Below are 115,343 nucleotides of genomic sequence, written 5' to 3'. Positions count from 1 at the left end.
TTGCGGGTGAAGCCGCGCACGCGGTAATCCATGATCACCACGTCCGAATCGAACTGCTCGATCAGGTAATCCAGCACTTCCAGCGGTGAGATCAACCCACAGGTCGCCACGTCGATGTCCACCCGGAAGGTCGCGATCCCGTTGTCGGGATGCATCTCCGGATAGGTGTGGACGGTGACGTGGCTCTTGTCCAGGTGCGCGACCGTGCGCTTGGGCTTGTCGCTGGACGTGTTCTGCCCCGGTTCGGGCGCGGACAGCGCCGGACGATCCGACATCAGGATAGTGACCGACGCGCCCTGCGGGTCGTAATCCTGACGCGCGACATTGAGCACCGTCGCACCAATCATCTCGGCGACCTTGAGCAGGATCTCGGTCAACCGGTCGGAGTCGTATTCCTCGTCGATGTACTCGATGTAACGCTGGCGCTGGGTCTCCGACATGGCATAGGAGATGTCATAGATATTGAAGCTCAACTCCTTGGTGAGGTGGTTGAACCCTTCCAGCTTCACCTGGCCGCGCGGCTTCCCCATCAGTCTTGCCCGGGGTCGTGCATGACCTTGGCGAACGCCTCGGCCACGCGGTCCACGTTGTCATCGCGCAGCCCGGAGACGCAGATGCGCCCGGAATTGACCGCGAAGATGCCGTGCTCGGCCCGCAGCCGCTCGACCTGCGCCGCGCTCATGCCGGTGTAGCTGAACATACCGCGCTGGCTCAGCAGATAGTCCACGTTCAACGACGGTGCGCGCGCCTTCATGCCGGCGTGCAGACGCTGGCGCATCTGCAACATCCGCGTGCGCATTTCCCCGACCTCGTCCATCCAGTCCTGGCGCAAGGCCGCATCGGCAAGCACGCGCGCAATGATCTGGCCGCCGAAGGTCGGCGGGCTGGAATAGTTCGCCCGGATCGACATCTCCATCTGGCTGAGCACGCGCTTGGCCTCATCGGCATTGGCAGATACGCCCACCAGCGCGCCGCAACGCTCGCCGTACAACGAGAACGTCTTCGAGAACGACACGCTCAACAGCAGCGAAATCCCCGCATCGACCATCGCGTGGACTGCGTAGCCGTCCTCGTCGATGCCTTCGGCGAAACCCTGGTAGGCCATGTCCAGGAACGGCAGCAGATTGCGCTCGGCGATCACCTTGATCACCGCGTCCCACTGGTCGCGGGTCAGGTCGGCGCCGGTCGGGTTGTGGCAGGCCGGATGCAGGATGACGATGCTGCGTGCCGGCATTGCCTGCAGGTCGGCGAGCATGCCGTCGAAGTCGACCCCGTTGGTGGTTGTGTCGAAATAACGGTAGCTGCCGACCTTGAAACCGCCGGCCTCGAAGATCGCCTGGTGGTTCGGCCACGACGGCGCACTGATGAACACCTGCGAATCGGGGAAGTAGCGCTTCAGCAGGTCGCAACCCACCCGCAGTGCGCCCGAGCCGCCCAGCGACTGGATCGCCACCGTGCGCTCGCCGACCTTCTGATAGCGGTCGGCGCCCAGCACCAACTCGGTGACCAGATCGCGGTAAGTCTTGGAGCCGGCAATCGGCTGGTATGGCGTCGGCCCCATCTCGGCCGCCAGCGCCGGACGCACTGCCGCCACCGAGCGCAGGGTCGGAATCGCCCCGTTCTCATCTTGGTAGGCACCGATGCCCAGATTGACCTTGTCGGCGCGCGGCTCGGCGAGATACGCCTGTTGCAGCGAAAGAATGGGGTCACCGGCGTAAAGCGGCAAATGGCTGAACATGTCCAGCTCCTGATAAGGAAATTGTGGGTATGAGGCCCCGTTTGACGGCGGATGCACCGCCGCGGATCAGACAACCAGCGAAGGCCAACGGCCTATTGTCGCGCAGGTTGACGGGAATAGCAGCCGCAGGCGGTCCCAGATCACCGCAGAGGCCGACCGGTAGAATCCATCGTTTCGCGCGTCGCCCGCGTCGCTACCAGAGCCATGCCCATCGACATCCCAACCCTTATTGCTGCGACACCCGGCTGGTTCGCAATGCTTCCGTGGCCGCATCCATGCACCTGATCCTGCTCAGCGCCTTGTGCAGCGTGTTGGTCTCGGTAGTGCTGAAGCTCGCGCCCCGCGGCCGGCTGGACGTGGCGCAGATGGTCACCTGGAACTATCTGGCCGCCGCGGTGCTGTGCGCTCTGCTGCTGCGGCCGGATCTGGACGGCTTGCGCGGCGGCGGCACCCAGTGGCTGGTGTTGCTGGGACTGGCCGTGCTGCTGCCGTCGCTGTTCCTGGTATTGGCCTCGGCAGTGCAGCAAGCCGGCATCGTGCGTACCGATGTCGCCCAGCGGCTGTCGCTGCTGCTGTCGCTGGTGGCGGCATTCACCGTGTTCGGCGAACACGCCGGGGGCATCAAACTGGCCGGCCTGGCACTGGGCCTGATTGCCGTGGCGGGGATTGTCGTGCGGCCGTCCAACACTGCCGCGTCCAGCGCTAAGGCCTGGTTGCCTCTATTGACGGTATGGGTCGGCTTCGCACTGGTCGACGTACTGCTGAAACTGATCGCCCAGTCCGGCACCTCGTCGATGGCATCGCTGCAGGTCGCATTCGCGCTGGCATTCGTGCTGATGCTGGTCTGGCAGATCGCCCGCCACCTACGCGGCACCGCCCGGTTCAGCGCCGCCAACCTCGGTGCCGGGCTGCTGCTGGGCCTGCTCAACTTCGGCAACATCGTGTTCTACGTCCGCGCCCACCAAGCCCTGCCCGACAGCCCGGCGGTGGTGTTCGCGGCCATGAACATTGGCGTGGTGGTATTGGGCACGCTGGTCGGCGTGGCGGTGTTCGGCGAGAAAACAAGCCGCTGGAACCGAGCCGCGATTGTCCTGGCGATCGTTGCGATTGGGTTGATCGCCTGCGCGCCGCGGGCTTGAGTGGTTGTTGCGCCCGCAACCGGACTAGTGATGGGCCTCGACGGCATCCATGACCCGGGCGGAATAAACCAGGGCGGCACCGGCGTTGAGCGCCACCGCTACTCCCAGTGCCTCGGCGATCTCCTCACGTGTGGCACCGTGCTTGAGCGCGGCATCGACATGGACCGTGATGCAACCATCGCAACGCGTAGTCACTGCCACGGCCAGGGCTATCAACTCACGCGTCTTTGCGTCCAGGTGATTGGTCTGCGCAGCGGCATTGCCCAGCGTCGCATAGCCACGCACGGTGTCCGGGGACAGCTTTCCGATGTCCGAGATCCGCTTCTTGAGATCCGTCCGGTACTTGTTCCAGTCCAGCATGGTCGTTCTCCCAATCAGTGCCTATGGTTGACGCCGCATCAACGCGTAGCGACCCGCCCCAGTGACGGCAAGTAGCAGCAAGCCGCCGACAATCGCCACGTTCTTGTAGAACTGGGTCAAGTTCATGGCACGGTCGGCGCCTTCCATGGACCAGAAGGGATGGCCAATCAGCGCCGTCCCCAGCACGAACAAGACCATCAGAAGCGCCAATGGACGCACGCACACGCCGACGATCAAGGCGAGGGCGACGAAGAACTCCATGATCACCGCAACCGCTGCGGCAATCGATGGTAGCGGCGTGCCGATCGACGCCAGATACCCGGCCGTTCCCTGGTAATCGATCAATTTGGACCAGCCCGAAATGAGGAAGAGCAGCATCAACAAAAGACGGGCCAGCAGGATCAGCGCATCGCGATGTCGGTCGATCAGGGTGTCGATCATGTGCAAGATCCCCTTGGGTTTACGCAAGCTGACGGCGCCTGGCGTTATCAACGCGTGAAAAAGCCCAGCGGCGGCAACTTCTTGTCCACGCAGGGAGTTGCCACCGCAGCGCGCCACTTGCAAAAAAGGGGCCTTTTCGCTGTATACTGCGCGGCCTCTCGGGGCGGTTAGCTCAGTGGTAGAGCATTGCCTTCACACGGCAAGGGTCGCAAGTTCGAACCTTGCACCGCCCACCAGTGGAAAGATTTACAGCACAAGGGTTACAGCGAAAAAGGCCACCTTAAGCAGGCGGCCTTTTTTCGTTGTACGGACGTATGTTCAGTCGAACTTGACCAGGTCCTTGAAGATCAGTTGACCCCAGCTCTTTCCGCGCGTCTGCACAAGCAGTCCACCCTCAGAAAGCCCGCCAAGTTGGATCGGCGAGAAACCGAGATTTTCCGCAAGCGCACCAATCTCCGCCGCGGCGCCGTCATCGTCGCTCGCCAGGAACACGACTCTCTTGCCACCATGTACGGCCGGATCTTGTTCAAGGACACCAGCGACCAGATGGTTGAAGCCCCTGACCAGCCTTCCACCAGTGAAGGCCTGCGCGACGACCTTGGAAGAAGACTGTCCTCCCAGTTCTTCAGGGGACACGCCGTAGGTATTGGTCACATCGATGATGGTCTTTCCCTCCCAGGTGGGCAGCGCCTTCGCGACATCCGGGTGCGATTCGAAACGGACAGCCAAAAAGATGACGTCCGCCTTGACGGCTTCCGCCAGTGTTGTGGGAATGATCGTGGGTCCGATCGCGGCCGCATCGGCTGCAAAGCTTTCCGGGTCGCGCGTGGTTGCAACGGATACTTCGATGCCCTTGCGGGCAAACGCCTTGGAAAGCGCGTGACCGATCTCGCCGAAGCCGATAATTGCGTAGCTCATACAAATTCTCCTTTGGTTTACCGAGCGCCGTAGGACGTGCGTGTCAGAGTTGCGCCAGGCCGCCGTCGACCGCGACCTCGCTGCCGGTCATGAAGCTGCTGTCCGACGACGCGAGAAAGGCCGCCCCCGCCGCGATCTCCGCCGGTTCGGCCATGCGCTGCAGCGGATTCATCGAGGCGAACATCTTCAAGCCCTCTTCGCCCACCGCGGCCTTCGCCAGTTCGGTCGCCGTCGGCCCGGGCGACAGCACGTTGACCCGGATGCCGGTGCCCTTCAGATCCTCCGCCCAGCTCCGCGCGAGGTTACGTACCGCTGCCTTGCTCGCGCTGTAGACGCTGAATGCCGGGGCGCCCGTGGTGCCGGCGCTCGATCCGGTCAGGATGATCGAGCCGCCCTGGCCCATCAGCGGCAGTGCCTTCTGGACCGTGAAAATCGTGCCTTTCACGTTGGTGTCGAAGGTGTCGTCGATCTGCTCGACGGTGATCTCGCCCAGCGGAAGCACGCCTCCCGTCCCGGCATTGGCGAAGACGATGTCGAGGGTTCCGCGCTCTGCCTTCACCTCCGCGTAAAGCCGGTCGAGGTCGGCCAGGTCGGAAATCGAGCCCCGTACCGCACGGGCATTGGGTCCGAGTTCGGCCACAGCAGCGTCGAGCGCTTCCTGCCGGCGGCCGAAGAGGAAGACGAAGGCGCCCTCCTCGATCAAGCGCTTTGCAGCGGCGAGGCCAATGCCAGTAGCGCCGCCGGTGATCACGGCGGTCTTTCCATTCAATCTGTTCATGTCATGCATCCCTTGTAAGTGATGCTCCCAATCTAGGTCCGCCGCCGGAACATGATTAGTCGGCAATTGGGGGTATAACTATCCCGCCAGTGGCAAAGTCGCCCGGAGGCCCCGTGAGCCGCGATCTCAATGACACCTTGGTGTTCGTCAAGGTGGTCGAGCTGGGTAGCTTTACCGCCGCCGCCAAGACGCTGCATCTGCCCAACACCACGGTCAGTCGCAAGGTGCAGGAGCTGGAAGCGCGACTGGGCGCCCAGCTACTGCATCGCACAACCCGCAAGCTCGGACTGACCGAGGCGGGCACCATCTATTTCGCGCATTGCCAACACATTGCGCGCGACCTCGATGAGGCGGAAAGTGCGGTAGGCCAGCTGCAGAGCGGACCGCGAGGCTGGTTGCGCGTTACCGCAACGCACGCGGTGGGCAACATCTGGGTCGCACCTTTGCTCAGCGAATTCCATGCGCGCCATCCGGAAGTGCGGGTGGAACTGCTGCTGAGTAACAACAACCTCGACATCATCGCCGGCGAGATCGACGTGGCGCTGCGCGTGGGCACGCTACCGGATTCAAACCTGACAGCGCGCAGGCTTTGCGTGTTCCGCACCGCGGTCTACACGACGCCTGGCTACATCGAGCGTTTCGGCGAGCCGCTGCATCCTGACGACTTGATCCACCATCGCGCACTGGCGCAGACCAACCACCGCAACGCCAGCGCCTTCACCTGGACGCTGGGCGACGGCGACGGCAAGCCGCGCGATTTCCCGGTCGACCCGGTGATGATCTCGAACGATCCGGGCGCGCTGCGGACCGTGCTGCTGGGCGGCGAAGGCATCACGCTGACCAGCGACGTGATGGTAAGGGCCTACGTCGAGCAAGGCCTGGTGCAGCGGGCGCTAGCCGGCTGGCGCGGCATGGACGTCGACCTCCATGCGCTCTTCCCGCGCGGACAGGTGCAGTCACCAAAAGTGCGCGCTTTCGTCGACTTCCTGGTCGAACGCCTGAGAGTGGACGAGACCTACATGCAGGCGCTCAGCGACGACACCCCGCGGTGAAAGCGATCCGGAGAACGCGTAGAACCTGCCCTTGGCTTTGTTTCGTTTTGGGTATTCCTTCGAGTAGTTGCTCGCGCAGGGCCGCGTCGACCAACGTGGTGTTCAAGGTTAACCCGGCGGCGACCATCGCTGCGTCCGGTTCTGGATGTGTCCGCACACGCCGACTGGACATCCACTGCCGTAGAACAGATTGCGCATCCCGGACCCCTTACTTCCACTCTCTCGAGGAACTTCTCATGCGCGTTCTCATCGTAGGTGCCAACGGCCAGATTGGTCGTCGTCTGGTCAAGCAGATGGCTTCCGGTCCACATAAGGCCCAGGCCATGATCCGCAGCGCCGAGCAGGCCGCAGGGCTGCGCGAACTTGGCGCCGATGCGACCGTGGTCGCTGATCTCGAAGACGATATCCAGACCGCACTGGATGGCTGCGATGCCGTCATTTTCACGGCGGGCTCCGGGGGCAAAGGCGGCCACGAGAAGACCGATGCGGTGGACCGCGATGGCGCGATTGCCGTGATCGACGCGGCACAGAAGGCCGGCGTAGAGCGCTTCGTCATGGTGTCATCCATGGGTGCGGACACACCGGAAAAAGGCCCGGAGGGTCTGCAGCATTACCTGCATGCCAAGCAGAGAGCCGACGAATATCTGCGGGCAAGTGGTCTTCGGTACACCATCGTGCGCCCGGGCTCCCTTACCGATGAGCAAGGGACGGGCAAGGTAGAAGCGTCGGAGGATCTCGGGCGCCAAGGCAGTGTCCCGCGCGACGATGTTGCTGCGGTGCTGCTGCAGGTGCTGGACGCCAGCAATACGCACGGCAAACAGTTCGAACTGCTTGCAGGGGATTCATCTGTTCCGCACGCCGTTGCCGCGCTCTGACAACCTGAAGACTCCAATGCAACCCGACAGCACGGCAGTAGAGGGTGCGGCTCGTTGGCGCATCCTGGCGGTGCTGCTTGGCATCGTTTTCATGTCGCTGATCGGGGTGAGCATCGTCAACGTCGCCCTTCCCTCGATCCAACGGGGCCTGGGGGCGGACCAGTCCGATCTCCAATGGGTGCTCTCGGGCTATGCACTCACCTTCGGGATCATTCTGGTGGCCGCGGGGCGCGCTGGCGATATTCTGGGGCGAGGCGGCATCTTTCTTGTCGGCGTTGCCCTCTTTACCCTATCCTCCATCGCCGCCGGACTCGCGCCTGACGCGATGTGGCTCAATACGGCGCGGTTGGTCCAGGGACTTGGCTCCGGGCTGCTCAGTCCGCAGGCCATCGGGATGATCCAGCAATACTTCCGTGGTGAGGAGCGCGGTCGGGCCTTCGGCTATTTCGGAATCGTGGTCGGATTTTCCGTTGCCATCGGTCCGGTGCTGGGCGGTTTTTTGATCGAGGCTGGCGGTGCCGACCTTGGCTGGCGTCTGACATTCCTGGTGAATGTGCCCATTGGCATCGTAGCCATCATTTTAGGGATGAAGTGGTTTCCGAAGCCCCTTTTCCGCCGCCCCCCGCAGAGTGCGCCGAACGGAGCGCAGCGGCCTGCCGGCTGGCTATGGTCGCTGGATCCGATCGGCTCGGTGTTGTTGGGGCTTGCGCTGCTGGCCATCCTCTATCCGTTCATGGAATCGGGTGGCTCGACGCTCTGGTGGGCGCTGCTGCCGGTGGGCATCGCGCTGGTCTGGATCTGGGTGCGATGGGAGCAGCGTTGCCCGCGCCTGGGTCACACCCCGATGGTGGATCTGGACATCTTCCGCACCAGCAGCTTTACCAACGGCACGGTCATCATGACGCTCTATTTCACCGGCATGACCAGTGTTTGGGTGTTGGTCGCACTCTATGTGCAGGACGGTCAGGGAAAATCCGCGTTTGAATCCGGCCTGTTCGGCATTCCAAGTGCGCTTCTATCGGCTTATGCCGCTCACTGGTCGGGGCGCCGGGTAAACCAGTACGGTCGGAAGATCGTGATCGGCGGACTGTTCCTGGCCCTGCTCGGCCTCGTCGCGAGCATCACCGTCGTCCTCCTGCACGAGCGGTTTGGTCTGAGCGTGTGGTGGTTGGTGCTGTCACTGTCCTTCATCGGACTCGCGCAAGGGGCCGTGATCAGTCCGAACCAGACGCTGACGCTGGCGGAGGTGCCGCTCGCATATGCCGGAAGCTCGGGGGCGATCATGCAGACCGGCCAGCGCATCGGGACATCGGTCGGCATTGCCATGATCACCGCGGCAGTGTTCGCATCACTTGCGCGGTGGTCCTGGTCGATCGCCGTGGTCATCGGTTTCGGCCTGATCGGCCTGGTGGTGCTCGTGGCGCTGGGTATGGCATTCAAGGATCAGCGGGATCGGGACAGGAACCTGACAGACAGAAATGATGCCCAACGTTGGCAGCGAGAATCGCCCTATGTCGACGAAAGCCTGTTCTGATTTTTACATTGCAAACCTGAGTTTCAGCGAATCCCGGGCTTGGTGCCGGGTTTTTTGTGCCCGACGCCGCGATACGATGGCCCTTCAACCGCCACCGTTGGAGCCCCATGAACGACACCCGCATTTACCACAATCCACGCTGCTCCAAGTCGCGGTCGGCGCTGGAGTTGTTGCGCGAGCGCGGGATCGAGCCGGAGGTCATCACCTATCTCGACACCCCGCCCTCGGCATCCGAGTTGCGCGAGCTGCTGGCGATGCTCACGGTGCCGGCACGCGAACTGCTTCGCACCGGTGAGGCCGAGTACACCGAGCTGGGGCTGGCCGATCCGGACAAAACCGACGCGGCGCTGATCGACGCCATGGCAAGCCATCCGCGTTTGATCGAACGACCCATCTTCGTCCACGCGGGACGCGCGGTGATTGGCCGCCCGCCCGAGAAGGTGCTTGAGCTGCTGTGACTTTCTGCGAGCGATGACCTCGCCGTGATCGTGCCTGGTCCGGCTCAGAAAGAGGCGCGCAACGCGGTCGATGATATTGCGATGGAAGCCGTGGACACCTGATCGATTTGTCGGTGGCATCCAGCCCCTGCCAGCGCTTCGGGTCCTGGGTAGCGACGCCGCTCTGCGGGCCACGATCGCCACGTCGCCTTCGCTGGCGATGCGGCTGCCGGTGACGGTGGTCTCGTCGTAGTGGGTCTGGCTGTCGGACTTGCTGGCGCCGATGCCGATGCGCAGGCTCAGGCCGCCGTTGCCGGTGGCCTGGGTGTCCTTACCGGTGCTGGCCAGGTCGCTGACCTGCTGGCCGGTGTCGGCGAAGCTGTTCAACCCGGCCTGGCCGTTGGAGAACAGGGTCTGTCCGGCCTTGGCGGCGTACAGCGCCTTCAGGCGGTCGTCCTCGACCTCGTTGCCGCGGCGGGTCGCGCCGTACACGGCCATCGCGGTATCGACCACGCCGCCCTTCAGGCTGACGTTGATCCCGGCTTGCCGGAACTTCTGCGCCTCGACCACCGACAGGCTGTTCTCGACCGCGGTGATGGTCACGTTCTCGCCGGTAATGCCGATGCCGGCCGTCGACAACACGTCGCTGCCGGCAATCGCCACATCGCCGCATCGCCGCCGGCGACGATATCCACCCGGCCCTCGGTGCTGCCGATCAGGCTGCCGGTGTGGGTCAGTTCGGTGATGTCGGCGGTGCTCTCCCGGGTCTGGGTGCCGATGGTGAAGCCCACGCCGCCGGTGCCGAACAGGCCGGACCGCTTGGTGTGGCTGCTGTGTGACCCGGCCAGGGTGTTCTCGGCGGTTTCGATGGTGATGTCGTTGCCGGCCACCAGTGCGACATCATCGGTGCCGGCCACGGTGGCTGCGCAAGGTCAGGTCGTTGCCGGCCGCCAGGTCGACGGTCTCGCCACTGAGCGTGGTGCCGATTGCATAGGTCGCGGTGCTCTCGTCATGCGTGGTGGTGGTCTTGCTCGAGAACAGTCCGCTCTTCTTGCGGACGGTGTCCTGCTCGAAGCGGTGGGTCTCCTCCGCGGCGGCCAGGGTCAGGTCACGGCCGGCGGCGATGGCGATGCCGCCCTCCTCGCTGAGCACCTGCGCGGCGGTCAGGGTGGCGTCACGGCCGGCGGTCATGGCGATGTCGCCGCCCGCCTGCACGGTGGTGCCGTGCACGGTCTCGTCCAGCGTTTCGGTGCGCTGCTTGAAGCGCCGGCCGTTGATCTGCTCCAGGCTGGTGTTGGTGGTGGTGACCGTGGACAGCTCAAGGTCACGCCCGGCGGCTATGGCCACCGCGTCGCCGGCCTGCAGCTGTGCCGCTTGCAGGGTCACGTCCCGGCCCGCCTGCAGCACCAGGTTGCCGCCGGCTTGCAACTCCGTGGCCTGCAGGGTTTCGCGGCCGTATACGGTGCGGCCATCGACAATGGTCCGCATCGTCGTGTCAGCCGCCACCGACAGGTCACGGCCCGCTGCCAGCACCAGGTCGTCCCCGGCGCTGACGGTGGTGGCCTGCAGGCGCAGGTCGCGCCCGGCATCCACCACGGCGCTGCCGCCGGCGACCAGGCTGCCGGTGGCGGTCTGCACGAAGTCGCGCCCGGCGTTGACCGTCACCGCACCGCCGCTCAGTCGGCCGCGGTTGAGCGTGTCGCCGGTGGTGGCGATGGCCAGCCGCTGCCTGGCGTCCATCGTGCCGTCGTTGATCAGCGTGTCGGCGCTCAGCCACATGCCCTGGGTCGCGCTCATGGTGCCGTCGTTGCGCACGGTCGTGGCCGAGCGGATGTCGATGTCGTCGGCAGCGATCAGTGCGCCGTCGGCGCGCAGCCGCTCGGCGGTCGCCTTCGACAGGTACACCACCGGCACCAGCACGGTCTGGCCGTCGATTTCCTGCTCGACCATCCACACGATGTCCTGGTCCAGCGAGGCAATCTGCACGGTGGTCAGGGGCGCGCCCAGCACCAGGCCCAACCCCGCCGCCGTCTGCGCCGCATTGTCCATGAGCGTCCGGTACTGGCTCAGCGCGTCGCTGCCATCGAGCGTGCCGCGTCCGGTCAGTTGCAGGATCTGCTCCAGCACCATCCGCTGTTCGTAGTAGTTGTCGCCCAGCCGTTTGTGCAGGTTGGTGCCGGCGCCCAGCTGGCCGGTCAGGTAGTCGGAGCCGATCGTGTCGTCGCGCACGAAACGCGGCGCGGTGGTTACCAGGAACTGCGCATCCGGGTCGGCGAAGTTGGCGAAACTGCAAGCGCGACGTACATGCCGTGAGCGGCGGACAGCCCCTTCCTTTGTTTCACCATCAGTTCGGCGGCGTGCGCGAGGGAAACGCGACACTCTCCGACATGTGGCTGCCGGCAGATTCATCGCCCGTCCCTCTTCTGCCATCAGGGGATGTCGAATGCCGACGTGCACGTCTCTGCATATTGGGCATCTGGCTTTCCGGTGCAGTAGCGCATCGCAGCGGCGTTTGCCGCCCAAGTGGCCGTCACCGTGATGATGCCCATGACCAAGAAGCAACCAAGCGCAAAACTCGACAGCTCAAAAATCCACGCTCTCTTACGTCCAGAGAAGGCGGCTACAACTGAGTGTCCGTACCACGCCAGTATGAGGAGCGCCCATCCGACGCCGAGCACGAGCGAGGCGCTTCCGATGCGGTCCCATGTGCTGACAGAGGTCAGGAGCGACGGCGTGAGCTTGGCCGACACTCCGAACGACATCAGCACTGCGGCCAAAACCGTGTTCTGGCCCAACTCCAAGACAGCTCGAACGAATTTATTTGCAGCATCCATACCTTTCTCAATCTTCATCTCGTCAGCGATACCGATTCCGTTCTTTGACAGCCCGCCGTGGCAGGCGGTTATCCGCGATCAATCTGGCGGAAAACGGAACTCCGGCACGCGAAACACACGTCCGGCTTTTGCGGGATGATCCTGCCAGTCATAGGCCAGTTCGGGCTGATAGAACGCGTCCATGCCCAGGTGCTGCTTCACGCGCTCACGCGCATCCACCAGCTCCTCGAACTTCGGCGTCAGCTACAGATAAACCGTTTCCGGGCCAAGCTCTTCCACCGCATATGCAGGCGTGTTCAGTACGCGCTCTTTGCCGAACATTTGCACGTAAGCCGCCCCAAGATCGTCGTCCACAACATGTCAGGGAGCCAATGTTAGAACTTCATCTGAGTTCTCGATAACATAATAAAGCCAATCCTTAAATTCAGAATATTTGATCACATCACCGATTAGACAGACTGCTGCGAACCCAGTGACCTGACTCGCTTCCAAGATCAGGTCGCGGCCGGATAGTGGTAATCGAGGTTCATTCTACCCTCCGGGGTTAGGCCGAAACTCAATCCACTCGGCGCCGCGCCGCCTCCCCGAGCTAAATCGTCGTGCAGCACGTAAGCTGCATCGGCGGCCGCCACCATGGTCACCTGCGCCGGAACCTGGGGCGCTTTCTCGCGCTCACCACCATGCTCCCGCCAAAAGCGCATCAACACCTGACGCTCGGGCTTGTAATCCATATCTACCCCGCCGCGCTCCCAGGATGAATCACCTTGTGCTTCCATCACGCACATGGCGATCGCACGGTACGCCTCCTCTACCGTCATGTTTGACACGCTATCGCTCTCGGGGAAGTCCGCCAACGATTGGTTAATCTCCTCGCCGGTGATGACCTCGTCGATCTCCTCGTAATCCGAAGGCTTGGTGTAGTCGTACTCGATGTCGTACTTTCCATCGGGGTACAGCGTGAAGGTCAGGCCCCAGAGGCGACGCCCGGTAGTGGCGAGAAGATGGTCACGAAGGAAGCGCACAGCTGTCGTCGCGGCAGAACTGATATCCCGCGAGAAATCAGTCCCAAGCTTATCTACTTCGAGCCCATCGAATCGTGCCGATTCCGAACCAATCATGTTCGAATAGATACCGAACTTAGCCTCGGCACAGTCCCACGGATTTTCCCCAACAAAAGCCAACAGCTTCCTTGAAATTAATCGATAGGCCTCTTCAGTGGACTGAATATCCATCACTGCCAGAACTCCCATTCCTTTTTTTGACCATCAACAATCGCTTCAACATAGAAGGCGTTAGGACGCTTCCCACCATTTGAAGGATAATCCAGATCAATCTTCACGTGAACGGATTTTCCATCCTTTAGTGCTTGCCGAAGCTCGCTCTCCATCCTCTTCCAATCACCTCGATTCAGCGTCGACGCTTGCGGCACGATGTTGATCCGGTCGCCTGCGCCACCCAGGCTTGACGCAATCAGGTGACCGCCTTCGTCGCCCACGTCTCCACACTTGCCTGTCGCACACTGCTGATAAGTATTGCGATCCATCGTCGTCAGGCTCAGTTCGCCGTCCAGGCTCTTCACCCGACCGGTTGTGTCCGTGACGTAAGCATGGCCATTGTCCAATACGTAGGCCGTTTTGGGCTCGAGCTGGCCATTGACCGTCTTGTCCCAATTGCCCTTGCTACCTGTAGTCGCTTGTCGGACCTGGTCAACATCAGCTCGCTTGGCCAACTCTTGGCCGCGATCGACGGCCTTGACCACACTATCCGCCTGCTTGCCCGCCTGCTCGGCAATCTCCCCGGCAATCTCCTTGCCGACCTTGCTCGCCGCACCCTTACCGGGATTCAGGTCGCCCAACAGGATCAGGGCCGACAGCTGGGCCGCGGTATCGATCTGGTGGCCGGTTTTACTCACATCGCCACCGTTGCCATACAGGACCGACAGCACCCCCAGCATCGCCTCGCTCGGCATTGCGCAGGCCGAGCCGAGGGCCTTGCAGCGCTCCAATTCGGCCTTGCTGTAGGCCACGGTACCTTCACCCGCCTCGGCCAGCCATGCCGTCGGATCGAAGCTGGCAACTTCATTGCCCAATTGAAGGAGCAAGGCCGCTACTTCGCCAGGGTGCTCGGCCAGCCACTGACTGGCTTCGACCCCACCACCCAGCTTCTCTTTCACATAGGCGAAAATCGCCGTATCGAGGTCGCGATACTGGATGCCCGGCACGATCGAGCGCGCTATCGACAACAGGCTTTCCCGGTTCTCGGGTTTCAGGTACAGCTCGCTGTACTTGGCGGCAGTGGCGCGATCCAACACATTCGCATCAAACGCCTTGACTTCATGGCCATATTCATCCGTGAACGTGAAGCTATGGTCGGCCAGGAAAGCCTGGGCGACATCGTCAGTCTCGCCGAGCTTCATGTCGTATAGCAGATCGACATCCTGCGCCGCTTGGCGTATCAATCGGTCAACCGCTTCCTCGTAGCTGCACCCGCACTCAGCCATGAATTTTTCGGCCAGTTCACTCTTGATATTGGCCGTTTCCTCCGGATGCAACTGCCGGTTGAACTGCTCGCCATACAGCGCTGTAGCCGCACCGCTGCCGCCGCCGAACGCCGTGCCCACCGCCAGGCTGCCCAGCTCCATCAGGCTCTTTCCCAGCCCGGAATCGGGGTCGATCTTGAGCTTGCCCAGGTACTCCTGCATGGCCCGCGTGACGAGTTGGCTGGCCGCCGCGCCGGTCAGGCCCTGCAAGGCATCGCCACCGCCCAGCGCGGCAATGCCGGCACCGACCAGGCCATGCAGGACCGCCTTCTCCTTGCTGCCTTCCTCCCAGCCCATTTCCTGCGCTAACCGGCCCGCGGTACGCATGCCCACTTCGCCGGCGACCTGGCCCATCTCCAGCTTTTCCTTGACCTGTTGCTCGTCGAAGATTTCGCCCAGGCCTGACTGCTGCAGCTCGGTCGCGCTGCGATCGATGCTGGCCAGCGCGGTCTCGTCGCCACTACGGATTTCGATCGCGCCTTCGCTGATCGCGCTGCTGGTCACGCTGCTGGCGTCCTCGTCCTGCCGCACACCCATTCCAGGGCTGAAGCCGCCGCTCATTGGCGCCGTCCCGCCCTGGTTGTCGCCCGAGGTGCTCACGCTCACCGACAGGGCGCTGTAGTCGGTCCGGTTGTGCAGGTCGCTGACGGCCAGGGTCTCCGTGCTCAGGCGGTTCTTGTCAGAGTCTGCGGTGCTCGCGATGGCCGCCCCCACCAGCTCGGTGTGCCCGCCCACCTCGATGTCGAACCCGCCGTTGCCAGCCTGGATGCCGGTCTGTTCGGTGACGCTGGCGTAGTCGCTTTCGATCCGGCCATAGCTGGCACTGGCCTGGCCCTCAAAACCGTAGCCGATCGTCATGCTGCCCTGCGCGCTGCGGTCCCGACGGTCGTAGCCGTCGGTGTCCTGCTCGCTGATCAGCCTCAGGTCGCCGCCGACCCGGCCGGTCACCTGTTCGGCGCTCAGCTGGCCGCCCTGTACCGTGGTGTCGTTGCCACTGGTGAAGGCTAGGGTGTCGCGGGCACGGATCTGGCCCTCCTGATGGACCACGCCTTCACCATCACCCTCGCCACGCGCAGCGTTGGCGGCCACATACAGACCCGCCGCCGCGCCACCACTCTGATTGGCACTGATCGCCACGCCGATCTCGCCGCCCTGGGAACGGTTGCTCGATTCGCTGCTGTAGGCATCCTGGCTGCTGCGGATCGTCAAGTCGTTCGCCGCAGCCAAGGCCACGTTCTGCCCGTCCACGCTGCTGCCGACAATATTCAAGTCGCCGCCATTGCCCTCACCATCGCCGGTCGCCACGATGGCGATATCGCCGCCGCTGCGGATCGTGCTGCCCCGGTGGGTGGTTTCCTGCAGGTGGCCTTGGGACTCGGACATCTGGCTGCCGACGGTGATGCGCACGTTCACACCGCCCGCAGCGCTGGACGTGCCGGATTCCATGCCCTGCATGCCCTGGTAGGTGTCGTAGCCCGCGTATCCGGACTGCACGGCGTACAGCGCCGCAAGCCGATCGTCCTCGACCTCGCTGCCGCGTTTTGCCGCGCCGTAGGCCCCGAGCGCGGCATCGACGACGCCACCGCCCACCGCTACGTTCAAACCCGACTGTTTGAAGTACGAGCCGTCGGTTCGGTCATACGCCTCTTCCGCGGCCGTGATCGTCACGTTCTCGCCGATCATCTGCGTGCCGGTCGCGCTGAGCACGTCACTGCCGCGCACGGTCAGGTCGCGGCCGGCGACAAGGCTGACATTGCCTTCGATGCTGCCCACCACGCTGCCTTCGGCGGTGGTCTGGGTCGCGTCCATCGTGTGGCCTTGATGACGGCTGCCGATCGTGATGCCGATGCCGCTGCCCATGCCACTCATCAGCCCGGACTTCTTCTCGTGTTTCTCGTGGGCTTCGCTGTATGTCGACTGGCCTGCGTCGAGTGTGAGATCCCGTCCGGCGGCGATCGCCACATCACCCGTGCCTACTACCTGGGCTGCGATGGCCGAAAAGTCCCGTCCGGCTGCCAAATCCACTGTCTCGCCACTGAGCGTGGTGCCCACGGCGTAGGTGGCCGTAGTCTCGTCGTGCGTGGTCGTGGTCTTGCTCGACAGGAACCCGCTCTTCTTGCGAACGGTGTCCTGTTCGAAGCGGTGGGTCTCCTCCGCGGCGGCCAGGGTCAGGTCACGACCGGCGGCGATCGCGATGCCGCCGGCGTCGCTGACTACCTGCGCGGCGGTCAGGGTGGCGTCGCGGCTGGCGGTCATGGCGATGTTGCCGCCCGCCTGCACGGTGGTGCCGTGCACGGTCTCGTCCAGCGTTTCGGTGCGCTGCTTGAAGCGCCGGCCGTTGATCTGCTCCAGGCTGGTGTTGGTGGTGGTGACGGTCGACAGCTCAAGGTCACGCCCGGCGGCGATGGCGACCGCCTCGCCGGCCTGCAGCTGCGCCGCTTGCAGGGTCACGTCCCGGTCGGCCTGCAGCACCAGGTTGCCGCCGGCTTGCAGGTCGGTGGCCTGCAGGGTTTCGCGGCCGTATACGGTGCGGCCATCGACAATGGTCCGCATCGTCGTGTCGGCCGCCACCGACAGGTCGCGGCCGGCCGTCAGTGCCAGGTCGTCCCCGGCGCTGACGGTGGTGGCCTGCAGGCGCAGGTCGCGCCCGGCATCCACCACGGCGCTGCCGCCGGCGACCAGGCTGCCGGTGGCGGTCTGCACGAAGTCCCGGCCCGCCTGCACCACCGCGTCGCCCTCACGGGACACCAGTGCGCCGCGGTTGCGTACGTCGCCGGTGGCGGAAATTGCCAGCCGCTGGCCGGCATCCAGCATGCCGTCGTTGATCAGGGTGTCGGCACTCAGCCACATGCCCTGGGTGGCGCTGACGGTGCCGTCGTTGCGCACCGTGGCACCCGAATGGATGCCGACATCGGCTGCGGCGATCAATGCGCCGTCGGCACGTAGCCGCTCGGCGGTGGCTCGGGAAAGATAGACTACGGGCACCAGTACCTTCTGCCCGTCGACCACCTGCTCCACCAGCCACACGATGTCGCGGTCCAGCGCGGCGATCTGCATCGCGGTCAGCGGCGCGCCCAGTGCCAGCCCCAGCTGCGATGCGGTGTCTGCCGCGTTGTCCATCAGCGTGCGGTACTGCGCCAGGCCATCGCTGCCATCAAGCGTGCGGCGACCGGTCAGCTGCAGGATCTGCTCCAGCACCATGCGCTGTTCGTAGTAGTTGTCACCCAGCCGTTTGTGCAGGTCGGTACCACCGCCGAGCAGGCCGGCCAGGTAGTCCGAACCGATGGTGTCGCCCGGCACGAAGCGTGGCGCGGTGGTCACCAGGAACGGCGCGTTCGGGTCGATGGCTTGATCGAACATGCCATTGTCGGGCGGCACCAGGCCAGGCAGCGGACGGTCGGGCGTGCCGACCAGCTGCGGCGCGGCGTTGAGCGGGTTGCCGGAACCGTTGACCCATTCACCGGCGGCGTCCAGCGTCTCCGCCGGCGCCTTGCTGCGGGTGCCTTCCGCCGCGGTGACCGAGCCGGTGGGCGATACCGTTCCGGCATTGACCCCGTGCACGTCGCCACGGCCGTCGACAAGGCCACGGTCGACCGCGCCGGGCGCCGATGTCGAGGTCACGCCGTCGGTCTGGGCGTCCGCGATGGAACCGCTGTTGGCGGACCCACCTGCCACCGGGCCGGCGGTACCGACGGAACCTGCGCTGGCCTGACCGGCGGAACCCAGCCCGCGGGTGCCGGGGCCCGCGACCGTCCCTGGCCCTATGCCGTCCAGGCCGTCGGATGCGTTCACCACGGCGTTGCTGACGTCGCCTCCACTGATGATCGTCAGGCTGTTGCCCGCCGTGATGGTGGCGCGGCCCTGCTCCGGGGTCACCATGCGCGTGACCTGACCGAAGTCGAGGGTGCCGGTCACATCCCGGGGCTCGTACTGGCAGTCCAGATCCTTGCGGCAGCGCTGGTACAGAAGGTAGTAATCGGCGGTCACGTCCCAGTTCTGCTCCCCGGACAGGGACTCGTTGAGCACGCCGGGGGCGTTCTCGCCGTCGCCACCGCTCTGGCCGCCGCCGTTGATCAGCAGGTCTTCCCCGGCCGCCACGGCCGAGTGGCGGTTGCGCAGGGTTGTCGTCTCCAGCGTCATGTCGCCGCCACTGGCCAGCATGGACGCGGCCGATGCGCGCGTCACGAACAGGCCCTCGGTCGGGGTGCCGATTTCGGTGTAATCGAGGATCCTGAACTCGGTGCAGTGGCTGTTGAAGTCCTCGGCGCAGTACTGCTCATGCAACTGCTGATACGAATCGCCATAGCTGTCGGCGCCCGTGCCCCGGCCGATCACCTGGGTCATCGCCTCCTGCTCGGCGGGCGTCAGGGCGCGCTGCTCGTAATCCAGCACACGGCGCACGTTGTCGATCCGGTCGGCGGCAATAAAGACGTCGCCCTCGGCCTGGATGCGCCCGGACACGTTCTCCAGAAGGTCCGTGCGGGTGCCGTCATCGCGTCCGGCGATGACCAGGTCGCCGCCACTGAACAGCTCGCCGTCGAGGTTGGACAGCCGCTGTCCGATCAACAGCTGCAGGTAGTCGGCCGCGCCGATGAAACCTTCGCCATAGTCGCGCGCCGCCATCGCGGTGCCGAGGTCACGGCCGTTGGTCAGCTGGTCGGCCTCGATAGCGACGACGTCACCGATGATGTCGCCGGTGTTGGTCACGCGGCCGGCCACGAGTTCGACCGTGTCACCCTCGATGCTCGCGCCGGTGTGGTTGTCGATGGTGCCGCTGGCGCTGATGCTGTTCAGGCCGGTGCCGCTGGCGTTGCTGGCGTTGATCGTGCCCTGGTTGACCACGTTGCCGGCGGTCAGGTTCAGGGTGCCCGCGCTCTCCAGCGTGCCCTGATTGGTGAAGGTGCCCGCGACGGTGAGGTCCAGCCGGTCGCCGCTTTCCAGTTGCTCGCCAGCGCCGTAGGTGTAGTCACCGCTGAACACCAGGTCCAGCCACTGCGCGCCGTACAGGCGTCCGCTGCCGGTGAACGAAGCGACCTGCGCGTGCAGGATGTCCGCGCCCGCCTCGCCCCCCTGGTTGTCCATGGTGTCGGCGGTCAGCCACAACGTGCCCGCCTGGATCCGCCCGCCGTTGGTGTTGCCGATGTCGGCCAGGTCCAGCCATGCCGTGTCGCCGGCGCCGAACTGGCCACCGGCATTGTCGAGCACGCCGCTGCTGTTCTCGTATCGCAGGTTGCGGGTGGCGTAGACAGTGCCGTCCGTGTTGTCCACCGCATTGGTGTTCAAGGCCATGTCACGGCCGGCCACCAACGCCCCGCCGTCCCGGTTGTTAACGGAGGTCACATCCAGTTGGAGATCGCCCCCGCGACTTCCGACCGTACCGCCGCGGTTGTCCAGGCTTCCGGTCGAGACCAGGGTCAGGCCCGCACCGGTGTTGCCTTGCTGACCCGCCAGCATCTGTCCGCCGATGTTGGTGATGCGCGAGGCCGCCACCGTGGCAGCCGCAGTCGCATCCAGCAGGCCGCCGCTGTTGTCGAACGCGCCACCGGCGGTGACGGACATGCCTGCATTGCTCTGGAGCAGGCCCCCGTTCCGGTTGAGGAGCTGTCCGTTGCTGGTGATGTCCAGTCCCTCGCGGGCGAAGACCGTGCCACCGGTGTTGTCCAGGGTGCCGGCGCGGAGGATTGCGCCGCCCTCGGTGCCGATCAGACCGTCGTTGGAGTTGGAGATCGCGCCGCTGACATCCACCAGCAAGTCGCCCGCGCCACGCTGGACCAGGGTACCGCCGGTGTTGTCGAATGTTGCGGCGGTGACCACGACCTCGCCTTCCCCGTCGATTGCGCCCGCAGCGTTCACCAGCTCGCCGGTGTCCACTGTCAACGATTCGCTGGCGCCGATGCGGCCGCGGGTATTGTCGATGGACGCCGCGTCCAGGGTGACGTTGTCACCGAACAGGCCGCGCTCCCCGGTCCCGTCGAGGGTGTCGCGGTTGATCAACGCACCCGCAGCAACGGTAAGGTCGCCACCGGCCACGAGGCGGCCACCGCTGTTGTCCAGTGCTTCCGTGAGGACCGCATCGATGGACTGCTGCGTCGCGATGGTGCCGTCGCGGTTGTCCAGCGTCCGTGCCTGCAACGCGATGTCGCCATTGCCCTGGATCGCGCCGCCGTTGTTGAGCAGTTGCCCATCGGTGGTGACCTGCAGCAGGGTGTCACTGGCCGCCTGCAACACGCCGTCGGTATTGATCAGTGCGCCGGCGTGGAGCGTGGTGGTACCGGTGGTGGTAATGGTGCCGGCCGTGTTGTCGAACGAACCGTGAACCCGGATGCCGGTCGTGTCGTCGCCGAGCGCCTGGATGGTGCCGTCGCGGTTAAGCGCCGAACCGGCCGCCAGTTGCAAACCACCGTTCGTCGCGATCGTACCGGCCGTGTTGTCGAAGGTGTCGCGCACGGTGAGCTCGAGCGCATCGTCGCCACTTGCGATCAGCGTGCCGCCCGCAGTGACCAGTGTGTTGGCATCAACGGCGATGCGACGCGCGATTGTCTCGCCCCCGCCCAGGTCCAGCGTGTCGCCGGACAGCTCGAGGAAGGCATTGCTGATGATGGTTCCGCCGGCGCCGTCCAGCGCCTGCACATCGATGAGCAACGCCCCGTCTCCGGCGTGCTCGATCCGGCCGACGCTGTTGTCGAGCGTGGCAGCCGCGATTTCCATGTCCCCGCCCGAAGCGAGCAGGCCGTCATTGCTGTTGTCCAGCAGGCCATCGACCGACACCTGCAGATCGGCGTCGCCCACGGTCTGCACGGTGCCATCGGTATTGTCGAGCGCGGCTGCGCTGACGGTGGCGTCGCCCGCGGTGGCCAGGGTACCGCCGTCGTTGTCGAAGCGCCCCGTCACCTGCACGCGGCTTGGCCCCGTGCCGGCGGACTGGATCACGCCGCTGCTGTTGCTGATGGCGCCTGCCAACAGATCCAGGGTGCCGTTGGTGGCCAGCATGCCGCGATCATTGTCCAGCCCGTCACGCAGCCGGAGCCGCATCGGGCCGTCGCCGCTGGCGACGAAACTGCCGTCTGCCGTCGTCAGCAGCCCGGTATCGACCCAGATCGATTCCGCGTGCGTGATGCCGCCACGCAAGTTGGTGTCGTCGCCAGTCAGCGACAGCGCGCCGTTGCTCGCGATGGTGCCGCCCGCGCCGTCGAGCGTGGTGGCTGCCACGACGAGCTCCCCGTCACCTGCGTGCTCGATACTGCCCGCGGTGTTGTCCAACACGTCTGCGGCGAGCGTCATGTCGCCACCGGCGACGATGCGGCCCTCGCTGCTGTTGTCGAGCAGGCCATCGACGCTGACGTCGAGCTGCGACGCATCTGCCGCCTGCAGCGTTCCGCCGATGTTGAGCAACTCGGATGCGACCACCGTGGTATCGCCGGCCGCAACGAGGGTGCCACCGGTGTTGTCGAAGCCGCCGTCGACGCGCACGGTCGAGGTACTGGTGCCCGCCGCCTGGACGATGCCATCGCGGTTGCTGAAGTCTCCGGCGGTGAGATCCAGCGAGCCGTTGGTGGCCACCGTGCCGCCGTCATTGTCGAAGCTGTCACGTGCACGCAGTCGCAGCGGGCCATCGCCACTGGCAACCAGCAAGCCGCCGGCCGTGGTCAGCGCGCCGGTATCGACGGTGATCGATTGCGCGCTGGTGCTACCGCCCTGCAGCCGGGTCGTGTCGCCGGTCAACGACAGCGCGCCGTTGCTGGCGATGGTGCCGTTCGCCCCATCAAGCGTGGCGGCGTCGATATCGAGTGATCCGGAGCCCGCATGCTCGATGCGCCCAGCGGTATTGTTGAGCGTGTCGGCCTGCAGCACGGTGTCGCCGCCAGACGCGAGCAGGCCATCCTCGCTGTTGTCGAGCAGCCCTTCCACGGTGATGGCCAACGTCGAGTCGTCGATGGTCTGGACCGAACCACCCGCGTTGACCAGTGTGCCTGCGTTGATGGTGGTGTTGCCGGCCGAGGCCAGGGTTCCGCCGGTGTTGTCGAATGCGCCGGCGACATGCAGACCCGTCGCCCCCGGACCAGCCGCCTGGATGGTGCCGCCACGGTTGCCCAGTGTCCCGGCCGCCAGCCGCAGCGCACCGTTGGTGGCGACCGTGCCGCCATCGTTGTCCAAAGTGTCACGCACCTGCAGCTGCATCACACTGTCGCTGCCGGCGACCAGGCTGCCGTCGGCGGTCACCAGCGTGCCGGTGTCTACGGCAATAGCCTGTGCCTGGGTGACAGCGCCGCGCAGCACGGTCGTTTCACCGCTGATGGCCAACGCGCCATTGCTCGCGATGAGGCCTTCTGCGCCATTGAGGGTGTGGGCGTGGATGGACAGTGCACCCTGGCCTGCGTGCTCGATGCTGCCAGCGGCGTTGTCCAGCGTGCCGGCGGACAACGTGGTGTCACCGCCCGCGGCGAGCAGGCCTTCGCTGTTGTCCAGGAGACCATCGATACTCAGCTTGAGGCTGGAATCCCCTGCGGCCTGTACCGTGCCATCGCTGTTGAGCAGTTCCCCGGCCACCAATGTGGTGTCGCCGGCAGCTGCCAGCGTGCCGCCGGTGTTGTCCAGCGAGCCGGTGACCTCGACGGCTACTGCCTTGTTCGCCCCGGCCGACTGGATCAGGCCTTCCCGGTTGAGGGCGCTGCCGGCGGACAGCACCAGGCCACCGTTGGTCGCGACCTGGCCGCCCGAATTATCGAAACTGCCGTCGACACGGATGTCCAGCGTTTCGTTGCCACTGGCGATGAGCGTGCCACCCGCCGTCGACAGGGAACCGGCGGCGATGCTGATCTTCTGTGCCACAGTCTCGGCATTGGACAGGTCGGCAGCGCCAGCCGTCAGGTCGAGGCTGCCGTTGCTGATGATGGTACCGGCGACGCCATTGATGGCTTCTGCAGCCAGGCGCAGCGTGCCCTCGCCCGCATGCTCGATGCGGCCGCTGGCGTTGTCGATGGTGCCGCCATCCAGGCGGATATCGCCGCCCGCGGCAATCAAGCCGGCATCACTGTTGTTCAACAAGTCCGCGACCTGGATGTCGAGATCGGACGAGTCGGCCGTCTGCACCGCGCCACCCGAGTTGAGCAGGCTGCGGGCGGAGATCGTGGCATCACCCGCGGTTGCCAGCAGGCCTCCGCGGTTGTCCAGCAGGCCCGATGCCTGAACATGGGACGCCTCTGCCGCGGCCGACTGGATGGCGCCGTCCTGGTTGCCGATCACGCCGGCGCTTACATCCAGTGCCCCGTTGGTGGCGATCGTTCCACGATCGTTGTCGAGGGTTTCGCGCACCCGCAACTGCAGCGGACCGCTGCCACTGGCGATCAAAGTGCCATCTGCGGTGGACAGGCTGCCTGTATCCATCGCGATCGAGCGGGCATGGGTGGTCGCGCCCTGGAGATGGGTGGTTTCGCCCGTCAGGCGCAGCGCGCCATTGCCGGCGATGGCGCCACCTTCCCCGTCAAGCCGGTCGGCCGCGATGGCAAGCGTGCCTTCGCCCGCGTGCTCGATGCGGCCGTCGGTGTTGTCTAGGATGTCGGCAGTGAGGGTGATGTCCCCGCCGGCGTGGATGACGCCCTGCTGGCTGTTGTCCAGCAAGCCGGCAGTGCTGATCCGCAGGGTCGAGTCCCCTGCCACCTGCACGCTGCCTGCCGCGTTGAGGAGATTCGAAGCCTCGACGTCGGTGTGCCCGGCTGCCGCGAAGATACCCCCAGCGTTGTCGAAGGTGCCGCTGATACGGAGCCACGTGGTGTCCGCGCCCGCCGCCTGTATCTGGCCGTCCCGATTGCGCACCTCGCCGGCAACCATTTCCAGTCCGCCGTTGGTCGCGAGGGTACCGTCGCTGTTGTCCAGGACGCCCCGCACCTGCAACTGCAGCCGCTCCTCGCCAGTGGCCGCGAAGGTGCCTCCGGCGGTCGTCAGGTCGCCGGCTTGCACGGCGATCTGATCTGCAGTGGTCGCTCCGCCCCGCAGATCGATCTGCTCGCCGCTGAGCGCGAGGCGTCCGTTGCTCGCAATGGTGCCGCCAGCGCCGTCAAGTGTGTCCGCATCGATGCCCAGAGCGCCGGTACCGGCGTGCTGCACCGTGCCTCCTTCATTGCCGAAGGTCGCCGCCTGGATCTGAAGGTCGCCCGAGCTGGCGATCCGCCCGCCGTCACCGTTGTCGAACGACCCTTGGACTGAAACGCTGTTGGCTGCGGGGCCGGTCGCCACGACCTGCCCGCCCGCATTGTCGAACGCGCCTGCCTGAAGCGTCAGCTGGGCGGCACTGAGCGTGGCACCGCGATGATCGGCCTGGCCGAGCTCCACGTGCGCGGCCCCGGCCGTGACCACGACGCCGTCGCTACCTCTGAACGTGTCGGCAGTCAGCTGCAGTCCGCCCGAGCCGGCATGTTCGAGCCGGCCCGCTTCATTCACCACGATGCCGGCGCCTATCGACAGGTACCCGGCGTTGGAGGTGAGCGTGCCCACCGTGTTGTCGAGCGTGCCGGACACCCGCACGGCAGCGGCGTCCTGTCCGCTGTGCGTCAGCGTGCCGGACCGGTTGCTGAGCGCGCCGACCTCGATATCCAGCAAGCCGGCGACCTCCACCAGGCCACCGTCGTTGTCGATCGAATCCAGGTGCAGTCGAGCGTCACGGGAGACGGTGATCTGTCCGCCTGCGTTACCCAGCTCACCCTGCTCCAGCAGCAAATCCCGCAGCCCAAGGTGGCCGCCGCTGTTGTCCAGACCGGTGGCCGTAAGCAGTTCAACTCCGCCGCCGGCGTTGATACGGCCGCCGTCATTGTCGAGGACGCCGCCGATGGCCAGCACGCCATCTGCCAGGAGCACGGGTGGCGTGACTCCCGGGGTCGGGGGCGTGACACCGCCACTATTGTCGTTTTTTCCGTCACCTTCATCGGCACCCGGACCATCACCTGTGCCGCCACCCGCATCTCCGCTGCCGGCGTTCGAGCCGGTCGAGGCCATTACACCGATGCGGCCGCCTTCGCGGTTGGTCACGTAATCGGCTTGCAGCGTCAACTGCTGCAACCCCGTCTGCTCGATCGCGCCGCCACGGTTGCGCAGCGATCCCGCGCTGACTTCGATGCGCTCCGCATTCAGCGTGCCGCTGTTGTCCACACTCTCCGGCGTGGTGACCGACAGCTCCCGGGTCGCGCTGAGGGTGCCCGTATTGCCGACGCCACCGCTGGCGTCCACGCGGGTGTCGGTCTTTGACTGCAGCTCGCCGGAGTTCTCCAGCCGGCCGTCGACCGTGACCGTCAACTCCCCGGCGGATGCGCCGATCCCACCGGCATTGCGCACGCCAAGGCCGTGCTCGGTGCCGAGCAGCGAGATCTTGCCGGCGTACATGCCGCCCAGCGCGCTCACGTCGAGGGCGAGAGCCGGGGGATTGCCACCAGCGGCCGAACGGGTCACCACTCCGGCATGGTCCGCGGTGACGTCGTTCACACCGGTCGTGACCTGCAGCTGGTGCGCCCAGATGCCCGCGTTGACCTCGACCGAGCGCGAGATCACGTCGGTGTAGTCGGTGTGCGTCGCGTCCAGGCCCGCGCCGGTCACGCGGATCGTCCCGCGCTCGACCCGATAGCCGGCCAGGTCGCCCTGCTCGATGATCGGCGAACCGGTGGTCAGCGTCACTCGGTTGGCATTGAGGAAGCCTCCTCCATCGACCTGTATGCCTGCCGGATTGGCAATCACCACCTGCGCTCGAGCCCCGGCGACTTCGACGTATCCGTTGAGGTAGCTGGGATTGGCACTGTTGACCTCGTTGAGGATCACCCTGGCGGTGCCGGTGGCAAGCCACGGGTTGCCCTCCACCCAACCGGCCAGTTGGGTCTGTGCCCGGGAGCGCGCGTTGTTGAGGATCACGCCTCGGGCATCCACGTCGAACTGGCTGTAGACATTGCGCGACACACCGGCCGCCGACGGCGTGGTGATATTGACCAGTGGCACCCCGTCCGGTGTTTCCAGCACGGTCGGTCGGTGCTGCCCCGGGGCGTTGGGATCGGACACGATGCGTCCGTGCCGCTGGCCCTGGACCTCCTGCGCGACCGTCGGCACAACCACACCGACCCAGCCGAGCGACAGCCACATGGCAAAACCGAGAGGGCGGAGCGTCGCGCTGACGCGCCCGCCTGCCGAGGATCCACCACTGCTCGCGCCGCGCGCGATCTCGCCCACCACCTGAAGTACGCCCAGGGCGCGATTGAATACGATCCGGTAAAGATTCTTGTTCATGCGGATAACTCCCTTTGTCCCATGTCGAAAGGCGTCAGTAGGCCCAACCGAGGCTGAAACCAGTGGTCGTATATGCGGCCGCGAAGCCATCGGGTTCGTGGAGCGGCGAGCCCACGAATAAATCCCAGTTGAGGCGGCCATGGCCGCCGCGCAGGCCCACGACGGCGCCGGCGAGGTCATCGCCCAGCTGCCACTGGGTCGAAGGGCCGCTGACATGACCGTAGTCGACTCCGAGGTAGAGCTCCTGGCCGGCTCCCAGCGCCAGACCCAGGTCATTGCGAAGCCGCCAGCCACGCTCGCCGGACAGTGAAAGCTCCCCATTGAACCCGCGCACGGTGTAACGCCCGCCGATGGCGAAACGGTCCTGCGGCACCAGCGGAGTTTCGTTCCACTGCGCCCGCCAACTGCCCGAGTAACGCAACTGCTGGTTGCCCAACCGAAACGGCACGGAGAGTTGTATGTCGGCCGTCATCAGCTTCAGGCGGGAGGTTCCTTCGCCGAACGCCTCCTCCGGTGCAGCCAACGAACCGAAGGCACCCGTGCCACGCCGGTAAGCCAGCCGCGCATCGAGCGTCGCCGATCCCAGGAACTGCTTGTAAGTGACGCCCAACTCCCATCCCGCCGTGCGTCGGCGCTGGACCAGCACCTCGGTATCATCGATAAAGTTGTCCGATTCGCGCCACCAGCCCTGGGCATAGGCACCGGCCTTGATAGTCGCGTTGCGGAACAGCAACCGCGACAGATTGAGCTCGGCGTTACGGCTGGAGCCGCTATAGACATAGGTCTCGTAAGCGCCCGCCACCGCTTGGTGGTACTCGTAGTCGCTGGCGGTTGCACCCAGCAGCCAATAGTCGAACGGCACGTCGTAGTGCGCCGTTCTGCTGGTGGTGCCCTTGTGGCCACCGTTGAGCACGTCGTGGCCAAGGTTGATATAAAAAAGGTCGTTCCACGCCAGCGCGTTGTCCAACGAAACCGTTGCACCACCCTGGAGCTTGCCCGTGGCCTGGCTGCCGGCATCGTCAAGTGTCAGGTTCGCCCTTGCCGGGGCGCGCTGCTGCCACTCGATGACCAGGTCGCTTTCGCCAGGTTGCGCGTCGTCGCCATAGGCTGGCACGATCTGGATGTCCGCAGTGACCGTCGGCAACCGCTGGAAATTCTCGAGTGCCTGCTCGATGTCGCGCAGGTTGAGCAAATCTCCCGCGCGCACCGGGACCGCATTCCAGGCCGTGGCGCGCGAAGAAGTGTCGCCGGCAAAACGCACACCGCGCACCCGCCCGGGCACCACGGTCAGGGTGAGGGTTCCGGCCTTCAGGTCCTGTGGTGCAGCGAGGATGCGGGTCGTGACGAATCCACGCCCGATGACTGCGTTCTGGACCCGCGCGAGGGCGACGTTGACGCCCTGCGTCCCCAGGCAACGCCCGGTGGCGGGATCATCTGCGGGGTCTGCCGCCTGCAGCGCCCAGCGGAACCGGCCAGCGTCATCACCATCCAGCACGATCCGCTGGATCTCGAAGCAAGGCGACTCATCAGTGGGCAGTCGGCCTGAAACGAGGGTTTTGTCACCCTCGAGCCGCACGTCCGGCGCCATCTCCTGCTGTTCGCGCAGGATGCGTTCACGTTCCTGCTGTCGCCTGAGTTCCTGCGCGGCAGGGTCGCCCTGTGTCTGTGCCTCCACCGGAAACGTCATCAACGCAAACAAAGCGCCTGCCAACACCACGGCCGGGCCCACCCGTCCACGGGAACAATGCGCGCTCAAGACGCGCGGCCACGCCTCGGACTGCGGCGAGCAGTCCCCCGCTTCCCCTGTGATCAAACTTCCTTCCCCCTGTCGCACCACGCCGCAACCGGCGTAATCCAGCGCCGCGATTGAAGCGCCCGGATCCCCTAGACACCTCGCAACCATAATCCACGGCAGCACGAGCAGTGTCTAATTAGCAGCAAGGGTCTCACGCAGCGTGGTCCGATGGAAGGTCGATATGCCTATCCACGCGCGGTGATTGGCCGCGACCGTTACCCGGCCCGAGTCAGAATGACTTGCTCTCGCGCATCGACCGCACGTGGTGGGGGGCGGCAAACGAGTCGCTGCGGGAGTTCGCCCAATAGGTCTGGAATACGGCATGGTCCGGAATTCCATCCAGCAGTTGTCCCGGCTCGAGGAAGCGGTACAGCGCTGCCAGCGAACGCACCTCCACCGGCGAGACGCGCCGCAGGATATGTTCGGGGCCGATCTCTCGCGGGTCGTTCAGCCCGGCAGCGCACAACAGGTCGCGCAACGCGGTCATGGTGTTGCGATGGAAGCCGTGGACCCGGATCGATTTGTCGGTGACATCCAGCCCCTGCCAGCGCTTGGGGTCCTGGGTGGCGACGCCGGTCGGGCAGCGGTCGGTGTGGCAAGTCTGGGCCTGGATGCAGCCAACGGCAAACATGAAACCGCGGCCCGCGTTGCACCAGTCGGCGCCCATGGCCATGGTCCGCACGATGTCGAACGCACTGATGATGCGGCCGGCCGCCGCAAGCCGCAGGTCGTCGCGCAAGCCCAACCCGACCAAGGTGTTGTGGACCAGCATCAGAGCTTCCTGCATCGGCACGCCGACGTGGTTGATGAACTCCGCCGGGGACGCGCCGGTGCCGCCCTCGGCGCCGTCGACCACGATGAAATCCGGCAACAGGCGGGTTTCCTGCATCGCCTTGGCAATCCCGAACCACTCCCAGGGGTGGCCAATCGCCAGCTTGAACCCGGTGGGTTTACCACCCGACAGCTCGCGCAACCGTGCAACGAATTCAAGCAACTCGATCGGCGTCGAGAATGCGCTGTGCTGCGCCGGTGATACGCACTCCACGCCAGCGGTCACGCCGCGGGTCATGGCGATCTCCATGCTGACCTTGGCCGCCGGAAGCACGCCGCCATGCCCCGGCTTGGCGCCCTGCGACAGCTTGATCTCGATCATCTTCACCTGTGGGTCGCGCGCGTTTTTCGCAAAACACTCGGCATCGAACCCGCCGTCCGCGTCGCGGCATCCGAAGTACCCCGAGCCGATCTCCCAGACCAGGTCGCCGCCGTGCTCGCGGTGGTAAGAGGAGATCGATCCCTCCCCGCTGTCGTGGTAGAACCCGCCCATCTTGGCGCCCTTGTTGAGCGCCCGGATGGCATTGGCCGACAAGGACCCAAAGCTCATCGCGGAGATATTGAACACACTGGCCGAGTACGGCTGGGCGGTATTTTCACCCACCAGGATGCGGAAATCCGGGTTGCCGTGCGGCGTCGGGACCATTGAGTGGTTGATCCACTCGTAATCACTGGCGTAGACATCCTGCATGGTGCCGAAAGGGCGGGTGTCGTTGACCGATTTGGCCCGCTGGTACACCAGTGCCCGCTGCAACCGCGAGAACGGCACCTCGGCGGTGTCGGCCTGGATGAAGTACTGGCGCATCTCCGGACCGATCGATTCCAGCCCGTAGCGAAAGTGCGCGATCACCGGATAATTGCGGCGCAAGGTGCTGGATGTTTGCAACAGGTCGACCGTCCCCAACACGGCCAACGCGCCGAACAAGGCCAATGCCCAGCCCCAGCCAGGGGACACGAATATCGTCAGTGCGGCCGTCAGCACGGTCAGCGCAACGCAGGTGATGTAGGACGTGTAACGCGTCATGCAGGCTCCGGGGAATTCATCAAGCCCAGAGGATACCCGCGGTGCCAAGCCAAGGTGGACCCTGGCCCCATCAAGACGATGCTGGTCAGTCCGATGGGGGCGGATCAGCCGGACTGATCGGACCGGGCTCTGCACCCTTGACTGGCGCAACCTGCAATGCCTGAAGCAGCGACTGGCTGGCGCGCCCGTCTGTCGCAACCCCGAGACCTTGTTGCTCGATTTTGATGGCTGCCCGGGTCGCGCTGCCAATCAAGCCATCCACCTCGCCAATGTCATGGCCACGTTGCAACAGCAATTGCTGCAACTGACGACGCTCGCGTCGCGACAATCCCGGATCGGCCGTGGGCCAGGACGCCACCAGCCCTCCCTGCCCGCGCAAACGGTCCGACAACAGCGCAATCGCCAGGGAATAGCTTTCCGAGGCGTTGTACGAATAAATCGCGTCGAAATTCTTGAACACCAGGAACGCCGGCCCGGCCTTGCCAGCCGGCAGCAGCAGCGCGGTTGCGGTATCCGATGGTGCGATCGCACCGCCATCGATGCGAGAGATTCCGCGCCCGGCCCAATACGACAATGGCCGGCGCGTGGTGCGCCCGGAGATGGCGGTATCAAATCCGCCCGGCAACTTCACCTCGTACCCCCACGGCTGGCCGGTGCGCCAGTGGGAACGCTCAAGGTAGTTTGCCGTGGAGGCCAGCGCGTCGGGTACGTTGCCGACAAGATCGCGGCGGCCGTCGCCGTCGAAATCCACCGCGATGCGCTGGTACGTGGAGGGCATGAACTGGGTTTGCCCGAATGCCCCGGCCCAGGACCCGACCAGCGCGTCCGCGGCGATGTCGCCGGACTGGATGATCTGCAATGTCGCTGCCAGCTCGCCACGGAAAAATTCCTGCCGGCGCCCCATGCACGACAAGGTGGTCAGCGAGTTCAGCAGTGGTCGTGAGCCCGAGGTCTTGCCGAAGTCGCTTTCCACACCCCAGATTGCCACCACCGTGGCGGGGTCGACGCCGTACTTCGCTTCGACCTTGGCCAAGGTGACCGCGTGCTGGCGGAGCATCGCCTGCCCATCGGCAACCCGCTCGTCATCCACCAGTCCGGCGAGGTAGTCCCAGACCGGCGTCTTGAACTCGGGCTGGTTGTCCAGCAGCTTCAATACCGAGGTGTCGGGCACGATCGTGCGGACATTGCGGTCGAACGTGCCCTTCTGCACGCCCTTGGTCGCAAACTGGCGTTGCAGTTGGTCCAGGCAACGCCCGAACGCAGCGACATCGTAGGCGGGCGACGCAGGCACAGCTTGCGGTGTCGCGGCTTGCGCCAACGCGGGCGCGGGAAGCGCGGGCAGCACGAGCAGCGTGGGCAGGAGAAGTCGCCAGATCATGCATCAACCCTATATGGCAGTGGTGACGGCGCTGTCATGAGCAATCCTACGGTGCAAGTATCCCGAATTTGTCCCGCAGGACAGAACGATCACAAGCCAACGAAGATAAAAAGTTGACTTGGTTGGTGCCCGGAGCCGGAATCGAACCGGCATGACCTTGCGGTCGACAGATTTTAAGTCTGTTGCGTCTACCTGTTTCGCCATCCGGGCGTGCCACGCGGAATAGTACCGTCCTCTCCCATCTTGCGGGCGACCCAAAGAAAAATCCCGCAAGGCGCGAACCGTTGCGGGATTTGACTTTGAACATGGAGGCCGAGGTCGGAATTGAACCGGCGTACGCGGATTTGCAGTCCGCTGCATAACCACTCTGCCACCCGGCCGGATGACGTGCCCATAAAACAAAACCCCGATAACGGGGCTTGTTTCGACAAACACCCCGGCGAACCGAAGCGTTGAATCTGGAGCGGGAAACGAGACTCGAACTCGCGACCCCGACCTTGGCAAGGTCGTGCTCTACCAACTGAGCTATTCCCGCTGATGAGCCGTCCATTTTAGGCATAACAAACAAACTGTCAACTACCTGTTCGCATCTTCCTTCAGTGAAGGCCATGCTGCCCTCAGGTAGGCAAAAGCGGACCACAGTGTCAGCAGCGCAGCCGCCGCCAACAGCCACTCGCCGATGGCGTGGATGGGCATCCCGAACAGCGGCACCCGGTACAGAAGGAAGATCAGCGCGACCATTTGCACGACGGTCTTGATCTTGCCGATGGCAGCGACCTTGACCTTGGCCCGCTGCCCCAGCTCGGCCATCCACTCGCGCAGCGCGGAGACCGCGATCTCACGCCCGATGATCACCGCCGCCCACAGCGCCATCCAGACGGTCGGGTGCTTCTGCACGGTCAACATCAACGCAGTAGCCACCATCAACTTGTCGGCCACCGGGTCCAGGAACTCGCCAAACGTGGAGAACTGGTTATAGCGACGGGCAATCCAGCCATCCGCCCAGTCGGTAAGCGAGGCAAAGGCAAAGATCGCGGCGGCCGCGACGCTGGTCCACTTGAACGGCAGGTAGAAAACCATCACCAGCACCGGGATCAACATGATCCGCAGCAGCGTCAGCATGGTGGGAACCGTCAACTTCATCCGTCACTCCGTGGGCCATTGGTACGCGATCCGGCTTCGCCGGCTTCCAGTCCATGCAGGGTCGCATAGACGCGCTCGGCGAGCGCTTCATTAATGCCATCAACGCGTGAAATTTCTTCCACGCCAGCGGCCTTCAAGCCGCCCAACCCGCCGAAATGTCGCAACAGGTTACCGCGTCGACGCGGCCCGATCCCCGGAATATCCTCCAGCCGGCTGGTATTGCGCGCCTTCTGGCGACGTCCGCGATGCCCGGTAATGGCAAACCGATGCGCCTCGTCGCGGACCTGCTGGACCAGTTGCAGCGCCGGCGAGCCCGCACCAGGGTGCAGGCTGCGACCATCGGGCAGCAACAGGTCCTCGTCGCCGGGACGTCGCGCCGGGCCCTTCGCAACGCCCACCAGCACCACTCCGGTGATGCCGAGCTCATCAAGCACGGCGCGGCCCTGGGCGACTTGTCCGGCGCCACCGTCGATCAGCAGGACGTCGGGCAGCACACCGGCGGGCTTGTCGTCGGTCGCCATGGCCCGTTTGAACCTCCGGTGCAGCGCCTGGTGCATCGCCGCGTAGTCGTCGCCCGGCTCGATACCGGCGATGTTGTAGCGCCGGTACTGGCTGCGAACCGGGCCTTCGGCATCGAACACCACGCAGGACGCCACCGTCGCCTCGCCCATGGTGTGGCTGATATCGAAACACTCGATCCGTCCCGGCAGCTCGTCCATGCCAAGCATTTTCTGCAGGTCTTGCGCGCGAGCCAACTGGGCGGCATGGCTGGTGCGCTCGGTCTCCAGGGTGATCCGCGCATTGCGGCTGGCCATGTCGAGGTAGCCGGCGCGATCGCCACGCACGTTGAACCGCAGCTGCACCCGGTGCGCGCCGGTGTTGGACAGTGCCTGCTCGATCAACTCACGGTCGGGGATGTCGCGATCAAGCACTATCTCCACCGGCGGCACCTGCTCGCCGTAGTACTGCGAAACGAACGCCGCCAGCACCTCCTCGGGGCTTTCGCTGCCGTTGGTGCGCGGGAAAAAGGAGCGGGTCCCAAGATTCCTGCCGTCGCGGAACGCCAACAGCACGACGCAGGCGGCACTGCCCTGCATGGCAACCGCCAGCACGTCCAGGTCGGCGGCGCGGCCATCCACGTACTGGCGCGCCTGCAGGGTGCGGATCGAGGTCACCAGATCGCGCAGGCGGGCGGCCTGCTCGAAATCCAGGCGCGCACTGGCCGCTTCCATCTGTGCGCCTATCTCGTTGGTCAACTCGTCACTGCGACCTTCCAGCATCAACACCGCGCGGCGGACGTTCTCTGCGTACGCATCGGGCTCGACCAGGCCGACACAGGGACCACTGCAGCGGCCGATCTGATACTGCAGGCAGGGCCGCGTCCGGCTGCAGAAGACACTGTCCTCGCAGCTGCGCAACTTGAACAGCTTGTGGATCAGGTTGAGCGTGTCGCGTACCGCACCCACGCTGGCATAAGGTCCGAAATAGCGCCCCGGCACTGACCTCGGCCCCCGGTGCATCCCGATCCGAGGCCACTCGCCATGGGTCAGCAACACGTAGGGATAGCTCTTGTCGTCGCGCAGCAACACGTTATAGCGTGGCTTGAGCGACTTGATCAGTTCGTTCTCGAGGATCAGCGCTTCCGTCTCGGTACGGGTAACGGTGACCTCCATGCGCACGGTTTGCGCGAGCATGGTCATGATCCGCGTCGACTTGGGCGTCGCGTTGAAGTAGCTGGAGACCCGGTTGCGCAGCGCGCTGGCCTTGCCGACGTAAAGAATCTTGTCGTCGGCAGCGATCATCCGGTACACGCCCGGTGCGGTACTGAGGGCCTTGGCGAACGCCTTGCCGTCGAATACCGGCAGCAGGTCAGTCATGACGACACCGGGCAGGAAATACGCACATCAACTCCATGGATGGGGCAAATTATGCGTCACCGCAAGTCTTCCCGGATCATTGACCCTCGATGCCGACCGATTATTCTGCCCCAGATGAGCGCTGAACCCGACCACGACACGATCAATGACGGCCTGCGTCCCGACCGCGCGGCCGCGTTGAGGCGGCGCAAACGCACTGCCGTGACCATGCTGGTGATTGCGGCGCTGGTGTTCGTGGCCGGCAGCTGGCTGCGGATGAGCCACCCGCACTGGGCATTCGAGCTGCTGGTGGCAATGGCGGAGGCGGCGATGATCGGCGGGCTGGCCGACTGGTTCGCGGTGGTGGCGTTGTTCGGCCATCCGCTGGGACAGCGCTGGATCCCGCACACCGCGATCATCCCGAACAAGAAAGATGCGCTGGGGCGTGCGCTGGCCAACTTCATCTGCGACCATTTCCTCGACAACCAGGAAGTGCTGGCGAAGGTGCGCCAGTTCGATCCGGGCCGGCGACTCGCTGCCGCCCTGTCCGACCCGGTCCACGCCAGCAAGGTGGGTGGGTTCGTGGTGACCCTGGCACCGCATCTGGTGCAACTGCTGGACAGCGATCGCCTGCACCGCTTCCTGCATGGCCTGGCGCGCGAGCAATTGGGCCGGCTTGATGTTGCCGCGTTGGGCAGCCAGGTGCTCGAGGTGCTCACCCACGACCGCCGCCACCAGATGCTGCTGGACAACCTGCTGCGCGACGTCGGCGAGGTGCTGGCAGACCCGGACACCCAGGACCTGGTCGCCAGCAAGATCACGCCGCAGCTATGGTCGGTATTGCGCCTGGCCCGCCTCGACGACGCGGTAGCCGACAAGCTTGCCGCCAAGGTCGTTGCCGGCGTCAGCGACCTGCTCACCGAGATGGCGGACGATCCCCGGCACGAGCTGCGCCTGCGCTTCGATGATTACGTCACCCGGTTCACCCAGCGCCTGAAGACCGATGACGTGCTGCGCCGGAAGTGTGAAGAACTGCGTGACCGGGTGATCGATGACCCCGCCCTGCCCCGCCAGATCCGGGAGATGTGGTCGGAAGTCCTGGACTGGCTGCGCAAGGACCTGCAGCGCAATGACTCATTGATTGCCTTGAAGGCGACCCAGGGCGCGGAACTGATCGGCGAGAAGCTCAGCGGCGATCCGGCGATGCAGGCGTGGGTCAACCAATGGGTGATGGCCACCGTCGAGCCGATGATCGAGAAGTATCGAGGCAGCATCCGCGACTTCATCGTCGAGCGGGTCGCGCGCTGGGACACCCGCGAGCTGGTCCGCGAGCTGGAGTTGAGCGTTGGCAGCGACCTGCAGTACATCCGCTACAACGGCACCGCGATTGGCGCGCTGATTGGTGGGTTGCTGTTTGGCCTGCTGCACGTCATTGGCTGGATGGCGACGCTCGGTTGAGGCCGCCAGCTAACGCGACGGCTCAGCCGTTTCCGGCAAGCCATTTTTCCGCGCGGACCAGGTCTTCGGCGGTGTCCACGCCGGGCGGGAACGGATCGGGAGTCAACCCGACCGCGATCCGATAACCGGCCTCCAGCACGCGCAGTTGCTCCAATGATTCAACCTGCTCGAGCCGGCCCTGGGACATCGCCGCGAAACGCTGCAGGAACCCCGCCGTATATCCGTAGATGCCGATGTGCCGCAGCCAGGATTGGCCTTCCGGCATACGGGACGGGTCGCGCGAGAAGGCATCGCGCGGCCACGGGATCGGCGCACGGCTGAAGTACAGCGCGTCGCCGTTGTCGGCACGCACCAACTTGACCGCATTGGGGTCCAACAGCGTGCCCACCTCGGTCACCGGCGCGGCCAGGGTTGTCATCGCGGCGCCGCTGTCGCGCAACAATGCCGCCACCGCACGAATCCCCGCAGCCGGTGCGAAAGGTTCGTCGCCCTGCAGGTTGACCACGATGGTGTCATCGCTCCAGCCGGCGATTCGCGCGCACTCGGCCAGTCGATCGGTACCGGAAGCATGCGTGGCGGAGGTCATTGCCACGCGTACGCCGGCATTCGCCAACGCCGCTGCGATGCGTTCGTCGTCGGCCGCCACCCACACCTCGCGCGCGCCAGCTGCCAGGGCGCGCCGGACCACATGCAACACCAGCGGCTCCCCGCCAAGCAGTCTCAGCGGTTTGCCCGGCAGGCGACTGGCGGCGTGACGCGCCGGGATCGCCACCACGAAGTCCAAGGCTGCAGTCATCGTTGCCGGACCTGTGCCAATTTGTCCAGCAATGAGACCCAGAAGGCTTCCGGAAGCTCGGCGGTGACGGCCACGCTATGAAACGCTTCGGTTGCGAACCGGGCGCACTTGACGGCGTCCTTCTCGGTCATCAGCACCGGCAGCGGGCTGCCAAACTCGAAGTCGGACGCACGATAGCGATGGTGGTCGGCAAAGGCATGCGGCACCACCGCGATCTCCAGGCTGCGCAACATCGAGAAGAACCGCTCCGGGTTGCCGATCCCGGCAACCGCATGGACCCGGTGACCGCGAAACGACTCCAACGGTCTTGACCGGCCACCCAATACCGGCACGGCACTGTCGGCAACCAGGCGCATCGGCCATTCGCCAAAACCGGTTCCGCTGCTGTTGCTGCCCGCTGGCGCATTGGCAATGTTGATGACCCGGAAGTCGCACTGCGCTCCGCGCTCGGGCAACTCGCGCAACGGTCCGGCGGGCAGCAGCCGACCGTTGCCATAACGGCGGCGGCCGTCGACCACTTCGATCTCGACGTCGCGTTCAAGTCCGTAGTGCTGCAGACCGTCATCGCAGATGACAATGTCGCAACCGGCCTTCGCCAATGCCTTCGCCGCCGCAGCACGGTCACGGTCGGCACGCAGCTTGACCCCGGTGCGACGGACGATCAGCACCGGCTCGTCGCCGCCGACGGCGGGCTCGGTATCGGCCTGGACCCACACCGGGTTGCCCGCATCGGCGCGGCCGTAACCCCGGCTGGCAACACCCGGATTCCAGCCTTCGCGGCGCAGCCGTTCAGCCAGCGCGATGGTCAGCGGGGTCTTGCCGGCACCGCCAGCGGTAATGTTGCCGACCACCACCACCGGGATGCCCGGATGGCGGGTACGGAGCACGCCGACGCGATAGAGCCAGCGCCGGATACCACTGACTGCGGCATAGACCGCCGCCAGCAGCCGTGTATACAACGGCACCGGCGCGTTGCCGTACCAATGGGGTGGCTGGTGCTCGCGGCGACCACCGGGTCCTGCGTTCATGAGGCCTCGCGAAATTGCATGCGGTGCAGGTGAGCGTACAGCCCGTCCAGGGCCATCAAGCTGGCGTGGGTACCGCGCTCGACGATGCGACCTTCATCGAGCACGAGTACCTGGTCGGCATGTTCGATGGTCGACAGTCGATGCGCGATGACGAGCGTGGTGCGGTCTGGCATCAGGCGTTCCAGCGCATCCTGCACCAGCCGCTCCGATTCGGTGTCGAGCGCGGCGGTGGCCTCGTCCAGGATCAGGATCGGCGCGTCTTTCAACATCGCCCGGGCAATGGCCAACCGCTGGCGTTGGCCACCGGACAGGCGGCCGCCCTTGCTGCCGATACCGGCGTCCACCCCTTCCGGCAAACGCTCGACGAACTCGGTGGCGTTGGCACCCTGGATCGCACGGTCCAGGTCCTCCGGCGTGGCCTGCTCCATCTCGCCATAGGCGACGTTGGCCGCGATGCTGCCGTCAAACAGCATGACCTGCTGGCCCACCAGGGCGATCTGCTTGCGCAGGTCGGCCAGTCGATAGTCGCGCAGCGGCTGGCCATCGAGCAGGATCTGTCCCGACTCGATCTCGTAGAAACGCGGGATAAGCTTGATCAGGGTCGACTTGCCACTGCCGGAGCGGCCAACAATGGCGGTGACGGTCCCGGGCTTGGCACTGAAACTGACGTTGCTGAGTGCCGCCTGGCCCTGGTCCGGGTAGCGCGCACTTACGTCGCGAAACTCGATCTCGCCGCGCGCGCGCTCCAGCGGCAAGCGGCCGGTGTCGTGCTCGTCGGGGGCATCCAGGATGTGGAACAGTCGCTCGGCCGAGGCCACGCCACGCTGCAGCATGCCCTGCACATTGGTCAGCTGCTTGAGCGCGGGGATGATCGCCATCATCGCCATCATCAACACCACGAACCCGCCCGCGCCGAGGCGACCGGCGGCGGCTTCACGGCCGGCAAAAAACAGCAGCAGCGCCAGCCCGATCGCGCCCATCAACTGCACCAGCGCGGACGAGATGCTGCGGGTCGACTCGACCTTGAGGCTGAGCTTCAGGTGATGGTCCGCCTGCGCGGAGTAGCGCTGCATCTCGACACCCTGGGCGCCGTAGATCTTGACTTCCTGGTGGCTGGACAACGCCTGGTCGGCCGACTGCATCAGCTGCGACCCACTCTCCTGGATCTTGTGGCTGATCCGGCGATAGCGCTTGCCCACCGTGTTCATGACCCAGGCCAGTGGCGGCGCCAGCAGCACGATCGCAATGGTTACCTGCCAACTGGTCCACAGCATCACGCCGATGCCCACCAGCACCTGCAGCGCCTGCTGGATCATCACCTTCATCGCGTCGACCGCCGCCTGCGCGACCTGGTCGCTGTCCGAGCCCAGGCGAACCAGCATCGACGGCACCGGCTCGGTATCGAAGCGCAATCCAGGCAAGCGCAGATACTTGCCCAGTACCTGCACCCGCAAGTCACGGGAAATGCCACGCCCGGATTTGGCCATGTAGATGTCGGCCACGTAGCCCGCGACGCCGCGCAGCAGGAACAGGCCGACAATCGCCAACGGCAATACCAGGCTGAACGCCGCGTCCTTGGTGATGAAAGTCTCGTTGATCACCGGCTCCATGAGCTTGGTGAACGCGCCGCCTGCCAGCGCCTCCAGCAGCATCCCCACCCCTGCAAGCCCCAGCAGCGCCCGATACGGACGGGCAAAGCCCAGCAACCGCCGGTAGGTGGCCCAGGAGGTGATCGGCGTTGTCACTGCGAGGCTCCGGTGGCCGAAGCGCCGGACTCGCCACCCGGGGGCGCTGCGGCGCCTGACGGCGGCGCGGTCGGGATCATGATCCGGTTGAAACCCAGGCCACCCAGCGCGTCGTACACGGTGACCACCGCCTGGTAGGGGGTGCGCGCATCGACGCGCAACATCACCGGGCGCTCGCGGTCGCTGCCCGCCACCTCGCTGATGGTCGCCTTGAGCGACTCGATATCGGTGCGCAGCACTTCGCGGTCACCCACGAAATAGCGGCCGTCGGCATTGACCAGCACCACCAGCGGCTGCACCGCATCCACTTGCTCGCCGGTGGCGCGCGGCAGCTCGATCTGGATCACCGAGCGCGCATCAAAGGTGGCAGTGACGACGAAGAAGATGATCATCACCAGGATCACGTCGATCAGCGGTACCAGGCTGATTTCCGGCTCGTCCCCGGTGTGGCGGTCACGGATACGCATGAGCGGTCAGGCGTCCGAAGGCACAGCCGTGGCACGCGGCTGGCGCGCAGCCGGCGCGGCCTGGGCAGTCCCGTCCCGGGCGGTCTCCTCCAGCGTGTCGAGCAGCTGCATGGCTTCGTGCTCCATGTCCACGACATAGCCGGCGATGCGGCCCCGGAACCAGCGGTGTGCCATCAACGCCGGGATCGCGACGATCATGCCGGCAGCGGTACACACCAGCGCCTTGCCGATCCCTCCCGCCAGCTGGTTCACATCGCCAATACCATGGTCGAGGATACCGAGGAACAGCTGGATCATGCCGACAACGGTGCCAAACAGGCCCAGCAATGGACCCGCCGACGCGATCGAACCCAGGGTGTTGAGATAGCGCTCCATCCGGTGGACCAGATGGCGGCCCACGTCCTCGATACGCTCGCGGACCTGCTCACGCGGGCGCTGACGCACGTCCAGGGCCGCTGCGAGCAACGCGCCCAGCGGCGAGGTAGCCCGCAGCGAATCGATATGCGTCGGATCCAGCTGGCCACCACGGGCCCAGCTGCGAACTTCCTTGCCCAGTCCCGGCGGCAAGACCTCGCTGCGCCGCAGTGCCCACGCCCGCTCGACGATCAATGCCAGCGCCAGCGCCGACAGCAGCAACAATGGAATCATCGGCCATCCCCCGGCCTTGACCAGTTCCAGCACTCGCTAACCTCCGGCCCGGGGCCGATTCAATCCGGTCGATAGGATAGCCCAGCGGCCGCCCCGCCCGACGATTCGCTCGCGCGGCGAGCCGCATCCCAGACCCGTGGGTGTGCGCGCCGTCTTGTTTCCACGCTTGGCCCACCGGGCTGGAACCGCACGCGCAGGGCGCCGCTTGCGCTGGTATCCAGCGTTTGTGCGCCGCTGGCGTGCCAGCGGGCGAGTATTTCGGGCTTGGGGTGACCAAACCGGTTGCCGTACCCACTGGAAACCAGCGCATGCCCCGCACCGGTGGCGGCAATGAACGCGGGATCGGAGGCACTGGAGCTGCCGTGATGGGCGACCACGACCACCTGCGCGCGTAAGCCGGCCGCCTCGTCCAGATGGCTTCGGCGTACCAGCTCGCGCTCGACCACCGCACTGATGTCCCCGGTCAGCAATGCGCTGCCGTGTTCGGTGTCGATCCGCAGCACGCAACTGGCCTCGTTACCCAGGTAGGGAAAGTGGCGCGGTGGATGCAGGAAGCGGAACTCGACCCGGTCCCATTGCCACGTCTCCCCCGCCACGCAGGGGCGGGTATCAACCAACCCCGAACCCTGCGGCGAGTTGACTACCGGCACCGCGACGGTGCGCCTGACGGCACCGAGGCCCCCGGCATGGTCGTTATCGGCGTGGCTGGCGACCGCGCGATCGAGCCGGCGCACCCCTAGGGCGTACAGCGCAGGCAGCACCACGCGCTCTCCGGTGTCATAGCCATCCGGGCTGGCAGGCCCCATGTCGTACAGCAGGCTGTGATTGGTGGTGCGAACGAGGATCGACAAGCCCTGGCCGACATCCAGCACCCGCAGCTCGGCCTCACCGGCTGCGGGCAGGTTACGGGCCGGCCATAGCAGGGGCAACCACAACAACATTGCCAGCCACCGTCCCGGCAAGCCGCGTGGAAGCAACAGCCAGAACGCGCCGAACATGGCCAGCGGCAATGCAAACCACCGCGATTCGCGCAACCACCACAGGGCCAGCTCGCTGCTGGCCAGGTAGTCAAACAGCGGCCAACTGAGCTCGAAACACCAGGACGCCGCTTGCCAGGGCCAACTGCCCCACCCGGCATGCAGGAACTCAAGCCCGGTCCCGATCAGCGCCAGTGGCACCACCACCAGACTCCACCACGGCACCGCGATCAGGTTCGCCAATGGTCCCACCAGTGAGGCCTGGCCAAACAACACGGCCGTCAGCGGCAACAGGCCCAGGGTCGCGACGCCCTGGGCGGAAACCAGGTCCCGGAGCGGTTGGCGCCCGGCATGCGGAAGGCACCAGAGCAGCCAGGCCACGCCAAAGAAACTGAGCCAGAAACCGGCACCCAGCACCGCCAGCGGATCGACCAGTAGTACCACCACCACCGCAAGCGCCAAGGTATCGAACGCACTGGAGCTGCGCCGCAGGCCCCGGACCCCTGCCACGACCGCGATCATCAACACCGTGCGGACGGTCGGCAGCGCAAAACCGGCAACCGCGGCATACACCATGGCGCCGGCCAGGCCGGCAATGGCAGCGGCCACGGGACGCGGACAACGGCGACCCAGCCGCGGCCATAGCCACCAGAGGCCCGCAATGGCCAACGCAAAAAAGCCGGCCACCAGTCCGACATGGAAACCCGAAATGGCGACCAGATGGGTCAGGCCATTGGCTCGCAGGACCTGCCAGTCGGCATCGTCCAGGCCTCGGGTGTCGCCCAGTGCCAACGCACGGATAAACCGCGACGTCGACGTGGGTATGGCGGTCGCGATCTGCTCCGACATGCGCTCGCGCCACGCGTTCAGCCCTTGCGCCGGACGCATCAGCCGGGTCGACTCGGGGGCACGGACATACCCCGTCGCCGTCAGCCGGTCGGCCAGTGCGTGCTTTTCACTGTCGAACCCGCCAGGATTGCGCAAGCCTCGCGGCGCCCGCACGCGGACGGTCAGCTGCCATCGTTGCCCCGCCCGCAGGCGGTCACGACCGGTCGCGCTGCCATCGAAATCGTCGTACCAGGACAAGCGCAGCAAGCGACCACGCAGCGGTTCCGGTTGCACCAACTCATCGACGACGCGAAACCGGAAGCTGGTTCGGCGCGCGTGGTGCTCGGGAAGCTCGACGACACGACCGGCAACAGTGACTTCACGCTGTTCCCAGGCCACCGGCAGCTGGATCGACAGCGCGTACCCCGCATGCAGCCCGGCCAGCGCGAAACCAAGCAGCAAGGGGCCAATCCAGCGCACGGCGCGCCCGCGCCACCAGAGCAAAACGGCCAGGGGTGCGATCGAGACCAGCAGCCAGAACGGCGGCAACCGGGGTAGCCACAAGCACATCGACACGCCGGCCAGCAGCGCTGCGGCGCTCGCGATCCCGAATGGAGCCAGCCACACGGGGCTTGCTGGCCGCCCCGTTCTGCCCTGTTCCGTCCCGCCGGGGAGGCTGTCTTCCGATGGCGTGGACGGCGGCATCCTTGCCGCATCGCTCATGGTTCATCCCTTCAGTCGAGTACGGCCCGAATCAAATATCCCGCGTCGCCAGCTCGCGCAGCCTGCCCTGATGCAATTCCAGCACCCGGTCCAGCCGTCGCGCCAGGCGGCGATCGTGGGTGACTACCACCAGACTGGTGCGGTGTTCCCGGTTCAACTCCAGCATCTGATCGAAGACAACCCCGGCCGTCTTTTCGTCCAGGTTGCCAGTGGGCTCGTCGCCCAACACGCAGGCCGGCTGGTTGACCAGCGCGCGCGCCACCGCGGCACGCTGACGCTCACCACCGGAAAGCTCCCCGGGCTTGTGCTGGAGCCGGTGCCCCAGGCCGACGGCCTCCAGCAGCGCTTGCGCCCGTTGCTCGGCGTCCGGGATCCGGGCGCCGCCCAGCAGTACCGGCAACATCACGTTTTCCATCGCCGTGAACTCGGGCAGCAAATGGTGGAACTGGTAGACAAAACCCAATGCGCGGTTTCGCAACTGGCCGCGGGCCGTATCCGACAGTGTGCTCATCTTCTGTCCACCAACGAACACTTCGCCGGTGGACGGCGTATCCAGGCCACCGAGCAAGTGCAGCAACGTGCTCTTGCCGGCTCCGGAAGCACCGACGATGGCAACGGTCTCGCCCTCGTGTACGTCCAGTCGCAACCCGTCGAACACCGGCGTGCGCATCTTGCCCTCGGCGTACACCATGCCCAGGTTGGTGCATCCCAGGACCAGGCCGGCGCGCGACCCGGGCGCCGGCTCGCCGGCCATCGTCTCGCCAGTGACGGGCTTGCTGATGATCGGTTCACTCATAACGCAAAGCCTCCGCCGGTGGCGTACGCGCGGCGCGCCAGGCCGGGTAGATCGTGGCCAGGAACGCCATCACCAAGGCGACCGCCGTAATCGCCATCACGTCGCTTGGCTTCATCTCGGTGGGCAGCCCGGTGATGTAGTAGACGTCCTCGGGCAGCAAGGTGACCCCGAACACGCGCTCGATCGCGAACAGGATGTCCTCCAGGCTCAAGGTCAGCACGATCCCGCCGATCACGCCGATCACGGTACCGATGATTCCGATCAGGCTGCCCTGGACCATGAACACCTGCATCACCCCACGCGGCGACAGACCCAGGGTCCGCAGGATGGCGATATCGGCCTGCTTGTCGGTGACCAGCATCACCTGCGAGGACACCAGGTTGAACGCGCCCATGGCGATGATCAACGACAGCAGGATCGCCATCAGGGTCTTTTCCATCTTCAATGCCCTGAACATGTTGGCGTTGTCGGTGGTCCAGTCACTGACTTGGTAGCCGCCCAGCTTCACGGCGAGGTCGCGGGCGACATCCCAGGCCAGGTTCATGTCATGCAATCGCAGGCGCACGCCGGTCACGCCCTCCTGCATCCGCATCAGCCGTTGCATGTCCGCCATGTTGGTGAATGCCATGCCGCGGTCATACTCGTTGTAGCCGACCTCGAACACTCCGCTGACGGTGAAGCGCTTGACCCGCGGCATCGCCCCCACCGGGGTGCTGTTGAACTCGGCGATGGTCATCACCACGCTGTCGCCGACGCCAACGCCGAGCCAGGCCGCCAGTTCCCGTCCCAGGATGATGTTGAAACTGCCCGGAACCAGCGATTCCAGTTCCCCCTCGACCATCTTCTCGCCCAACACCGACACCGTACGTTCGTCAGCCGGTACCACGCCGCGCACCAATGCCGGTTGCTGGCGCGGTCCGTTGAGCAAGGCCTCCTTCTCCACGTAAGGCGCCGCCCCGGCCACCCGCGGATCGGCCAGCGCCATGTCCACCGCCTGTTGCCAGTCCGTGAGGGGATCGCCATAGGCACTGACGGTGGCGTGCGCGGCCATCTGCAGCATGCGGTCGCGGATTTCCTTCTGGAAACCGGTCATCACCGCCAAGGTGGTGATCAGCGCCGCCACGCCCAGCGCGATGCCGAGGATGGAGGCCATGGAAATAAAGGAGATAAAACCATTGCGGCGTTTGGCGCGCAGGTACCGCAGGCCGATGGCAACAGGAATGGGTTTGAACATAGGGGGCTATGGTGCCATTGAGCGTGGGGGTTGCGCAGCAGTTTCGACCGGCGCAGCCAGCCGCAGTTCACGACGACCGGCCGGGCCAAGCGTGTCAGGCCACCAGACCACCCGCCGCTGGCGATTGTCGCTGTCGCGCCAGCGCGCAAACACCAGCGCCGCTCGCCACTGCAGTTGGAACTGCGTCACCACGCTGCCATCCACGCGGACGACACCATCACGGATCTGCAAGTCGATGGCCTGCCTGCTCGCTTCCCGTCGGGCCACCCAGCCGGCCCAGAGCACCACCAGAACCGCACATGGCCAGGCGGCCACGGGTGTCAGGTCGGAGACGACCACCGAAAGCGCGGCAAATACCCCGAGCATCACCAGCAACCCCGACAACCAATGCGACGGGCGCCACTCAAGCCGGCAGGTTGCCGATGCGTTGGACCAGGGCGGACAACTCGTCATCGGCGGGGGTCTCCTGGCCCATGAACCAGTGCCAGAGCTTATCGTCTTCGCTGTCCAGCAGCCGTAGGAAAACGCCGCGCTCGGCTTCGGATGCCTGTCGCCATTCCCGGTCCAGGTAACGCCCCAGCAGCTGGTCGAGCTCACGCATGCCACGGCGGCACTTCCAGCGCAGGCGGCGCAGTTCCAGATCATCGGCATCGCTCATGGACAGGCTCTCCCAAAAAAAAAGGGCGCGCCTGGAAAGCGCGCCCATTGCATTTACTGAATCGTGAGCATCAACCGGATCGTGACGTGATCTACTCAGGCGCTACGCGCGACCATCAGCTTCTTGATTTCGGCAATGGCCTTGGCCGGGTTCAATCCCTTCGGGCACGTGCGGGTGCAGTTCAAGATGGTGTGGCAGCGGTACAGCTTGAACGGGTCTTCCAGGTCATCCAACCGGCTACCGGTATCTTCGTCGCGGCTATCCACGATCCAGCGATACGCCTGCAGCAGGACGGCGGGGCCGAGGTAGCGGTCGCCGTTCCACCAGTGACTCGGGCAACCGGCGGTGCAGCAACCACACAGGATGCACTCGTACAGACCGTCCAGCTTCTTGCGATCCTCTGGCGACTGCAGGCGCTCACGGTCGCTCGGTGCCGGGCTCTCGGTACGGATCCACGGTTTGATCGAGGCGTACTGCGCGTAGAAGTGGGTCAGGTCGGGAACCAGGTCCTTGACCACCTCCATCGCTGGCAACGGATAGATCGGCACGTCACCGCTGCTGCAATCCTCGATTGCCCTGGTGCAGGCCAGCGTATTGGTGCCGTCGATGTTCATCGCGCACGAACCGCAAATGCCCTCGCGGCATGAGCGGCGGAAGGTCAGGGTCGGATCGATCTCGTTCTTGATCTTGATCAGCGCGTCCAGAACCATCGGCCCGCACGTCGCCATGTCCACCTCGTAGGTGTCCAGGCGCGGATTCAAGCCGTCATCGGGGTTCCAGCGGTAAACCCGGAACGTGCGCGGTTGTTTCGCGCCCGGCGAATCGAAATGCCGGCCCTTTTGAATCTGGGAGTTTTTTGGAAGCGCGAATTCGGCCATTGCTGCACCAGTTCCGTATCAGGGGCGACCCGTTCCACAAGGAGCGGGCGCCGGGGAAAACCAGACCACCTCGAACGTTTGACGTCTTGCCTTGCGGCGACGGCGTCAATCAATACACGCGCTTGGCCGGTGGAACCACTTCCACATCGTCGGTCAGCGTGTACATGTGCACGGGGCGGTAATCGATCTTGGTATTGCCGTTTTCATCGACCCAGCACAACGAATGCTTGTGCCAGTTGACGTCGTCACGCTCGGGGAAGTCGTCACGTGCATGACCACCGCGCGATTCGGTGCGGTTCTCGGCACACACGATCGTTGCCAGCGCCTGGTCCAGCAGGTTGGCCAATTCGAACGTCTCCACCAGGTCTGAATTCCAGACCAGCGAACGGTCGCTGACCTTGACGTCGTCGAAAGAGGCCCGGATCTCGCGAATGCGCTGGACGCCCTCGGCCAGGGTCTCTTCGGTGCGGAACACCGCGGCATCGGCCTGCATCGCGCGCTGCATCTGGTCGCGGATAATCGCGGTCGGGGTGCCGCCGTTGGCATTGCGCAGCTTGTCCAGACGCGCCAACGGTGCTTCGCAGGCATCGCCAGGCAGGTCTGCATGACTTGCCCCGGGAGTAATGGTCTCGGCGCAGTGGTTGGCCACGGCGCGACCAAATACCACCAGGTCGAGCAGCGAATTGGAACCCAGGCGGTTTGCGCCGTGAACCGACACGCAACCCGCTTCGCCAATGGCGTACAGCCCGGGAACGACCGAATCGGGATCGCCATCCTTCAACTGGACGACCTGCCCGCGATAGTTGGTCGGTACGCCGCCCATGTTGTAGTGGACAGTCGGGATCACCGGGATCGGCTGTTTCTCGACATCGACGTTGGCGAAGATGCGCGCCGACTCTGCGATGCCCGGCAGCTTCTCGTGGATCACTTCCGGCCCAAGGTGGGTCAGATCGAGCAGCAGGTGATCCTTGTGCTCGCCGACCCCGCGCCCGCCGCGGATCTCCATCGTCATCGCACGGCTGACCACGTCACGCGAGGCCAGGTCCTTGGCGGTGGGTGCGTAGCGCTCCATGAAGCGCTCGCCGGTGGCATTGCGCAGGATCCCGCCCTCGCCCCGGACGCCCTCGGTGATCAGGCAGCCGGCGCCGTAGATACCGGTCGGATGGAACTGCACGAACTCCATGTCCTGCAAGCCCAGACCGGCACGCAACGCCATGCCGCCACCGTCGCCGGTGCAGGTATGGGCCGAGGTTGCCGAAAAATACGCGCGGCCGTAGCCACCAGTGGCCAGCACCGTGCCCTGACCGCGGAACAGGTGCAGCGTGCCTTCCGCCATGTCGAGCGCAAGCACGCCGCGACAGGTGCCATCGGCATCCATGATCAGATCAAGCGCGAAGTACTCGATGAAGAATTCGGCGTGATGGGCCAGCGATTGCTGGTACAGCGTGTGCAGGATCGCGTGGCCGGTGCGGTCGGCGGCGGCGCAGGTGCGCTGGGCGGCGGGGCCTTCACCGTATTTGGTGGTCATGCCGCCAAACGGACGTTGGTAGATCTTGCCCTCGGCAGTGCGCGAGAACGGCACGCCCTGGTGCTCCAGCTCCACGACCGCCGGAATCGCCTCGCGGCACATGTACTCGATCGCGTCCTGGTCACCCAGCCAATCCGACCCTTTGACGGTGTCGTAGAAGTGGTACCGCCAGTCGTCTTCGCCCATGTTGCCCAGCGCCGCGGCAATGCCGCCCTGGGCGGCCACGGTATGCGAGCGGGTCGGGAAAACCTTGGTGATGCAGGCGGTCTTCAGGCCCTTCTGGGCCAAACCGAAGGTCGCGCGCAGTCCGGCGCCACCGGCACCCACCACGATCATGTCGAACTTGTGTTCCTGGATCTTGTAAGCCGGCACGTCAGCCCCCGAGCGTGATGCGAATGACAGCGAACACGCTGGCTAGTGCCGCGAGGACGCATATGAAGATGACCGTCAGTTGCAGGGTGACCGCAATCCACGGCGTGTGTACGTAATCCTCGATGACGACCTGCATGCCCAATTTGGCGTGCCAGAACGAGGCGATCAGGAAGGAAGCAAGCAGCACGGCGTTGACCGGATCGGCGACGGCCGCACGAACGCTGGTGTAGTCACCACCGATCAATGACAGCAACAGCACAACCGCCCAGATCGACAGGAAGATCAAGGCGACCGCTGTGATCCGCTGGATGATGAAATGGTGGGTCCCGCTTTTTGCCGAGCCCCAACCGCGGGCACGCTTGAGCGGGTTGCGCAGGTCCACCTGCGGATTGCTGTTACTCATGCGCCACCCCACTGCTGCATCGCTGCGAACCAGATCAACGCCGTCAGCACCAGGCTGACGATGATGGTGGTCCAGCTGTTACGGATGAAAGTGCTGATCTGGAATCCCCACCCGGCGTCCTGAAGCAGATGCCGGATGCCGTTGACCAGGTGATAGGACAAGGCCCAGCTCCAGCCGAACAACACGACGAATCCGAGGCCGGATCGTGCGCAGGCACTGAAATCAGCCCATTGCGCCGGACCGGCGGCGATGGCCACCAGCCCCCAGGCGAACAGCAGGCTGCCCAGCGCCAATACGATGCCGGTGGCGCGGTGCAGGATCGAGGTCACCATCTGGACTTGCCAGCTGTAGACCTGGATGTGCGGTGATATCGGGCGTGGGCGGCTGGCCATGGCAACGGCGCTCTCTGGGCTGGGCGGCGTGGCCGCGTGGCAGGAATTTCAGGCCTTCGGGCACGCCCGAAGACTCAAATGATGGTGGAGCAGAACTCGTTACGGTGATGATCAAAAATCGATACAGCGGCCGTTCTTCTCCCAGTCACCATAGCGGGTGGGGTCGGGTCCGCTGCGACCGCCGTGTTCGACCGGTGCCAATGGCGTAGCTGTCGTCTCGGGGGTCCGCGGTGCGGGTGTCCCGGGCGACGCCTCGGAATCGGTCTCGGAGGTGGTTTGGCCTATCATCACAGACCCCAATCTTAGGACTCGGTCCCTTGTCTGACAAGTCGCAATACGGCGATGACGCCTGCTTCACGTTGTCCGGGCACCGCGTGGTCATGCTCCAGGGACGGGATGCCATCGGGTTTGCACAGGCCCAATTCATGAATGACCTTGATGCGCTGGCGGTCGGGCAATGGCAATGGAACGGCTGGCTGACGCCGAAGGGTCGCGTGATTGCGCTGTTCGCATTGCTCAAGCTGGACGAAGAGAGTGTGTGGCTGTTGCTGCCCGATGCCGACCCCGAAACGCTGGCCGAGCGTTTGCGCGGGTTCCTGTTCCGCAGCAAGGTCACGATCAGCGTGCGCGACGATTTGCAGGTCAGCGGATGTTTTTCAGCGGCAAAAGCGGCGAGCGGGAACCTGGCCGATGTTGCTGCCGATGGCTCGGTCGAGTTCGACATGGGCGCCGAAGGCGGCCCGCGCCGTTTGCGCATTGACGCCGTGGCATCGGCTGCCGGCGGCGCGTCCGCAAACCCTGACGGGGCTGCCCGCTGGCGACTGGCCGATCTCGAGCACGGCTTGCCACGGCTGCCGGAATCACAGGCAGAACAATGGACGCCGCAACAGCTGTCGCTGGAGCGCTTGTCCGGGTTCAGCGTCAAGAAGGGCTGCTACCCGGGCCAGGAGATCGTCGCGCGCACGCACTTTCTCGGCAAGGCAAAGCGTGGATTGGCGCTGCTGGAGGCCACTGCTGCGACCGCACCTGGCAGTGACGTGACCAGCACTGCCGCAGACGGCATCACTACCGTATTGGGTCGCATTGCGGCCGCTGCCACCCATGGCGGGCGGCATGTCAGCCTCGCCGTGCTGCCGCTGGAGCGCGGGAGCGAAGCGGCGAGATTGAGCGTGGACGGCACCACTGCGCGCGAAGGCATCCTGATGGACGGCCTTGCTCGCTGAGGTTACTCCGCGACGAGCAAAGTGCGGTCTTCAGGCTTTCGTGTCACCCAACTGGTCCGCCGCCGCAACGATGTCCTCCTCACCCGGGATCACCAGGAACGCCGCGCCGGCCAACGGGGTGTAGGTGTCGACGCCGACCACGCGTCGGAACGGAATGGCTCCCAGTCCACCCTCGGCAATCGCCGTGATCACGCCCTCGCCGACGCCGGCACTGCGACGCCCTTCGTCGACCACGATGATTCGTTTCGCATCACGTGCGTGATCGACGATGAATCCGTCATTGAGCGGCACCAGCCAGCGCAGGTCGACCACTCGCGTCTTCCAGCCATGTTTCTGCTCAATCGCGCGCGCGGCGCGCAGGCTCATCGGCACGCCGTTGCCGTAGGTGAAGATCACCAGGTCGTCGTGACCGGCGTCGTACACCCTGCCCTCGCCCAAGGCCATCGCCTCACCCGGGGCGGGATAGGCGGTCAACCAGCCGCCATCGCCCGGCTCCTGCAGGTCCTTGGCCATGTACAACGCAATCGGCTCCAGGAACACGCTTACCCGCCCATCGACCTTCGCCAATGCCGTCAAGGTGCGCAACATGGTCACCGCATCGTCGCCACGCGATGGACAGCCCACGACCAGGCCGGGGATGTCGCGCAACGCGGTGATCGAGTTGTCATTGTGGAAATGGCCGCCAAAACCGCGCTGGTAACCCAGTCCGGCGATACGCACCACCATCGGGTTGGCGTACTGGTTGTTGCTGAAGAACTGCAGGCTTGCGGCCTCGCCTCGGAGCTGGTCGCAGGCGTTGTGGAAGTACGCCAGGTACTGGATTTCCGGGATCGGCAGCATGCCGACATTCGCAAACCCCTGGGCCATGCCGAGGATCATCGTCTCGTCGAGCAGCGTGTTGAATACCCGGCGCGCGCCGAACGCCTTCTGCAGCCCCTTGGTCACCGTATAGACGCCGCCCTTCTGGGCCACATCCTCGCCGAACAGCAGCGCCTCGGGATACTTCGCGAAGGTGTCGTGCAACGCGTGGTTGATCTGGATCGCGAGGTGACGCGGCGGCTGGTTCTCCGGCAGTTTCGACTCCTCGCCGAACACCTCCAGTCGGCGCTGGCCGAAGTCGGCGCGCTCTGCTTCGGCCTTGACCGCGGCTGGCGTATACGGAGCGAGCGGCGCGATGACGTCGGCGAGGTTGTCGAGCTTGGGCCGGCGATCGGCTTCCTCGGCGGCGGCGAAGCAGCGCTTACGGGTCGCCTCGTACAGCGCCAACACCTCGTCTTTCGACATCAGACCCGATTCCAGTGCGATCGCGGCCGAGCGCAGCAGCGGGTCGGTCGCTTCGACGGCACACAATTCCTCCAGCGAACGCCATTCGATCTCGAAGTCGGTACCGGCATGACCCATGATCCGGGTCGTGCGCAGGTGCAGGAAGGTCGGCCGGCGGGTGCGGCGGCAATGCTCGACGGCACGTTGGACGTCGGCATAGCCGGTCGCCAGGTCCAGCCCGTCGGCAGTGAAATAATCCAGGTTCGGCCGCTGCGAGAAGTTCTGCGCGATCCAGCCATTCGGGGTTTTCACCGAGATCCCGATGCCGTTGTCCTCGCAGACGAACAGCACCGGCGCGGGCAGCTTCTGGTACGCCGTCCATGCTGCGGCGTTGAACGCGGTCTGGGCGGTGGCATGGTTGCTGGAGGCGTCGCCAAACGAGCAGATCGCGATGCTGTCGTCGGGGATCGGCAGATTGTGGCCGAGCCGTCTGCCGGCCTCGATCGCTATCGCAGTACCCAGCGCCTTGGGCAGGTGGGAGGCGATGGTCGAGGTCTGTGGCAGCACCCACAGCGGCTTGCTGCCCCAGACCTTGTGGCGGCCGCCGCTGGCGGGATCGTCCTTGCTGGCGGCAAAGCTCAGCGCCGAATCCATCGCCGGGTCGCGCGGTCGGCCATCGCTGCCCGGCAGCTTGCGGAAGCGCTCGGCCATGAAGCCGCCGCTGCGGTAATGCAGGAACGCCGGATCGGTATGCCGGGTCGCTCGCGCCACCATCGCATTGCCTTCATGGCCGGACGAACCAATGGTGTAGAAGACCTTGTTCTGCACCCGCAACACGCGCGCCATCAGGTCGAGGTGGCGGCTGACCAGCTGCGACTCGAACAGTTCGATGAAGCCATGTGCGTCCAGCGCGCTGCCTTCGACGACCGGCTCATGCGGCGCCGGTGGCGCGTCGATCGCGCCGTCCCAGTCGCGCACGAACTCGGTGAAATTGACATCACAGATCTCGGCGCGATTGAGACCCTTCATGCGCGCGGGGACGGGGTTGGACAATGTTGACATCGACAGGCTCCGCCTCACCGTCAAGCAAGGCTTCAAATGGGGGAAAGGCACCGGACCTCGCGGCAGTGACGGCGATTTGACTCAGGAGGGGGGCTTAACGCGCCGCGCTTGCCATTGCTCACGGCTCTGCCCCCATATCTCGATCGGATGGTCCTCCAACGGCGGCGGCAACCGGCCCGGCCCGCGATTGGTCGATCCCAGGCGCGCCGCCAGTGCTTGCGAAGCGCGGTTGTCCGGATCGATCGAATGGATCACCTCGGACCATTGCAGGTGATCGAACGCCCAGTCGATCGTCGCAATGGCCGCCTCGTGCGCATAACCATGCCCCCACGATGAGCGTTTGAACGACCAGCCCACCTCGGTCCCCGGCCAACCTTCGGGCTGCCACGGACCGGTCTGGCCAAGCCACTCGCCGCTGGTCTTGTCGATGACCGAAAACATGGCAAAACCCTGCATCGCCCACGCTCCGGGCATCTGCAGGAACTTGCGCCAAGCGGCGGCACGCAGCAGGGCGCCACCGATGTAGCGGGCCGCCTCCTCGTCGCCGATCAACTCCGCGAAGCCGTCGAAATCCGGACGTTGCGGTGGCCGCAGGATCAGGCGTTCGGTTTCAAGCGTAGGTCCGAGGTGAACGGTCATGGGGTATCGGGTTCCTAGAACGCGTTGATGCCGGTCAGCTCGCGGCCAAGTACCAGCTGGTGCACGGTCTCGGTGCCCTCGTAGGTGATCACCGACTCCAGGTTCAGTGCGTGGCGGATCGCGCAATGCTCGGTGGTGATGCCGGCGCCGCCCAGCAGGTCGCGGCATTGGCGCGCGATGTCGATCGCCATCCGGCAGTTGTTCCACTTGGCCAGCGAGACCTGGGTCGGCGCCATGGTGCCGGCGTCCTTCAGCCGGCCCAACTGCACGACCAGCAACTGCGCCATGGTGATCCGGCGCGCCATATCAGCCAGCTTCAGCTGGGCCGATTGCGTCGCCGCCACCGGGCGGTCGAACAGGATGCGTTCCCTGGAGTAGTTCAGCGCCTCGTCCAGGCACGCGATCGCCGCGCCGATCGGACCCCAGGTGATCCCGTAACGGGCCTGGGTCAGGCAGCCCAGCGGACCGCGCAGGCCTTTCACGTTCGGCAATCGGTTGGCCTCGGGCACGCGCACGTTGTCGAAGAACAGCGAGCTGGTCACCGACGCGCGCAGGCTCATCTTGTGCTTGATCTCCTGGGCGGCAAAACCGGCCATGTCCTTCTCGACCACGAAGCCCTGGATGCCGTCGTCGGTCTGCGCCCAGACGATCGCGATATCCGCCAGGTTGCCGTTGGTGATCCACATCTTGGAGCCGTTAAGCACCCAGTCGCCGCCGTCCTTCTTGGCGTGGGTCTTCATGTTGCCCGGGTCGGAGCCGCCATGCGCTTCGGTCAGGCCGAAACAACCGATGACCTTGCCGGCGGCCATGTCGGGCAGCCAGCGTTGCTTCTGCTCCTCGGTCCCGTAAGCAAAGATCGGGTACATGCACAGCGAGGACTGCACCGAGACGAAGCTGCGGATGCCGCTGTCGCCGCGCTCCAGCTCCTGGCAGATCAGGCCGTAGCTGACCGAGTTCAGGCCACCGCCGCCGTATTGCTCCGGCAACGTCGCGCCCAGCAGGCCGAGCTCGGCGATTTCCGGCACCAGCTCCTTCGGGAAGCGGCCGTCGTCGAACGCGTCACCGATGATCGGCAGCACGCGCTCGTCGGTGAACCGCGCCACCGTGTCCTGCACGGCGCGCTCCTCTTCGGTCAGCAGGGAACGGGTGTCGTACAGGTCGTAGGGATTCAGGGCCATGGTGAACTCGTACTTGGAAAGCTCCCATTGTAAGCAGGCGTCCCGAAGGAAAGCACCCGGAACATCGCAACTAAGCAATCCGCGGCAAAACAAAAAGGGGCCGGAAATTCCGGCCCCTTCGGGTTGTTGCCTGTCGCGCTTGTAAAGCGCGCTTGTAAATCGCGTTTGTGAAATCAGCCGCGATCGGCGCCAGTGTTCGCCGAGGCCGTCTGGGTGACTACCTGGCCATCGATCACCGGCAAGCGCTTGCCGGGCTCGTCGTCCAGACGCACGGTCTGGTCCTGTCCCTGGTAGCTATAGGTCACGTCGTAGGCGACCACCTGGTCCTCGCTGCCCAGCGAGATCTTCTCGCCGGGCTTGCTGCCCGTGCGCATCGTGCCGGTGGTGCCGTCGGGATTGCGATAGGTCACGTTGTAGCCAATGACCTTGGTGGACTTGGACGTGTCGGAGACGGTGCGGCACTGGGTGTCGACACGCTGGGTCACCCGGCCACCCACATGGTTGCGATCGACCCGGTTGCCGACGAAACCACCGGCGACGGCGCCGGCCGCAGTCGCGAGCTTCTTGCCGTTGCCTCCGCCCACCTGGTTACCCAACACACCGCCGAGCACAGCACCGGCGACTGTTCCGCCAACGTTGCCATCGCGCTCGGGCGCACGTTCCTGCACGACGACGTCCTCGCACACCTGACGCGGGGACGAAGTGGTGCTGGTCTCGCGAATCGGATCGGTGCCGATCACGCTGGCAAACAATTCCTGCTTCTTCAGGACCGGCTCGACGTTGACCACGTCGGCATATTCCAGGTTGCCACTGGGCTTGATCGCACCGGCGGTGTCGACGTCCCCCGACAGATTGGCAGTCAACCCGTCGCCATTGGTCACCAGCTGCGCCGATTCGCTGGCATCGGTGCCGCTGAAGCTGTTGTAGGCGGCGACGGCCACGCCACCAACCAGCAGGGCGGCAACCGCCACGGCAAGCATGTTCTTGTTCATTCGTCGCTCTCCTTCGTGAAGCGGTGCAGTCCGCTGTTACATATGCCGGTATCTGAGCACTTTGATGCTGAACAGAGGCCGCCAGACGAGACGACAACCGCCAAACCGTGAAGCCGGCCCCATCTGCGCGTGCTAGTTTCCCGGTTGTCCGACTCGCGAGATGGTCATGGCCAATCCTTTGCTCCTGCCACTACTCAGCTGGGCGCGAAAGCTGCGCTACCCGACGCTGTTCAAGCTGACCGCGGCCTTGTTCGTAATCACTGTCTTGGTACCCGATCCATTTCCGTTCATCGATGAGATCGTCCTGGGGCTGGGCACCTTGCTGCTCGCCAACTGGAAAAGCCGTAAGGACACCATTCAGCCCCCGACACCCCGCGACCGCGACCGGTAACGGTCCGACGTGCTGATCGACAGTCATTGCCACCTTGACGCGGCGGAGTTCGATGTCGACCGCGCCGCGGTGATCGCGCGCGCCATCCAGGCCGGTGTCACCCGACAGATCGTGCCTGCGGTCACCGCCGCCGATTGGCCGAAACTGCGCGCCGTATGCGAGGCCGATGACCGGCTGCACCCGGCTTATGGACTGCATCCGATGTTCCTGGCTTCGTATCACCCCAGGCACCTGAACGAACTGCGCCAGTGGATCGAGCGCGAGAGCCCGGTAGCGGTCGGCGAGTGCGGGCTGGACTACTTCGTCGACGGACTTGACCGTGACCTCCAGGCGACCTGCTTCCAGGCCCAACTCACACTGGCTCGTGAGTTCGATCTGCCGGTCATCGTCCACGCCCGCAAGGCGCTGGATGCGGTAACGATGGCGATCCGTGCAATCGGTGGTTTGCGCGGCGTCGTCCACAGCTTTTCAGGCAGCCAGCAGCAGGCCGAAAACCTGTGGGAGCAAGGCTTTTTGCTCGGCCTTGGTGGCCCGGTCACCTACCCGCGCGCCAACCGGCTGCGCAAACTGGCCGCCACCATGCCGCTGGAGTGGTTGCTGCTGGAAACCGACGCTCCCGACCAGCCCGACGCCACCCATCGCGGCAAGCGCAACGAGCCGGCCCGCCTGATCCATGTACTGCAGACCATTGCCGACTTGCGCGGCGTCGCGCCAGCAGAGGTGGCCGCAGCAACGACAGCGAATGCCGAACGATTGTTCCGACTGCCACTCACCCGGAAACCGACCTAGGCAGGTGGAAGCACCCGCGGCGGCTTCAACAGCAGTTCCAGCGCCTTGCCCACCATGACAAACGCAAACGCGCCGGTGACATGCGTGGCGGCGCCCAGACCGGCGCCACAGTCGAGCTTGAGCGCCGCGTCCCCAGCGACCGGCGGACGCAAGCCGCAGACGCTGCCATCGGCTTGCGGATACCTCACGTTCTCCAGCGAGTACACCGCCGGTACTCCGAAATAGCGCTGCAGGCTCTTGGGGAAATTGAACTCGCTCCGCAATTTTTTACGGACCAGCGCCAACATCGCGTCGTGCTCGGTACGTGACAGGTCCCGCACCCGCACCAGGGTCGGATCGACCCGCCCGCCTGCCGAGCCACACACCACCAATGGCAACTTGCGACGTCGACACCATGCAATCAACTCGACTTTGCTGCGGAAGCTGTCGCAGGCATCCAGCACCAGGTCAAACCGGCGCTCCAGCAATTGGGCCATGTTGCCGGCGACCAGGAAGTCCGCGACCGGGTCCACCTCCAGCAACGGATTGATCGCCCTGCACCGCTCCGCCATCGCCTCGACCTTGGCCTTGCCAAACTGCCCGGCATGGGCGGGCAATTGGCGGTTGCTGTTGGACACGCAGATATCATCGGCATCGACCAGGGTCAGGTGCCCGACCCCGCTGCGCGCCAGCGCCTCCACCACCCACGAGCCAACCCCGCCCATGCCAATCACGGCAACCCGGCTGCCCGCGAACCGCGCCAGCGCCCCGGCACCATACAAGCGGTCGATCCCGCCAAAACGTTCCAGCAAAGCCGGGTCCAGCGAAGCAGTATTCATCCGGGCATTGTAAGTGCCACCGAGCACGGGACCGGCGACACGCATGCTATCGTTCGGCGAAATTCACAGGAGCGCGACCATGACCACCCCCACGCCCAGGACCACCAATGGGTCAAAGTATATTTTTCTGTTACTGCTGGGCTTGGTCATCGGCGTGCTCGCAACGGTCATGGCCTTGCGCGCGATCGAGAGCCGGAAGGGTTGGCAGGATCACTTCCCACATGCGGCGATGCATCTGATGCAGGCCCATGCCGCACAGCTGGGCGGGAGCGTCAAGGCCAATCGCTGCGCCGCGACTGACAGCCTGCCGCACCTGCAGGCACTGCGGACGGTCGCCAATGACCTGGAACCTGCCTTTCCCGGCTTGCGCGACGACAGGCGTTTCGTCGAACACGCGGGCGACCTGCGTGCGACGCTGGATTCGGCTCTTGCCAGTCCCCCGCTCAACTGCGAAGGCCTGGCCAAGGTCACCAAGAGCATCGGTGAGTCGTGCAAAGCCTGTCATCAGGATTTTCGCGGTTGACCGGATGTTCACGATCCAGCGCATAGGTTGAGGACGCAACCGGGTTCATCGTCCGGTGAAGCCCCACCCTCGCAGGAGATCCGCATGAATATCCAGAACCTCAAGTTGTTCGGTGTGGCCGCCGCTGCCAGTCTTGCCCTGGCCGGTTGCGCCACCCCGGGTTACGGCAACAACTACGGCTCACCGTCGCCGAACTACGGCAACAACAGCGCCAATTGCCAGGACTGCGGCACCGTGGTCCGTATCGAGCAGGTCGGCAACAACAGCAATGTGCCCAATGCCACCGGTGCGGTCCTGGGTGGCCTGGTAGGTGCGGCTGCGGGCCGCGAGCTGGCCGATGACGAGAGCAAGGGTCGTCGCAACACCGCTACCGTTGCGGGCGCGGTGGCGGGCGCGGTGGCAGGCAACGCCATCCAGAACCGGGTCGGCGGGGAGAGCTACAACGTCCATGTGCGCATGGACAACGGCCGCACCACCGTCGTCAGCCAGGATGACCTGGGCGGCATCCGCCAAGGCTCGTACGTGCGCGTATACAACGGGCGGGCCTGGGCGCGCTGATACGCGCTGTCCGACAGCTGCGCGCGCTGCTGCGCCCAAGTGCCACATTCCAACAAAAACGTTCCCGTAAAAAAACAGGCGGCCCGCAACTGCGGACCGCCTGTTCTATTGCGACAGCCGAATCCCGGCGGGTGCCGGGGTTCGCGTCTTATACGGCCTGGACTTCGTCAGCCTGCAAACCCTTCTGACCCTGGGTCACGACGAACGAGACCTGCTGGCCTTCCTGCAGGCTCTTGAAGCCCTCGGACTGGATGGCACGGAAATGGACGAACACATCTTCGCCATTTTCACGGCTGATAAAGCCAAAACCCTTGGCATCGTTGAACCACTTGACGGTTCCGGTTTCACGGTTGGACATTAACTTGCTCCTTGGAACATTTGATTGACAACAGCGCGGTTGCACGGTGCTGGTTGCAAGGAGGAAGCGAGGTACAACGATGAAGCGATCATGGGATCAGCGCATCGAGCCAAGATTCACGGTGACCCTGACAAACAGCGGCCTGAAACTAACCCGTACAGTGTGAAAACGCAATAACGTATCCAGTAAAACTGGTGGGGACTTGGCATGGATCTGGTGAATATCTACTACCTCATCGCCGCGTTACTGGTCCTGGTGGGCCTGGCCGGCACGGTATTGCCTGCCCTGCCAGGGGTGCCGTTGATGTTCGCAGGCATGCTGCTGGCGGCCTGGGCCGGCAATTTCGAACAGGTGGGATGGTGGGTGGTGGTCGTGTTGGGGGTGCTGACCGTGCTGTCGATCGCCGTCGACCTGCTCGCCACTGCGATGGGTGCAAAGCGGGTCGGCGCGAGCCGACTGGCCTTGGTGGGCGCGGTAGTTGGCACCCTTGTGGGCTTGTTCTTCGGCATCATCGGTCTACTGGCGGGTCCGTTTATTGGCGCCCTGGTCGGCGAGTTGATCCACGGCAGACAGGTCCGCCAGGCGGCCCGGGTCGGTTTCGGTACCTGGCTGGGCATCCTGGTCGGCACCGTGCTCAAGGTTGGGCTGGCGTTCGCGATGATGGGAATCTTCGCCTTTGCATGGTTTATTTGACCCTCTGGGACCCATGCCACGTTCACACCAACTTTGACCATGAACGGGCAAAGTAGGCACCTTCGGATGGGGTGTGGGGAGCATCAATGCCACGATGGAGTCGCCAACGCATGACCTGGATCATCCTTGCCACCGTGCTGATCACTGCCTTGGCTGTGATCATCGGGCTCAACTTCGCCACCCCGACCAAGCAACTCGATCGCAAGATCGAGCATCGCTACGCAATCAGCGACCCGCAATTCCGTCGGGAAATGTCGGTGATGCTGGGTCCATCGGTGTTGTCGGGAAACCAGGTCACAGCCCTCAACAACGGTGACGAAATCTTTCCGTCGATGCTGGAGGCAATCCGCAGCGCGCAGGTTTCCATCACCTTTGAGACCTACATCTACTGGTCCGGAGCGATTGGCAAAGAGTTCACCGAGGCGCTGTCAGAGCGTGCACGGGCAGGCATCCCGGTGCACGTCACCATTGACTGGGTCGGCAGTCTCAAGATGGACCAGCAGTTGCTGGACCGGATGCGCGACGCAGGCGTTCGGCTGGAGCGTTACCGGCCCCTGCATTGGTACAACCTGAGCCGGATGAACAACCGCACCCACCGCAAGCTGTTGGTGGTCGATGGCAAGATCGGGTTCACTGGCGGCGTCGGTATTGCGGACCCGTGGCAGGGCCACGCGCAGGACCCCGATCACTGGCGTGACATGCACTTCCGGGTGGAAGGCCCGGTGGTGGGGCAAATACAGGCGGCGTTCAACGACAACTGGATCAAGAGCACCGGCGAGGTGTTGAACGGCCCGAAGTATTTCCCCGCACTGCCGCCTACCGGAGGTATCGACGCACATATGCTCACCGCCTCTCCATCCGGGGGCAGCGAAAGCATGCACCTGATGTACTTGATGGCGATCGCCGCGTCCGAGCAATCGATCGACCTGACCGCGTCGTACTTCGTGCCAGACTCGTTGATCATCAGCGCGCTGGTGGCGGCTCGCGAACGCGGCGTGCGCATCCGGATCCTGGTGCCGGGCCCGCATATCGATGCGAACGCCGTACGACTGGCGTCCAAGTCCACCTGGGGGCCATTGCTGAACGCGGGCGTCGAAATCCACGAATACCAACCCACGATGATCCACACCAAGCTGCTGGTCGTCGACCAGGAGCTGGTCTCGGTCGGCTCCACCAACTTCGATATCCGCTCGTTCCAGCTCAACGACGAAGCGAGCCTGAACATCTATGACCATGAATTTGCGGAACGGATGACCCGGGCGTTCGAGCGGGACCTGGAGTCGAGCAAGCGCTACACCTACCAAACCTGGCAGGAACGGCCGTGGACGGAAAAAATTGCCGAGCGGGTCTTGTTGCCAATCAAGTCGCAACTGTGATGCGGGCGCTGCTGCCAGGCTGTTGCTCGCTCGGATTGTTCATCGGCTTGATCTCCAGTCCGACACTGGCGCAGGACCTGCTGTCACCCGACGCTCCGGCAACCCCGGAGGCCTGCGCGGCGCTCAATATCGATGTGGAGCGCCTGGCTTGCTACGACGCCGCCGTTGGGCGTCACGCGGATGGCCCTTCCGTCGCCGACGCGCAGGCCCGTCAGGCGCAGCAACTCAAGGATGCCACCGCAGCACAGCAGCGCGGCCGGCGCGCGGACCTGCCCCGGCGCGAACGCCTGCGGCAGGGGCTGAGTGACCTGTTCCGCGCCGAGAACGGCCTGCCCGACCCGCTGGATGCAAGCATCGCCAACGCCGGCAAGGGCGGTTTGCTGGACAGCCGTTGGGAGCTGGCACGCGACTCCAAGCTGGGCGTCTTCAACCTGCGAGCCTACAAGCCCGTCTACCTCTTGCCCGCCGTGTGGAGCAGCCATCCAAACGAACTCCCCGCCAGCTCCAACCCGGCGATGCCGGCACAGCCGTTATCACTGAAGGACGTGGAAACCAAATTCCAGATCAGCTTCAAGACCAAGGCGGTCGAAAACCTGTTTGGCGATAACGGCGATATCTGGATGGCCTACACCCAGGTCTCGCACTGGCAGGTCTACGAAGGCGACAACTCGCGCCCCTTCCGCGAGTCCAATTACGAGCCGGAAGTGATGCTGGTGTTCCGCAACAACTACGGACTGGGCGAGCACTGGCGCGGCCGGATGCTCGGTATCGGCATCAACCACCAGTCCAACGGTCGCGCCGACCCCCTGTCGCGCAGCTGGAACCGGGTGGTAATGAATTTCGGCCTGGACCGGGAAAACTGGGCCCTGATGGTGCGCCCGTGGTGGCGGATATCCGACGGCAGTGAGGACGAAAACCCGAACATCGAGGACTACGTCGGGCGCGGCGACGTAACCCTGGTGCACACCCGCGGCGGCCATGAGTTCGCGCTGATGGCGCGACACTCCATGCGCAGCGGCGATCGATCCCACGGCGCGGTGCGGTTCGACTGGGGCTTTCCGTTGACTCGCACGCTGCGGGGCCATCTGCAGATATTCGACGGCTATGGCGAAAGCCTGATTGACTATGACCATCGATCCACCCAGATCGGGTTGGGCATCTCGCTGCTGGAGTGGTTCTGATGCAGGCCAAACGAATCCTGTCCTTCGACGGCGGCGGCATCCGCGGCCTGGTCAGCTGCACCTGGCTTGGCGGCGTGGAGGACACCCTCGCACGGGCAGGAAAGCCCGGGCTGCTTGACAGCTTCGACCTGGCCGCCGGCAGCTCCACCGGCGCTTTGGTGGCCTGCGGACTCGGCATCGGCCTGAGCCCCGACACCATGGCCGAGGTTTACCGCGCCCAGCGCGACGAGATCTTCCCGGGGATGGCCGACCGCCTGTGGTCACGCGCGGGACGCTTGTTCAGCGCCGGACCGTCGGCACCCAAGTACGACGGCAAGGGGCTGGAGAAGATACTGAAGAAGGTCTTTGGCAAGACCACGCTGGGCCAACTCAAGCTGCCGACTGTGATCCCCAGCTACGACACCATCTCGCGCAAACCGGTGATCTTCAAGAGTTTCAAGCCCAGCCACCGGGACTTGCTGGTCTGGGAAGTCTGCCGCGCAACCACCGCCGCCCCCACCTATTTCCCCGCGCATCCGATGAAAATAGAAGGCAAGACCTGCTCGCTGATCGACGGCGGTGTCGTTGCCAACAACCCGACGATGTGCGCGATTGCCGAAGCGTTGCGACGCGACCGCGATGCCCACCAATGCGGCGACCTGGTCGTACTGTCGATCGGCACCGGGGAGCGCACCCGGCCCATCAGCCTGGAGTCCGCCCGGGAATGGGGCGCGCTGGAGTGGGCCGTACCGATCATCGACGTGTTGTTCGACGGCAACGCCGAGTCGGTGGATTACATCACCCGACAGCTGGTTGGCGACAGTTACTTCAGGATGCAGGCGGAACTGTTGGCCGGCCTGGATGACCTGGATGACACCAGCGCGGTCAACATCGCCGCGCTGGAGAAGCTGGCAACGGCCTACCTGGCCCTGCCGGGCACGCGGAAGAAAATGAAGGCGCTGGTGGAGCTGTTGTAGGGCGGCCATGGTGCATTACGGCGTGCCGCCCAATACACCCTACGGGATCAGGCGGGCTCGACCAGCACGGGGATCTTGCCGATGCGCGCCTGCCACGTGCGCGGGCCGGTCTGGTGGACCGACTCGCCGCTGCTGTCGACCGCCACCGTCACCGGCATATCGCGCACGGTGAACTCGTAGATTGCCTCCATGCCCAGATCCTCGAAAGCCACCACGCGTGAGGCCTTGATCGCCTTGGACACCAGATACGCGGCGCCGCCGACCGCCATCAGGTAAACCGACTTGTGCTTCTTGATCGCCTCGATCGCAACCGGACCGCGTTCTGCCTTGCCGACCATGCCCAGCAAGCCAGTCTGGCTCAGCACCTGCTCGGTGAACTTGTCCATCCGGGTCGCCGTGGTCGGGCCGGCAGGGCCGACGACTTCGTCTCGCACCGGGTCAACCGGGCCCACGTAATAAATGAAGCGGCCCTTGAAATCGACCGGCAGCGGCTCGCCCTTGTCGAGCATGCCTACGATGCGCTTGTGCGCGGCGTCGCGGCCGGTAAGCAACTTGCCGTTGAGCAGGATCGTCTCACCCGGCTGCCAGCTGGCGACGTCTGCCGGGGTCACGGTATCGAGGTCGACGCGCCGGCCATTGGAAGCGTCGTAGGTCAGCTCGGGCCAGTCTTCCAGCGATGGCGGGTCCAGTTGTACCGGGCCGCTGCCATCCAGGGTGAAGTGCGCATGCCGCGTGGCCGCGCAGTTGGGAATCAACGCCACCGGCAGGTTGGCGGCGTGGGTCGGGTAATCCTTGACCTTGACGTCGAGCACCGTGGTCAGCCCACCCAATCCCTGTGCGCCGATGCCCAGCGCATTGACCGCGTCGAACAGTTCGATGCGCAACTCTTCGGCGCGGTTGGACGGGCCGCGGGCCTTCAGCTCGGTAATGTCGATCGGCTCCATCAGCGATTCCTTCGCCAGCAACATCGCCTTCTCGGCGGTGCCACCGATGCCGATGCCGAGCATGCCCGGCGGGCACCAGCCGGCGCCCATGGTCGGTACGGTCCTGAGCACCCATTCGGCAACCGAATCGGACGGATTGAGCATCGCGAACTTGGCCTTCGCCTCAGAGCCACCACCCTTGGCCGCTACGATCACATCAACCGTATTGCCGGGCACGACCTTGACGTTGACCACGCCAGGCGTGTTGTCCTTCGTGTTGACGCGCTTGCCGGCCGGATCGGCGAGCACCGAGGCGCGCAGCTTGTTGTCGGGGTGCTGGTAGGCGCGGCGCACGCCTTCGTGAACCATGTCTTCCACGCCCATGGTGGCGTCGTCCCAGCGCACGTCCATGCCGATTTCCAGGAACACGGTGACGATGCCGGTGTCCTGGCAGATCGGCCGGTGGCCTTCGGCGCACATGCGCGAGTTGATCAGGATCTGCGCGATCGCACCTTTCGCGGCGACGCTCTCTTCGCGCTCGTAGGCGGCGGCGAGGCTCTTGATGTAGTCGACCGGGTGGTAGTACGAGATGTACTGCAAGGCATCGGCAACGGACTGGATGAAGTCCTCCTGCCGGATCGAGACGGATTGGCGGGCGGAAATCGGACTTGCGACAGGGCTCACGGCAGGCTTCAGTGCTGGTTGCGGAGCCTATATTCTAGCGATCGGAGCCGGCCGGGTGGCGAATCAGGTCCCGAACACGGGAGCGACGCGCCGCCAAGCGACACGCCACTCCCCAATCCCGATGGTCCCGATCAGGAGCAACCGCCGCAGCAGTCGCTACCTTCGCCGCTGTGCGGTGCCGCATTGCTGGCGGGATACCCGGCAGTCGCGAGCGCATCGATGGCCTGTTGTTGGGTCAGCAGCCCTTCCACGCGGACTTGCTTCTGGTCGACATTGACGGTGACCTGGGCGGTGGGATCCTGGGCCTGGATGGCGGTCGTGATGGCGTCACTGCACTTGTCGCAGGTAATTTCTTCTACATCGAGCAACATGGCTTCGGCACTCCTGATATCTGGTGGCATGCCCCGACGGTCTTCGGGGCGCTGGTCGACAGGGTCGCGGAAATCGGGTCGCGTTGCCTTGACCAGGATCAGGCATGGCGCAGATACCGTATCGGTCACCAGCCGCGTCAGAACAGCGTGGCCTGCGGCGGCTCGGGCGCGGAATAGTCCAGTTTTCCATCAACGATCCTGGCCGCCGAGGTGTACGGGTGTTCGTCACTGCGCCCAGGCGCCATCAAGTGGATGACCTCCCAGCCATGGGCCTTGAAATCATCGGAGATCAACCCACGATGACACTGCCACCAGACCGCCTCGGCGCACATGATCGCCACACGCTGGCTTGCTGCCAGCTCGGCGAGATGGTCTCTCGCGCGCTGGTAGTCGGCGGTCTCCATGTAATCGGCATAGCCGCGAAAGCTGTCATTGCGCCAGGCGGTGTTGCGGGTGTGCGGATCGACCTTGCGACGGCCTCCCAGCCCGGTCATCGGCAGGTAGACGATTCCGGTTGGCGGCAATTCGCGCGCCATGGTCTCGGCAGAGAACTGCGGGTTTCTGCGCGAACCGGGAAACCGGCGCACGTCGCCCAGCGTGCGGATATCGGCGTCACGCAACATGCCGACGAACACGTCCCAGTCGCGAGTCGAGTGGCCGATGGTCCATAGCGTGTGGCGTGGCTTGTCCATGCCGACAGGATGCGCGACAAGCCGTGAAGCGCGGTTGATATCGCGACCAGACCGTCGCCCGAATCGTTGAACCGGAACCCATGGCCGGGGCGGCTTCCGGAACGTTGGGCTGCAATCGGCTAAAATGCGCTGTCCCCTCGCATTAAATCCGCCATGTCCCCTGCCTTCGGCACCGAAACCGTGCTGGACGTCCGTCACTGGACGGACGATTACTTCAGCTTCACCACCACCCGCGACAACGGCTTCCGTTTCGACAACGGCCAGTTCGTCATGATCGGCCTGGATATCCCGCAAGCCGATGGCTCGACCAAGCCATTGATGCGGGCGTACTCGATTGCCAGCGCAAACTGGGAAGAGCAACTGGAGTTCTTCTCGATCAAGGTCGCCTCCGGTCCGCTGACGTCCCGATTGCAGCACATCAAGCCCGGCGACACGATCCGGATCGGCCGCAAGCCGACCGGGACACTGCTGATCCACGACCTGCACCCCGGTCGCAACCTGTACCTGCTGGGCACAGGCACCGGCTTCGCGCCGTGGCTGTCGGTGATCAAGGACCCGGAAACCTACGAGCGCTTCGATCGGGTCATCCTGACCCACGGTGTCCGGCGTGCCGACGATCTCGCCTATCGCGACTACATCCTCAACGAGTTGCCGCGGCATGATTTTCTCGGCGAGACGATCGCGCAAAAACTCCGCTACTACCCGGCGGTCACCCGCGAGAGCTTCCATTTCGACGGGTGCGACCATCGCGGCCGGATGACCGATTTGATGGCCACTGGGCAGATGATGGAGCACCTCGGCCTGGAGCCGCTCGACCCGGAGCACGACCGGGCAATGATCTGCGGCAGCCCGCAGATGCTGTCCGACTTCCGCGCCCTGCTGGACGGCCGGGGTTTCGTCGCGGCACCCCGCATCGGCGTGCCAGGCCATTACGTGTTCGAGCGGGCCTTCGTGGAGAAGTAGCCGGAGCCTCAGCGCAACTTGCCCGGAGCTGGCACCGGCAGCGGTGACAGCAGACCCGATGACGGAGTTTGCCGATCTCCCAACAAGGTCACCAATTCGACCTTCCCCGCCCGTTCCGCGGCGGCCAGGTCCTCGCAGATCTCATCGATATCGCACGACTCGATGCTGCCCTGGCTGACGTCCAGGCATATAGCGCAGTTGCGTCCGTGGTGCTTGGCCAGGTACATCGCCGCATCGGTCAGCCGCAAGGCATCCTGCCATTGCCGTTCGCTGCCGCCGGAAAATACAACGCCGCCAAGCGACGCGGTGACACTGATCGCATCGCTGCCGACTTCGACCGGCTCACCTGCGATGGCCAGCAATATCCGCTGCGCCAGCACGACCATCCCGCCTGCCGGAACACCCGACAAAACCAGCACGAACTCCTCCCCGCCCCAACGCACCAACGCATCCTGCTCGCGCAACCCTGACTGCAGGCGCCGGGTCAGCTCGACCAATACCGCATCGCCGGCGGCATGGCCATGGGTATCGTTGATCGTCTTGAAATGGTCGACGTCCAATAGCATCAGGCCAATGCCGGAACGCGCGCCTTGCTCCTGCAAGGCACCGTTGCGACTCGTTGCCACCCGCGCCATCAGCGCGTGAAAATGGCGCCGGTTGAATGCTCCTGTCAGCTCGTCGCGCACCGATTTCTCGGTGAGGGTGGCATTGTCCACGGCGAGTCGTCGATTTGCATGCCGGGTACGCCGCAGCCGCTGCACCAGCAAGAGCGCAGCGAGAATCGACGCGATCGCCACCACGACCCACAGGCGCTGGCGCCAATTGCGCGCGGCGACGGCGGCCTTGCGCAGTTCGGCCTGCGCGGACAGGCGCTGGATTTCACTGCTCTTGCGTTCCTGGTCGTACTTGACCTGCAATTCCAGAACCGCTTTTTCACGCTCCTGGAGGGTCAGCTTGTCGTTGGCCGCCTGCGCTTCATGCACGGCCTGCAGAGCCTCCTTGTAATGCCCTGCCTGCTCCAGGATCCGCACCAGTTCATCGGAGATCACGATCTCGTAGACGATATTGCCCTGGCGTCTGGCCAACGCCACCGATTGCTCCAGCGTGTGGACCCCTGCCTCCACATCGCCCAGGCCGCTCATCGCGATGCCCTGGTTGGCCATCGCCACGGCAAGGCCGTTATCGTTGCCCGTCTTCACGGCGAGGGCGGCGGCGCGGCTCGCATACGCCAGCGCCTGTGCGTAGCCACCGGGTTTCAGGTAATGGTCGGCAAGGTTGGAAAGAATGGTGACTTCGGCGTCACTCAGCCCCTCGTGAGCCTGCGTGATCGCCAGGGCTTTCGTGAGCGCCTCGAGTTGCTTGTCGCCTTGCCCGGCCTTGGCGTAGGCATGGCTCCGGGTGATGTGCAACGCGGCAATGGCATGGACGAAACCGATCGACTCGGCGATTGCCAAGGCTTCTTCGGTAAACGCAAGCGCCTGGACCTCGTTACCCAGAATCGCGTTCATTCGCGCAAGCCGGTTCAACAACTCGACCCGGTCCGCGGTGTTTCCCAGCGATTGGGCCAAATGCAGCGCGTCGAACGAACCGGAGATCGAAGCGGTCAGGTTTCCGATCATCTCCTGGAACCTGACCTTTGCCCTGAGCATTTCCAGGCGCAACTGCGGGTTCGAGCCGACCAGCGGTTTCGCCTGGACAAGCAAGTCCCCTGCCACCTCGTAGTCCAGGCGCTGCATCGCGTCACCGGCGCGAAGGACCAGCAACCGGGCGCGGCAACCGGGGCAGTCGCCGCGCTCGCTGATTTCCTCGGCCGCCACCAATGCATCCCGCATCGACTCCGCGTCACGGCCGGTCAGGGACAATCCGGCAATCGCCGCCCAATATCGGCTATCCACATCCGTTGACAGACGGCCACCCTGTCGCGCGCGCGCTGCACGCAAGCGCGCAATGGCGCGCATCGGAGACTCGTAGCCATGCAGGCGCTGATCTTCAAGGACAGTCTCGACCGACTCCCCGGTCGCCGTGGAGATTGGCGCGACGGGGCGATACGCTGGAGCCGCAAAGGCCGTCGCCGTTGCGAACAACATCGCCAGAGGCAGAACCCATTTACTCATGCCTGCGACAACGGCCGAGCGAGGTCGGACATGAGCGATGTGCTCGACGCACTTTCGTTTTTGTGATTTGCGTCACTAAATTACCGTTGTTCCCATCGCGTCAAAGCCTCGGACACTGCCGACCAGACGTTTAGGTCGCTGCCTTCATCGCGGCTGTCAACACCTTTCCCCGCGGCGCATCCGCCGCCACAATCGACCACCCTGCCCGCCATGGGCTCGTGCTTCTCCAAGGTCGTCTCCTCAATGTCTGAACTCAGCTCCCGGTTTGCAAACCAGATCGCCCACCTGATCGCCCGCGAAATTGACGCCCGGCCCAGCCAGGTCATCGCTGCAATCGGCTTGCTGGACGACGGTGCGACGGTGCCGTTCATCGCGCGCTACCGCAAAGAGGTGACCGAGGGTCTGGATGACACCCAACTGCGCAACCTGGAAACCCGGTTGATCTATCTTCGCGAGTTGGAGGATCGTCGGGCGAGCGTGCTGGCCAGCATCGAGGAGCAAGGCAAGCTGACCGACGAACTGCGCGCCGACATCGAGGCTGCCGACAGTAAATCGCGTCTTGAGGACCTGTACCTGCCCTACAAGACCAAGCGCCGGACCCGCGCCCAGATTGCGCGTGAGGCCGGCCTGGAGCCGCTCGCCGACGGACTGCTGTCCGACCCCAGCCAGGTGCCCGAGGTAGTCGCGTCGGGCTTCGTCGATGACGAAAAGGGCATTGCCGATGCGAAGGCGGCGTTGGAAGGCGCACGCGCGATCCTGATGGAGCGCTGGGGCGAGGACGCCGCGTTGGTCGGCGAGCTGCGCAACTGGCTCACCGAGGCGGGCGTCATCCGCGCCCGGGTGATCGAAGGCAAGGAAAACGACGGCGCGAAATACCGCGACTACTTCGATCACGCCGAATCGTTGGCGAAAATCCCCTCGCACCGGTTGCTGGCGCTGTTTCGCGCCCGTCGCGAGGAATTCATCCAGCTCGACCTGGACCCGGGCACGAACGCGGAGACCGGCCACGCCCAGGCCATCGCCCGGGTCGCACACCATGCCGGCATCCGCGACCAGGGCCGGCCAGCGGACGCGTGGTTGCACAACGCCTGCCGCCTGGCCTGGAAGGCCAAACTCCACCTGCACCTGATGCTGGACCTGTTCGGCCAGGCCCGGGAGAAGGCCGAGGCCGAGGCGATCGCGGTGTTCGGCGACAATCTCAAGGACCTGCTGCTGGCGGCTCCGGCCGGGCCGAAGGCCGTGCTCGGGCTGGATCCTGGCCTGCGCACCGGGGTCAAGGTCGCGGTCGTGGATGCGACCGGCAAGCTGGTCGCGACCGACACCATCTTCCCGCACCAGCCGCGCAACCAGTGGGACGGCTCGTTGCATGTGTTGCGTGCCCTATGCGCGAAGCATGCGGTGCAACTGATTGCGATCGGCAATGGCACCGCCTCGCGCGAGACCGACAAGCTCGCCGGCGATCTGATCAAGCTGGCACCCGAGCCGACGATGCAGAAAATCGTCGTCAGCGAGGCCGGTGCGTCGGTGTATTCGGCCTCGGAATTCGCGGCCAAGGAGTTTCCCGGACTGGACGTTTCGCTGCGCGGCGCGGTGTCGATCGCCCGCCGGCTGCAGGATCCGCTGGCCGAGTTGGTCAAGATCGAGCCCAAGGCCATTGGTGTCGGCCAGTACCAGCACGACGTGGACGGCTACCGGCTCGCACGCGCGCTGGATGCGCGGGTCGAGGATTGCGTGAACGCCGTGGGTGTCGACGTGAACACCGCCTCGGCCGCTTTGCTGGCCCGGGTGTCGGGACTGGGTGCGACCGTGGCCGAGAACATCGTGGTCTACCGCGACCAGAACGGCGCGTTCGCCAGCCGCAAACAGCTGATGAAGGTGCCGCGACTGGGCGAGAAGACCTTCGAGCAGTGCGCCGGCTTCCTGCGCGTGGCCAACGCCGACCAGCCACTGGATGGCTCATCGGTGCATCCGGAGGCGTATCCGGTGGTACAGCGGATCGTCAAGCAATGCGGGCGCGAGGTGAAGCAGCTGATCGGCGATGCGTCGTTCCTGCGCAGCTTGCACGCCGAGCAATACACCGACGACAAATTCGGCTTGCCGACCGTGCGCGACATCCTCAAGGAACTGGAAAAGCCCGGTCGCGACCCGCGGCCCGAGTTCAAGGCCGCGCGATTTGCCGACGGCATCGAGCAACTCAAGGACCTCAAGGTCGGGATGATCCTGGAAGGCGTGGTCAGCAACGTCGCCGCGTTTGGCGCGTTCGTCGATATCGGGGTCCACCAGGACGGGCTGGTGCACATCTCGGCGCTGGCCAACCGCTACGTCAAGGACCCGCGCGAGGTGGTCAAGGCCGGCGACGTGATCAAGGTGCGGGTGCTGGAAGTCGATATCCCACGCAAGCGGGTCGCGTTGACCTGCCGCCTGGAGGACGCTGCCCCACCGGCGCCGCAGCACCAGGACCGCCAGCCTCGCAACGTCCCGGTCAAGCCACACCGGTCCAGCCCGGCCAAGCCGGCGTCTGCACCGCCGGCCAACAACGCACTGGCCGCCGCCTTCGCTCGCGCCAAGGACAGCCGCTGAACACGACGGTGGTGCGCCCGTGGCTTTTGTCATGGGTGGCAGCCGGCGGCATGCGTTAGGCTTCGGGTTCCCACTGACGAGGTTATGTCCGATGAAGCATCCACTTGCGCTGGCGTTGGCCATAGCGCTGACCGCCAGCTTGTCCGCCTGCGCACAGTCTGACGCTGCCAAGGGCGACACCGCCCAGTCCGAATCCAAGGCCGATACCGCCGTGACCGACGCCAGCAACCCGTTTTTCACCGAAAGCGATCTGCCGCTGCACTACCCGCGCTTCGACAAGATCGATGACGCCGACTTCGGCCCCGGCTTCGATCGCGGCATGGCCGAGCACCTCGAGCAGATCGAGGCGATCGCCAGCAATGACGAAGCGCCCACGTTCGACAACACCATCATCGCGCTGGAGAAATCCGGCGACATCCTGCAGCGCACCGCGACCGCATTCTTCAGTCTGGTCGGTGTCGACACCAACGATGCACGCAAGGCGATCCAGGCCGAGTACGCGCCCAAGCTGTCGGCGCATCGCGATGCCATTTCGCTGAACCCGCAGCTGTTTGCGCGCGTCCAGAAGCTGTACGAAACCCGCGACAGCCTGGGCCTGGAGCCCGAGGGCGTGCGCCTGATCGAGCGTTACCACACCGATTTCGTCCGCGCCGGCGCCGAGTTGTCCGATGCCGACAAGACCCGCCTGAAGGAGATCAACTCCGAATTGGCCGTGTTCGGCACCCAGTTCAACCAGAACGTGCTGGCCGAGGTGAATGACTCCGCCGTCGTTGTCGACAGCAAGGAGAAACTCGCCGGGCTGACCGACGAGCAGATCGCCGCCGCTGCGGCTGCCGCCAAGGATCGTGACCTGGATGGCAAGTACCTCATCGCCCTGCTCAACACCACGGGCCAGCCGCCGCTGGCACAGCTGGAAAACCGCGACGTGCGCGAGCGCGTGTTCAAGGCCTCGGTCGCTCGTGGCAGCCGTGGCAACGAGTTCGACAACACCGCCATCGTCTCCGATGTCATGAAGTTGCGCGCCGAGAAGGCGACGATGATGGGTTACCCCAACTACGCCGCCTACGTGTTGGCTGACGAAACCGCCAAAACCACCGAAGCGGTGAACGACATGCTTGGTCAGCTGGCACCAGCTGCGGTGGCCAACGCCAAGCTCGAGGGTGCTGCCATCCAGGCCATGATCGACAAGGAACAGTCTGCCAAGGGCGAGCCGACATTCGAGCTGCAGCCGTGGGATTGGGCGTACTACACCGAGAAGGTGCGCCAGGATAAGTTCAACTTCGACGAATCCGAGCTGAAGCCGTACTTCGAGATGAAGAACGTGCTCGAAAACGGCGTCTTCTACGCCGCCGGCCAGCTTTACGGACTGACCTTCAAGCAGCGCACCGACCTGCCGGTCTACAACCCGGATGTGCTGGTGTACGACGTGTTCGAAGCTGACGGAACCCAGTTGGCGATCTTCCTGGCGGACATGTATGCACGCGACACCAAGCGTGGTGGTGCGTGGATGAACTCCTATGTCGACCAGTCCGAGCTGACTGGAGACCTGCCGGTGGTCGCCAACCACCTCAACATCACCAAGCCAATCAACGGTCCGACCCTGTTGACGTGGGATGAAGTCACCACCGCGTTCCACGAGTTCGGCCACGCCCTGCATGGCATGTTCTCCGACGTGAAGTACCCGTACTTCAGCGGCACCAGCGTGCCACGCGACTTCGTCGAGTTCCCGTCCCAGGTCAACGAGATGTGGTCCGACTGGCCGTCGGTGCTGGCCAACTACGCCAAGCACTACGAGACCGGCGAGGCGATGCCCAAAGAGCTGCTGGACAAGGTGCTGGCGACCTCGAAGTTCAACCAGGGTTTCGCCACCACCGAGTACCTGGGTGCGGCAATGCTTGACCAGAGCTGGCATCAGATCGGTGCGGACAAGATCCCCGAGGCCGATGGTGTGATGGCGTTCGAAGCCGCTGCCCTGAAAGCCAACGGCACCGACTACGCGCCGGTTCCGCCGCGCTACAAGACCCCGTATTTCAGTCACATCATGGGGGGTTATGCCGCCGGCTATTACGCCTATATCTGGTCGGAAGTGCTGGACGCCAACACCGTGGGATACATCAAAGCCAACGGTGGCCTGACTCGCGAGAACGGCGACCATTTCCGCGAAACCCTGCTCTCGCAAGGTGGCAGCAAGGACGCGTTGCAGCTGTTCCGCGACTTCGTCGGCCATGAGCCGCAGATCCAGCCGCTGCTGGTGCGTCGCGGCCTGGATGCACCGGTATCGGATGACGCCGTGGTGCCAGACGTGCCGAAGCAGTAACGTTCCGCTTGCATGACCAAGGCCGCCCGGCGCAATCCGGGCGGCTTTTTTTGTGATCGCAAAGGATTAACGCGGGGCGCCGCCCTGGAACAACCGACGGTATTGCGGTGCGACATGGGGCAGCAACACAGCCGCCGGTATCTCCACCGTCTGCACGCCGTCGGAATACGGCCCCACCTGGTAGGGCGCGAAGACAAAACGCAGCGCGACCAGCTTGCCATCGGCGCCGGCAACCGGTTCGAACTGCGCGAAGTTCTCCGGATCCGCGGTGGTGCCTTCATCGATCATCCCACCTGCACTGCGCACCAGCTCGGCCCTTTGGGCAGGCGGCAGTTCATCGGCATCGGCCCGTTGTGACAAGGCGGCATGCAGCTGTTCGCGCACCTGTCGGGAAACCGCCTGCCAACCTTCGGCGTCCGGAATCAACCGTGCGGCCGTCAGTCGCTCATCCTGGTCGGGCAACCACACGAATCGCTCCAGCAACGGCACACCATGGGCGCCACCGGTATAACTGCTGCCATCCGCGGAGTAGGCAACCAGCTCGGGACTGTCCAGCACTTCGGTGAAATCAAGCGACAGATCGTAGATCGCACTGCTGTCCTGGGGACGCGACGCCACCGCCTGCAGCAACTGCGTGCGGGCAGCCTCCGCGTAAGCCTTGAGCAGTGCCGCCAGCTCCGGGTAATTCCCGGCCGACGACGGATAGCTGATACCGATGATGTAGTCCCCGGTCGACTCCATCACGTCATCAAGCGCTACATCTGCCGCCGGCGCACCCACCGCGGGTGTCGAGGCGATGTCCGGACCCGCCGTGGGACCGGTCACTTCGGTTGGCGATTGCGGCGAACGCTCACAGGCCGCGAGCGAGGCCAGCAACGCGACCGCGAAAACACCATTGATCCCGATTTGTCGCATGGAATTGGCCCCTCCTGTTTGGACGGACCTTAACGCCATTCATGTGACGTCCGGATGCAGACGGGATAAAGCGAAGTGTCGTTACCAATCAGTGCGTTGCGGCAGCAGTCCGTGAAGTTCGGCGTCGGTGAGGTTGCGCCATTGGCCGGTTTTCATCCGCCCCAGCTTGACGTTGCCGATGCGCACGCGGATCAACTGCTTGACCCGGAACTTGAAGTAAGCCGCCATCAGCCGGATTTGCCGGTTCAAGCCCTGCACGAGCACAATACGGAAGCCGGACCGACCCAACTTGCTGGTCTTGCAGGGCAACGTCGTTTGACCGTGGAGCGGGACGCCCTTGGCCATCGCGCGCAGGAACTCGGGGGTCACCTCATGGTTGACCGCGACCAGGTATTCCTTCTCCAGCTTGTTTTCGGCGCGCAGGATCTCATTGACGATATCGCCATTGCTGGTCAACAGGATCAGGCCCTCGGAATCCTTGTCGAGACGGCCAATCGGGAAAATCCGGCGTTCGTGGCCAACGAAGTCCACGATATTGCCATCCACCGCGGACTCGGTCGTGCAGGTAATGCCAACGGGCTTGTTGAGCAGGATATAGACGTGCTTCCGCTGCCCCTTGGGGACCGCGCGCACACGCAACGCCTGGCCATCGACCTTGACTTCGTCACCCTCGCCCACCTCCGAGCCGACCCTGCCGCGCAATCCGTTGACCGTGACCCGCCCTTCGGCGATCAGGCGATCAGCTTCGCGGCGCGAGCAGAAACCGCTCTCGCTGATGTGTTTGTTCAGACGCATGGTGGGTTGCACAGGGTTTGGCGGCCGGCCAGTCTACGCCAACAGCGGGCGGTACTCGGGGTGGCGTTTGACCCACGCAGCGGCGTAGGCACAGTCCGGACGTACCTTCAGGCCCTCGCTGCGGGCGTGTTCGAACGCCTCCAAGGTCAGTTTCCCGGCGATGCCGCGCCCGCCTATCGCCTCGGGTACGCCGGTGTGGGTGAGGACCATCAAGTCGCCGCGGCGCTGGTAGTCAAGCACCCCATCGACGCCATCAACGGTGGTGACAAAGCGTGAACCGGCGGCGTCATGGCGAACCACCACCGCCGGCATATCGGGACTGGGACTGGGACTGGACATGTCTGTGCTACTCACTGAATGAAAGTGCTCCGGCATGCGTCAACGGTTGTCGCGTTTTCCCTGATTGTGTCGATCATGCGTGCTGACGCTGCCCTGGATGGCGGACATCCGACTCTCGCCTGCGTGCAACTCTTCGGCGCGGTCCGCGGCGGCGGGTGACTGGAAGCCTTCGCTTGGCTGATGTTCGTGCTCTGGATCCAGCGACTGCCACGGCTGTGGCTCGCGGTCGCGCGCCTGTTTGGCCTCCAGCAGTTCGCGGGTATTGGCAAGCGCCCGTTCGGGAGTGATCCGGCGTCGCTTGGCGCTTTTCTTTGCTGTCGCTGTTTTGGCTGGCGATTTCTTCGCCACGGCCTTTCTGGCCACTGGCTTCTTCGCGGCGGTCTTTTTCGCGGCAGTCTTTTTCGCGGCAGTCTTTTTCGTGGCCGTCTTCTTCACGGCTGCTTTCTTCGTCGGCGTCTTCTTCATTGCGGTTTTCTTCGTCACCGCCTTCTTCACCGCAGCCTTCTTCACCGCCGGCTTCTTCGCAGCCGGCTTCTTCACAGCTGCTTTCTTCACCGCTGTTTTCCTCGCAGCCATTTTCCTCGCAGCCGTTTTCTTCGCTGCCGGCTTTTTCGCTGCCGCCTTCTTCGGAGCGGCTTTTTTCACGGCCGCTTTTTTCACGGCTGCCTTCTTCGCAGCCGTTTTCTTTATCGCGGTCTTCTTCGTTGCCGCCTTGCTGGTGGTCTTTCGCGCTGAGGTCGTGGCCATACAGTCCTCCATCTAGATAGTCGAGGGGCGCGCCAACGAGGGTTCCGGTGTGCGCCGTCACGTCACGCTGTGATGTGACGGCTGATCGATACCACGGATCGTATTTATACGGAGTGAGCATCGACCGCCGACGGCAACGCCGGCACCTTCACGGCCGAGTGTGACGCGGAAGGTCATTTCACCGTGTCACACATCACTGTGACCCTCCTGACCGCGCTGATGGCATGGAACCTGCGTTCCTCCTGGGTACAAGGTTCCGACCACCGGAAGCTGATGAGGCCACTCACGGAGATAGTCATGGATGTCCTGAATCCACACACCAATGATGCCTACAGCGACGACGCACTGGTCGCCCGGCTCTACGAACTGGGCGACAACGACGACAGCGGTGAACTCGCCCGCATCGACGCGCTGGTTTACGAGCGCCTGTTGCAGACCTATGGCAATGATGGCGAGGCCATTGCCGGCTGAGGCATCAACCGAACGACGGGTTCATCAGGCGCTGGATAAAGTACGGGCCGATCTGCGGCGCCATGAACAACATGAACAACACGCCGTAGATCGCGCCGGACAAATGCGCGCTGTGGTTGGTGCGACCGCCACCCTGGCGATCCATCCAGTACGAATAGCCGACGAAGAACACGCCGTAGACAATGGCGGGCACCGGCAGGAAAAACACGAAGATCAGCGACCACGGCTGCACCAGGATGAAGGCGAACAACACCGCCGATACCGCGCCCGAGGCACCCAGGCTGCGATAGTGCGCGTCGTTGCGGTGCTGCAGGTAGGTCGGCAGGATCGCAATCACGATCGCCGACAGATAAAACAGCACGAAGCCCAGTGGGCCGATCATCTCGACGATCAAACGCTCGGTCGCCCGTCCAAAAAAGAACAGGGTGATCATGTTGAACAGCAGGTGCTGCCAGTCCGCGTGGATGAAGCCGTGGGTCAGCAGCCGGTCGTACTGCTTCTGGCGATCAATCGCCGGCGGCCACAGGATCAGGCGATCAAGCAGGCGCGGACGGTCAAACGCCAGCCAGGAAACCAGCACGGTTACTGCGATCAGGATGAGGGTCAGCATGGGTCAGGCAATCCTGTTTGAGTCTTTTTGGCGAAGGGGCAAGGCTAACCGACTCGCCACGGTCGCGGGGTAACATTGGCCGATCCAATACACGAAGCCTGCCGATGACCCGCTCCCGCGAACTCCGCCCCGCCCTGCTTTGCCTGCTGTTGGCCGCCACCCTTCCCGCTTTCGCCCAGCACGCGCCGTTGACTACCGCGCAGTTAACCACGGTGTCCGAACGCAGCGGCTTCATCCAGACCGGACGCTATGCGGAGGTGCTGGAACTGTGCGATGCATTCGCCGCGCAGTATCCGGAAGCCGTGCGCTGCGAGACCTTCGGCACTACCCCGGAAGGTCGGCCGATGAAGCTGCTGGTGGTATCGCAGAGCGGCACGTTCTCCGCCGAGGCGGCGCGCGAGCAGCACCTGCCCGTGACCCTGATCCAGGGCGGCATCCACGCCGGCGAGATCGATGGCAAGGACGCCGGCTTCCTGGCCCTGCGCGAGATGCTCGACGGTAAGATCGCCGCGGATGTGCTCAAGCAGCAGGTGTTCCTGTTTGTCCCGGTGTTCAATGTCGACGGCCATGAGCGATTCGGCGCATGGAACCGCCCCAACCAGCGCGGGCCCGAGCAGATGGGCTGGCGCACCACCGCGCAGAACTACAACCTCAATCGCGGCTATGTGAAAGCCGACGCGCCGGAGATGCAGGCAATGCTGGCGTTGATCAACCAGTGGGACCCGCTGGTGTATGTCGACCTGCACGTCACAAACGGCGCGAAATTCCAGCACGACGTGTCGATCCAGGTGGAGCCGGTCAACAGTGGCGACCAGGCGCTGCGCCAGGCCGGCAGCACCCTGCGCCAGGGCACCATCGATTATCTCGCCGACCATGGCGCAATGCCGCTGCCGTTCTATCCCTCGTTCGTGGAAGAAGACAACCCGGCCTCCGGCTTTGTCGACGGCGTTGCCACCCCGAGGTTCTCGCAGGGTTACATGCGCCTGCGCAACCGTCTCGGGATGCTGGTCGAGACCCACTCCTGGAAGGACTATCCGCACCGGGTAAAGACCACCCATGACGCGATCATCGCGGTGCTGCAGCAGGTCGCCCAACACGGCGGGCAGTGGCAACAGTTGGCCAGCGCCGCCGACACACGCGCGCTTGCACTGGGCGGTGATCCGGTACCGCTCACCTTCGATGCCAGCGCCAACTGCCACACCATCGATTTCGAGGGCTACGCCTATACCCGTACGCCGTCGGAGATCTCCGGCGCGACCATGACCCGCTACGACGAGAACCAGCCGCAGACCTGGAAGGTGCCACTATGCGACGAGCTCCGTCCCGCGCTGGTGGTCAATGCGCCCAAGGGGGGCTACCTGGTACCGGCCGCCCATGCCGGCTGGGTCGCCAAGCGGCTCGACCGGCACGACATCGACTACCGCCGGCTTGAACAGGGCTTGTCGAATGCGAAAGTCGAAATCTTCCGGGCCCAGGCCACCAAGTTCGGTGAGTCATCCTATGAAGGCCACCAGCGTCTTGACCTCGAGGGGCAATGGCAACCGGAGACGCGCGATGTCAACGCCGGTGCCTTGCTGGTGCCCATCGCCCAGCCCAAGGCGCGACTGGTGATGCACATCCTGGAGCCGCAGGCGCCGGACTCGCTGGCTGCATGGGGCGAGTTCAACAATGCCTTCGAGCGCAAGGAATACATGGAGCCCTATGTCGCCGAACAGGTCGCCCGCGAGATGCTCGCAGCGGACCCGGAGTTGAAGGCCGTGTTTGACCAGCGCCTGCGCGAGGACGCCGAGTTCGCCGCCAGCCCGCGTGCCCGGCTGGACTTCTTCTACCGCCGCCACTCCTCGTGGGACCAGCGCTACAACCTCTATCCGGTGTTGCGTATCGACACCCTGCCCCGGTAACGCCCGGGCCGCCGGCGCGGCCTGGTCAGTCGAACGACCAGGTCACGTCCAGGCCAAGCATCCAGTTGCGTCCGGGTGATGGCTCGTAATAGCGCCCGCCGCCGGCGTTGACGATCACCGAACCGATGATGTCCCGGTCGAACAGGTTGTTGACCCGGGCAAAGCCTCGCCAGTCGAAGCCACCCAGTTGGAATCGGCGCTCGGCGGCCAGGGCGAAACTGGCATAGGCCGGAGCAGATTCGCTGTTGTCGTCATTGACATAGACGCGATCCACGAACTGACCGTCCAGCATGACGTCGATGGCCTCCTGCGGGCTCCAGCGCAACTCGGCCCAGGCGACATGCCGCGCCAGTCCCGGGATATGCCGTCCGCCCTGGATCAGCAGCTCATCGCGCGCATCACCGGGCGCGCAAGGCGGCGTGGCGCAAACAGCGAAATCACTCAGATAGCGCGCGTCGAGGAAGGTGTAGGCCGAGGAAAAATGCCAGCGAGGGGAGAGTTCTCCCGATAACGCCAGTTCCACCCCGCGACGGCGCGTAAGCCCGGCGTTGTCGTACACGCTGCGTCCGCCCAGGTTGGCCACCACGACCAGCTCGTCCCGGGTACGGCTGACAAACGCGGCAGCGGAATATTGCAGTCGGTCCTGGCGCGCGCGCAGGCCGATCTCGTAGTTGTGGCTACGCGCCGGTGCCAGGGTATCGTTCAACCCGCTCAACCCGTCACTGCGGTATGCCAACTCCGAATAGGTTGGCGTCTCGAAGCCGCCACCGGCATTGGCGTACAGGCTCATCCACGGGGTGGCGCGATAGAGCACGCCGGCGACAGGTGAGGTCCGCGAGTAGGACAACGCGCCGCTGTCATCGGGGTTGATGTCGGTGATGAAGCGATCGCTTGACCGGAACCGCACCTGGCTGCGGCGCGCGCCCACGTTGATCCGCCAGCGGTCCGCCGGCTCCCAGTTCGCTTGCAGGTAGACGTCGCGTCCGGACACCTGGTTGATCTCGTCACGGCGTAGCGCCCCGATCACGCCGAGCTGGTCGCCGGCGAAGTTCTCATAGCCTCGACGGTGCTCCTCGGAAACCTCGTACTCGACCCCCGAGGTCAACGAGAACGGCCGCTCCCATAACTCGGTCGTCCAGAGCCAGCGCGCATCGATGCCGTGGTAATCCCGGTCCAGGTCGATCACGCCACCGTTGTGCAAGGGTGTATTGCGCTGGACCGCGGCAGGGACCGACAACATCTGCGCGGTCGCCCGATTGCCGCCATAGGCGGTCACCGCCAACTCATGCTCTGATGAGATCGGCTGCACGACATGCGCACCAAACTGGCTCTGGCGTACCGACTTGTCGATATCGTAAGCCAGTGCGCCGTCGCTGGCGGCGCGCCGGTCTCCCTGCAGCTGCTGCGCGGTCAGACCCTGCGGGTCGTCCGCCTGCAGGTCCAGCCCGTTGAACAGCACCGTGTAGCGTCCCCCATCGCCATACGTCCCTTTCAGCAGCGCCTGGCCGCTACGCCGGCGCGCGGCGCTGTGGTGGCGATAGCCTTGATCCTCGACATCGACCAGGTCGACCAGGAAGCTGCCCTGCTCGTCGCGGCCCCAGGGCGTGTGGAACGACAGTGCCGAGCGCCGCAGTCCGTCTTCCCCGGCAACCATGCCGGCGCGCAGCAGCGGGTTCACCGGTGCGTCTGCGGTGAACAGCGAGATGACACCACCGGATGCGTTGCCATACAACGCCGAGAAGGGCCCGCGCAGCACCTCGATACGTTCGGCCGATTCGAGCGGGAAGTGCGACACCTGCCCCTGACCGTCGGGCATCGTGGCCGGAATGCCATCGGTGTACAGGCGTATGCCGCGCACGCCGAAGCTGGCACGCGCACCAAAGCCCCGGATCGATATCTGCAGATCCTGGGCGTAGTTCTGGCGGTCGCGGGCGACCACGCCGGGCACTCGCTGCAGGGTTTCCGACAGGTCTATTTTCGGTTGCGCACGCTGGATCTCATCGGCACTGATGACGTCGATCGCCGCGGGTACCACCAGTGCGTCCGCCGGGATGCGGGTGGCGGTGACCACCACAGGAGCCAATTGCGTATCGCCCCCCGACGATGGCGGCGGCGAGGATGATTGCGATTGCGCAATCCCCGGCACCAACAGGAGTGCGAGCCAATGCAGCCGCAGGCGCCGCCTGCAACGTGCTGACGGACAGTACGTGTTGCTCATAAACCGAATCTCAATGTCGTGGTGCTTTCCAGCAGGCATTCGCCAAGGGTATCTGATCCACCCGGGCCACCAGTACGCACATCGCCGCAGTCAATGACTATGGCTATGGCAGCAGGAAGCCGGTCAGCGCCTGGTTGAAGGCATCGGGGGACTCCAGGTTGCAGATATGGCGCCCCTCGATTTCGGCGTAGCGTCCATCGGCAACCCGGTGCGCGATGGCCTGCAGGTCGGCCGGCGTGGTCACCGGATCCTGGCTACCGGCCAGCGCCAGCACCGGCGTCGCGACGCCCGCCAGCGTGTCGCGGAAATCGGCACCGATCAGCGCATGGCAGCAACCGGCGTAGCCCTCCACCGGGATCTGCCGCAGGCGTTCCAGCGTCTGTTCGACCGCCTCCGGTTCGGCCGCGGCGAACGCCGGCGTGAACCAGCGGCTGACCGTGCCATCGGCGATCGACTCCATGCCGTTCGCCCGAACCTGGTCGATGCGCGCCAGCCAGCCGTCTTCGGTGCCGATCTTGCCGGCGGTGCTGCACAGCACCAGCCGGTGGAGCCGATCGGGGGCGTTGACCGCCAGCCATTGCCCGACCAGCCCGCCGATCGACAGGCCGCAGTAATGGGTGCTGGCGATGCCCAGCGAATCGAGCAGCCCGAGCACGTCGCGGCCGAGGTCGTCGATCGAGTACGGCGCGGGTGGCGTGGCCGAACGGCCATGGCCGCGACGGTCGTAACGCAGGATGCGGAAGTGCTCGCCGAGCACTTCGATCTGACGGTCCCACATCGTCAGATCGGTGCCCAGCGAATTGCAGAAGGTCAGCCACGGGCCGTCGGCGCGGCCATCGACGCGGTAGTGCAGGCGCACGCCGTTGACAGTGGCGAAGGTGGGTGTCGGTTCCATTGCTGTCCTCACACCCGCTCAATGGCCAAGGCGATGCCCTGCCCGACGCCGATGCACATCGTCGCCAGACCACGCTTGCCGCCGCTGGCTTCCAGTTGACGCAGCAAGGTCAGCGCCAGACGCGCACCGCTCATGCCCAGCGGATGGCCGAGCGCGATCGCACCGCCGTTGGCGTTGACGTGGGCGGCATCGTCGGCGAGCCCGAACTGACGCAGGCACGCCAGCCCCTGCGCGGCGAATGCTTCGTTGAGTTCGATCGCGTCGAAGTCGTGGATGGTGAGGCCGAGGCGTGCCAGCAATTTTTGCGTGGCCGGCACCGGGCCGGTGCCCATCACGCCGGGCAGCACGCCGGCAGTGGCCATGCCCAGCACCCGGGCGCGCGGGGTCAGGCCATGGCGCTGCGCCGCCGCGGCCGAGGCCAGCAGCAGCGCCGCGGCACCGTCGTTGATACCCGAAGCATTGCCGGCGGTGACCGTGCCGGGGGCGGCGAAGATCGTCTTCAGTTTGGCCAGCACCTCGGCACTGGTATCGGCGCGCGGATGCTCGTCCTCATCGACCTGCAGGGTCTCGCCGCGCTTGCGACCGGGCACCGTCACCGGCACCAGCTCGCCGTCGTAGAAGCCGGCCGCCTTCGCCGCGGCGTACCGCTGCTGGCTGCGCAGCGCGAACGCGTCCTGGTCCTCGCGCGAGATGCCGTACTGCGCGGCCACGTTTTCGGCGGTCTGGCCCATCGACTCGACGCCATACAGCGCCTCCAGCGCCGGATTGACGAAGCGCCAGCCCATCGTGGTGTCTTCGAGGACTTGATTGCGGGCGAACGGCGAGGCCGCCTTGCCCATCACGAGCGGCGCGCGCGACATCGATTCGACACCGCCGGCGATAGCGATTTCCAATTCGCCGGCACGGATGCCGCGCGCCGCGCTGCCCACCGCGTCCAGACCGGAGCCGCACAGGCGGTTGAGGGTCACGCCCGGCACGTCGGTCGGCAGCCCGGCCAACAGCAGGCTCATGCGCGCAACGTTGCGGTTGTCCTCGCCGGCCTGGTTGGCGCAGCCGAGGAAGACGTCGTCGATCCGCGTGGGGTCCAGCCCCGGGTTGCGCGCCAGCAGCGCCTTCAAAGGCACCGCGCCGAGGTCGTCGGCACGGATGCCCGCGAGCGCGCCGCCGTAGCGGCCGATCGGCGTACGGATGCCGTCGACGATGAATACGTCAGCCATCACTCTCCTCCTTGTTGCTTGCCGTGGGCGGCATCGGTGCGGGCCTGCAGCGCGCGCAGCGTCGCCAACACCGAGGCTTCGGGCGGCACGGTTTCGCTCACGTTGTCGGCAAACTTGATTGGCCAGCCGGTGGCTTCGACGATCTGCCCGCGACTGACGCCGGGATGGATCGAGACCACGGTCAGCTCGCGCGTCACCGGATCCGGCTCCATCACGCACAGGTCGGTGACCACGACTTGCGGGCCCTTGCCCGGCAGGCCGGCGCGCTGGCGCGCATCACCGCCGTCCATGTGGCCGACGCTGGTGACGAAGTCGAGTTTGTCGACGAAGGCGCGCTTCGACTGGCGGATGATGATGAACACTTCCTTGGCCGAGCCGGCGATTTCCGGCGCGCCACCGGCACCCGGCAGTCGTGTCTTCGGGGCGTCGTAGGGGCCAATCACGGTGGTATTGAGGTTGGCGAACCGGTCGATCTGCGCCGCGCCGAGAAAGCCGACGTCCACCCGTCCGCCCTGCAGCCAGTAACGGAAGATTTCCGGAGTCGAGACCACGGTGTCGGCGGTTTCGGCCAGCTCGCCGTCGCCGATGGACAGCGGCAGGACGGTCGGCTTGGCACCGATCGGGCCGGATTCGTAGATCAGGGTGGCGTCCGGCGCATGCGTCAGCCGCGCCAGGTTGGCGGCGGTGGACGGCAGGCCGATACCGACGAAGCAGACCGCGCCATCGCGCAGCCGGCGGGCGGCGGCGACAGTCATCATTTCATTGGTGGTGTAGGTGCTCATACGCTCGCCTCCTGCTGGCTTTCGGCATGGACGCGCTGGAAGCCCTCGAAGTCTTCGGTGTCCAGGATGTGGCGCTGGATCCAGGCGGTGAACGCCTCGCGGCTGCGGGCGATCGGATCCCAAGCCAGGTAGAAGCGATTGTCGCGCTCGTAATAGCCATGCGCGTAGGACGGGGTGGCCCCGCGCGGCACGTGGCACACGGCGCTCACCACCCAGCGCGGCAGGATGCAGGCGTTGGCCGGAGCGTCCAGCTTGTCGACGATCTCCTCGACGGTGACGATCACCTTCTTCGCCGCCAGCGCGGCCTCCTTCTGCACGCCGAGGATGCCCCACAGCAGCACGTTGCCCTGGCGGTCGGCCTGCTGGGCGTGGATCACGGTGACATCGGGCCGCACGGCCGGCGTGGTGGCCAGCGTCTCGCCCGTATACGGGCATTCGATGAAGCGGATGTTGTCGTTGACCTTCGGCAGGTCCGAGCCGATGTAGCCGCGCAACACCGCGAACGGCAGCCCGGACGCGCCGGCGACGTAGGCGTTGGCCATGTCGGCATGGCTGTGCTCGCGGATGGCGAGCTTGTGCGGCCAGCCCTTCTCCACCGCGTCGCGCAGGCGGTGCAGCGAGCCGACGCCGGGATTGCCGCCCCAGGAAAAGCGCAGCGACGTCGCGCAGCCGGCGCCGATCAACTGGTCGTAGATCAGGTCCGGGGTCATGCGTACCAGCGCCAAGCCGCGCTTGCCCTGGCGGATGACTTCGTGACCGGCCGCGTGCGGAATCAGGTGGGTAAAGCCCTCCATCGCCACGGTGTCGCCATCGTGGATCAGGCCGGAAACGGCTTCTTGCAGTGAACAGATATCAGCCATGGATAACCTTCATGTCGCTGTGTGGGGGCCGGCTTGCGCTCAGCCCTGGTCGCCGCCGCCAACGGGCAGCACGGTTCCGGTGATGTAGGAGGCCTCGTCGGAAGCGAGGAAAAGGATCGCCGCGGCCTGCTCGGCCAGCGTGCCGTAGCGCTTCATCAGCGTGCTGCCGGTGGTCTGTTCGACGATGGCCTGATACCACCGTGCTTCCTGCGCGGTGGGCGATTCTGTGTTGCGGGGCACCTTGCGTAGCGGCGCTTCGGTACCGCCGGGCGCGACTGCGTTGACGCGCACGCCGCGGGTGCCGCACTCGAACGCCAGCGAGGCGGTGAGCGCATTGACGCCGCCCTTGGCCGCGGCATACGGCACGCGATGGATGCTGCGGGTGGCGATGGAGGACACGTTGACGATGGCACCGGCGCCCTGCTCCAGCATCTGCGGCAGCGCGGCGCGGCAGCACCACAACGTCGGAAACAGCGAGCGGCGGATCTCCGCCTCGATCTGCTCTTCACCGTAGTGCTCGAACGGGCGTGCCCAGATGGTGCCGCCGACGTTGTTGACCAGCACGTCGATGCGGCCGTAGCGGGCGATCGCCAGATCCATCACCGCCTGCGCGCCGGCCCAGGTTTCCAGGTCGGCGTGGATGCCATCGCAGTCGGCGCCCAGCGCACGCGCCTCGGCCACCACCTCGTCGAGGAAGTCAGCCCGGTCGGCCAGCACCAGGCGGCCGCCTTCGCGGGCGATGTCCAGCGCCACTTCACGGCCGATGCCCTGGGCCGCGCCGGTGACCACCACCGACTTGTCGGTGAAGCGGTCGGCGCGTGCCATCACGCGGCCTCCTTCAGGCCGGCCGTGCTCGGAGTGAATTTCTCGTAGTGGAAGCTCGCCGGAGTGACGCCCAGTTCGCCGAGGTGGCGGCGCACCGCATCGACCATCGGCGGCGGCCCGCACAGGTACACGTCGACCTCGCCGCCATGCAGCGCGTCGGCGGGCAGGTGGTGGGTGACGAAGCCCTTGCGTGCATGCGTGGACGCCTCGTCCGCGACGATGGTGGCGAACGCGAAGCCGGGCAGGCGCTGCGCATAGGCCTGCAGCTGTTCCACCAGCACCAGATCTTCGTCGCGGGTGACCGCGTAGAGCAGCTGCACCGGCTGGGTGCTGTCCTGCCCCGCCAATACTTCGAGCATCGACAGGAACGGCGCCAGCCCGGTGCCACCGGCGAGCAGCAGCAGCGGCCGCTTGACCTCGCGCAGGTAGAAGCTACCCAGCGGGCCGGTCAATGACAGGGTCTGGCCGATGGCTGCCTCGGTCAGGTAGCCGGTCATCAGGCCACCCGGCACCTGCTTGACCAGGAACGACAGGCGGCGCGCGCCGGGGGCCGAACTGAAGGAGTACGAACGGGTCTGTTCGCTTCCCGGCACGGCGATATTGACGTACTGGCCGGGCAGGAACACCGGCGCCTCGGCGCCTTCGGCGATCTCGAACGCCACTTCCAGCGCCGCGTCCTGATGCTGGGTGATCGCCACCAGTGTTGCCTCGAAGGTCGCCGTGCCGGTCTTGCACGCGGTCGACGGCAGCGGCACGGAAATGACGCAGTCCGAGGACGGCACCATCTGGCAGGTCAGCACCAGCCCTTCGGCGGCCTCGTCCTCGGTCAGCGCGTCCTCGATGTAGTCGTCGCCCAGGTCGTAGCGACCCTGCTCCGCGCGGCACTTGCAGGTGCCGCAGACGCCGTCGGAGCAGTCCATCGGCAGGTTGATCCGCTGGCGGTAGGCGGCATCCAGCACGGTCTCGTTGGCGCGGCAATCGATGAAACGGGTGACGCCGTCCTCGAAACTCAGGGCGATGCGATGACTCATGGGGTTACCTCGCAGATGCGGCAGGCGAGCCGGTCAGATGTGATAGACATCGATCAGCTGGTGGATGTAATCGTTCTTCAGCACCACTTTCTTGCGCACGATCACCGGCTCGCCACCGCTGGTGTCCAGTCCGCTGGTATCCAAGGTGTAGAACGAGGTGCCGAAATAGCTGTCGGTGGTCTTGTAGCGGTGGCTGAGCGTGTGCCAGTTGAAGCGCAGCTCGATGCGGTCGCCTTCGCGCGACAGCACTTCGATATTGCTCAGGTTGTGGCTGGTGCGCGTCTCCGGCAGGCTCGCGCTGGAACGCTCGGTCTTGATCCGGAACACGCGGTCTTCCAGCCCGTCGCGGTTGGGGTAGTAGATCAGCGAGATATCGGTCTGCGGGTTCTCGACCAGGGTGTCGTCGTCGTCCCAGGCCGGCATCCAGAACTCCACCTTGGGCGAATAGCACTGCAGCCAGGCGTCGAAGTCACGGTCGTCCAGCAGGCGCGCCTCGCGGTACAGGAAGGCGGCGGTCTGCTCATGCGTCAGGCTCATGCCGGCACCTCCGCATCGCCCTGCTCCGCAGCCAGCGCGCGCGCCATCACCTGCGACCAGTAGCCGTGCTGCTTCAGGTAAAGGCCCTCATCTTCGGGATGGGTGCCGCTGATCAGCGGGTTCAAACCCATCGCCTTGGCGTTGTCGTCGGCACCGTCGATCCAGTGGCCGTCGGCGCCGCGGCTGAGGTCGTTCCATGGCGCGGCAATGCCCTGATAGCCCTGCTGGCAGGCGCGGAACTCTTCCAGGTCGTCGGGCGTGCCCATGCCGCTGACGTTGAAGAAATCCTCGTACTGGCGGATGCGCAGTGCGCGCATCTCCGCGCTCTCGCCCTTGGGCGCGAAGCAGTAGATGGTGACCTCGGTCCTGTCGACCGTGATCGGGCGCACCACCCGGATCTGGGTCGAAAACTGATCCATCAGGTAGACGTTCGGGTACACGCACAGGTTGCGGGTCTGGTTGACGATGAAGTCGGCCTTGTCCTGCCCCAGCTTCCCGGCCAGCGCCTCGCGATGCGCATACACCGGCCGTACTTCCGGATTGAGCAGTTGCGTCCACAGCAGCATATGGCCGTGCTCGAAGCCGTACACACCGCCGACCGCCTTGGACCAGCTGTTGGCGTCCACGGCCTGGGTGCCGCCTTCCTCGTAATTGCGCCGGCCCATCGTGGCCGCGTAGTTCCAGTGCACCGAACTGACGTGGTAACCGTCGGCGCCGTTCTCGATCTGCAGCTTCCAGTTGCCGTCGTAGGTGTAGCTGGAACTGCCGCGCAGCACCTCCAGCCCCTCGAGTGCCTGATCCACGATCTGGTCGATGATCACCTTGGTTTCGCCCAAGTGCTCCTCCAGCGGCAGCACGTCGGCGTTGAGGCTGCCAAACAGGAAACCGCGGTAGGAGGCGAACTTCGCCACCTTCTTCAGATCGTGCGAGCCGTCGGTGTTGAAGCCCGGCGGATAGGCGCCGGTCTTGGCGTCCTTGGCCTTGAGCAGCTTGCCGCTGTTGCTGAAGGTCCAGCCGTGGAACGGACAGGTAAAGCTGCCCTTGTTGCCACGGTTGCGACGGCACAACATCGCGCCGCGGTGCGCACAGGCGTTGATCAACGCGTGCAGCTCGCCCTGCTTGTCGCGGGTGATCATCACTGGCTGGCGACCAATGCTGGTGCTGAAGTAGTCGTTGTTCTCCGGGATCTGGCTTTCATGGGCCAGATACACCCAGTTGCCCTCGAAGATGTGGCGCATCTCCAAATCGAACAGGGCCTCGTCGGTGAAAATGTCGCGGCGGGCGCGATACACGCCACTGTCGGCGTCTTCGACCAAAGCGGCGTCGATCAGCCGGGAAACACGGGGGGAATTCTCGATGACGGCGGACATGGCGAGCTCCTGCACGTAGTGACGTGCGTGGCGTGTGCGGCGCCACGCGAAACCACTCGCGGGTACCGGACTGGACAGGACCCCGGCGATATCCGCCGGGGCGTCAAGGGCTGGCTTGAAAGATCAGGCGGCGGCGCGCTTGCGCTCGACCACGCTGTCGGGCACGGACCCGATCTGGGGCACGAGCACGAAGTCGAACTCGATCTCGGCGAACGGACCTTCCAGGCCCCGCGCCGTGATCGCGTCGGCGTCATCCACCTGCTTGATGGCCGGCACCAGGTCGTCGCGGGTGGCGAAGGCGAAGTCGTCGTGCAGGTACTCGTCGCCGTCGATGTTGATCTGCGTGGTCAGGTGACGGCAGCCATCGGCATTGATGAAGAAGTGGATGTGCGCCGGGCGCTGGCCGTGGCGGCCGACCGCGTCGAGCAGGCTCTGGGTCGGGCCACCGGGCGGGCAACCGTAACCAGCCGGAACGACGCTGCGGAACTCGTAGTTGCCGTCGGCGTCGGTGCGGATCGTGCGGCGCAGGTTGAACGCGCTCTGGGTCGAGTCGAAGAACGAGTACATGCCCTTGGTGTTGCAGTGCCAGACCTCGACGGTGGCGCCCGGCAGCGCCTTGCCGCCCGCGTCGCGCACCTGGCCGTGCATGACCAGCAACTGGCCATCGGGATCCGGGTCGGTGTCCAGGCGGGCCTTGCCTTCACTCACCGGCGCGCCGGCCACGTACAGCGGGCCCTCGATGGTGCGCGGGGTCACCCCGGCGATGCCGGCGGCGGCATCGGCCGCGTCCATGCGCAGGTCGAGGTACTTCTCGAAGCCGAATCCGGCAGCGGCCAGGCCGGCTTCACCGGCGGCGCCGAGCTCGTTGATGTAGTTCACCGCAGTCCAGAACTCGTCCGGGGTGACGTCGAAATCTTCGATGGTGCGGAACAGGTCGCCCAGCACACGGTGCAGGATCTGCTGGGTGCGCAGGTTGCCCTGGGGCGCTTTGCCTTCAGCCGACTTCAGGCCGCTGCAGGTCTCGAGGAAATCGCGCAGCTCGGCGGTGTCGATGAGTTTGACCGTCATGGTGTTGCCCTCTTTGGGTTCGTCTTGAGTCGTGTCGGGTGGGGTCGTGGCGGGTGGGTCATGTGGGTGATGCGGTGGGCGACTCAGCGGTCGTCGGCGTGGATCGCGGACGGGTGACGGCACAACGGCATCACCTCGATCTGCATGTAGGGGTACAGCGGCAGCGCCATCAGCAGCTCGTGCAGTTCGGCGTTGCTGTCGACGTCGAAGATGCTGACGTTCGAGTACTGGCCGACGACGCGCCAGATGTGGCGCCATTTGCCGCTTTGCTGGAGTTGCTGCGACAGCGCCTTCTCGTCGGCCTTGAGCGTGGCGACGGTGTCGGCGGGAAGGTCGCGCGGGATGCGCACATCCATGCGGACATGAAAAAGCATGGTCAGGCTCCTTGGGATTGTGTGGAGGAAGCAGGCGCGACAGCGCCCGGGACGCTGAGCGTGCGGCGTACCGCGTCGCGGCGGAAAAACTGCACCCGCTCCTCGTCGAGGTCGATGCCCAGGCCCGGGCCGGCCGGAACGGTGAGCTGGAAGTCGCTGTAATCCAACGGCTGGGTGAGGATCTCCTCGGTCAGCAGCAACGGTCCGAACAGCTCGGTGCCCCACTGCAGGTTCGGGAAGGTGCTGAAGACATGGGCCGCGGCAGCGGTGCCGACCGCGCCTTCCAGCATCGTGCCGCCATACAGCTCGATGCCGGCGGCGTCGGCAATCGCGCCAATCTGCTGCGCGGCGAACAGGCCGCCGGCCTGCTCGGTCTTGATCGCGAACACATCGGCCGCGCCGGCACGCGCCAGCTCGTAGGCGCTGTTCGGGGTGCCGACCGACTCGTCGGCCATCAGCGGAATCGGGAAGCGCCGGGCCAGCCGCGCCAGCGAAGCGGCAGTCGCCGTCGGTTGCTCGACCAGATCGCAGCCGACATCGGCCAGCGCCGGCAATCCACGCGCGGCGGCCGTCTCGCTCCAGGCCATGTTGACGTCGACCCGGACGCTGGCGCGGTCGCCAACCGCACGCTTGATCGCGGCGACGTGGGCGACGTCGTCGGCCACCGCACGCATGCCGATCTTCAGCTTGAACACGTCATGGCGGCGAAGGGCCAACATCTGCTCGGCCTCGACGATGTCGAGCGCGGTATCGCCCGAAGCGAGCGTCCAGGCCACCGGCAGGCGATCGCGCACGCGGCCACCGAACAGTTCCGACAGCGGTATGCCCAGCCGCCGGGTGTGGGCATCCAGCAGCGCGGTCTCGACGGCGCACTTGGCGAAATGGTTGCCCTTCACGTGCTTGCCGATCTTCGCCATCAGCAGACGCACCTTGGAGAGGTCGGCGTCCTTCAGCAGTGGCGCGATATAGGTGTCGATGGCGAGCTTCATGCTTTCCGGGCTTTCCGGCCCGTACGACATGCCACCGATGGTGGTGCCCTCGCCGATGCCGACGCTGCCGTCGCTGGCGTGGATCCGGACCAGCATCAGGGTCTGTGCATGCATGGTGGCGACCGACATCCGGTGCGGCCGGATGGTCGGAATGTCCAGCAGCAGGGTCTCGACGCGTTCGACGCGAACCTGGGTCTGGCGGAAGTGGGGGATATGTGGCATGCCCCGATTCTTCGGCCCTCCCGCGTGCCAAGTCCAAGACTGTTGCGGTCTTGTCTCATACCCAAAAGGTATGATTGGACGGCATCACACCCGGACACGCTGTTTATTGCACTGCAGCATCCGCCCTTATACCAAAGTCGAAGGTAAAGATGAATGGAGCTCCGGCAGCTACGTTATTTTGTCGCGGTCGCCCAAACGCGCAACTTCACCCGGGCGGCCGAGCAGTTGCATATCGCCCAGCCACCGCTCAGCCGCCAGATCCGGCAGTTGGAGGACGAACTGGGCGTGCAACTGCTGCTGCGCAACAGCCGGCCCTTGCGATTGACCGACGCGGGGCGGGTATTCCGCGAGCAGGCACTGCAGATCCTGGCCCGGGTGGAACAGATGAAGACCGCGACCCAGCGGACGGGCAAGAACGAGCGCAGCGTGCTCGCGATCGGCTTCGTCGCGTCCACGCTGTACAGCGGGATGCCGCTGCTGGTGCGCCGGCTCCGCCAACAGCGCCCCGAGCTGGATATCCAGTTGCTGGAAATGATGTCGATGGACCAGATCGAGGCATTGAAGACCGGACGGATCGACATCGGCTTCGGCCGCGTCCGGGCGATCGACCCGGCGGTCGAGCGCGTCGTGATGCGCGAAGAGCGGCTGGTGGTCGCCCTGCCCCCGACCAGCCCGCTGGCAGGCGGCACCGGCCCGCTGCCGCTGAACGCGATCACCGGCGAAACCCTGATCGTCTACCCCAAGGAACCCCGCCCCAGCTTCGCCGACCAGGTGCTCTCGTTGTTCGCCGACCAGGGCCTGCGGCCCAAAGAGACCCAGGAAGTCCGCGAGCTGCAGACCGCACTGGGGCTGGTCGCGGCCGACATGGGCGCCTGCATCATCCCCAGCTCGGTGCGGATCCTGCGCACCGACCTGTGTTATCGCGACCTGGCAGACGATCACGCCACCTCGCCGATCATCATCAGCTACCGCGCCAACGACCACTCGAGCGACATCGATCTAGTGAAGCGCTTGATCGGCGAGATGTATGCCGAGGAGCCGGCCTGGCTCGACGGCGGCCCGCAGCGGACGGGCACATGACGGAAACCGGCGTCAGAGTCAGAGGTTTCCCCAGCAGCCAGCGCCTCAGACCTTGACCGCGTTCGCGGCTCCAGGCTGTCCGCTTTCGGTCATGAAAGCGGGCAGAACAGCCCTTTCTACAAGGACGGGTTGATCAGATACTTCTCGCCGGTCGACTTGCGCTCGTACGCGGCCAGGATGTCTGGCTGGAGCGCATCGGTGAGGCTGATGGTTTTTGTGTAATGACTGGCGAAAGTCGTTGTCAGCTCATCCACGACGCGTTGACGCATCCGCGTCACGACCTCCTGGCCCGCCTTCTGCAGGAACGGGAAAAGCAGCCATCCGCCGACGTTCCAGGCAAAACCGAACGTCCGATCGATCACGGTCGGCCCCGTGTCCAGGGCGCCGTAGATATAGACCTGCTTGAACGCGTCCGAGCCGTAGCGGTTGTAGGTGGTGACGCCGCGACTGGCGACGGCTTCCATCGCCTGGAGGATCTGGCCGGCCAGCGTGCCGCCACCAATGGCGTCGAAGCCGATGGTGGCGCCCGTTTCAGCGATCGCTTCCGTCAGCTCGGCCTGGAAGTCGGGCGACGTGCTGTCGACGATGTGGCGTGCGCCGATCTCGCGCAGAATCGTCGCCTGCGCGTCGCTGCGCACGATATTGACCAGCCCGATCCCATCCGCAAGGCAGATCCTGTTGAGCATCTGGCCCAGGTTCGAAGCGGCGGCGGTCTGCACGATGGCGCTGTGCCCCTCGGCCTTCATCGTCTCGGTGAAACCAAGCGACGTCAGCGGATTGACGAACATCGACGCTCCGTCCGAGACGTCCACGTCATCGGGCAACAGGATGCAGTCCCGCGCACGCAGTTTGCGCAGCTGCGTGTACATCCCACCGCCCAGCATCCCGACCTTTTTGCCAAGGAAGTGCTGCACATCGCGGCCCGCCTTGACGACGGTGCCCGCGCCTTCGTTGCCGACCGCCAACGACTGATCCAGCCGGCTGCGAATGGCCGCCAGGCGCTGCTGCGGAATGTCGGCGACCAGCACCGGTCGCTCCGGCGTGCCTTCGGCCCGGACGGTCGATACATCGGCAGGGCCGAACAGGAGCCCAAGGTCGGATGGATTGATGGGTGTGGCTTCGACCCGCACCACCAGCTCATCCGGGCCGGGCTCATCCAGCACGACCGTCTCCAGGCTCAGCCGAAGCTGTCCATCGGACGTCGCCAGCGATCGTAGTTCCAGTCCACTCATCGTCTTGTTCATTTCTGCCGCCTTATTCGGGTTGTGCGAGGTCGAATACCAGCAGCGTCGACGTGGCCGTCGCACACAAGCGGCCGTCGCCGTCATGCAGCGTCGCCTCGGCAAAAGCGACGCGCCGTCCCATCGAGACAACGCGGCCGACGGCGCGCACCGTCCCGCTGTTGTCGGTCAGCGGACGCAGATACGACACCTTCAGTTCGAGCGTGGTGTGCCCGCGCCCGGCGTCGAGCTGGCTGTGGACGGTAATGCCGCAGGCACTGTCGAGCAGTGTCGCCGCATAGCCGCCGTGCACCGAGCCGAGCGGGTTGTAGACGGTCCGATCAGGCGCGCCTTCGAACACGGCATGGCCGCGATCGACCTCGACCAAGGTGAAGCCGAGCGTTTCGCCCATCGGCGGCTGGTTGGCTCCGGCCACCATCAGGGCGCGAAGCTGCTCGAGGCCGTTGAGCGCGCCGTCTCCCCACGTATCCACGGCGCTCACCACGGCTCGTGGAAGGGCCGGACTTCGGCGAGGAACGACCACGCGTCGCGCGGCTGATGTGCCAGGTGAAAGACCTCGCCCGCGATCGAGGCGGGAGAGATGAAGAAATCGTCCGCCGTATCGGGCAGCCGCTCGCGCTGCCACGGCACGTCGATTACGGCATCGATGATGAGATAGGCGACGTGTACGCCCTTCGGCCCCAGGTCGCGGGCCAGTGATTCGGCCAGGATCCGCTGCGCCGCCTTGGTCGGCGCGAACCCGGCAAAGCCCGCCCTGCCGCGCTGGGCGGAGGTATTGCCGGTCACGATCAGCGCGCCCTCGCCGGCCGCCACCATCGCCGGGGCGGTCAGCCGGGCCAGGTTGAACAGCGCCATCGTGTTGATGTCGAAGTTCTTCTGCAGCGTCTCCGCCTCGATCTCCATGAACGTGCCGAACGCACCGCCCACTGCGTTGTGGACGACCACTTTCGGCATTCCGACATCGGCGATCGCCTGCTCAAGCGCGGCCCGGTCCGTCACGTCGCACGGCACCGCGATCGTGTCGGGTATCTCCGCTTCCAGCGCAGCCAGGCGATCGGCATTGCGCGCCAGCATCGCCACGCGGTAGCCACCCTCGGCGAAGCGCCGCACCAGGGCAGCGCCGGTGCCGGGGCCGACCCCGGTAACGAGGGCGAGTGGTTTGGTGGTCTTATCGGTCATGCTGCTTGCTCCAGGTGCGCGAGATGTTCGCGCACGAAATCGAGACGGTCGTTGCCGAAGAACATCGCGTCGCCGACGAACATGGTCGGCGAGCCGAACACGCCGCGTTCGGCGGCTTCATGGGTGTTGGCGTCCAGTTGCGCGATCGTTTCGGGCGCGTCGATCCGCTTGGCGATCGCGTCGGCGTCGATCCCGACCGCGGCGATGACGGCGAGGATGTCGTCCTTCGCGGCGAGTGTCCTGCCCTCGCTCCAGCACGCGCGGTACAGCGCCAGCGTTATCTCGATTGCCTCCGCCGGCGATGCCGCCGCCAGCACGGCGCGCGAACAGGCATCGCCATCGTTCGCGCGCATGTCGGATGGATTCAGTGCGATGCCGTAGCGCTGCGCCCAGCGCGCCAGATCGTCGCGGGCGTAGCGCCCCTTGGCCGCGCAGGTGAGCGTGGTCGGCACGTTGCCGACCTCCTCCATCAGCTTCAGCACCATCATCGGCCTGAGCGCGATGTCGACGCCCATCTCATGTAGCTGCGTGAAGGCAAGGTAGCTGTACGGGCTGCGGAAATCGTAGAAGAGTTCGATCGATCGGGTCATTGGACTGCTCCTGTGGCGAGGTTGTTTAGAAGATGGCGAACGCGGTCGTCGGCCCCGGGGCCGGGGCGAAGCTGGACGCGGTCGCGGGGAACCGCCGTGCCGGTCTCGGGATCGACTAGCGCCAGGCGCAGCGGTCGCCCGGTTTCGCGATCGATCGTCTCCACGGTCGGCGCGCCAAAGCCGTTCGCATCCCAGCGGTCGCCCCATTCGCGCAAGGCAACGCTGACCTTCCACAGGTCGCGGCCTTTGGCCGTCAGCCGGTATTCAACCCGGGGTGGCCGCTCCTGATAGCGCGACTGTTCGACGATGCCGTGCTGCGTCAGATGCTTGAGGCGCGCCGCCAGCGTGGCGGTGGGAATGCCCGTGCTCTCGCGCAGCTCGTCATGGCGACGGAGCCCGAGCGACAGGTCACGGATCAGCAGCAGCGTCCAGCGATCCCCGATCAGCTCGAGTGCACCCGCGACGGAGCACCGCATTCCTGCGAAGGATTTTGCTTTCACGTTGCCGACGCCTAGTGACTTCAATTATTGAAGTATAGGTATTCCGGGGCTTTTGTCGAGCTCATCAAGTCATCGGGAAATTCCCGCCAGCCCCCCCATTCCCGGTTCGCGGGCTAAGGGGAGCGCAGGCGAAGCTTCCACCAGACTGTTAACAAAGGGTCCAGATCAGCCCTCGCGCTGACCGGCTTCGCCGAGGCTCCTGAGCGATGCCTGCTCGATCCCGCGCAGAACGCGAACGGCCGCCTCGCCGTCCGCATCGCTCACCTCGGCCAGCACCTGGGCGCGGAAGGTGTCCAGCGCCTCGGTCAACCTGACGGCAAGCACATCGCCCGCCTCGGTCAGATGCAACGTCCTGGCCCGGCGGTCGAGCGGATCGGCCCGCCGTTCGAGCAGGCCGGCCGCTTCGAGCTTGTCTACCGACCGCACCAGCGCGGCATTGTCCACACCGATCTCCTCAGCGACGACGTTCTGCCGCACTCCGTTGCCCAGTTCCGCCACTGCCAGGATCGGTGCTCCCGCCGACAGTGAGACCCCGAGGCTTTCGAACGCCTTCCCGACCGCGCGGCACCACAGGCGCCCGACGGGCATCAGGATCCACGTCAGGGTCTCGCCCCAGTTCGCTTTATCGTCCATTTATAATTGACATGTCAATAATTGATCGGTAAACATATTCGCACGGATTGATTCCTGATGTCGTGATCCGACCGGGTCTCACCGTCGCAGGCGAAGGGCTGGATTGAAAGCATTCGCCGCCCCCTACCCAAGAGGCAATCACAGTGAACGAGCAAGTAAAGGTACCCCACGACCGCGAAGTGTTCATCGCCAGCAAGTGGCAGAAGCCGCGAGGCACGCTGTCGCTGATCAAGGTGATTTCACCCGATACCCAGGACGTCATCTGCGAACTTCCCGACGCATCGCTCGAAGATGCCGGCTACGCCGTGGAGCGTGCCCGGGCTGCGTTCGACCAGGGCGATTGGCCGCAGATGACGGTTGAACAGCGCCTGGAAGCCACCACCCGCTTCCGCGACGGGCTGGCGGCGATGGAAGGATTCGAAAAGGCCTGGGCGATCGAGGGCGGTATGCCGATCAGCACGGTCAAGGCGATGTACGGCATGTCGATGTTCGGCATCGACGACGTGCTGGCGCTGGCCACCGAGATTCCGCTGAGTGAAATCCGCGAAACCCGCGCCGGCCGGGTTGAAGTCAGGCATGAGCCGCTGGGCCCGGTGCTGGCGATCCTCACCTACAACGGGCCGCTGGCCGAACTGGGCATGAGCGTGTTCCCGGCGCTTCTGACCGGCAATCCCGTGGTGGTCAAGCTGCCGGCGGAAAACCGCATGATCGGTCACTTCATGGCCGAGGCAGCGGCGCAAGCAGGCTTCCCCGAAGGCGTGCTGACGATCATCACGGCCGGTGCGGAGGTCAGTAAATACCTGGTTGCCCATCACGATATCGATGCGGTGCATTTCACCGGCGGCAACGAAGTTGGCGCCGAAGTCGGCGCGGTCTGCGCACAGCGCATGGCGCGGGTGACGCTGGAGCTCGGCGGCAAGTCGGCGGCGATCGTGGCCGACGACGTCGACATGGACGAGATCGTGCCCAAGCTGGTTGCCAGCATGACCGCCTACATGGGCCAGGTCTGCGTCACCACCAGCCGCATCCTGGTCTCGCGCAAGCGCCATGACGAACTGGTCGAGAAGCTGTCAAAGGCGTTGGCCGCAATGCGGATCGGCCCGCCGCTGGATCCGGCCACCGAGTTCGGGCCGATGGTCAGCGAACGCGTGCGGGCACGCTCGGAAGGCTTCGTCGAGCGCGCCGTCGCCCAGGGCGCGAAGATCGCCACCGGCGGCAAGCGCCCGGAAGGCTTCGACCGCGGTTTCTACATCGAGCCGACCCTGCTGGTGAACGTCAGCAACGACATGGAAATCGCCCAGGAAGAAGTGTTCGGGCCGGTCTACTGCGTAATCCCCTACGGCGACATCGACGATGCCGTACGCATTGCCAACGATTCGAAGTTCGGCCTGTACGGCACGGTGCACACCAATGACGAGAAGCTCGCCTATGACGTCGCCTACCGGGTCCGCTCAGGCTCGTTCGGTATCGGTGGCGCCTTCCCGGTGCTGATCGCGCCCTACGGCGGCATGAAGCAGTCCGGCTGGGGCTACGTGGGCAGCCGCGAGGGCTATCTGACGCTGACCAACATCAAGTCGGTCGTGCTGCCGGCTGCTGAATAAGGCCATCGGCAGGCGCTGCGACCTGCAATGGTCGCGGCGCCACTTTCCACAGTGCCCTGCCGCGGACGGTCATCGCGTACGGGCTCCCTGATACGAGGCAATCGCCATGGAATACGACTACATCATCATTGGCGCCGGCGCGGCCGGCTGCGTACTGGCGAACCGTCTTTCCGAAGATCCCGCCAACAAAGTGCTGCTGCTGGAATGGGGTGGACAGGATCGCCACCCGATGATCCCGATCCCCAAGGGATTCTTCTTCACGATGCAGAGCAAGAGTGTCGCCAGGCACTATGCAACCGAGCCGGTGGGTCCGACCGGCCTGGTCGAGCAGTGGGCGCGGGGCGTCGTCATCGGCGGCTCCACCGCGATCAACGGCCTGGTGTGGAATCGCGGCTGGGCACAGGATTACGACGAGATCGAGGCAGCCGGCAATCCGGGCTGGGGCTGGAAGGATTTCTTGCCGGTGTTCAAACGTCTGGAAGACCACCAGTTGGGTGCCTCGGAGACGCGCGGCGCCGGTGGGCCGATCACCGTCGAGGTGGCCACCAGGACCGAGCCCACCTGTGAAGTGATGCTCACCGCGGGCGAGAAGCTCGGCTGGAAGCGGGTCAAGGATCCCAACGACAGCGACGACGAACGCGTGGGTTACGTGGCCTCCAACGTCAAACGCGGGCTGCGGATGGCGGGCGCGCGCGGCTTCCTGCATCCCGTCGAGCATCGGCCCAACCTCAAGGTCGTCACCAGAACCAGGGCCGACCGCCTGCTGTTTGAAGGTGAGCGTGCGGTCGGCGTGCATGCGCTCAGCGATGGCAAGGCGGTCGAATTCCGCGCCCGCAAGGAAGTGATCGTGTCCTGCGGCACGCTCGAAAGCCCGCTGTTGCTCGAGCGCTCCGGGATCGGCGATCCCGGCGTGCTGGCCAAGGCCGGCGTAGCGCTGCGAGTCGAGAGCCCCAACGTCGGCGAGCGCCTGCGCGAACACCGCGGCGTCAACCTGCAGGCGAACCTCAAGGACGGCCTGGGCTACAACCACATGCTCAACAGCCCGCTGCGGCAGGCCGTCACCGGGGCGAAGTTCCTGCTGCAGCGCGGTGGACCGCTGGCGGTGGGCGGCTATGACGTGGTTGCCTACTACAAGTCGTCGCCGGAACTGGATCGGCCGGACGTGATGGTTCTGATCGCACCGCAGTCCACCGCAGCCTCCGGCCTGACGGAGGGCCAGGTCAGCCTCGCCAAGGAGGCGGGCATGATGGCTGTCGGCTACCAGCTGCGGCCGACCAGCGAGGGCTCGATCCACATCACCAGCACCGACCCCGACGCCGCGCCGGTGCTCGATCCCAACTACCTGACCACCGAAGTCGACCGCAAGGCCACGCTGTCGATCATCCCGAAGGTCCGCGAATGGACGGCGCAGAGCCCGTTGGCCGAACTGGTAACGGACGAGCGCGTGCCCGGCACGAACGTAAACACTCCGGAACAACTGCTGGAAACCGCGTTCTCCCAGGGCTCCCCCGCCTACCACGCGGTGGGCACCTGCGCGATGGGCCCCAACCACGACGATGTGGTCGATGCGCGGCTACGGGTGCGCGGCGTGGAAGGCTTGCGGGTGGTGGACCTATCGGTGTTCCCGACCATCACGGCCGGCAACACCACGGCACCCACCATGGCGATGGCGTGGCTGGCTGCCGACCGCATCCTGGAAGACCATGCAGGCTGAGACGACGTTGGTCTGCCTCGATGCTGGCCTCGTCGCACACAGTTACCCGACAGGTGATTGCCGTGGTTGAGAGCAGGGAAAGACAGCAACGGATCGTGATCGTGGGCGGCGGCGTGGCGGGCCTGGAAATCGCCAGTTCGCTCGGTCGCCGTTGGCGCCACCGACCGGGACGACCGGTCATCACGTTGGTCGACCGCGACTCCGCGCACGTCTGGAAGCCGATGTTGCACACCATCGCGGCCGGTACCCGGGATATTTCCCAGCAGCAGACCACCTACATCGCCCAGGCGCGCGATGCGGGATTTGCCTACCAGCCCGGTGAGTTGTGCGGCCTGGACCGTAAAGCCCGCGAAGTCCACCTTGAGGAGCTGCGCGCACCGGATGGCCGTCTGCTGATACCCGCGCGACGGCTGGGCTATGACGCTCTGGTGCTCGCCATCGGCAGCCAAGCCAACGATTTCGGCACGCCCGGCGTGGCGGAGCACTGCTTTGGGATCGACTCGCGCCGGCAGGCCGACGCCTTCAACCGGGAGGTGCGCATCCGCATGCTGCAGGGCCTGACGCAGGAGACGGAGCTTTCGATCGCGATCGTCGGCGGCGGTGCCACCGGGGTGGAACTGGCGGCCGAACTGGTGCAGCTGTTCGAAACCGCGACCGTCTATGGCGTGCAGGGCCTGGCCTCGCGCATCTCGATCACCCTCGTCGAGGCCGGGCCACGGTTGCTGGCGGCGTTTCCGCAGGACATTTCCACCGCCACCCGCGCACGGCTGGAAGCGCTGGGCGTCAAGGTCATGACCGATACCCAGGTCAGCGCAGCGAACGCGGACGGCTTCGTCCTCGGGGATGGCCGTCAGATGACGGCATCGTTGAAAGTGTGGGCGGCCGGGGTCAAGGCGCCGGACTTCCTTGCCGATCTGGATGGCCTGGAAGCGACCCGGAGCAACCAACTGGTGGTCCTGCCGACCCTGCAGACCACGCGGGATCCCGGCATCTACGCCATCGGCGACTGCGCCAGCCTGACCCCAGTGGAGGCCGAGCTCTCGTTGCCGCCCACCGCCCAGGTGGCACACCAGCAGGCCAAGTACCTGATCCGTGCCTTGCCGAAGGTATTGCAGGGCGATGCGGTGCCGGACTTCCGCTACCGCGACATGGGGGCCCTGGTGTCGCTGGGCGAGTACGACGCCTTCGCCTCGCTGGGCAAGTTCGGCCTGTTCAAGGGCGTCACCATCCGCGGACGCCTCGCACAGCTCAGCCACGTCATGCTCTACCGCAGCCACCAGGCCCGGATCCACGGCTTCTGGCGCGGCGGCCTGCTGTGGCTGGTGGATCGTCTCAACTCCCGCCTGCGTGCGTCGATACGCCTGGATTGACCAGCATGTTCTGGTGTGCGGTCGAACGCTAGATGGCAAGCGCCTACCTCAAGCCCAACCCCGACTGGGAAGAGCACGAAAAGCCGTCGATTCCCGGTGCGCCATCGATGCCCTGGCACCCGCCGTGGGTGCGCATGGCGTACGCCTGCATCGCCGTACTGGTCGGGATCAGCGGCGGGCTGGGCAATGCACTGGTGACGGTCAACCTGCCGATGATCCAGGGCCAGTTGGGCCTGACCCCGTCGCAGGGCGCCTGGCTGCCGGCCGCCTATGTGATGGTCAACATCACCGCCAACCTGCTGGTGTTCAAGTTCCGCCAGCAATTCGGCATGCGCCTGTTTGCCGAAATCGGGCTGGGGGCGTACGCGCTGCTGGCGCTGTTGCACCTGGCGGTCGGGGACTTCCACACCACCGCGCTGCTGCGCGCCGCCAGCGGTTTCGCCGGCGCGGCCTGCAGCACACTTGCCATCCTGTACATGCTTCAGGCCCTGCCCCGGGAGTACACCGGCAAGATGCTGGTGGTCGGCGTCGGCATTCTCCAGCTTGCGATGCCGCTGGCCTGGATCCTGTCGCCGGGCCTGCTCCACCAGTTCGGTGAATGGCACAACCTGCACCTGTTCGAGGCCGGACTGGCCCTGTGCGCATTTGCCGCGGTGATGGTGCTCAAGCTGCCGCCTGGCACGCATACCAAGGCGTTCGAGTGGCTGGACTTCGTGACCTTCGCGCTGGTCGCGCCGGCGATGGCGATGATCGTCGCCGTGCTGGCGCAGGGCTACACCCACTGGTGGTTCGATACGCCGTGGCTGGCCTACCTGCTGGTGGCGGCGATCGTGCTGCTGACCACCGCCTTCTACGTCGAGCACAACCGGCGCAACCCGCTGATCCAGACCCGCTGGTTGATGAGTGGCCCGGCGCTGCGCTTCATCATCGGCGCGTTCCTGATCCGGTTCCTGACCGCCGAGCAGACCTTCGGCGCGGTCGGGCTGCTGCGCACGCTGGGCATGGGGCCGGACCAGATGCAGCCGCTGTTCCTGGTGATCCTGGGCGGCACCATCGCCGGCATCGCCATCAGCGCATTGACCTTCGGGCCCAAGACCATGACCCCGCAACTGCTGTTGTCAATGGTGCTGTTCGCGCTTGCCGCCTTCCTCGACCACAACCGCACCAGCCTCGACCGCCCGCACGACTTCTTCGCCAGCCAGTTTCTGGCCTCGGTCGGCGTGGGCCTGTTCATGGGTCCGCTGATCCTGACCGGTGTCAGCCAGGCATTGAAATACGGTGCCGACCACATCGTGACCTTCGCCGTCGCGCTGTCGGTCACCCAGGTCCTGGGCGGATTCGCCGGCAACGCAGTGCTGGGGACCTACCAGCTACACCACGAGCACACCTATTCCACCGCGTTGGTATCGCATATCGACCCCAGCAACCCGATAGTCGCCCAGCGGCTGCAACTGCAATCGGACATCTACGCCGCGACCATCACCGACCCGGTGCGGCGCGATGCGCAGGGCGTCGCGCTGCTGGCGCAGATCGCACGGCGCGAGGCCAACGTGAGCGCCTACAACGATGTTTTCGCGCTGACCGGCATCCTCGCCATCCTGTTCCTGGCCGGCTTTCTCGTACTCAACGTCCTGCCTGGGTTCCTCCGTCCCCAGGCCTCGCCCGTTCCACCTTCCGCGCCTGCTTCGGCAGGCGCTGCCGCCACCTGAGTTCCCATGAGCAACCCGCCTTCCGCTTCCCGCGATCCCCAGCTTTCCGTGAACCCGCCCGTGCCCACCGATGCGAGCAGCGAAGGCGACGACACCGCATCCGCGCGTCAGGCTGCCGCGCCCCCACCTCCCTCCCCACCCAAGACGATCAAGCCGGGCCTGTGGACGGTGGTGATCATGACCGGCGTGGCCGTGGCCGGCATCGCCCTGATCCTGTGGGCATGGAACCTGTGGCCGTTCACCAGCGCGATGGTCAACACCGACAACGGCTACGTGCGCGGACCGATCACGGTGCTGGCACCGCAGGTCAACGGCTACGTGTCCGAAGTACTGGTGAAGGACTTCCAGGACGTCGAGGCCGGCCAGCCGCTGGTGCGGATCGACGACCGCGTCTACCGCGCACGCGTCGAGCAGGCGCAGGCCCAACTGGACAATGCCCATGCGCAACTCGCCAATGCCGAGCAGTCCCTGGCCCAGGACCGCGCCAACATCGGCGCTCGCCGCGCCGACCTGGCGGCCGCGGCCGCCGAGGAGCGCCGCGCCCGGACCGACGAGACCCGTACCGCCCAACTGGCCCACGTCGGCGCGGTATCGACGCGCGAGAGCGAGCAGAGCATGGCTACCGGGCAACTGGCATCCGCCAATGTGCTCAAGGCCAAGGCCCAGATCGCCGTGGCCGAGGAGACCGTCAAGGCGACCCAGGTGTCGCGCAAGGGGTTGCAGGCGCAGGTGGACATTGCCGAGGCGCAACTGGCCCTGGCCGGGATCGACCTGGACAACACGATCGTGCGCGCCCCCAACGACGGCCAGCTTGGCCAGGTCTCGGTGCGTCTGGGCCAGTACGTCACCGCAGGCTCGCAACTGCTGTTCCTGGTGCCTGACGCGTTGTGGGTGGTAGCCAACTTCAAGGAGAGCCAGACCTGGATGATGCGCATCGGCCAGCCGGTCAGTTTTTCCGTCGATGCGTTCGAAGGCGAGTCGCTCACCGGCAAGGTCGAGCGGTTCGCGCCGGCCACCGGGTCCGAGTTCAGTGTGTTGCCACCCGACAACGCCAGCGGCAATTTCACCAAGGTCGTCCAGCGCTTGCCAGTGCGGATCGCCATCGACCCCGACCAGGCCATGGCCGGCCGCCTGCGCCCGGGCATGTCGGTGGTGGTCCGGGTCGACACATCGAGCGGCCGCGAGCCGCCGCAACAGACCGTGGGAAAGCCAGCCCATTAGCGCCGCGCGGACCGATCCCGCCAGGGCCGGCGCGCGCAGCGTTCGCGGACAGCATCCTTGCACTCACATTCGCTTCAACCAGCAGCTGCAATGCTTCCGCGCGGTGTACGCAAGGGCACGCCATCGCGATTGGGATGGCTTGCGGGTGCCATCCAATGGGTCGCCTTGCCGCGACGCCTGACGATGCACCCACCGCACAGGATATTGCCACGGCGCAAGATCGGCGATCGAAAGTGTGTGATGGCTCACGGAACGTCAAGCGCACATTCAGTTTCACGCGACCACACCATTGACATAAAAAGAATGACCGTTCATTCTTCTGCGGTTCGGGCGGCGTGACCGCCCTCTTTCTATTCTCCCCATTGAGCCTACTCCCATGTCCAGGTCCCCACGCCACTTGGTTCTCCTGCCGTTAGCACTCGCCTTTTCCCTGGCCGCCTGTGGCGGAGACGATGCGTCGCAACAGCCACCGCCCGCCGCGGTAACCGTGGTCACCATGAAGCCGGAAACGGCGACCCTGACGCGGGAGTTGCCGGGCAGGACCAACGCTTCCCAGATCGCCGAGGTTCGTCCCCAGGTGTCGGGCATCGTCGACAAGCGGCTGTTCACCGAGGGCGGTCTGGTAAAGGCGGGCCAGGCGCTGTATCAGCTCGACAATGCCTCTTACGAAGCCAACGCCAACAGTGCCCGGGCGCAGCTCGCACGCGCGCAGGCAACCCTGGTATCGGCAAAGCTGACCGCCGCACGATCGGCCGAACTGGTCAAGATCGATGCCATCAGCAGGCAGGACAATGAAAACGCCACGGCGGCGCTGAGCCAGGCCAAGGCCGAGGTCGCCGCTGCCCAGGCCGCGGTGCAAAGTGCCGAGGTGACCCTGGGTTATGCCCGGATCAACTCGCCGATCAGCGGCCGCATTGGCAAGTCCACCGTTACCAAGGGCGCGCTGGTGACGGCCAACCAGCCCGAAGCACTGGCGACCGTCCAGCAACTCGACCCGATCTACGTCGACCTGACCCAATCGGCCAGCGAACTGCTGCAACTGCGCAAGGACTTGGCCGCAGGCACGCTGGAAGGCGCGCGCGACCTGCCGGTGACGATCCTGCTGGAGGATGGCACGCCGTTCGACCAGCAGGGCAAGCTGGCGTTTTCCGAGGTCAGCGTCGATCCCGGCACCGGCAGCTACTCATTGCGCGTGGTGGTAGACAACCCCGATCACCTGTTGCTTCCCGGCATGTATGTACGGGCGGTGATCGGAAAGGGGATCCGCCAGAACGCAATCCTGGTACCCCAGCAGGGCATCACCCGCGACCCCAAGGGCCATGCCACCGCGATGGTGGTCAACGCCGAGAACAAGGTCGAGGTGCGCCCGGTCACGGTCAGCCAGACCGTCGGCAACCAATGGCTGGTCGAAAGCGGCCTGGCTGCCGGCGACAAGGTGATCATCGCCGGCCTGCAGAAAGTGCAGCCCGATGCCCCGGTGAATGCCACCGAGGCCGGTGAGCAGGCCGAACAGGCCACCGGCGAAGCTGCGCCCGAGGGTGCCGAGCCGGCGACTGCCCAACCAGAGTCCGGCACGCCAGAGCCCGGCGCGCCCGAGGTCACCAACCCCGACGCCGCCACCCCCGCTGATGCGGCCACGCCGGCGGCCGATGCCCCGGCCTCGCAGCAGTAAGCGGAGAACTTCATGGCACACTTCTTCATCGATCGCCCCATCTTTGCGTGGGTCATCGCGATCATCATCATGCTGGCCGGCGGGCTGGCCATCTTCACCCTGCCGATCTCGCAGTATCCGACCATCGCACCACCCACGGTATCCATCAACGCCACCTACCCCGGCGCCTCGGCGAAGGTGGTCGAGGACTCGGTGGTGCAGATCATCGAGCAGAACATGAAGGGCCTCGACGGCCTGCTGTACTTCTCATCCACCAGTGAAGCCAGCGGCGGCGCCTCCATCACCCTGACGTTCGAGAACGGCACCGACCCCGACACCGCCCAGGTGCAGGTGCAGAACAAGCTGCAGTCGGCCATGCCGTTGCTGCCACAGGAAGTGCAGCGCCAGGGCGTCAACGTCAGCAAGTCGGCCAGTGGCTTCCTGCAGGTGATCGGCTTCGTGTCCGAGGACGGCAGCATGTCCAAGGACGACATCGCCGATTACGTCGGCGCCACCCTGGTCGATCCACTCAGCCGGGTACCCGGCGTGGGCACCATCCAGGTGTTCGGGTCCAAGTACGCGATGCGGATCTGGCTGGACCCCAACAAGCTCGATACCTACCACCTCACTCCCGCCGACATCACCGCCGCGGTGCAGGCGCAAAACGCACAGGTCGCGGTCGGCTCGCTCGGCGGCGCGCCGGCCATCGAGGGCCAGCAGATCAATGCCACCGTGACCGCGCAGGACCGGCTGCAGACGCCGGAACAGTTCCGCGACATCGTGGTGCGCAGCAATGCTGATGGCTCGGTACTCAAGCTGGGCGACGTCGCACGGGTGGAGATGGGCTCGGAGAACTACGAGTTCATCTCCCGCTACAACGGCCAGACCGCAACCGGTGTCGCCATTTCACTGGCCACCGGCGCCAATGCGCTGGAGACTTCCGCGGGAGTGAAGGCCACGCTCGACGAACTGGAGCCGTTCTTCCCGCCCGGCCTGACGACCGTCACGCCATTCGACAGCACGCCGTTCGTGAGGGTGGCGATCAAGGGCGTCATCATCACCTTGCTGGAAGCCATCGTGCTGGTGTTCCTGGTGATGTACCTGTTCCTGCAGAATTTCCGCGCCACGCTGATTCCCACCATCGCGGTACCGGTGGTCCTGCTGGGCACCTTCGGCATCCTGGCGGCATTGGGTTTCTCGGTGAACATGCTGACGATGTTCGCGATGGTGCTGGCGATCGGCTTGCTGGTCGATGACGCCATCGTGGTGGTAGAGAACGTCGAGCGATTGATGTCCGAGGAAGGTCTGTCGCCGCTGGAGGCGTCGCGTAAATCGATGACCCAGATCACCGGCGCGCTGGTCGGCATCGGGCTGGTGCTGTCGGCGGTGTTCGTGCCGATGGCCTTCATGTCCGGCTCGACCGGCATCATCTATCGACAATTCTCCGCCACGATCGTCTCGGCGATCGGCTTGTCGGTGCTCGTTGCCATCGTGCTGACCCCGGCGTTGTGCGCGACCATGCTCAAGCCGATCAACAAGGGCGAGCACGGCAAGACCACCGGCTTCTTCGGCTGGTTCAACCGCCACTTCGACAACAGCAGCAAGAAGTACCGGCGCGGCGTGCACGGAATCATGGGCCGCTCCAAGCGCTTCATGGCGATCTTCGTGGCTCTGGTCGTGGTGATGGGCCTGCTGTTCATCCGCCTGCCCAGCTCGTTCCTGCCAGAAGAGGACCAGGGCATCCTGTTCGCCCAGATCCTGGCCCCGGTAGGTGCGACCCAGGAGCGGACCATGGAGTCCATGGAGAAGTTGGAGAACTACTTCCTGGAGAACGAGAAGGAGAACGTCGAATCGGTATTCAGCGTGCAGGGCTTCAGCTTCGGCGGGACCGGCCAGAACAACGGCATGGCCTTCGTCAAGTTGAATGACTGGAGCGAGCGCACGAGCGACGAGGCGAGCGCCACCGCGATTGCCGGCCGCGCGATGATCGGGCTTTCCGCCATTCAGGATGCATTTGCGTTCGCCTTCGCCCCGCCGGCCATTCCCGAGTTGGGTACCGCCGCCGGCTTCGCCTTCTATCTCAAGGACAACGCCGGCCTCGGCCACGACGCACTGATCGCGGCGCGCAACCAGTTGCTGGGTGCGGCCGCCCAGAATCCGGTGCTGGCCAACGTACGTCCCAACGGCCAGGAGGACTCACCGCAGTTGCGACTGGATATCGACCAGGAAAAAGCCAGTGCATTGGGCTTGTCGACTGCCACCATCAACGCCACCTTGTCGGCGGCCTGGGGCGGCCAGTACATCGATGACTTCATCGACCGTGGCCGCGTCAAGCGGGTGATGTTGCAGGCCGATGCGCCATTCCGCATGGTGCCCGAGGACTTCAACCAGTGGACGGTGCGCAACAACGCCGGCGAGATGGTGCCGTTCTCCGCTTTCGGCACCTCGCGGTGGACCTATGGTTCACCGCGCCTGGAGCGCTACAACGGGGTGTCCGCAGTCCAGATCCAGGGTGAGGCTGCGCCAGGGGAAAGCTCGGGCGAAGCCATGGACACCATCGAGCAGCTCGCTGCACAACTGCCGAGCGGATTCGGCATCGAGTGGACCGGCTTGTCCTATCAAGAACGCGAGGCCGGCTCGCAGACGCCATTGCTCTACACGTTGTCGCTGCTGATCGTGTTCCTGTGTCTGGCCGCGCTGTATGAAAGCTGGACGATCCCGACCGCGGTGCTGATGGTGGCGCCACTGGGCATCCTGGGCACCGTGCTGGCGGCCTCGATGCGTGGCATGGAACGCGACGTCTATTTCCAGGTGGCGATGCTGACCACGGTGGGACTGACCAGCAAGAACGCGATCATGATCATCACCTTCGCCAAGGACTACATGGCCGAGGGCACGGAACTGACCAAGGCAACGATGCGCGCGGTGCGCGAACGCCTGCGGCCGATCCTGATGACCTCGCTGGCGTTCGGCATGGGCGTGCTGCCACTGGCCATTGCCAGCGGTGCCGGTTCGGGCGCACAGAATGCGATCGGTACCGGTGTGCTCGGCGGCATGATCGTCGGCGTGTTGCTTGGCCTGGTCTTCGTGCCCTTGTTCTTCCTGGTGGTCGAACTGCTGTTCAACCGCGACCTGCGCCAACCCGCTGCTGCTGCCCTCGCAGCCGGAGACGACAACCATGCATAAGCCACTGATCACCGCACTGGCACTGGCGACGAGCCTGTTCGTGTCCGGCTGCGCCATGCTCGAACCCCGGGTACCCGAGGCGGCGCCGGCGATTGCCGGCGAGTGGCCGTTGCCGCCGACCACCTCGGTGTCCTCCCCTGCCCCGACAACCGGCGCCTCCACTGCGCTCCCGGTCGCCGATATCGGCTGGCGCAACTTCTTCGTCGATCCGGCGTTGGAGCAGCTGATTGCGCTTTCGCTTGAGAACAACCGCGACCTGCGGGTGGCCATGCTCAACGTGGAACGCGCCCGCTCCCAGTACCGGATCCAGCGGGCCGACCGCATGCCATCGCTCGGCGTGACCGGGCAGATGGAGCGGATCGGTGGCGACGTAACGACCAGCGAGACCTACTCCGCCAACCTGGGAATTGCCGAGTTCGAGCTCGATCTGTTTGGTCGCGTGCGCAACCTCAGCCAGGCGGCGCTGCAGCAGTACTTCGCCACCGAGGAAGCCCGTCGCAGCGCCCAACTGGCATTGATCGGGGAGGTTGCCAACACCTACCTCACCCTGTCGGCCGACCGCGAACTGCTGCAGATCTCCGAGGCCACGCTGGCCACCCAGGAAACCTCCTACAAACTGACCCAACAGCGTCATGAGCTGGGTGCCTTGTCGGCATTGGAAGTCAACCAGTCCCGCACGGTGGTTGAAACCGCGCGCTCCGACGTCGCCCGGTTTGCCGGCCAGGTGGCGCAGGACACCAACGCGCTGAACCTGCTGGTGGGAAGCCCGGTCGCGCCGGAATTGCTGCCTGACGCATTCCAGCCGCAGGTCAGCGGACTGGAAGCCCTGCCCGCCGGTCTGCCCTCGGAAGTGCTGCTGCGCCGGCCGGACATCATGGCCGCCGAACACCAGTTGCTTGCGGCCAACGCCAACATCGGCGCGGCTCGCGCGGCATTCTTCCCCTCCATCAGCCTGACCGGCAGCATTGGCTCCACCAGCACCGAGCTATCGGGCTTGTTCGATGGTGGCACCAGCATCTGGAGCTTCGTGCCGCGGGTCAACCTGCCGATCTTCCAGGGCGGGCGTCTGCGCGCCAACCTGGGCGTGGCCACCGCCGACCGCGATATCGCCCTGGCCCAGTATGAAAAGTCGATCCAGGTCGGTTTCCGCGAAGTGGCCGATGCATTGGCGCTGAGCAAGACCCTGGCCGACCAGCGGATTGCGCAGCAAGCCCTGGTGGAAGCAGCGACCCGTGCACACGATCTCTCCCAGGCCCGCTATGACGCCGGCAGGGACAGCTATCTGATCCTGCTCGATGCCCAGCGGACGTTGTATGCAGCCCGCCAATCCCTGGTGGCGACCCTGTTATCCGAGCAGGCCAACCGGATCACTCTGTACAAGGTGCTCGGCGGCGGGTGGTATGAGCAAAACCCCTGACCCCCTGGCCATGATCGAGGAGGCACTGGTCGCGGCGAAAGGCGAAGCCCGCGTCGAAGCCCAGCGCGAACGGATCCTGGCTGCGGCGCAGAAGTGCTTCATCGAGCACGGCTTCCACGGCGCCAGCATGGCCAACATCGCCGAGACCGCCGGCATGAGCGCCGGGCTGATCTACCGCTACTTCGCGGGCAAGAACGAGATCATCCTGGCGATCGTGCAGCACCAGCTCGAACTGTTTTTGCACGATGTCCACCTCAATCGCCAGGTCGACATGATCGCCGAGATGAGCGGCAGTTTCGGCCGCGCCTGCCATCCGGCCCCGCGCGGCGTAAACCCCGCGCTGCTGCTGGAAATGTCCGCCGAAGCCACCCGCGACCCGACCATCGCCGCTGCGCTGGACGGTTTCGACACCGTCCTGCGCAAGGCCTTGTCCCAGTGGCTGAGCGACAGCCCCGAACGCGGCGGGTGCGGGTTGCCGACCGAATTGGCTCCGTCCCGCGCACTGATGCTGCAGCTGCTGTTTGAAGGGCTGAAAGTGCGCGAGACCCGCGAGCCCGAACTGGACCGGGCACTATTGGCGAAGGCCTTGCAGGATTTCGTGCCGCAGCTGCTCAGCCCGTAACCGGGATCGATCCGCGGGCCTGGCCCTCCGCAGAAACACGCAAGAGGAACCTCCATGAACAAGCGTCCCCTTGGCCGTAGCGGCCTGCAGATCGCACCGCTGGTATTCGGCGGCAACGTATTCGGCTGGACGGTGGATCAGCCGACCGCCTTCGCCCTGCTCGACCGCTTCATCGATGCCGGCCTGAACGCCATAGACACCGCCGACGTGTACTCCACCTGGGTGCCCGGCAATCAGGGCGGCGAGTCGGAGACCATCATCGGCAACTGGCTCAAGGCAGCCCCCGCCCGGCGCGAGAAGACCGTCATCATCACCAAGGTCGGCTCGCAGATGGCCCCCGACCGCAAGGGCCTGTCGGCGAAATGGATCATTACGGCTGCCGAAGACTCGCTGCGCCGGCTGCAGACCGACCGCATCGACCTTTACCTGAGCCATCAGCCGGATCCGGATACGGCGGTGGAGGAAACCCTGCGCGCCTACGAGCAGCTCATCGCCCAAGGCAAGGTGCGGACCATCGGCGCCTCCAACCTAGATGCGGCACAGCTTCGCGAGGCACTCGCGGTGGCATCGGAAAAGGACCTGCCACGCTACGAGGTCCAGCAGCCCGAGTACAACCTCTACGACCGCGCCGGCTACGAGGCCGGACTGCGCGATCTTTGCATCGCCGAAGGCCAGGGCGTAATCACGTACTACAGCCTCGCCTCGGGCTTTCTGTCGGGCAAGTACCGCTCCAGCGAGGACCTGGGCAAGAGCGTGCGTGGCCAGGGCATCGCCCGGTATCTCGACGCGCGTGGCCTGAAGATCCTGCAGGCACTGGACGCGGTAGCGGCAAACCACGACGCGACGCCGGCCGAAGTCGCGTTGGCCTGGCTGATCGCGCGTGAAGGCGTCACCGCGCCGATCGCCAGCGCCACCACAATCGAGCAGCTCGACAGTCTGGTTCGCTCAACCCTGCTGGCGCTCCCGGCGACCGAGATCACCCTGCTCGATAGCGCCAGCGCGTAAAGGGCGTCCCATGGCGGCCAAGCGATACCACCTGGGCCAATGGTGCGTGCTGGCGCTGGGCGTGTTGTTGCCTGGCCTTGCCGCCGCGCAGGCCGTCTGCCCCGAGGACTCCACCCTGGCAGCCTACCCGCCGGTCGTCAGCTTGCGGGTGGACAACGATCTGTTCGCGAACCGGGACGAGGGTTACACCAGTGGCGTGCTGCTGACCATGGTCTCGCCCAATCTCAAGGACTATGTCGACGACCCGTGCCTGCCGGCGCCGGCGCGCTGGTTGAATGGATACCTGCAACGCATCCAGCCCGGGGGCTTCGACCAGCAGAACATGGTTGTCACTGTCGCCCAGGGGATATTCACCCCCGGGGACCACACACGGACGGACCTGATCGAGCACGACCGGCCATACGCGGGCGCGCTGCTGGTGGGCTTCGGCTACAACGCCCGCAAGGAACACGAACTATTCACCACGCAACTGCTGGTGGGCATGGTCGGTCCCGCCTCGCTGGCCGAACGCACCCAGGACCTGATCCACGACATCGTCGGCGCGGACAAGTTCCACGGTTGGGAGCACCAACTGCACAACGAGCCGGTACTGAACCTTGTCCACGAACGGTCACGCCGACAGCCGGCGGTTACGATCGGCGAGGGCTACCTGGAATGGGATGCAGTTTCGCACTGGGGTGGAGCGATCGGCAATTTACACACCCATGCGAACGCCGGGTTCGAGTTGCGGCTCGGCCACCGGCTGCCGGACGATTTCGGCTCCAGCCCGGTACGGCCGGCAGGCAACAACACCTCGCCGACCATTGATCGAAGGATGGTACGGGGCTGGTCCTGGCATGCGTTCCTTGCCGCCGATGCGCGGTGGGTGCTGCGCGACCTGACCCTTGATGGCAACACGTTCCGCAGAAGCCACAGCGTCGACAAGGAGCCACTGGTCGCCGAAGCCGCAATCGGCGTCGCCATGACCCGTGGCCGCACCAAGTTTGCTTTCGCCCGCTACTTCCGTTCCCGGGAGTTCGAGGGTCAGCGCAACCGTCCTGCGTATGGGAGCTTCACCATCAGTCGGGCGTTTTGAGCACCGGAAGCGTTCCGCGGCTGCTCAAGCCGTAACCCGGCTCAACCGCAACATGCTGCCAGGAAGGGCGCAGTCCGGCTATGTCGCGATTGGCAAACCTCCTGCGGAGTGCCTTGCACCACCACCTTGCCGCCCTCGTCACCGCCGCCAGGACCGATGTCGATGATCCAGTCGCTGGCCGCGGCCACACGCATGTCGTGCTCAACCACGATGACGGTATTGCCCGCCTCGACCAGCCCGTCCAGCTGCCGCATCAGCACGTCCACGTCGGCCGGGTGCAGGCCCGTGGTCGGCTCGTCCAGCAGGTACAGCGTGCCTCGCCGGTGCGCACGTTGCAGTTCACTGGCCAGCTTGATCCGCTGCGCTTCCCCGCCCGACAGCTCCGTGGCCGGCTGGCCCAGGCGCAGATAGCCCAGACCGACCTCGCGCAGCACCTTCAGCGGCCGCGCTACCGGCGGATCACCGGCGAAGAAGTCGGCGGCGGCATCCACGGTCAACGCCAGCACCTCGGCGATGTTGCGGCCGCGGTAGCTGACCTCGAGCGTCTGGGGGTTGTAACGGGCGCCATGGCAGCTGGGGCAAGGCGCGTAAACGCTCGGCATGAACAGTAATTCGACGCTGACGAAGCCCTCGCCTTCGCAGGTCTCGCAACGGCCCTTGGCGACATTGAACGAAAAGCGGCCCGCATCGTAGCCGCGCTCGCGCGCCTGCGGTGTCGCCGCAAACAGCTTGCGCACATGGTCGAACAGGCCGGTGTAGGTGGCCAGGTTCGAGCGCGGGGTACGACCGATCGGCTTCTGGTCAACGGTGACCAGACGCGTGATCTGGTCGAGGCCTTCGGTGATGCGGCCGCCCCGGGTGACGGGCGCCGGCTC

Annotated in this window: 97 protein-coding genes, 4 tRNA genes and 1 pseudogene (2 of these 102 running past the window's edge); 33 read left to right on the top strand and 69 right to left on the bottom strand. The window is 65.2% G+C overall.

Annotated elements, in window-relative coordinates:
* Both speD and ACW7G1_RS08585 read right to left on the bottom strand, forming a co-directional pair.
* Positions 1-530: the 5' portion of an adenosylmethionine decarboxylase gene (speD, locus tag ACW7G1_RS08590; protein WP_456979333.1), read on the bottom strand. The gene continues 271 nt to the left of window position 1, outside the view; only the first 530 of its 801 coding nucleotides appear in the window; its start codon is at positions 528-530; its stop codon lies beyond the left edge, outside the window.
* Entirely contained in the window at positions 530-1,738 is a 1,209-nt protein-coding gene (locus ACW7G1_RS08585) for an amino acid aminotransferase (protein ID WP_456979332.1), read from the bottom strand. Before ACW7G1_RS08585 ends, speD begins: the two co-directional genes overlap by 1 nt.
* A gap of 275 nt (positions 1,739-2,013) precedes the next feature.
* Here ACW7G1_RS08585 and ACW7G1_RS08580 point away from each other — a divergent pair, with 275 nt between their 5' ends.
* Complete coding sequence (locus ACW7G1_RS08580; protein WP_456979876.1) at positions 2,014-2,877, top strand: EamA family transporter; 864 nt, start codon at positions 2,014-2,016, stop codon at positions 2,875-2,877.
* 24 nt (positions 2,878-2,901) lie between these two features.
* Here ACW7G1_RS08580 and ACW7G1_RS08575 read toward each other — a convergent pair whose 3' ends face one another.
* Together ACW7G1_RS08575 and ACW7G1_RS08570 are read right to left on the bottom strand one after the other, a co-directional pair.
* On the bottom strand, positions 2,902-3,237 hold the full coding sequence (locus tag ACW7G1_RS08575) for a carboxymuconolactone decarboxylase family protein (RefSeq protein ID WP_456979331.1): 336 nt from the start codon (positions 3,235-3,237) through the stop codon (positions 2,902-2,904).
* 21 nt (positions 3,238-3,258) lie between these two features.
* Positions 3,259-3,678 (bottom strand): DoxX family protein, encoded by a 420-nt coding sequence (locus ACW7G1_RS08570; protein ID WP_456979330.1) that lies wholly within the window; start codon positions 3,676-3,678, stop codon positions 3,259-3,261.
* Between the two features lie 161 nt (positions 3,679-3,839).
* On the opposite strand from ACW7G1_RS08570, the gene ACW7G1_RS08565 reads away from it, so the two are divergent.
* Positions 3,840-3,914 (top strand) — tRNA-Val (locus tag ACW7G1_RS08565).
* A gap of 82 nt (positions 3,915-3,996) precedes the next feature.
* Here ACW7G1_RS08565 and ACW7G1_RS08560 read toward each other — a convergent pair.
* A complete protein-coding gene (locus tag ACW7G1_RS08560; RefSeq protein WP_456979329.1) occupies positions 3,997-4,596 on the bottom strand; it encodes an NADPH-dependent F420 reductase in 600 nt (199 codons plus the stop codon).
* Positions 4,597-4,639: 43 nt separating this feature from the next.
* The gene (locus ACW7G1_RS08555; protein WP_456979328.1) at positions 4,640-5,374 is read right to left on the bottom strand and encodes an SDR family NAD(P)-dependent oxidoreductase; all 735 of its coding nucleotides are present in this window, start codon (positions 5,372-5,374) and stop codon (positions 4,640-4,642) included.
* Positions 5,375-5,487: 113 nt separating this feature from the next.
* Between ACW7G1_RS08555 and ACW7G1_RS08550 the strand changes: the two are divergent.
* The 4 genes and pseudogenes from ACW7G1_RS08550 to arsC all read left to right on the top strand — a co-directional run.
* Positions 5,488-6,402 (top strand): annotated as a pseudogene (locus tag ACW7G1_RS08550) (LysR substrate-binding domain-containing protein); the annotation flags it as partial.
* Between the two features lie 260 nt (positions 6,403-6,662).
* Positions 6,663-7,301, top strand: coding sequence for an SDR family oxidoreductase (locus tag ACW7G1_RS08545; RefSeq protein ID WP_456979327.1), 639 nt, complete (start codon positions 6,663-6,665; stop codon positions 7,299-7,301).
* A gap of 16 nt (positions 7,302-7,317) precedes the next feature.
* Entirely contained in the window at positions 7,318-8,835 is a 1,518-nt protein-coding gene (locus ACW7G1_RS08540; RefSeq protein ID WP_456979326.1) for an MFS transporter, read from the top strand.
* 107 nt (positions 8,836-8,942) lie between these two features.
* Positions 8,943-9,293, top strand: coding sequence for an arsenate reductase (glutaredoxin) (gene arsC, locus ACW7G1_RS08535; RefSeq protein WP_456979325.1), 351 nt, complete (start codon positions 8,943-8,945; stop codon positions 9,291-9,293).
* Positions 9,294-9,871: 578 nt separating this feature from the next.
* Here the strand turns inward: arsC and ACW7G1_RS08530 are convergent.
* From ACW7G1_RS08530 to uvrC, 14 genes are all read right to left on the bottom strand, one after another.
* Positions 9,872-10,189, bottom strand: coding sequence for a hemagglutinin repeat-containing protein (locus ACW7G1_RS08530; protein WP_456979324.1), 318 nt, complete (start codon positions 10,187-10,189; stop codon positions 9,872-9,874).
* Positions 10,173-11,651: a hemagglutinin repeat-containing protein gene (locus ACW7G1_RS08525; RefSeq protein ID WP_456979323.1), complete on the bottom strand. Its 1,479-nt coding sequence runs from the start codon at positions 11,649-11,651 to the stop codon at positions 10,173-10,175. Before ACW7G1_RS08525 ends, ACW7G1_RS08530 begins: the two co-directional genes overlap by 17 nt.
* 50 nt (positions 11,652-11,701) lie before the next feature.
* Positions 11,702-12,124 (bottom strand): hypothetical protein, encoded by a 423-nt coding sequence (locus tag ACW7G1_RS08520; protein WP_456979322.1) that lies wholly within the window; start codon positions 12,122-12,124, stop codon positions 11,702-11,704.
* 60 nt (positions 12,125-12,184) lie between these two features.
* Positions 12,185-12,307, bottom strand: coding sequence for a hypothetical protein (locus ACW7G1_RS08515; RefSeq protein ID WP_456979321.1), 123 nt, complete (start codon positions 12,305-12,307; stop codon positions 12,185-12,187).
* Positions 12,308-12,600: 293 nt separating this feature from the next.
* Positions 12,601-13,338: a hypothetical protein gene (locus ACW7G1_RS08510; RefSeq protein WP_456979320.1), complete on the bottom strand. Its 738-nt coding sequence runs from the start codon at positions 13,336-13,338 to the stop codon at positions 12,601-12,603.
* The gene (locus ACW7G1_RS08505) at positions 13,338-26,906 is read right to left on the bottom strand and encodes a hemagglutinin repeat-containing protein (protein WP_456979319.1); all 13,569 of its coding nucleotides are present in this window, start codon (positions 26,904-26,906) and stop codon (positions 13,338-13,340) included. The genes ACW7G1_RS08510 and ACW7G1_RS08505 overlap by 1 nt, the downstream gene beginning before the upstream one ends.
* Before the next feature lie 34 nt (positions 26,907-26,940).
* The gene (locus ACW7G1_RS08500; RefSeq protein WP_456979318.1) at positions 26,941-28,593 is read right to left on the bottom strand and encodes a ShlB/FhaC/HecB family hemolysin secretion/activation protein; all 1,653 of its coding nucleotides are present in this window, start codon (positions 28,591-28,593) and stop codon (positions 26,941-26,943) included.
* 337 nt (positions 28,594-28,930) lie between these two features.
* Complete coding sequence (locus ACW7G1_RS08495; protein ID WP_456979317.1) at positions 28,931-30,556, bottom strand: FMN-binding glutamate synthase family protein; 1,626 nt, start codon at positions 30,554-30,556, stop codon at positions 28,931-28,933.
* 85 nt (positions 30,557-30,641) lie between these two features.
* Entirely contained in the window at positions 30,642-31,898 is a 1,257-nt protein-coding gene (locus tag ACW7G1_RS08490) for a lytic murein transglycosylase (RefSeq protein ID WP_456979875.1), read from the bottom strand.
* A 159-nt stretch (positions 31,899-32,057) separates the two neighbouring features.
* Positions 32,058-32,144: transfer RNA gene (locus ACW7G1_RS08485), tRNA-Leu, on the bottom strand.
* A gap of 96 nt (positions 32,145-32,240) precedes the next feature.
* Positions 32,241-32,314, bottom strand: a tRNA-Cys gene (locus ACW7G1_RS08480).
* Positions 32,315-32,393: 79 nt separating this feature from the next.
* A tRNA-Gly gene (locus ACW7G1_RS08475) sits at positions 32,394-32,469 on the bottom strand.
* A 41-nt stretch (positions 32,470-32,510) separates the two neighbouring features.
* The gene (gene pgsA, locus ACW7G1_RS08470) at positions 32,511-33,077 is read right to left on the bottom strand and encodes a CDP-diacylglycerol--glycerol-3-phosphate 3-phosphatidyltransferase (protein ID WP_456979316.1); all 567 of its coding nucleotides are present in this window, start codon (positions 33,075-33,077) and stop codon (positions 32,511-32,513) included.
* The gene (uvrC, locus tag ACW7G1_RS08465) at positions 33,074-34,954 is read right to left on the bottom strand and encodes an excinuclease ABC subunit UvrC (protein ID WP_456979315.1); all 1,881 of its coding nucleotides are present in this window, start codon (positions 34,952-34,954) and stop codon (positions 33,074-33,076) included. The genes pgsA and uvrC overlap by 4 nt, the downstream gene beginning before the upstream one ends.
* A gap of 114 nt (positions 34,955-35,068) precedes the next feature.
* On the opposite strand from uvrC, the gene ACW7G1_RS08460 reads away from it, so the two are divergent.
* The gene (locus ACW7G1_RS08460) at positions 35,069-36,391 is read left to right on the top strand and encodes a DUF445 domain-containing protein (RefSeq protein ID WP_456979314.1); all 1,323 of its coding nucleotides are present in this window, start codon (positions 35,069-35,071) and stop codon (positions 36,389-36,391) included.
* Positions 36,392-36,413: 22 nt separating this feature from the next.
* Here ACW7G1_RS08460 and kdsB read toward each other — a convergent pair whose 3' ends face one another.
* From kdsB to ACW7G1_RS08385, 15 genes are all read right to left on the bottom strand, one after another.
* Positions 36,414-37,187 carry a 3-deoxy-manno-octulosonate cytidylyltransferase gene (gene kdsB, locus ACW7G1_RS08455; RefSeq protein ID WP_456979313.1) on the bottom strand — a complete coding sequence of 258 codons (774 nt, stop codon included), beginning with the start codon at positions 37,185-37,187 and terminating at the stop codon, positions 36,414-36,416.
* On the bottom strand, positions 37,184-38,215 hold the full coding sequence (gene lpxK, locus ACW7G1_RS08450) for a tetraacyldisaccharide 4'-kinase (protein ID WP_456979312.1): 1,032 nt from the start codon (positions 38,213-38,215) through the stop codon (positions 37,184-37,186). The genes kdsB and lpxK overlap by 4 nt, the downstream gene beginning before the upstream one ends.
* Positions 38,212-39,960: a lipid A export permease/ATP-binding protein MsbA gene (gene msbA / locus ACW7G1_RS08445; protein ID WP_456979311.1), complete on the bottom strand. Its 1,749-nt coding sequence runs from the start codon at positions 39,958-39,960 to the stop codon at positions 38,212-38,214. Before msbA ends, lpxK begins: the two co-directional genes overlap by 4 nt.
* Positions 39,957-40,427, bottom strand: a complete 471-nt coding sequence (locus ACW7G1_RS08440) for an ExbD/TolR family protein (RefSeq protein WP_456979310.1) — start codon at positions 40,425-40,427, stop codon at positions 39,957-39,959. Before ACW7G1_RS08440 ends, msbA begins: the two co-directional genes overlap by 4 nt.
* 6 nt (positions 40,428-40,433) lie before the next feature.
* On the bottom strand, positions 40,434-41,108 hold the full coding sequence (locus tag ACW7G1_RS08435; protein ID WP_456979309.1) for a MotA/TolQ/ExbB proton channel family protein: 675 nt from the start codon (positions 41,106-41,108) through the stop codon (positions 40,434-40,436).
* Positions 41,109-41,134: 26 nt separating this feature from the next.
* The gene (locus tag ACW7G1_RS08430; RefSeq protein ID WP_456979874.1) at positions 41,135-43,450 is read right to left on the bottom strand and encodes a DNA internalization-related competence protein ComEC/Rec2; all 2,316 of its coding nucleotides are present in this window, start codon (positions 43,448-43,450) and stop codon (positions 41,135-41,137) included.
* A 184-nt stretch (positions 43,451-43,634) separates the two neighbouring features.
* The gene (lolD, locus tag ACW7G1_RS08425; protein WP_456979873.1) at positions 43,635-44,357 is read right to left on the bottom strand and encodes a lipoprotein-releasing ABC transporter ATP-binding protein LolD; all 723 of its coding nucleotides are present in this window, start codon (positions 44,355-44,357) and stop codon (positions 43,635-43,637) included.
* 34 nt (positions 44,358-44,391) lie between these two features.
* Positions 44,392-45,633 carry a lipoprotein-releasing ABC transporter permease subunit gene (locus tag ACW7G1_RS08420; RefSeq protein ID WP_456979308.1) on the bottom strand — a complete coding sequence of 414 codons (1,242 nt, stop codon included), beginning with the start codon at positions 45,631-45,633 and terminating at the stop codon, positions 44,392-44,394.
* 6 nt (positions 45,634-45,639) lie between these two features.
* A complete protein-coding gene (locus ACW7G1_RS08415; protein ID WP_456979307.1) occupies positions 45,640-46,086 on the bottom strand; it encodes a hypothetical protein in 447 nt (148 codons plus the stop codon).
* Positions 46,037-46,291: an FAD assembly factor SdhE gene (locus tag ACW7G1_RS08410; RefSeq protein ID WP_456979306.1), complete on the bottom strand. Its 255-nt coding sequence runs from the start codon at positions 46,289-46,291 to the stop codon at positions 46,037-46,039. Before ACW7G1_RS08410 ends, ACW7G1_RS08415 begins: the two co-directional genes overlap by 50 nt.
* 95 nt (positions 46,292-46,386) lie before the next feature.
* Positions 46,387-47,169: a succinate dehydrogenase iron-sulfur subunit gene (locus ACW7G1_RS08405; protein ID WP_456979305.1), complete on the bottom strand. Its 783-nt coding sequence runs from the start codon at positions 47,167-47,169 to the stop codon at positions 46,387-46,389.
* Between the two features lie 109 nt (positions 47,170-47,278).
* Entirely contained in the window at positions 47,279-49,069 is a 1,791-nt protein-coding gene (gene sdhA / locus ACW7G1_RS08400; protein ID WP_456979304.1) for a succinate dehydrogenase flavoprotein subunit, read from the bottom strand.
* A 1-nt stretch (position 49,070) separates the two neighbouring features.
* Entirely contained in the window at positions 49,071-49,472 is a 402-nt protein-coding gene (sdhD, locus tag ACW7G1_RS08395) for a succinate dehydrogenase, hydrophobic membrane anchor protein (protein WP_456979303.1), read from the bottom strand.
* Complete coding sequence (gene sdhC, locus ACW7G1_RS08390; RefSeq protein WP_456979302.1) at positions 49,469-49,864, bottom strand: succinate dehydrogenase, cytochrome b556 subunit; 396 nt, start codon at positions 49,862-49,864, stop codon at positions 49,469-49,471. Before sdhC ends, sdhD begins: the two co-directional genes overlap by 4 nt.
* A gap of 111 nt (positions 49,865-49,975) precedes the next feature.
* The gene (locus ACW7G1_RS08385; RefSeq protein ID WP_456979301.1) at positions 49,976-50,152 is read right to left on the bottom strand and encodes a DUF1674 domain-containing protein; all 177 of its coding nucleotides are present in this window, start codon (positions 50,150-50,152) and stop codon (positions 49,976-49,978) included.
* Between the two features lie 92 nt (positions 50,153-50,244).
* On the opposite strand from ACW7G1_RS08385, the gene ygfZ reads away from it, so the two are divergent.
* The gene (ygfZ, locus tag ACW7G1_RS08380) at positions 50,245-51,087 is read left to right on the top strand and encodes a CAF17-like 4Fe-4S cluster assembly/insertion protein YgfZ (protein ID WP_456979872.1); all 843 of its coding nucleotides are present in this window, start codon (positions 50,245-50,247) and stop codon (positions 51,085-51,087) included.
* A gap of 30 nt (positions 51,088-51,117) precedes the next feature.
* Here ygfZ and ACW7G1_RS08375 read toward each other — a convergent pair whose 3' ends face one another.
* The 4 genes from ACW7G1_RS08375 to ACW7G1_RS08360 all read right to left on the bottom strand — a co-directional run bounded on the left by ACW7G1_RS08375 (position 51,118) and on the right by ACW7G1_RS08360 (position 56,221).
* A complete protein-coding gene (locus ACW7G1_RS08375) occupies positions 51,118-53,412 on the bottom strand; it encodes a thiamine pyrophosphate-dependent enzyme (RefSeq protein ID WP_456979300.1) in 2,295 nt (764 codons plus the stop codon).
* Between the two features lie 81 nt (positions 53,413-53,493).
* Complete coding sequence (locus ACW7G1_RS08370; protein ID WP_456979299.1) at positions 53,494-54,051, bottom strand: GNAT family N-acetyltransferase; 558 nt, start codon at positions 54,049-54,051, stop codon at positions 53,494-53,496.
* Positions 54,052-54,065: 14 nt separating this feature from the next.
* Complete coding sequence (locus ACW7G1_RS08365) at positions 54,066-55,229, bottom strand: acyl-CoA dehydrogenase family protein (protein WP_456979298.1); 1,164 nt, start codon at positions 55,227-55,229, stop codon at positions 54,066-54,068.
* 173 nt (positions 55,230-55,402) lie between these two features.
* Entirely contained in the window at positions 55,403-56,221 is an 819-nt protein-coding gene (locus ACW7G1_RS08360) for a glycine zipper 2TM domain-containing protein (RefSeq protein WP_456979297.1), read from the bottom strand.
* Positions 56,222-56,387: 166 nt separating this feature from the next.
* On the opposite strand from ACW7G1_RS08360, the gene ACW7G1_RS08355 reads away from it, so the two are divergent.
* Both ACW7G1_RS08355 and ACW7G1_RS08350 read left to right on the top strand, forming a co-directional pair.
* Positions 56,388-56,612 (top strand): DUF6116 family protein, encoded by a 225-nt coding sequence (locus tag ACW7G1_RS08355; RefSeq protein ID WP_456979296.1) that lies wholly within the window; start codon positions 56,388-56,390, stop codon positions 56,610-56,612.
* Between the two features lie 9 nt (positions 56,613-56,621).
* Positions 56,622-57,401, top strand: a complete 780-nt coding sequence (locus ACW7G1_RS08350) for a TatD family hydrolase (RefSeq protein WP_456979295.1) — start codon at positions 56,622-56,624, stop codon at positions 57,399-57,401.
* On the opposite strand, the gene ACW7G1_RS08345 is transcribed toward ACW7G1_RS08350, so the two are convergent.
* Positions 57,398-58,219, bottom strand: coding sequence for a tRNA threonylcarbamoyladenosine dehydratase (locus ACW7G1_RS08345; RefSeq protein ID WP_456979294.1), 822 nt, complete (start codon positions 58,217-58,219; stop codon positions 57,398-57,400). The two genes, ACW7G1_RS08350 and ACW7G1_RS08345, sit on opposite strands and share 4 nt — an antisense overlap.
* A 79-nt stretch (positions 58,220-58,298) precedes the next feature.
* On the opposite strand from ACW7G1_RS08345, the gene ACW7G1_RS08340 reads away from it, so the two are divergent.
* Together ACW7G1_RS08340 and ACW7G1_RS08335 are read left to right on the top strand one after the other, a co-directional pair.
* Positions 58,299-58,742, top strand: coding sequence for a hypothetical protein (locus ACW7G1_RS08340; RefSeq protein WP_456979293.1), 444 nt, complete (start codon positions 58,299-58,301; stop codon positions 58,740-58,742).
* An 84-nt stretch (positions 58,743-58,826) separates the two neighbouring features.
* Entirely contained in the window at positions 58,827-59,300 is a 474-nt protein-coding gene (locus ACW7G1_RS08335; protein ID WP_456979292.1) for a glycine zipper 2TM domain-containing protein, read from the top strand.
* 148 nt (positions 59,301-59,448) lie between these two features.
* On the opposite strand, the gene ACW7G1_RS08330 is transcribed toward ACW7G1_RS08335, so the two are convergent.
* Positions 59,449-59,658 (bottom strand): cold-shock protein, encoded by a 210-nt coding sequence (locus ACW7G1_RS08330; RefSeq protein WP_036193815.1) that lies wholly within the window; start codon positions 59,656-59,658, stop codon positions 59,449-59,451.
* A 207-nt stretch (positions 59,659-59,865) separates the two neighbouring features.
* On the opposite strand from ACW7G1_RS08330, the gene ACW7G1_RS08325 reads away from it, so the two are divergent.
* From ACW7G1_RS08325 to ACW7G1_RS08310, 4 genes are all read left to right on the top strand, one after another.
* Positions 59,866-60,351, top strand: a complete 486-nt coding sequence (locus ACW7G1_RS08325; protein WP_456979291.1) for a DUF456 domain-containing protein — start codon at positions 59,866-59,868, stop codon at positions 60,349-60,351.
* A gap of 110 nt (positions 60,352-60,461) precedes the next feature.
* Positions 60,462-61,727 carry a phospholipase D-like domain-containing protein gene (locus ACW7G1_RS08320; RefSeq protein WP_456979290.1) on the top strand — a complete coding sequence of 422 codons (1,266 nt, stop codon included), beginning with the start codon at positions 60,462-60,464 and terminating at the stop codon, positions 61,725-61,727.
* Positions 61,727-62,908 carry a phospholipase A gene (locus ACW7G1_RS08315; protein ID WP_456979289.1) on the top strand — a complete coding sequence of 394 codons (1,182 nt, stop codon included), beginning with the start codon at positions 61,727-61,729 and terminating at the stop codon, positions 62,906-62,908. The genes ACW7G1_RS08320 and ACW7G1_RS08315 overlap by 1 nt, the downstream gene beginning before the upstream one ends.
* Positions 62,908-63,864 carry a patatin-like phospholipase family protein gene (locus ACW7G1_RS08310; RefSeq protein WP_456979288.1) on the top strand — a complete coding sequence of 319 codons (957 nt, stop codon included), beginning with the start codon at positions 62,908-62,910 and terminating at the stop codon, positions 63,862-63,864. Before ACW7G1_RS08315 ends, ACW7G1_RS08310 begins: the two co-directional genes overlap by 1 nt.
* 47 nt (positions 63,865-63,911) lie before the next feature.
* Here ACW7G1_RS08310 and ACW7G1_RS08305 read toward each other — a convergent pair whose 3' ends face one another.
* The 3 genes from ACW7G1_RS08305 to ACW7G1_RS08295 form a co-directional block, all read right to left on the bottom strand.
* Complete coding sequence (locus tag ACW7G1_RS08305) at positions 63,912-65,450, bottom strand: fumarate hydratase (RefSeq protein WP_456979871.1); 1,539 nt, start codon at positions 65,448-65,450, stop codon at positions 63,912-63,914.
* A gap of 152 nt (positions 65,451-65,602) precedes the next feature.
* Entirely contained in the window at positions 65,603-65,872 is a 270-nt protein-coding gene (locus tag ACW7G1_RS08300; protein WP_456979287.1) for a heavy-metal-associated domain-containing protein, read from the bottom strand.
* A 107-nt stretch (positions 65,873-65,979) separates the two neighbouring features.
* A complete protein-coding gene (locus ACW7G1_RS08295; RefSeq protein WP_456979286.1) occupies positions 65,980-66,534 on the bottom strand; it encodes a DUF488 domain-containing protein in 555 nt (184 codons plus the stop codon).
* A 153-nt stretch (positions 66,535-66,687) separates the two neighbouring features.
* Between ACW7G1_RS08295 and ACW7G1_RS08290 the strand changes: the two genes are divergently transcribed.
* Complete coding sequence (locus tag ACW7G1_RS08290; protein ID WP_456979285.1) at positions 66,688-67,497, top strand: ferredoxin--NADP reductase; 810 nt, start codon at positions 66,688-66,690, stop codon at positions 67,495-67,497.
* Between the two features lie 8 nt (positions 67,498-67,505).
* Here the strand turns inward: ACW7G1_RS08290 and ACW7G1_RS08285 are convergent, their stop codons facing one another.
* Entirely contained in the window at positions 67,506-69,611 is a 2,106-nt protein-coding gene (locus ACW7G1_RS08285) for a tetratricopeptide repeat-containing diguanylate cyclase (RefSeq protein WP_456979284.1), read from the bottom strand.
* A gap of 243 nt (positions 69,612-69,854) precedes the next feature.
* On the opposite strand from ACW7G1_RS08285, the gene ACW7G1_RS08280 reads away from it, so the two are divergent.
* Together ACW7G1_RS08280 and ACW7G1_RS08275 are read left to right on the top strand one after the other, a co-directional pair.
* The gene (locus ACW7G1_RS08280) at positions 69,855-72,191 is read left to right on the top strand and encodes a Tex family protein (protein WP_456979283.1); all 2,337 of its coding nucleotides are present in this window, start codon (positions 69,855-69,857) and stop codon (positions 72,189-72,191) included.
* Between the two features lie 91 nt (positions 72,192-72,282).
* Positions 72,283-74,508, top strand: coding sequence for a M3 family metallopeptidase (locus tag ACW7G1_RS08275; protein ID WP_456979282.1), 2,226 nt, complete (start codon positions 72,283-72,285; stop codon positions 74,506-74,508).
* A 66-nt stretch (positions 74,509-74,574) separates the two neighbouring features.
* Here the strand turns inward: ACW7G1_RS08275 and ACW7G1_RS08270 are convergent, their stop codons facing one another.
* The 4 genes from ACW7G1_RS08270 to ACW7G1_RS08255 all read right to left on the bottom strand — a co-directional run bounded on the left by ACW7G1_RS08270 (position 74,575) and on the right by ACW7G1_RS08255 (position 77,304).
* The gene (locus tag ACW7G1_RS08270; RefSeq protein WP_456979281.1) at positions 74,575-75,423 is read right to left on the bottom strand and encodes a hypothetical protein; all 849 of its coding nucleotides are present in this window, start codon (positions 75,421-75,423) and stop codon (positions 74,575-74,577) included.
* Between the two features lie 81 nt (positions 75,424-75,504).
* The gene (locus tag ACW7G1_RS08265) at positions 75,505-76,218 is read right to left on the bottom strand and encodes a pseudouridine synthase (RefSeq protein ID WP_456979280.1); all 714 of its coding nucleotides are present in this window, start codon (positions 76,216-76,218) and stop codon (positions 75,505-75,507) included.
* A gap of 33 nt (positions 76,219-76,251) precedes the next feature.
* The gene (locus tag ACW7G1_RS08260; protein ID WP_456979279.1) at positions 76,252-76,557 is read right to left on the bottom strand and encodes a GNAT family N-acetyltransferase; all 306 of its coding nucleotides are present in this window, start codon (positions 76,555-76,557) and stop codon (positions 76,252-76,254) included.
* A 39-nt stretch (positions 76,558-76,596) separates the two neighbouring features.
* A complete protein-coding gene (locus tag ACW7G1_RS08255) occupies positions 76,597-77,304 on the bottom strand; it encodes a histone H1-like repetitive region-containing protein (protein ID WP_456979278.1) in 708 nt (235 codons plus the stop codon).
* Between the two features lie 297 nt (positions 77,305-77,601).
* Between ACW7G1_RS08255 and ACW7G1_RS08250 the strand changes: the two genes are divergently transcribed.
* On the top strand, positions 77,602-77,775 hold the full coding sequence (locus ACW7G1_RS08250) for a hypothetical protein (protein WP_456979277.1): 174 nt from the start codon (positions 77,602-77,604) through the stop codon (positions 77,773-77,775).
* A gap of 4 nt (positions 77,776-77,779) precedes the next feature.
* Here ACW7G1_RS08250 and ACW7G1_RS08245 read toward each other — a convergent pair whose 3' ends face one another.
* Positions 77,780-78,385, bottom strand: coding sequence for a rhomboid family intramembrane serine protease (locus ACW7G1_RS08245; RefSeq protein ID WP_456979276.1), 606 nt, complete (start codon positions 78,383-78,385; stop codon positions 77,780-77,782).
* Positions 78,386-78,489: 104 nt separating this feature from the next.
* On the opposite strand from ACW7G1_RS08245, the gene ACW7G1_RS08240 reads away from it, so the two are divergent.
* Complete coding sequence (locus ACW7G1_RS08240; RefSeq protein WP_456979275.1) at positions 78,490-80,286, top strand: M14 family metallopeptidase; 1,797 nt, start codon at positions 78,490-78,492, stop codon at positions 80,284-80,286.
* Positions 80,287-80,311: 25 nt separating this feature from the next.
* Here the strand turns inward: ACW7G1_RS08240 and ACW7G1_RS08235 are convergent, their stop codons facing one another.
* From ACW7G1_RS08235 to ACW7G1_RS08180, 12 genes are all read right to left on the bottom strand, one after another.
* Positions 80,312-82,357 (bottom strand): TonB-dependent receptor family protein, encoded by a 2,046-nt coding sequence (locus ACW7G1_RS08235; protein WP_456979274.1) that lies wholly within the window; start codon positions 82,355-82,357, stop codon positions 80,312-80,314.
* 250 nt (positions 82,358-82,607) lie between these two features.
* A complete protein-coding gene (pcaD, locus tag ACW7G1_RS08230; RefSeq protein ID WP_456979273.1) occupies positions 82,608-83,399 on the bottom strand; it encodes a 3-oxoadipate enol-lactonase in 792 nt (263 codons plus the stop codon).
* A gap of 8 nt (positions 83,400-83,407) precedes the next feature.
* Positions 83,408-84,616: a 3-oxoadipyl-CoA thiolase gene (pcaF, locus tag ACW7G1_RS08225; protein ID WP_456979272.1), complete on the bottom strand. Its 1,209-nt coding sequence runs from the start codon at positions 84,614-84,616 to the stop codon at positions 83,408-83,410.
* Positions 84,616-85,398, bottom strand: coding sequence for a CoA-transferase subunit beta (locus ACW7G1_RS08220; RefSeq protein WP_456979271.1), 783 nt, complete (start codon positions 85,396-85,398; stop codon positions 84,616-84,618). The genes pcaF and ACW7G1_RS08220 overlap by 1 nt, the downstream gene beginning before the upstream one ends.
* Positions 85,395-86,258 (bottom strand): CoA transferase subunit A, encoded by an 864-nt coding sequence (locus ACW7G1_RS08215; protein ID WP_456979270.1) that lies wholly within the window; start codon positions 86,256-86,258, stop codon positions 85,395-85,397. Before ACW7G1_RS08215 ends, ACW7G1_RS08220 begins: the two co-directional genes overlap by 4 nt.
* A 39-nt stretch (positions 86,259-86,297) precedes the next feature.
* On the bottom strand, positions 86,298-87,083 hold the full coding sequence (locus ACW7G1_RS08210; protein WP_456979269.1) for a 1,6-dihydroxycyclohexa-2,4-diene-1-carboxylate dehydrogenase: 786 nt from the start codon (positions 87,081-87,083) through the stop codon (positions 86,298-86,300).
* Positions 87,083-88,114: a benzoate 1,2-dioxygenase electron transfer component BenC gene (gene benC / locus ACW7G1_RS08205; RefSeq protein ID WP_456979268.1), complete on the bottom strand. Its 1,032-nt coding sequence runs from the start codon at positions 88,112-88,114 to the stop codon at positions 87,083-87,085. Before benC ends, ACW7G1_RS08210 begins: the two co-directional genes overlap by 1 nt.
* A 33-nt stretch (positions 88,115-88,147) precedes the next feature.
* Complete coding sequence (benB, locus tag ACW7G1_RS08200; RefSeq protein ID WP_456979267.1) at positions 88,148-88,651, bottom strand: benzoate 1,2-dioxygenase small subunit; 504 nt, start codon at positions 88,649-88,651, stop codon at positions 88,148-88,150.
* Positions 88,648-90,021, bottom strand: coding sequence for a Rieske 2Fe-2S domain-containing protein (locus ACW7G1_RS08195; protein WP_456979266.1), 1,374 nt, complete (start codon positions 90,019-90,021; stop codon positions 88,648-88,650). The genes benB and ACW7G1_RS08195 overlap by 4 nt, the downstream gene beginning before the upstream one ends.
* Positions 90,022-90,144: 123 nt before the next feature.
* Positions 90,145-91,089, bottom strand: a complete 945-nt coding sequence (catA, locus tag ACW7G1_RS08190) for a catechol 1,2-dioxygenase (protein WP_456979265.1) — start codon at positions 91,087-91,089, stop codon at positions 90,145-90,147.
* Positions 91,090-91,172: 83 nt separating this feature from the next.
* Positions 91,173-91,463, bottom strand: a complete 291-nt coding sequence (catC, locus tag ACW7G1_RS08185; protein ID WP_456979264.1) for a muconolactone Delta-isomerase — start codon at positions 91,461-91,463, stop codon at positions 91,173-91,175.
* A gap of 2 nt (positions 91,464-91,465) precedes the next feature.
* Positions 91,466-92,674, bottom strand: a complete 1,209-nt coding sequence (locus tag ACW7G1_RS08180) for a muconate/chloromuconate family cycloisomerase (RefSeq protein ID WP_456979263.1) — start codon at positions 92,672-92,674, stop codon at positions 91,466-91,468.
* Positions 92,675-92,827: 153 nt separating this feature from the next.
* Between ACW7G1_RS08180 and ACW7G1_RS08175 the strand changes: the two genes are divergently transcribed.
* Entirely contained in the window at positions 92,828-93,754 is a 927-nt protein-coding gene (locus tag ACW7G1_RS08175; RefSeq protein ID WP_456979262.1) for a LysR family transcriptional regulator, read from the top strand.
* A gap of 116 nt (positions 93,755-93,870) precedes the next feature.
* On the opposite strand, the gene ACW7G1_RS08170 is transcribed toward ACW7G1_RS08175, so the two are convergent.
* The 6 genes from ACW7G1_RS08170 to ACW7G1_RS08145 all read right to left on the bottom strand — a co-directional run bounded on the left by ACW7G1_RS08170 (position 93,871) and on the right by ACW7G1_RS08145 (position 97,897).
* Positions 93,871-94,782 (bottom strand): hypothetical protein, encoded by a 912-nt coding sequence (locus ACW7G1_RS08170; RefSeq protein WP_456979261.1) that lies wholly within the window; start codon positions 94,780-94,782, stop codon positions 93,871-93,873.
* Positions 94,783-95,008: 226 nt separating this feature from the next.
* Positions 95,009-95,476, bottom strand: coding sequence for a PaaI family thioesterase (locus ACW7G1_RS08165; protein WP_456979260.1), 468 nt, complete (start codon positions 95,474-95,476; stop codon positions 95,009-95,011).
* Entirely contained in the window at positions 95,473-96,174 is a 702-nt protein-coding gene (locus ACW7G1_RS08160) for an SDR family NAD(P)-dependent oxidoreductase (protein WP_456979259.1), read from the bottom strand. Before ACW7G1_RS08160 ends, ACW7G1_RS08165 begins: the two co-directional genes overlap by 4 nt.
* Positions 96,171-96,764: a DsbA family protein gene (locus tag ACW7G1_RS08155; RefSeq protein WP_456979258.1), complete on the bottom strand. Its 594-nt coding sequence runs from the start codon at positions 96,762-96,764 to the stop codon at positions 96,171-96,173. Before ACW7G1_RS08155 ends, ACW7G1_RS08160 begins: the two co-directional genes overlap by 4 nt.
* Positions 96,761-97,264: a winged helix-turn-helix transcriptional regulator gene (locus tag ACW7G1_RS08150; protein ID WP_456979257.1), complete on the bottom strand. Its 504-nt coding sequence runs from the start codon at positions 97,262-97,264 to the stop codon at positions 96,761-96,763. Before ACW7G1_RS08150 ends, ACW7G1_RS08155 begins: the two co-directional genes overlap by 4 nt.
* A 165-nt stretch (positions 97,265-97,429) precedes the next feature.
* The gene (locus ACW7G1_RS08145; protein WP_456979256.1) at positions 97,430-97,897 is read right to left on the bottom strand and encodes a MarR family winged helix-turn-helix transcriptional regulator; all 468 of its coding nucleotides are present in this window, start codon (positions 97,895-97,897) and stop codon (positions 97,430-97,432) included.
* A gap of 143 nt (positions 97,898-98,040) precedes the next feature.
* Here ACW7G1_RS08145 and ACW7G1_RS08140 point away from each other — a divergent pair, with 143 nt between their 5' ends.
* The 11 genes from ACW7G1_RS08140 (at position 98,041) to ACW7G1_RS08090 (ending at position 114,468) form a co-directional block, all read left to right on the top strand.
* Positions 98,041-99,498, top strand: a complete 1,458-nt coding sequence (locus ACW7G1_RS08140; protein WP_456979255.1) for an aldehyde dehydrogenase family protein — start codon at positions 98,041-98,043, stop codon at positions 99,496-99,498.
* Positions 99,499-99,604: 106 nt separating this feature from the next.
* Positions 99,605-101,212, top strand: a complete 1,608-nt coding sequence (locus ACW7G1_RS08135; RefSeq protein ID WP_456979254.1) for a GMC family oxidoreductase — start codon at positions 99,605-99,607, stop codon at positions 101,210-101,212.
* 62 nt (positions 101,213-101,274) lie between these two features.
* Positions 101,275-102,582: an NAD(P)/FAD-dependent oxidoreductase gene (locus ACW7G1_RS08130; protein WP_456979253.1), complete on the top strand. Its 1,308-nt coding sequence runs from the start codon at positions 101,275-101,277 to the stop codon at positions 102,580-102,582.
* A gap of 32 nt (positions 102,583-102,614) precedes the next feature.
* The gene (locus tag ACW7G1_RS08125) at positions 102,615-104,291 is read left to right on the top strand and encodes an MFS transporter (RefSeq protein WP_456979252.1); all 1,677 of its coding nucleotides are present in this window, start codon (positions 102,615-102,617) and stop codon (positions 104,289-104,291) included.
* 6 nt (positions 104,292-104,297) lie between these two features.
* On the top strand, positions 104,298-105,512 hold the full coding sequence (locus ACW7G1_RS08120) for an HlyD family secretion protein (RefSeq protein WP_456979251.1): 1,215 nt from the start codon (positions 104,298-104,300) through the stop codon (positions 105,510-105,512).
* Positions 105,513-105,888: 376 nt separating this feature from the next.
* Positions 105,889-107,184, top strand: a complete 1,296-nt coding sequence (locus ACW7G1_RS08115; protein WP_456979250.1) for an efflux RND transporter periplasmic adaptor subunit — start codon at positions 105,889-105,891, stop codon at positions 107,182-107,184.
* A gap of 12 nt (positions 107,185-107,196) precedes the next feature.
* Positions 107,197-110,349 (top strand): efflux RND transporter permease subunit, encoded by a 3,153-nt coding sequence (locus tag ACW7G1_RS08110; protein ID WP_456979249.1) that lies wholly within the window; start codon positions 107,197-107,199, stop codon positions 110,347-110,349.
* Complete coding sequence (locus ACW7G1_RS08105) at positions 110,342-111,766, top strand: efflux transporter outer membrane subunit (protein ID WP_456979248.1); 1,425 nt, start codon at positions 110,342-110,344, stop codon at positions 111,764-111,766. Before ACW7G1_RS08110 ends, ACW7G1_RS08105 begins: the two co-directional genes overlap by 8 nt.
* Positions 111,750-112,388, top strand: a complete 639-nt coding sequence (locus ACW7G1_RS08100) for a TetR/AcrR family transcriptional regulator (RefSeq protein ID WP_456979247.1) — start codon at positions 111,750-111,752, stop codon at positions 112,386-112,388. The genes ACW7G1_RS08105 and ACW7G1_RS08100 overlap by 17 nt, the downstream gene beginning before the upstream one ends.
* Before the next feature lie 54 nt (positions 112,389-112,442).
* A complete protein-coding gene (locus ACW7G1_RS08095) occupies positions 112,443-113,393 on the top strand; it encodes an aldo/keto reductase (RefSeq protein WP_456979246.1) in 951 nt (316 codons plus the stop codon).
* 10 nt (positions 113,394-113,403) lie between these two features.
* Positions 113,404-114,468 (top strand): lipid A deacylase LpxR family protein, encoded by a 1,065-nt coding sequence (locus tag ACW7G1_RS08090; protein ID WP_456979245.1) that lies wholly within the window; start codon positions 113,404-113,406, stop codon positions 114,466-114,468.
* Between the two features lie 41 nt (positions 114,469-114,509).
* Here ACW7G1_RS08090 and uvrA read toward each other — a convergent pair whose 3' ends face one another.
* Positions 114,510-115,343 carry the 3' end of an excinuclease ABC subunit UvrA gene (uvrA, locus tag ACW7G1_RS08085; RefSeq protein ID WP_456979870.1) on the bottom strand. Its footprint extends 1,695 nt past the window's final position, so only the last 834 of its 2,529 coding nucleotides appear in the window; the start codon falls outside the window, past its right edge; the stop codon is at positions 114,510-114,512.

It is taken from the genome of Lysobacter sp. A378 (genome assembly GCF_054052125.1).
This window is presented reverse-complemented; position numbering and strand designations above follow the sequence as displayed.

What these genes read in the sequence shown, in the direction of transcription:
- ACW7G1_RS08585 (WP_456979332.1), bottom strand. Translation starts at nt 1,738, where the DNA reads ATGTTCAGCCATTTGCCGCTTTACGCCGGTGACCCCATTCTTTCGCTG.
- ACW7G1_RS08580 (WP_456979876.1), top strand. Translation starts at nt 2,014, where the DNA reads ATGCACCTGATCCTGCTCAGCGCCTTGTGCAGCGTGTTGGTCTCGGTA.
- ACW7G1_RS08575 (WP_456979331.1), bottom strand. Translation starts at nt 3,237, where the DNA reads ATGCTGGACTGGAACAAGTACCGGACGGATCTCAAGAAGCGGATCTCG.
- ACW7G1_RS08570 (WP_456979330.1), bottom strand. Translation starts at nt 3,678, where the DNA reads ATGATCGACACCCTGATCGACCGACATCGCGATGCGCTGATCCTGCTG.
- ACW7G1_RS08560 (WP_456979329.1), bottom strand. Translation starts at nt 4,596, where the DNA reads ATGAGCTACGCAATTATCGGCTTCGGCGAGATCGGTCACGCGCTTTCC.
- ACW7G1_RS08555 (WP_456979328.1), bottom strand. Translation starts at nt 5,374, where the DNA reads ATGAACAGATTGAATGGAAAGACCGCCGTGATCACCGGCGGCGCTACT.
- ACW7G1_RS08545 (WP_456979327.1), top strand. Translation starts at nt 6,663, where the DNA reads ATGCGCGTTCTCATCGTAGGTGCCAACGGCCAGATTGGTCGTCGTCTG.
- ACW7G1_RS08540 (WP_456979326.1), top strand. Translation starts at nt 7,318, where the DNA reads ATGCAACCCGACAGCACGGCAGTAGAGGGTGCGGCTCGTTGGCGCATC.
- arsC (WP_456979325.1), top strand. Translation starts at nt 8,943, where the DNA reads ATGAACGACACCCGCATTTACCACAATCCACGCTGCTCCAAGTCGCGG.
- ACW7G1_RS08520 (WP_456979322.1), bottom strand. Translation starts at nt 12,124, where the DNA reads ATGAAGATTGAGAAAGGTATGGATGCTGCAAATAAATTCGTTCGAGCT.
- ACW7G1_RS08510 (WP_456979320.1), bottom strand. Translation starts at nt 13,338, where the DNA reads ATGGATATTCAGTCCACTGAAGAGGCCTATCGATTAATTTCAAGGAAG.
- ACW7G1_RS08505 (WP_456979319.1), bottom strand. Translation starts at nt 26,906, where the DNA reads ATGAACAAGAATCTTTACCGGATCGTATTCAATCGCGCCCTGGGCGTA.
- ACW7G1_RS08500 (WP_456979318.1), bottom strand. Translation starts at nt 28,593, where the DNA reads ATGACGTTTCCGGTGGAGGCACAGACACAGGGCGACCCTGCCGCGCAG.
- ACW7G1_RS08495 (WP_456979317.1), bottom strand. Translation starts at nt 30,556, where the DNA reads ATGACGCGTTACACGTCCTACATCACCTGCGTTGCGCTGACCGTGCTG.
- pgsA (WP_456979316.1), bottom strand. Translation starts at nt 33,077, where the DNA reads ATGAAGTTGACGGTTCCCACCATGCTGACGCTGCTGCGGATCATGTTG.
- uvrC (WP_456979315.1), bottom strand. Translation starts at nt 34,954, where the DNA reads ATGACTGACCTGCTGCCGGTATTCGACGGCAAGGCGTTCGCCAAGGCC.
- ACW7G1_RS08460 (WP_456979314.1), top strand. Translation starts at nt 35,069, where the DNA reads ATGAGCGCTGAACCCGACCACGACACGATCAATGACGGCCTGCGTCCC.
- kdsB (WP_456979313.1), bottom strand. Translation starts at nt 37,187, where the DNA reads ATGACTGCAGCCTTGGACTTCGTGGTGGCGATCCCGGCGCGTCACGCC.
- lpxK (WP_456979312.1), bottom strand. Translation starts at nt 38,215, where the DNA reads ATGAACGCAGGACCCGGTGGTCGCCGCGAGCACCAGCCACCCCATTGG.
- ACW7G1_RS08440 (WP_456979310.1), bottom strand. Translation starts at nt 40,427, where the DNA reads ATGCGTATCCGTGACCGCCACACCGGGGACGAGCCGGAAATCAGCCTG.
- ACW7G1_RS08430 (WP_456979874.1), bottom strand. Translation starts at nt 43,450, where the DNA reads ATGTGCTTGTGGCTACCCCGGTTGCCGCCGTTCTGGCTGCTGGTCTCG.
- lolD (WP_456979873.1), bottom strand. Translation starts at nt 44,357, where the DNA reads ATGGCCGGCGAGCCGGCGCCCGGGTCGCGCGCCGGCCTGGTCCTGGGA.
- ACW7G1_RS08420 (WP_456979308.1), bottom strand. Translation starts at nt 45,633, where the DNA reads ATGTTCAAACCCATTCCTGTTGCCATCGGCCTGCGGTACCTGCGCGCC.
- ACW7G1_RS08415 (WP_456979307.1), bottom strand. Translation starts at nt 46,086, where the DNA reads ATGACGAGTTGTCCGCCCTGGTCCAACGCATCGGCAACCTGCCGGCTT.
- ACW7G1_RS08410 (WP_456979306.1), bottom strand. Translation starts at nt 46,291, where the DNA reads ATGAGCGATGCCGATGATCTGGAACTGCGCCGCCTGCGCTGGAAGTGC.
- ACW7G1_RS08405 (WP_456979305.1), bottom strand. Translation starts at nt 47,169, where the DNA reads ATGGCCGAATTCGCGCTTCCAAAAAACTCCCAGATTCAAAAGGGCCGG.
- sdhD (WP_456979303.1), bottom strand. Translation starts at nt 49,472, where the DNA reads ATGAGTAACAGCAATCCGCAGGTGGACCTGCGCAACCCGCTCAAGCGT.
- sdhC (WP_456979302.1), bottom strand. Translation starts at nt 49,864, where the DNA reads ATGGCCAGCCGCCCACGCCCGATATCACCGCACATCCAGGTCTACAGC.
- ACW7G1_RS08385 (WP_456979301.1), bottom strand. Translation starts at nt 50,152, where the DNA reads ATGATAGGCCAAACCACCTCCGAGACCGATTCCGAGGCGTCGCCCGGG.
- ygfZ (WP_456979872.1), top strand. Translation starts at nt 50,245, where the DNA reads ATGCTCCAGGGACGGGATGCCATCGGGTTTGCACAGGCCCAATTCATG.
- ACW7G1_RS08375 (WP_456979300.1), bottom strand. Translation starts at nt 53,412, where the DNA reads ATGTCAACATTGTCCAACCCCGTCCCCGCGCGCATGAAGGGTCTCAAT.
- ACW7G1_RS08370 (WP_456979299.1), bottom strand. Translation starts at nt 54,051, where the DNA reads ATGACCGTTCACCTCGGACCTACGCTTGAAACCGAACGCCTGATCCTG.
- ACW7G1_RS08365 (WP_456979298.1), bottom strand. Translation starts at nt 55,229, where the DNA reads ATGGCCCTGAATCCCTACGACCTGTACGACACCCGTTCCCTGCTGACC.
- ACW7G1_RS08360 (WP_456979297.1), bottom strand. Translation starts at nt 56,221, where the DNA reads ATGAACAAGAACATGCTTGCCGTGGCGGTTGCCGCCCTGCTGGTTGGT.
- ACW7G1_RS08355 (WP_456979296.1), top strand. Translation starts at nt 56,388, where the DNA reads ATGGCCAATCCTTTGCTCCTGCCACTACTCAGCTGGGCGCGAAAGCTG.
- ACW7G1_RS08345 (WP_456979294.1), bottom strand. Translation starts at nt 58,219, where the DNA reads ATGAATACTGCTTCGCTGGACCCGGCTTTGCTGGAACGTTTTGGCGGG.
- ACW7G1_RS08340 (WP_456979293.1), top strand. Translation starts at nt 58,299, where the DNA reads ATGACCACCCCCACGCCCAGGACCACCAATGGGTCAAAGTATATTTTT.
- ACW7G1_RS08335 (WP_456979292.1), top strand. Translation starts at nt 58,827, where the DNA reads ATGAATATCCAGAACCTCAAGTTGTTCGGTGTGGCCGCCGCTGCCAGT.
- ACW7G1_RS08330 (WP_036193815.1), bottom strand. Translation starts at nt 59,658, where the DNA reads ATGTCCAACCGTGAAACCGGAACCGTCAAGTGGTTCAACGATGCCAAG.
- ACW7G1_RS08325 (WP_456979291.1), top strand. Translation starts at nt 59,866, where the DNA reads ATGGATCTGGTGAATATCTACTACCTCATCGCCGCGTTACTGGTCCTG.
- ACW7G1_RS08320 (WP_456979290.1), top strand. Translation starts at nt 60,462, where the DNA reads ATGACCTGGATCATCCTTGCCACCGTGCTGATCACTGCCTTGGCTGTG.
- ACW7G1_RS08315 (WP_456979289.1), top strand. Translation starts at nt 61,727, where the DNA reads ATGCGGGCGCTGCTGCCAGGCTGTTGCTCGCTCGGATTGTTCATCGGC.
- ACW7G1_RS08310 (WP_456979288.1), top strand. Translation starts at nt 62,908, where the DNA reads ATGCAGGCCAAACGAATCCTGTCCTTCGACGGCGGCGGCATCCGCGGC.
- ACW7G1_RS08300 (WP_456979287.1), bottom strand. Translation starts at nt 65,872, where the DNA reads ATGCCACCAGATATCAGGAGTGCCGAAGCCATGTTGCTCGATGTAGAA.
- ACW7G1_RS08295 (WP_456979286.1), bottom strand. Translation starts at nt 66,534, where the DNA reads ATGGACAAGCCACGCCACACGCTATGGACCATCGGCCACTCGACTCGC.
- ACW7G1_RS08290 (WP_456979285.1), top strand. Translation starts at nt 66,688, where the DNA reads ATGTCCCCTGCCTTCGGCACCGAAACCGTGCTGGACGTCCGTCACTGG.
- ACW7G1_RS08285 (WP_456979284.1), bottom strand. Translation starts at nt 69,611, where the DNA reads ATGAGTAAATGGGTTCTGCCTCTGGCGATGTTGTTCGCAACGGCGACG.
- ACW7G1_RS08280 (WP_456979283.1), top strand. Translation starts at nt 69,855, where the DNA reads ATGTCTGAACTCAGCTCCCGGTTTGCAAACCAGATCGCCCACCTGATC.
- ACW7G1_RS08275 (WP_456979282.1), top strand. Translation starts at nt 72,283, where the DNA reads ATGAAGCATCCACTTGCGCTGGCGTTGGCCATAGCGCTGACCGCCAGC.
- ACW7G1_RS08270 (WP_456979281.1), bottom strand. Translation starts at nt 75,423, where the DNA reads ATGCGACAAATCGGGATCAATGGTGTTTTCGCGGTCGCGTTGCTGGCC.
- ACW7G1_RS08265 (WP_456979280.1), bottom strand. Translation starts at nt 76,218, where the DNA reads ATGCGTCTGAACAAACACATCAGCGAGAGCGGTTTCTGCTCGCGCCGC.
- ACW7G1_RS08260 (WP_456979279.1), bottom strand. Translation starts at nt 76,557, where the DNA reads ATGTCCAGTCCCAGTCCCAGTCCCGATATGCCGGCGGTGGTGGTTCGC.
- ACW7G1_RS08255 (WP_456979278.1), bottom strand. Translation starts at nt 77,304, where the DNA reads ATGGCCACGACCTCAGCGCGAAAGACCACCAGCAAGGCGGCAACGAAG.
- ACW7G1_RS08250 (WP_456979277.1), top strand. Translation starts at nt 77,602, where the DNA reads ATGGATGTCCTGAATCCACACACCAATGATGCCTACAGCGACGACGCA.
- ACW7G1_RS08245 (WP_456979276.1), bottom strand. Translation starts at nt 78,385, where the DNA reads ATGCTGACCCTCATCCTGATCGCAGTAACCGTGCTGGTTTCCTGGCTG.
- ACW7G1_RS08240 (WP_456979275.1), top strand. Translation starts at nt 78,490, where the DNA reads ATGACCCGCTCCCGCGAACTCCGCCCCGCCCTGCTTTGCCTGCTGTTG.
- pcaD (WP_456979273.1), bottom strand. Translation starts at nt 83,399, where the DNA reads ATGGAACCGACACCCACCTTCGCCACTGTCAACGGCGTGCGCCTGCAC.
- pcaF (WP_456979272.1), bottom strand. Translation starts at nt 84,616, where the DNA reads ATGGCTGACGTATTCATCGTCGACGGCATCCGTACGCCGATCGGCCGC.
- ACW7G1_RS08220 (WP_456979271.1), bottom strand. Translation starts at nt 85,398, where the DNA reads ATGAGCACCTACACCACCAATGAAATGATGACTGTCGCCGCCGCCCGC.
- ACW7G1_RS08215 (WP_456979270.1), bottom strand. Translation starts at nt 86,258, where the DNA reads ATGGCTGATATCTGTTCACTGCAAGAAGCCGTTTCCGGCCTGATCCAC.
- ACW7G1_RS08210 (WP_456979269.1), bottom strand. Translation starts at nt 87,083, where the DNA reads ATGGCACGCGCCGACCGCTTCACCGACAAGTCGGTGGTGGTCACCGGC.
- benC (WP_456979268.1), bottom strand. Translation starts at nt 88,114, where the DNA reads ATGAGTCATCGCATCGCCCTGAGTTTCGAGGACGGCGTCACCCGTTTC.
- benB (WP_456979267.1), bottom strand. Translation starts at nt 88,651, where the DNA reads ATGAGCCTGACGCATGAGCAGACCGCCGCCTTCCTGTACCGCGAGGCG.
- ACW7G1_RS08195 (WP_456979266.1), bottom strand. Translation starts at nt 90,021, where the DNA reads ATGTCCGCCGTCATCGAGAATTCCCCCCGTGTTTCCCGGCTGATCGAC.
- catA (WP_456979265.1), bottom strand. Translation starts at nt 91,089, where the DNA reads ATGACGGTCAAACTCATCGACACCGCCGAGCTGCGCGATTTCCTCGAG.
- catC (WP_456979264.1), bottom strand. Translation starts at nt 91,463, where the DNA reads ATGCTTTTTCATGTCCGCATGGATGTGCGCATCCCGCGCGACCTTCCC.
- ACW7G1_RS08180 (WP_456979263.1), bottom strand. Translation starts at nt 92,674, where the DNA reads ATGCCACATATCCCCCACTTCCGCCAGACCCAGGTTCGCGTCGAACGC.
- ACW7G1_RS08175 (WP_456979262.1), top strand. Translation starts at nt 92,828, where the DNA reads ATGGAGCTCCGGCAGCTACGTTATTTTGTCGCGGTCGCCCAAACGCGC.
- ACW7G1_RS08160 (WP_456979259.1), bottom strand. Translation starts at nt 96,174, where the DNA reads ATGACCGATAAGACCACCAAACCACTCGCCCTCGTTACCGGGGTCGGC.
- ACW7G1_RS08155 (WP_456979258.1), bottom strand. Translation starts at nt 96,764, where the DNA reads ATGACCCGATCGATCGAACTCTTCTACGATTTCCGCAGCCCGTACAGC.
- ACW7G1_RS08145 (WP_456979256.1), bottom strand. Translation starts at nt 97,897, where the DNA reads ATGGACGATAAAGCGAACTGGGGCGAGACCCTGACGTGGATCCTGATG.
- ACW7G1_RS08135 (WP_456979254.1), top strand. Translation starts at nt 99,605, where the DNA reads ATGGAATACGACTACATCATCATTGGCGCCGGCGCGGCCGGCTGCGTA.
- ACW7G1_RS08125 (WP_456979252.1), top strand. Translation starts at nt 102,615, where the DNA reads ATGGCAAGCGCCTACCTCAAGCCCAACCCCGACTGGGAAGAGCACGAA.
- ACW7G1_RS08120 (WP_456979251.1), top strand. Translation starts at nt 104,298, where the DNA reads ATGAGCAACCCGCCTTCCGCTTCCCGCGATCCCCAGCTTTCCGTGAAC.
- ACW7G1_RS08115 (WP_456979250.1), top strand. Translation starts at nt 105,889, where the DNA reads ATGTCCAGGTCCCCACGCCACTTGGTTCTCCTGCCGTTAGCACTCGCC.
- ACW7G1_RS08110 (WP_456979249.1), top strand. Translation starts at nt 107,197, where the DNA reads ATGGCACACTTCTTCATCGATCGCCCCATCTTTGCGTGGGTCATCGCG.
- ACW7G1_RS08105 (WP_456979248.1), top strand. Translation starts at nt 110,342, where the DNA reads ATGCATAAGCCACTGATCACCGCACTGGCACTGGCGACGAGCCTGTTC.
- ACW7G1_RS08100 (WP_456979247.1), top strand. Translation starts at nt 111,750, where the DNA reads ATGAGCAAAACCCCTGACCCCCTGGCCATGATCGAGGAGGCACTGGTC.
- ACW7G1_RS08095 (WP_456979246.1), top strand. Translation starts at nt 112,443, where the DNA reads ATGAACAAGCGTCCCCTTGGCCGTAGCGGCCTGCAGATCGCACCGCTG.
- ACW7G1_RS08090 (WP_456979245.1), top strand. Translation starts at nt 113,404, where the DNA reads ATGGCGGCCAAGCGATACCACCTGGGCCAATGGTGCGTGCTGGCGCTG.